Annotated in this window: 103 protein-coding genes, 4 tRNA genes and 2 pseudogenes (1 of these 109 running past the window's edge); 50 read left to right on the forward strand and 59 right to left on the reverse strand. The window is 59.0% G+C overall.

Annotated elements, in window-relative coordinates; all coding sequences use genetic code 11:
- Positions 1-206: 206 nt before the first annotated feature.
- From msrQ to BJ917_RS28250, 6 genes are all read right to left on the reverse strand, one after another.
- Positions 207-827, reverse strand: a complete 621-nt coding sequence (msrQ, locus tag BJ917_RS28225; protein WP_096515189.1) for a protein-methionine-sulfoxide reductase heme-binding subunit MsrQ — start codon at positions 825-827, stop codon at positions 207-209.
- The gene (gene msrP / locus BJ917_RS28230) at positions 827-1,840 is read right to left on the reverse strand and encodes a protein-methionine-sulfoxide reductase catalytic subunit MsrP (protein ID WP_096515188.1); all 1,014 of its coding nucleotides are present in this window, start codon (positions 1,838-1,840) and stop codon (positions 827-829) included. Before msrP ends, msrQ begins: the two co-directional genes overlap by 1 nt.
- 63 nt (positions 1,841-1,903) lie before the next feature.
- Complete coding sequence (pssA, locus tag BJ917_RS28235; protein WP_096515186.1) at positions 1,904-2,761, reverse strand: CDP-diacylglycerol--serine O-phosphatidyltransferase; 858 nt, start codon at positions 2,759-2,761, stop codon at positions 1,904-1,906.
- Positions 2,762-2,906: 145 nt separating this feature from the next.
- Entirely contained in the window at positions 2,907-3,923 is a 1,017-nt protein-coding gene (gene ilvC, locus BJ917_RS28240) for a ketol-acid reductoisomerase (protein WP_003228216.1), read from the reverse strand.
- Between the two features lie 48 nt (positions 3,924-3,971).
- The gene (gene ilvN / locus BJ917_RS28245; protein WP_003205610.1) at positions 3,972-4,463 is read right to left on the reverse strand and encodes an acetolactate synthase small subunit; all 492 of its coding nucleotides are present in this window, start codon (positions 4,461-4,463) and stop codon (positions 3,972-3,974) included.
- A gap of 2 nt (positions 4,464-4,465) precedes the next feature.
- Complete coding sequence (locus BJ917_RS28250; RefSeq protein ID WP_096515648.1) at positions 4,466-6,190, reverse strand: acetolactate synthase 3 large subunit; 1,725 nt, start codon at positions 6,188-6,190, stop codon at positions 4,466-4,468.
- A 400-nt stretch (positions 6,191-6,590) separates the two neighbouring features.
- Here BJ917_RS28250 and BJ917_RS28255 point away from each other — a divergent pair.
- Positions 6,591-7,010: pseudogene (locus BJ917_RS28255) on the forward strand (DUF4124 domain-containing protein); the annotation flags it as partial.
- Between the two features lie 57 nt (positions 7,011-7,067).
- Here BJ917_RS28255 and BJ917_RS28260 read toward each other — a convergent pair.
- From BJ917_RS28260 to mrcB, 3 genes are read right to left on the reverse strand one after another with little or no spacing between them, the layout of a single operon-like run.
- Entirely contained in the window at positions 7,068-7,403 is a 336-nt protein-coding gene (locus BJ917_RS28260) for a YqcC family protein (RefSeq protein WP_096515183.1), read from the reverse strand.
- Positions 7,403-8,137, reverse strand: a complete 735-nt coding sequence (locus tag BJ917_RS28265; protein ID WP_096515182.1) for a hypothetical protein — start codon at positions 8,135-8,137, stop codon at positions 7,403-7,405. Before BJ917_RS28265 ends, BJ917_RS28260 begins: the two co-directional genes overlap by 1 nt.
- Positions 8,138-8,153: 16 nt before the next feature.
- Positions 8,154-10,478, reverse strand: coding sequence for a penicillin-binding protein 1B (mrcB, locus tag BJ917_RS28270; protein ID WP_096515180.1), 2,325 nt, complete (start codon positions 10,476-10,478; stop codon positions 8,154-8,156).
- 117 nt (positions 10,479-10,595) lie between these two features.
- Here mrcB and BJ917_RS28275 point away from each other — a divergent pair, with 117 nt between their 5' ends.
- The 4 genes from BJ917_RS28275 (at position 10,596) to BJ917_RS28290 (ending at position 13,766) form a co-directional block, all read left to right on the forward strand.
- Positions 10,596-12,152, forward strand: coding sequence for a bifunctional aminoglycoside phosphotransferase/ATP-binding protein (locus BJ917_RS28275; RefSeq protein ID WP_121105677.1), 1,557 nt, complete (start codon positions 10,596-10,598; stop codon positions 12,150-12,152).
- 91 nt (positions 12,153-12,243) lie between these two features.
- Positions 12,244-12,588, forward strand: a complete 345-nt coding sequence (locus BJ917_RS28280) for a pentapeptide repeat-containing protein (protein WP_096515177.1) — start codon at positions 12,244-12,246, stop codon at positions 12,586-12,588.
- Between the two features lie 222 nt (positions 12,589-12,810).
- On the forward strand, positions 12,811-13,083 hold the full coding sequence (locus BJ917_RS28285) for a TfoX/Sxy family protein (RefSeq protein WP_096515175.1): 273 nt from the start codon (positions 12,811-12,813) through the stop codon (positions 13,081-13,083).
- A gap of 365 nt (positions 13,084-13,448) precedes the next feature.
- Positions 13,449-13,766: a Rieske 2Fe-2S domain-containing protein gene (locus BJ917_RS28290; protein ID WP_096515173.1), complete on the forward strand. Its 318-nt coding sequence runs from the start codon at positions 13,449-13,451 to the stop codon at positions 13,764-13,766.
- Here the strand turns inward: BJ917_RS28290 and sfsA are convergent.
- The gene (gene sfsA, locus BJ917_RS28295) at positions 13,763-14,476 is read right to left on the reverse strand and encodes a DNA/RNA nuclease SfsA (RefSeq protein WP_121105679.1); all 714 of its coding nucleotides are present in this window, start codon (positions 14,474-14,476) and stop codon (positions 13,763-13,765) included. The genes BJ917_RS28290 and sfsA overlap by 4 nt on opposite strands.
- The gene (locus tag BJ917_RS28300) at positions 14,476-15,648 is read right to left on the reverse strand and encodes a pyridoxal phosphate-dependent aminotransferase (RefSeq protein ID WP_096515170.1); all 1,173 of its coding nucleotides are present in this window, start codon (positions 15,646-15,648) and stop codon (positions 14,476-14,478) included. Before BJ917_RS28300 ends, sfsA begins: the two co-directional genes overlap by 1 nt.
- A 333-nt stretch (positions 15,649-15,981) precedes the next feature.
- On the opposite strand from BJ917_RS28300, the gene dksA reads away from it, so the two are divergent.
- From dksA to BJ917_RS28385, 16 genes are all read left to right on the forward strand, one after another.
- Positions 15,982-16,425, forward strand: a complete 444-nt coding sequence (dksA, locus tag BJ917_RS28305) for an RNA polymerase-binding protein DksA (RefSeq protein ID WP_093230212.1) — start codon at positions 15,982-15,984, stop codon at positions 16,423-16,425.
- A gap of 160 nt (positions 16,426-16,585) precedes the next feature.
- Complete coding sequence (gene gluQRS / locus BJ917_RS28310; RefSeq protein WP_096515168.1) at positions 16,586-17,482, forward strand: tRNA glutamyl-Q(34) synthetase GluQRS; 897 nt, start codon at positions 16,586-16,588, stop codon at positions 17,480-17,482.
- A gap of 77 nt (positions 17,483-17,559) precedes the next feature.
- Positions 17,560-17,736, forward strand: coding sequence for a hypothetical protein (locus BJ917_RS28315; RefSeq protein WP_003176118.1), 177 nt, complete (start codon positions 17,560-17,562; stop codon positions 17,734-17,736).
- Positions 17,720-20,674 carry a sensor histidine kinase gene (locus BJ917_RS28320; protein WP_172901649.1) on the forward strand — a complete coding sequence of 985 codons (2,955 nt, stop codon included), beginning with the start codon at positions 17,720-17,722 and terminating at the stop codon, positions 20,672-20,674. Before BJ917_RS28315 ends, BJ917_RS28320 begins: the two co-directional genes overlap by 17 nt.
- 22 nt (positions 20,675-20,696) lie before the next feature.
- Complete coding sequence (locus tag BJ917_RS28325; protein ID WP_096515166.1) at positions 20,697-22,136, forward strand: sigma-54 dependent transcriptional regulator; 1,440 nt, start codon at positions 20,697-20,699, stop codon at positions 22,134-22,136.
- A 797-nt stretch (positions 22,137-22,933) separates the two neighbouring features.
- The gene (locus tag BJ917_RS28335; protein WP_172901648.1) at positions 22,934-24,334 is read left to right on the forward strand and encodes a polynucleotide adenylyltransferase PcnB; all 1,401 of its coding nucleotides are present in this window, start codon (positions 22,934-22,936) and stop codon (positions 24,332-24,334) included.
- 3 nt (positions 24,335-24,337) lie between these two features.
- Entirely contained in the window at positions 24,338-24,823 is a 486-nt protein-coding gene (folK, locus tag BJ917_RS28340; RefSeq protein ID WP_096515158.1) for a 2-amino-4-hydroxy-6-hydroxymethyldihydropteridine diphosphokinase, read from the forward strand.
- 302 nt (positions 24,824-25,125) lie between these two features.
- Complete coding sequence (gene panB / locus BJ917_RS28345) at positions 25,126-25,926, forward strand: 3-methyl-2-oxobutanoate hydroxymethyltransferase (RefSeq protein WP_096515156.1); 801 nt, start codon at positions 25,126-25,128, stop codon at positions 25,924-25,926.
- The gene (gene panC, locus BJ917_RS28350; protein WP_096515154.1) at positions 25,923-26,783 is read left to right on the forward strand and encodes a pantoate--beta-alanine ligase; all 861 of its coding nucleotides are present in this window, start codon (positions 25,923-25,925) and stop codon (positions 26,781-26,783) included. Before panB ends, panC begins: the two co-directional genes overlap by 4 nt.
- A gap of 159 nt (positions 26,784-26,942) precedes the next feature.
- Positions 26,943-27,323 carry an aspartate 1-decarboxylase gene (gene panD, locus BJ917_RS28355; RefSeq protein WP_003228271.1) on the forward strand — a complete coding sequence of 127 codons (381 nt, stop codon included), beginning with the start codon at positions 26,943-26,945 and terminating at the stop codon, positions 27,321-27,323.
- Between the two features lie 223 nt (positions 27,324-27,546).
- Positions 27,547-29,211 (forward strand): glucose-6-phosphate isomerase, encoded by a 1,665-nt coding sequence (pgi, locus tag BJ917_RS28360; protein ID WP_096515152.1) that lies wholly within the window; start codon positions 27,547-27,549, stop codon positions 29,209-29,211.
- Positions 29,212-29,319: 108 nt separating this feature from the next.
- On the forward strand, positions 29,320-31,257 hold the full coding sequence (acs, locus tag BJ917_RS28365) for an acetate--CoA ligase (RefSeq protein ID WP_096515150.1): 1,938 nt from the start codon (positions 29,320-29,322) through the stop codon (positions 31,255-31,257).
- 128 nt (positions 31,258-31,385) lie between these two features.
- Entirely contained in the window at positions 31,386-32,258 is an 873-nt protein-coding gene (locus BJ917_RS28370; protein ID WP_121105683.1) for an oxygenase MpaB family protein, read from the forward strand.
- Between the two features lie 160 nt (positions 32,259-32,418).
- Complete coding sequence (locus BJ917_RS28375; RefSeq protein WP_121105685.1) at positions 32,419-33,435, forward strand: class I SAM-dependent rRNA methyltransferase; 1,017 nt, start codon at positions 32,419-32,421, stop codon at positions 33,433-33,435.
- A gap of 93 nt (positions 33,436-33,528) precedes the next feature.
- Positions 33,529-36,480, forward strand: coding sequence for a DUF748 domain-containing protein (locus BJ917_RS28380; protein ID WP_096515146.1), 2,952 nt, complete (start codon positions 33,529-33,531; stop codon positions 36,478-36,480).
- Complete coding sequence (locus tag BJ917_RS28385) at positions 36,480-36,776, forward strand: DUF2845 domain-containing protein (protein ID WP_096515144.1); 297 nt, start codon at positions 36,480-36,482, stop codon at positions 36,774-36,776. The genes BJ917_RS28380 and BJ917_RS28385 overlap by 1 nt, the downstream gene beginning before the upstream one ends.
- 267 nt (positions 36,777-37,043) lie before the next feature.
- On the opposite strand, the gene BJ917_RS28390 is transcribed toward BJ917_RS28385, so the two are convergent.
- Together BJ917_RS28390 and BJ917_RS28395 are read right to left on the reverse strand one after the other, a co-directional pair.
- Complete coding sequence (locus tag BJ917_RS28390; RefSeq protein ID WP_096515143.1) at positions 37,044-37,397, reverse strand: BON domain-containing protein; 354 nt, start codon at positions 37,395-37,397, stop codon at positions 37,044-37,046.
- Positions 37,398-37,711: 314 nt separating this feature from the next.
- Positions 37,712-38,113 carry a pilin gene (locus BJ917_RS28395; protein ID WP_121105687.1) on the reverse strand — a complete coding sequence of 134 codons (402 nt, stop codon included), beginning with the start codon at positions 38,111-38,113 and terminating at the stop codon, positions 37,712-37,714.
- A gap of 225 nt (positions 38,114-38,338) precedes the next feature.
- Between BJ917_RS28395 and pilB the strand changes: the two genes are divergently transcribed.
- From pilB to BJ917_RS28425, 6 genes are all read left to right on the forward strand, one after another.
- Positions 38,339-40,039: a type IV-A pilus assembly ATPase PilB gene (pilB, locus tag BJ917_RS28400; RefSeq protein WP_121105689.1), complete on the forward strand. Its 1,701-nt coding sequence runs from the start codon at positions 38,339-38,341 to the stop codon at positions 40,037-40,039.
- A gap of 2 nt (positions 40,040-40,041) precedes the next feature.
- The gene (locus BJ917_RS28405) at positions 40,042-41,259 is read left to right on the forward strand and encodes a type II secretion system F family protein (RefSeq protein ID WP_121105690.1); all 1,218 of its coding nucleotides are present in this window, start codon (positions 40,042-40,044) and stop codon (positions 41,257-41,259) included.
- Between the two features lies 1 nt (position 41,260).
- Positions 41,261-42,133, forward strand: coding sequence for an A24 family peptidase (locus BJ917_RS28410; protein WP_096515134.1), 873 nt, complete (start codon positions 41,261-41,263; stop codon positions 42,131-42,133).
- The gene (gene coaE, locus BJ917_RS28415; protein WP_096515132.1) at positions 42,130-42,753 is read left to right on the forward strand and encodes a dephospho-CoA kinase; all 624 of its coding nucleotides are present in this window, start codon (positions 42,130-42,132) and stop codon (positions 42,751-42,753) included. Before BJ917_RS28410 ends, coaE begins: the two co-directional genes overlap by 4 nt.
- The gene (yacG, locus tag BJ917_RS28420; protein WP_096515130.1) at positions 42,750-42,950 is read left to right on the forward strand and encodes a DNA gyrase inhibitor YacG; all 201 of its coding nucleotides are present in this window, start codon (positions 42,750-42,752) and stop codon (positions 42,948-42,950) included. The genes coaE and yacG overlap by 4 nt, the downstream gene beginning before the upstream one ends.
- Positions 42,951-43,182: 232 nt before the next feature.
- Positions 43,183-43,737: a hypothetical protein gene (locus BJ917_RS28425; RefSeq protein WP_096515128.1), complete on the forward strand. Its 555-nt coding sequence runs from the start codon at positions 43,183-43,185 to the stop codon at positions 43,735-43,737.
- Positions 43,738-43,793: 56 nt separating this feature from the next.
- On the opposite strand, the gene BJ917_RS28430 is transcribed toward BJ917_RS28425, so the two are convergent.
- Genes BJ917_RS28430 through BJ917_RS28450 form a run of 5 tightly spaced genes read right to left on the reverse strand, consistent with a single transcriptional unit; the run spans position 43,794 to position 48,807 of the window.
- Positions 43,794-44,111 (reverse strand): cytochrome C oxidase subunit IV family protein, encoded by a 318-nt coding sequence (locus tag BJ917_RS28430; protein ID WP_096515646.1) that lies wholly within the window; start codon positions 44,109-44,111, stop codon positions 43,794-43,796.
- 13 nt (positions 44,112-44,124) lie between these two features.
- Entirely contained in the window at positions 44,125-44,838 is a 714-nt protein-coding gene (locus BJ917_RS28435; protein WP_096515126.1) for a heme-copper oxidase subunit III family protein, read from the reverse strand.
- Positions 44,839-44,844: 6 nt separating this feature from the next.
- Positions 44,845-45,537 carry a cytochrome c oxidase subunit 3 gene (locus tag BJ917_RS28440; protein WP_121105693.1) on the reverse strand — a complete coding sequence of 231 codons (693 nt, stop codon included), beginning with the start codon at positions 45,535-45,537 and terminating at the stop codon, positions 44,845-44,847.
- Positions 45,534-47,309 (reverse strand): cytochrome c oxidase subunit I, encoded by a 1,776-nt coding sequence (ctaD, locus tag BJ917_RS28445; protein ID WP_121105695.1) that lies wholly within the window; start codon positions 47,307-47,309, stop codon positions 45,534-45,536. Before ctaD ends, BJ917_RS28440 begins: the two co-directional genes overlap by 4 nt.
- A 43-nt stretch (positions 47,310-47,352) precedes the next feature.
- Entirely contained in the window at positions 47,353-48,807 is a 1,455-nt protein-coding gene (locus tag BJ917_RS28450; protein WP_121105697.1) for a cytochrome c oxidase subunit II, read from the reverse strand.
- 298 nt (positions 48,808-49,105) lie between these two features.
- Here BJ917_RS28450 and BJ917_RS28455 point away from each other — a divergent pair, with 298 nt between their 5' ends.
- A complete protein-coding gene (locus BJ917_RS28455; RefSeq protein ID WP_121105699.1) occupies positions 49,106-49,444 on the forward strand; it encodes a hypothetical protein in 339 nt (112 codons plus the stop codon).
- A gap of 51 nt (positions 49,445-49,495) precedes the next feature.
- On the opposite strand, the gene BJ917_RS28460 is transcribed toward BJ917_RS28455, so the two are convergent.
- Positions 49,496-50,185, reverse strand: coding sequence for an energy-coupling factor ABC transporter permease (locus BJ917_RS28460; protein WP_096515116.1), 690 nt, complete (start codon positions 50,183-50,185; stop codon positions 49,496-49,498).
- Between the two features lie 353 nt (positions 50,186-50,538).
- On the opposite strand from BJ917_RS28460, the gene BJ917_RS28465 reads away from it, so the two are divergent.
- Positions 50,539-50,781, forward strand: a complete 243-nt coding sequence (locus BJ917_RS28465) for a DUF2790 domain-containing protein (protein WP_121105701.1) — start codon at positions 50,539-50,541, stop codon at positions 50,779-50,781.
- Positions 50,782-50,789: 8 nt separating this feature from the next.
- On the opposite strand, the gene BJ917_RS28470 is transcribed toward BJ917_RS28465, so the two are convergent.
- The 3 genes from BJ917_RS28470 to BJ917_RS28480 are packed head-to-tail and all read right to left on the reverse strand — an operon-like array spanning position 50,790 to position 54,660.
- Positions 50,790-52,058 carry an OprD family porin gene (locus BJ917_RS28470; RefSeq protein ID WP_096515112.1) on the reverse strand — a complete coding sequence of 423 codons (1,269 nt, stop codon included), beginning with the start codon at positions 52,056-52,058 and terminating at the stop codon, positions 50,790-50,792.
- 17 nt (positions 52,059-52,075) lie between these two features.
- Positions 52,076-53,296 carry a benzoate/H(+) symporter BenE family transporter gene (locus BJ917_RS28475; RefSeq protein ID WP_121105703.1) on the reverse strand — a complete coding sequence of 407 codons (1,221 nt, stop codon included), beginning with the start codon at positions 53,294-53,296 and terminating at the stop codon, positions 52,076-52,078.
- Positions 53,293-54,660 (reverse strand): aromatic acid/H+ symport family MFS transporter, encoded by a 1,368-nt coding sequence (locus BJ917_RS28480; RefSeq protein ID WP_121105705.1) that lies wholly within the window; start codon positions 54,658-54,660, stop codon positions 53,293-53,295. Before BJ917_RS28480 ends, BJ917_RS28475 begins: the two co-directional genes overlap by 4 nt.
- Before the next feature lie 243 nt (positions 54,661-54,903).
- Here BJ917_RS28480 and BJ917_RS28485 point away from each other — a divergent pair, with 243 nt between their 5' ends.
- From BJ917_RS28485 to BJ917_RS28500, 4 genes and pseudogenes are all read left to right on the forward strand, one after another.
- The gene (locus BJ917_RS28485; protein ID WP_007970534.1) at positions 54,904-55,530 is read left to right on the forward strand and encodes a DUF1780 domain-containing protein; all 627 of its coding nucleotides are present in this window, start codon (positions 54,904-54,906) and stop codon (positions 55,528-55,530) included.
- Positions 55,531-55,542: 12 nt separating this feature from the next.
- Positions 55,543-55,677, forward strand: a pseudogene (locus tag BJ917_RS28490) (MOSC domain-containing protein); the annotation flags it as partial.
- A gap of 51 nt (positions 55,678-55,728) precedes the next feature.
- The gene (locus tag BJ917_RS28495) at positions 55,729-55,902 is read left to right on the forward strand and encodes a DUF3094 family protein (RefSeq protein WP_007996394.1); all 174 of its coding nucleotides are present in this window, start codon (positions 55,729-55,731) and stop codon (positions 55,900-55,902) included.
- A 60-nt stretch (positions 55,903-55,962) separates the two neighbouring features.
- Positions 55,963-57,261 carry an NAD(P)/FAD-dependent oxidoreductase gene (locus BJ917_RS28500; RefSeq protein ID WP_096515106.1) on the forward strand — a complete coding sequence of 433 codons (1,299 nt, stop codon included), beginning with the start codon at positions 55,963-55,965 and terminating at the stop codon, positions 57,259-57,261.
- A gap of 175 nt (positions 57,262-57,436) precedes the next feature.
- Here the strand turns inward: BJ917_RS28500 and BJ917_RS28505 are convergent.
- The 7 genes from BJ917_RS28505 to rluD form a co-directional block, all read right to left on the reverse strand.
- Positions 57,437-57,513 (reverse strand) — tRNA-Pro (locus BJ917_RS28505).
- A 95-nt stretch (positions 57,514-57,608) separates the two neighbouring features.
- A tRNA-Lys gene (locus BJ917_RS28510) sits at positions 57,609-57,684 on the reverse strand.
- Between the two features lie 5 nt (positions 57,685-57,689).
- Positions 57,690-57,766: transfer RNA gene (locus BJ917_RS28515), tRNA-Pro, on the reverse strand.
- Between the two features lie 9 nt (positions 57,767-57,775).
- Positions 57,776-57,851: transfer RNA gene (locus BJ917_RS28520), tRNA-Asn, on the reverse strand.
- 300 nt (positions 57,852-58,151) lie between these two features.
- A complete protein-coding gene (gene clpB / locus BJ917_RS28525; RefSeq protein WP_121105707.1) occupies positions 58,152-60,716 on the reverse strand; it encodes an ATP-dependent chaperone ClpB in 2,565 nt (854 codons plus the stop codon).
- A 130-nt stretch (positions 60,717-60,846) separates the two neighbouring features.
- Positions 60,847-61,572, reverse strand: coding sequence for a peptidoglycan editing factor PgeF (gene pgeF, locus BJ917_RS28530; protein WP_096515102.1), 726 nt, complete (start codon positions 61,570-61,572; stop codon positions 60,847-60,849).
- Positions 61,569-62,531, reverse strand: a complete 963-nt coding sequence (rluD, locus tag BJ917_RS28535; RefSeq protein ID WP_007990414.1) for a 23S rRNA pseudouridine(1911/1915/1917) synthase RluD — start codon at positions 62,529-62,531, stop codon at positions 61,569-61,571. Before rluD ends, pgeF begins: the two co-directional genes overlap by 4 nt.
- A gap of 151 nt (positions 62,532-62,682) precedes the next feature.
- Here rluD and BJ917_RS28540 point away from each other — a divergent pair, with 151 nt between their 5' ends.
- The 4 genes from BJ917_RS28540 (at position 62,683) to BJ917_RS28555 (ending at position 66,988) form a co-directional block, all read left to right on the forward strand.
- The gene (locus tag BJ917_RS28540; RefSeq protein WP_096515100.1) at positions 62,683-63,705 is read left to right on the forward strand and encodes an outer membrane protein assembly factor BamD; all 1,023 of its coding nucleotides are present in this window, start codon (positions 62,683-62,685) and stop codon (positions 63,703-63,705) included.
- Between the two features lie 136 nt (positions 63,706-63,841).
- Entirely contained in the window at positions 63,842-64,075 is a 234-nt protein-coding gene (locus tag BJ917_RS28545) for a PP0621 family protein (protein ID WP_096515098.1), read from the forward strand.
- On the forward strand, positions 64,065-65,654 hold the full coding sequence (locus BJ917_RS28550; RefSeq protein ID WP_121105709.1) for a PAS domain-containing sensor histidine kinase: 1,590 nt from the start codon (positions 64,065-64,067) through the stop codon (positions 65,652-65,654). The genes BJ917_RS28545 and BJ917_RS28550 overlap by 11 nt, the downstream gene beginning before the upstream one ends.
- A gap of 2 nt (positions 65,655-65,656) precedes the next feature.
- Positions 65,657-66,988 (forward strand): sigma-54 dependent transcriptional regulator, encoded by a 1,332-nt coding sequence (locus tag BJ917_RS28555; RefSeq protein WP_096515094.1) that lies wholly within the window; start codon positions 65,657-65,659, stop codon positions 66,986-66,988.
- Positions 66,989-67,098: 110 nt separating this feature from the next.
- Here BJ917_RS28555 and thiO read toward each other — a convergent pair whose 3' ends face one another.
- From thiO to BJ917_RS28590, 7 genes are read right to left on the reverse strand one after another with little or no spacing between them, the layout of a single operon-like run.
- Positions 67,099-68,199, reverse strand: coding sequence for a glycine oxidase ThiO (gene thiO / locus BJ917_RS28560; protein ID WP_121105711.1), 1,101 nt, complete (start codon positions 68,197-68,199; stop codon positions 67,099-67,101).
- 57 nt (positions 68,200-68,256) lie between these two features.
- Complete coding sequence (locus tag BJ917_RS28565) at positions 68,257-68,658, reverse strand: type IV pilin protein (RefSeq protein WP_121105712.1); 402 nt, start codon at positions 68,656-68,658, stop codon at positions 68,257-68,259.
- Between the two features lie 14 nt (positions 68,659-68,672).
- A complete protein-coding gene (locus BJ917_RS28570) occupies positions 68,673-71,756 on the reverse strand; it encodes a pilus assembly protein (RefSeq protein WP_121105714.1) in 3,084 nt (1,027 codons plus the stop codon).
- A complete protein-coding gene (locus tag BJ917_RS28575; protein WP_096515086.1) occupies positions 71,743-72,222 on the reverse strand; it encodes a PilX N-terminal domain-containing pilus assembly protein in 480 nt (159 codons plus the stop codon). Before BJ917_RS28575 ends, BJ917_RS28570 begins: the two co-directional genes overlap by 14 nt.
- A gap of 11 nt (positions 72,223-72,233) precedes the next feature.
- Positions 72,234-72,944, reverse strand: coding sequence for a PilW family protein (locus tag BJ917_RS28580; RefSeq protein WP_096515084.1), 711 nt, complete (start codon positions 72,942-72,944; stop codon positions 72,234-72,236).
- On the reverse strand, positions 72,941-73,390 hold the full coding sequence (gene pilV / locus BJ917_RS28585; RefSeq protein WP_121105716.1) for a type IV pilus modification protein PilV: 450 nt from the start codon (positions 73,388-73,390) through the stop codon (positions 72,941-72,943). Before pilV ends, BJ917_RS28580 begins: the two co-directional genes overlap by 4 nt.
- A complete protein-coding gene (locus tag BJ917_RS28590; protein ID WP_121105718.1) occupies positions 73,387-73,860 on the reverse strand; it encodes a GspH/FimT family pseudopilin in 474 nt (157 codons plus the stop codon). Before BJ917_RS28590 ends, pilV begins: the two co-directional genes overlap by 4 nt.
- A 130-nt stretch (positions 73,861-73,990) precedes the next feature.
- On the opposite strand from BJ917_RS28590, the gene BJ917_RS28595 reads away from it, so the two are divergent.
- Complete coding sequence (locus tag BJ917_RS28595) at positions 73,991-74,539, forward strand: GspH/FimT family pseudopilin (RefSeq protein ID WP_121105720.1); 549 nt, start codon at positions 73,991-73,993, stop codon at positions 74,537-74,539.
- Here BJ917_RS28595 and ispH read toward each other — a convergent pair.
- The 6 genes from ispH to murJ form a co-directional block, all read right to left on the reverse strand.
- Positions 74,516-75,463, reverse strand: coding sequence for a 4-hydroxy-3-methylbut-2-enyl diphosphate reductase (gene ispH, locus BJ917_RS28600; RefSeq protein ID WP_096515076.1), 948 nt, complete (start codon positions 75,461-75,463; stop codon positions 74,516-74,518). The genes BJ917_RS28595 and ispH overlap by 24 nt on opposite strands.
- Before the next feature lie 152 nt (positions 75,464-75,615).
- Positions 75,616-76,053, reverse strand: a complete 438-nt coding sequence (gene fkpB, locus BJ917_RS28605) for an FKBP-type peptidyl-prolyl cis-trans isomerase (RefSeq protein ID WP_170948729.1) — start codon at positions 76,051-76,053, stop codon at positions 75,616-75,618.
- Between the two features lie 7 nt (positions 76,054-76,060).
- Positions 76,061-76,573, reverse strand: a complete 513-nt coding sequence (gene lspA, locus BJ917_RS28610; RefSeq protein ID WP_096515074.1) for a signal peptidase II — start codon at positions 76,571-76,573, stop codon at positions 76,061-76,063.
- Entirely contained in the window at positions 76,566-79,397 is a 2,832-nt protein-coding gene (ileS, locus tag BJ917_RS28615) for an isoleucine--tRNA ligase (protein ID WP_096515072.1), read from the reverse strand. Before ileS ends, lspA begins: the two co-directional genes overlap by 8 nt.
- 13 nt (positions 79,398-79,410) lie before the next feature.
- Positions 79,411-80,349: a bifunctional riboflavin kinase/FAD synthetase gene (ribF, locus tag BJ917_RS28620; protein ID WP_172901647.1), complete on the reverse strand. Its 939-nt coding sequence runs from the start codon at positions 80,347-80,349 to the stop codon at positions 79,411-79,413.
- A gap of 128 nt (positions 80,350-80,477) precedes the next feature.
- On the reverse strand, positions 80,478-82,016 hold the full coding sequence (gene murJ / locus BJ917_RS28625; protein ID WP_096515068.1) for a murein biosynthesis integral membrane protein MurJ: 1,539 nt from the start codon (positions 82,014-82,016) through the stop codon (positions 80,478-80,480).
- A 388-nt stretch (positions 82,017-82,404) separates the two neighbouring features.
- Between murJ and rpsT the strand changes: the two genes are divergently transcribed.
- Complete coding sequence (gene rpsT / locus BJ917_RS28635; RefSeq protein ID WP_007970922.1) at positions 82,405-82,683, forward strand: 30S ribosomal protein S20; 279 nt, start codon at positions 82,405-82,407, stop codon at positions 82,681-82,683.
- Between the two features lie 186 nt (positions 82,684-82,869).
- Here the strand turns inward: rpsT and BJ917_RS28640 are convergent, their stop codons facing one another.
- The 5 genes from BJ917_RS28640 to rplU form a co-directional block, all read right to left on the reverse strand.
- Positions 82,870-83,334 (reverse strand): CreA family protein, encoded by a 465-nt coding sequence (locus BJ917_RS28640; protein WP_096515066.1) that lies wholly within the window; start codon positions 83,332-83,334, stop codon positions 82,870-82,872.
- A 12-nt stretch (positions 83,335-83,346) separates the two neighbouring features.
- Entirely contained in the window at positions 83,347-84,465 is a 1,119-nt protein-coding gene (proB, locus tag BJ917_RS28645) for a glutamate 5-kinase (RefSeq protein WP_096515064.1), read from the reverse strand.
- Positions 84,466-84,652: 187 nt separating this feature from the next.
- Entirely contained in the window at positions 84,653-85,876 is a 1,224-nt protein-coding gene (cgtA, locus tag BJ917_RS28650; RefSeq protein WP_096515062.1) for an Obg family GTPase CgtA, read from the reverse strand.
- A gap of 197 nt (positions 85,877-86,073) precedes the next feature.
- Complete coding sequence (gene rpmA / locus BJ917_RS28655; protein ID WP_003281574.1) at positions 86,074-86,331, reverse strand: 50S ribosomal protein L27; 258 nt, start codon at positions 86,329-86,331, stop codon at positions 86,074-86,076.
- Positions 86,332-86,366: 35 nt separating this feature from the next.
- Positions 86,367-86,681: a 50S ribosomal protein L21 gene (gene rplU, locus BJ917_RS28660; protein WP_007950961.1), complete on the reverse strand. Its 315-nt coding sequence runs from the start codon at positions 86,679-86,681 to the stop codon at positions 86,367-86,369.
- A 238-nt stretch (positions 86,682-86,919) separates the two neighbouring features.
- Between rplU and BJ917_RS28665 the strand changes: the two genes are divergently transcribed.
- The 3 genes from BJ917_RS28665 to BJ917_RS28675 all read left to right on the forward strand — a co-directional run bounded on the left by BJ917_RS28665 (position 86,920) and on the right by BJ917_RS28675 (position 88,857).
- Positions 86,920-87,888, forward strand: a complete 969-nt coding sequence (locus tag BJ917_RS28665; RefSeq protein ID WP_096515060.1) for a polyprenyl synthetase family protein — start codon at positions 86,920-86,922, stop codon at positions 87,886-87,888.
- A 193-nt stretch (positions 87,889-88,081) separates the two neighbouring features.
- Positions 88,082-88,423 carry a zinc ribbon domain-containing protein YjdM gene (locus tag BJ917_RS28670; protein ID WP_096515059.1) on the forward strand — a complete coding sequence of 114 codons (342 nt, stop codon included), beginning with the start codon at positions 88,082-88,084 and terminating at the stop codon, positions 88,421-88,423.
- Positions 88,424-88,599: 176 nt separating this feature from the next.
- The gene (locus BJ917_RS28675; RefSeq protein ID WP_096515057.1) at positions 88,600-88,857 is read left to right on the forward strand and encodes a hypothetical protein; all 258 of its coding nucleotides are present in this window, start codon (positions 88,600-88,602) and stop codon (positions 88,855-88,857) included.
- Positions 88,858-88,991: 134 nt separating this feature from the next.
- Here BJ917_RS28675 and BJ917_RS28680 read toward each other — a convergent pair whose 3' ends face one another.
- The 3 genes from BJ917_RS28680 to BJ917_RS28690 form a co-directional block, all read right to left on the reverse strand.
- On the reverse strand, positions 88,992-89,609 hold the full coding sequence (locus BJ917_RS28680) for an FKBP-type peptidyl-prolyl cis-trans isomerase (RefSeq protein ID WP_056855672.1): 618 nt from the start codon (positions 89,607-89,609) through the stop codon (positions 88,992-88,994).
- Positions 89,610-89,730: 121 nt separating this feature from the next.
- A complete protein-coding gene (locus BJ917_RS28685) occupies positions 89,731-90,039 on the reverse strand; it encodes a DUF6482 family protein (RefSeq protein ID WP_096515055.1) in 309 nt (102 codons plus the stop codon).
- Positions 90,040-90,129: 90 nt separating this feature from the next.
- Complete coding sequence (locus tag BJ917_RS28690) at positions 90,130-90,618, reverse strand: TIGR00645 family protein (RefSeq protein ID WP_007990463.1); 489 nt, start codon at positions 90,616-90,618, stop codon at positions 90,130-90,132.
- 158 nt (positions 90,619-90,776) lie between these two features.
- Here BJ917_RS28690 and BJ917_RS28695 point away from each other — a divergent pair, with 158 nt between their 5' ends.
- Complete coding sequence (locus tag BJ917_RS28695; RefSeq protein ID WP_096515053.1) at positions 90,777-92,606, forward strand: hypothetical protein; 1,830 nt, start codon at positions 90,777-90,779, stop codon at positions 92,604-92,606.
- Between the two features lie 6 nt (positions 92,607-92,612).
- On the opposite strand, the gene BJ917_RS28700 is transcribed toward BJ917_RS28695, so the two are convergent.
- Positions 92,613-92,954, reverse strand: coding sequence for a hypothetical protein (locus BJ917_RS28700; RefSeq protein WP_047533476.1), 342 nt, complete (start codon positions 92,952-92,954; stop codon positions 92,613-92,615).
- A 315-nt stretch (positions 92,955-93,269) separates the two neighbouring features.
- The gene (locus BJ917_RS28705; protein ID WP_096515051.1) at positions 93,270-95,708 is read right to left on the reverse strand and encodes a Lon protease family protein; all 2,439 of its coding nucleotides are present in this window, start codon (positions 95,706-95,708) and stop codon (positions 93,270-93,272) included.
- A 310-nt stretch (positions 95,709-96,018) separates the two neighbouring features.
- On the opposite strand from BJ917_RS28705, the gene BJ917_RS28710 reads away from it, so the two are divergent.
- From BJ917_RS28710 to BJ917_RS28720, 3 genes are all read left to right on the forward strand, one after another.
- A complete protein-coding gene (locus BJ917_RS28710) occupies positions 96,019-96,507 on the forward strand; it encodes a DUF3015 domain-containing protein (RefSeq protein WP_121105722.1) in 489 nt (162 codons plus the stop codon).
- 129 nt (positions 96,508-96,636) lie between these two features.
- Positions 96,637-98,490 (forward strand): DUF4105 domain-containing protein, encoded by a 1,854-nt coding sequence (locus BJ917_RS28715; RefSeq protein ID WP_121105724.1) that lies wholly within the window; start codon positions 96,637-96,639, stop codon positions 98,488-98,490.
- Between the two features lie 62 nt (positions 98,491-98,552).
- Positions 98,553-99,047, forward strand: coding sequence for a GreA/GreB family elongation factor (locus tag BJ917_RS28720; RefSeq protein WP_121105726.1), 495 nt, complete (start codon positions 98,553-98,555; stop codon positions 99,045-99,047).
- On the opposite strand, the gene gdhA is transcribed toward BJ917_RS28720, so the two are convergent.
- Both gdhA and ettA read right to left on the reverse strand, forming a co-directional pair.
- Positions 99,044-100,381 (reverse strand): NADP-specific glutamate dehydrogenase, encoded by a 1,338-nt coding sequence (gdhA, locus tag BJ917_RS28725; protein WP_121105728.1) that lies wholly within the window; start codon positions 100,379-100,381, stop codon positions 99,044-99,046. The genes BJ917_RS28720 and gdhA overlap by 4 nt on opposite strands.
- A gap of 340 nt (positions 100,382-100,721) precedes the next feature.
- Complete coding sequence (ettA, locus tag BJ917_RS28730; protein ID WP_096515042.1) at positions 100,722-102,386, reverse strand: energy-dependent translational throttle protein EttA; 1,665 nt, start codon at positions 102,384-102,386, stop codon at positions 100,722-100,724.
- 286 nt (positions 102,387-102,672) lie between these two features.
- Between ettA and BJ917_RS28735 the strand changes: the two genes are divergently transcribed.
- Positions 102,673-106,521, forward strand: coding sequence for a bifunctional diguanylate cyclase/phosphodiesterase (locus BJ917_RS28735; RefSeq protein ID WP_121105730.1), 3,849 nt, complete (start codon positions 102,673-102,675; stop codon positions 106,519-106,521).
- Between the two features lie 232 nt (positions 106,522-106,753).
- Positions 106,754-108,007: a serine hydroxymethyltransferase gene (gene glyA / locus BJ917_RS28740; protein ID WP_008022534.1), complete on the forward strand. Its 1,254-nt coding sequence runs from the start codon at positions 106,754-106,756 to the stop codon at positions 108,005-108,007.
- Between the two features lie 91 nt (positions 108,008-108,098).
- Here the strand turns inward: glyA and yjiA are convergent, their stop codons facing one another.
- The 3 genes from yjiA to BJ917_RS28760 form a co-directional block, all read right to left on the reverse strand.
- Positions 108,099-109,070, reverse strand: a complete 972-nt coding sequence (gene yjiA, locus BJ917_RS28745; RefSeq protein ID WP_096515038.1) for a GTPase — start codon at positions 109,068-109,070, stop codon at positions 108,099-108,101.
- 171 nt (positions 109,071-109,241) lie between these two features.
- Positions 109,242-109,439, reverse strand: a complete 198-nt coding sequence (locus BJ917_RS28755) for a YbdD/YjiX family protein (RefSeq protein WP_096515036.1) — start codon at positions 109,437-109,439, stop codon at positions 109,242-109,244.
- A gap of 14 nt (positions 109,440-109,453) precedes the next feature.
- Positions 109,454-111,520, reverse strand: coding sequence for a carbon starvation CstA family protein (locus tag BJ917_RS28760; protein WP_121105731.1), 2,067 nt, complete (start codon positions 111,518-111,520; stop codon positions 109,454-109,456).
- Between the two features lie 157 nt (positions 111,521-111,677).
- Between BJ917_RS28760 and BJ917_RS28765 the strand changes: the two genes are divergently transcribed.
- Positions 111,678-112,046 carry a PilZ domain-containing protein gene (locus tag BJ917_RS28765; protein ID WP_121105733.1) on the forward strand — a complete coding sequence of 123 codons (369 nt, stop codon included), beginning with the start codon at positions 111,678-111,680 and terminating at the stop codon, positions 112,044-112,046.
- 519 nt (positions 112,047-112,565) lie between these two features.
- On the opposite strand, the gene radA is transcribed toward BJ917_RS28765, so the two are convergent.
- Positions 112,566-113,933 carry a DNA repair protein RadA gene (radA, locus tag BJ917_RS28770; RefSeq protein ID WP_096515030.1) on the reverse strand — a complete coding sequence of 456 codons (1,368 nt, stop codon included), beginning with the start codon at positions 113,931-113,933 and terminating at the stop codon, positions 112,566-112,568.
- A gap of 569 nt (positions 113,934-114,502) precedes the next feature.
- Here radA and mscL point away from each other — a divergent pair.
- A complete protein-coding gene (mscL, locus tag BJ917_RS28775; RefSeq protein WP_008028892.1) occupies positions 114,503-114,916 on the forward strand; it encodes a large-conductance mechanosensitive channel protein MscL in 414 nt (137 codons plus the stop codon).
- A 42-nt stretch (positions 114,917-114,958) separates the two neighbouring features.
- Here mscL and BJ917_RS28780 read toward each other — a convergent pair whose 3' ends face one another.
- Positions 114,959-115,343, reverse strand: the 3' portion of a protein-coding gene (locus BJ917_RS28780) for a ferredoxin--NADP reductase (protein WP_096515028.1). Its footprint extends 392 nt past the window's final position; only the last 385 of its 777 coding nucleotides appear in the window; the start codon falls outside the window, past its right edge; the stop codon is at positions 114,959-114,961.

The following is a 115,343-nucleotide window of genomic DNA, read 5'->3' on the forward strand; positions in this document are numbered from 1 at the left end:
TCGATCTCTCGTCAGCGGGAGGCGAATTCTACAGCGTTACTCGCTGCTGTCAACACCTCTTTTTCAACTTCCTTTCGACTTCGATGACCTGAAGCAACTCACTGTCGAAAACTGCATAACTCATTGTTTACCAAGGAGTTTTCCGTTTCGACTGCGCCGGAAGTGGGGCGAATTATAGGCTTCCAGAATCTGTCGTCAACCATTAATTACGCCTTTTTGGCAGAAGAGGCCTTTTTAGCCACTAAACGCGGGATTCGTCGAGTTACCGGTGGCAGGCGCAACACTAATAGCAATGAACTTATGGCCGCGTAGATCGCCCACTCTTTAAGATCCGCGCGCACGATCCAGAGCATATGCAGCAATCCAAGTCCGAGCACCACGTATGCCAGGCGATGCAACTTTTTCCAGCGCGAGCCCAAGCGCCGCTGACTATAGCGATTGGACGTCCCCGCCAAAGCCAGCAGACACACAAACCCCAAGGCTCCGACAATGATGTAGGGACGCTTGCGCAACTCGACGCCCAGCTGCGACCAGTCAAATCCGAGAATGAACGCCAGATAGGCGCTCAAATGCAGGACCACATACGCGAAGCACCACAAACCCAGTTGCCGGCGAACAGCAATCCAGCCCGCCCAACCGGTGAGCCTCTGCAGCGGCGTCATGCTTAACGTAATGAGCAGCAGAACAAGCGTCCCCACCCCCAACCGGTCAACCAACACCTTGCCTGGGTCCGGCCCCAGCACGTCCTCCCAGGCCTGATACAACCAAAGCAGCGGCCAAATCGCCGCGGCGATGAAAACACCTACACGCCAAAACGGATATCGCATCAATAATTCTTCCGCAGATCGAGCCCTGTATATAGAGAAGCGACTTCATCCGCGTAGCCATTGAACATTTGCGTGTCACGCACATTCGGCTTGAACAGGCCACTCGGCAAGCGCCGTTCGCGCGCCTGAGTCCAGCGTGGATGATCGACCTCAGGATTCACATTCGCGTAGAAGCCGTACTCGTCCGAAGCGATACTCTGCCAGGTCGTTTTTGGCTGCTCACTTACCAGAGTGATCCGCACGATGGACTTGATGCTTTTGAAGCCGTATTTCCACGGCACGACCAAACGCAACGGCGCACCGTTCTGATTCGGCAACTCGCGCCCGTACATCCCCACCGCCAGAATCGCCAAAGGGTTCATCGCTTCATCCAGCCGCAACCCTTCCACATACGGCCAATCGATCAAGGCAAAACCCGAGCGCTGCCCCGGCATGCTCTTGGGGTCTTCAAGGGTTTCGAAACGAATGAATCTGGCTTTTGAGGTGGGCTCTACCTGATTGAGCAGCGCGGAAATGGGGAAACCTATCCACGGAATGACCATCGACCAGGCCTCTACGCAACGAAGGCGGTAGATGCGCTCCTCCAGTTGATAAGGCTTCATGAAGTCTTCCAGTGCATAGCGCCCCGGCTTGGCCACCTCACCATCCACCACGACAGTCCATGGCTCAGTCTTTAATGTACCGGCATTGGCAGCCGGATCACCCTTGTCCGTGCCGAACTCATAGAAGTTGTTGTAGTGGGTTGCATCCTTGAATGGCGTTATCGCCTCATCCCTGACGTTAACCGCACCCCACTTGATGGATGCAAGCTTTTCGCTGAACCATGAAGGCGCCTTGCCAGGCTCGACGTCTGCATACCGCGCCGCATCACCGGCACTCGCCCACCGCGGCAGACTGCTCAAGGCCAGGCCGGTAACGGCAGCACCCAAAACATTGCGTCGAGAAAGGTAGATGGATTCAGGCGTGACATCCGACTCATGGCAGTCGGACGCTTTGGGGATTTTGATCAGCATGACCACTCCGCAGCATTGGAGAACAGATGCACCAACAGACTGCGGAGTATGAGGGAAATTACATCACTCGACGCTTTTGCGCCGACGAAGATGTAACAAGTATTGCACGGGGCCGGATGCTGCGTAGGCGAGGAAAACCAGCAGCAAAATGCGCGGTGGATCACTGAACACCACAGCAAACACCAATACTACGGCGAGGATCGCAACGAACGGCACGCGCCCTTTCAGATCCAGCTCCTTGAAGCTGTTGTACTTGATGTTGCTGACCATCAGCATGCCAGCTGCCGCGACCATCAGGGCCACCAGGAAAGACATCTTGGAGCCCTGGATGCCGTAATCACTGAACGCCCAGACAATGCCCGCAACAACGCCCGCCGCCGCCGGACTGGCAAGGCCAATGAAATAGCGCTTGTCCGCCGTACCGACTTGAGTGTTGAAACGCGCGAGACGCAGCGCCGCACCCGCAACATAAATGAAGGCGACCATCCAGCCGACCTTGCCCATGTCACCCAAGGCCCAACCAAAGGCCAGCAATGCCGGCGCAACACCAAAGGCGACCATGTCCGACAGCGAGTCGTACTCGGCACCGAAGGCACTCTGGGTATTGGTCATGCGCGCAACCCGACCATCAAGGCCGTCGAGTACCATCGCAACGAAAATCGCGATGGCGGCAAACGCAAAGTACTTGCTCGCATTGATCGAGTCGCCGGCGCTCAAGGCAGCCTGGGCGCTCATCGAGTTGATGATGGAGTAGAACCCTGCGAACAGGTTCGCAGTGGTGAACAGATTCGGCAGAAGATAGATACCACGATGCCGGACTTTACGGCCTTCAGCGTCATGCCCCTCTTCGACATGCTCATCGATGGGCAGCAGGCTTTCGGCGTCAGAGGCCTGGTTTGGCTCTTCGGGACGTTCGCTCATGGACAATACCTTGCAACGGGGTGGAAAGTTTCGACAGACATCTGCGACAACGGTTCGCGTCGCAAAGGATGCAGCTTTATACCAGAACCGGCCGGCCAAACGAAAAAACGCGGCCTAGGCCGCGTTTTTCGTACAAGTGTCAGACTTAGTTTTTGGCTTTGTCGACGATCTTGTTGGCACCGATCCACGGCATCATGGAGCGCAGTTGCTCACCGATGATTTCGATACCGTGAGCGGCGTTGTTACGACGCTTGGCGGTCATCGAAGGATAGCCGGTAGCGCCTTCGCTGATGAACATCTTGGCGTATTCGCCGTCCTGAATACGTTTCAGGGCGTTGCGCATGGCCTGACGGGATTCGGCGTTGATCACTTCCGGACCAGTCACGTACTCGCCGTATTCGGCGTTGTTGGAGATCGAGTAGTTCATGTTGGCGATACCGCCTTCGTACATGAGGTCAACGATCAGCTTCAGTTCGTGCAGGCATTCGAAGTAGGCCATTTCCGGCGCGTAGCCAGCTTCAACCAGGGTTTCGAAACCAGCTTTGACCAGTTCAACGGTACCACCGCACAGAACGGCTTGTTCGCCGAACAGGTCGGTTTCGGTCTCGTCCTTGAAAGTGGTTTCGATGATGCCGGTACGACCGCCACCCACGCCGGCGGCGTAGGACAGCGCAACGTTTTTGGCGTTGCCGGAAGCGTCCTGGTAGATCGCGATCAGGTCAGGGATACCGCCGCCCTTCACGAACTCGGAACGTACGGTGTGACCTGGAGCCTTCGGCGCGATCATGATCACGTCGAGGTCGGCACGCGGAACAACCTGGTTGTAGTGGATCGCGAAGCCGTGGGAGAAGGCCAGGGTGGCGCCTTTCTTGATGTTCGGCTCGATTTCGTTCTTGTACAGGGAGGACTGGAACTCGTCCGGGGTCAGGATCATGACCAGGTCGGCAGCCGCAACAGCGGAAGCAACGTCGGTCACTTTCAGGCCGTGGGCTTCAGCCTTGGCAACGGTAGCCGAACCCTTACGCAGGCCAACGGTAACGTCAACGCCGGAGTCTTTCAGGTTGCACGCTTGAGCGTGGCCCTGGGAACCGTAACCGATGATGGCAACTTTCTTGCCCTGGATGATCGACAGGTCGCAGTCTTTATCGTAGAAAACTTTCATGAATTTCCCCTATATATCCAGGCCGTTCAGGCCATTCGCTAATTTGGTTTAGATGCTGAGTACTTTGTCGCCGCGGGCAATCCCGGTGACGCCACTGCGGACGGTTTCCAGAATCGAAGCGGTGCCGATGGACTGGATGAAGCTGTCGAGCTTGTCGCTGGTACCGGTCAATTGAACGGTATACACGCTGGCGCTGACATCGACGATCTGTCCACGGTAAATATCGGTGGTGCGCTTGATCTCGGCGCGCTGGGCGCCGGTGGCCTTGACCTTGACCAGCATCAGTTCGCGCTCGATGTGAGCACTTTCCGACAAGTCGACCAATTTGACCACTTCGATCAGTTTGTTCAGGTTCTTGGTGATCTGCTCGATGATTTCATCGTGACCAACAGTGGTCAGCGTCAGACGCGACAGAGTCGGGTCTTCGGTTGGTGCCACAGTCAGGCTTTCAATGTTGTAGTTACGCTGCGAGAACAGGCCGACTACGCGAGACAAGGCGCCAGGTTCGTTTTCCAGAAGCAAGGAAATAATGTGCCGCATGATTAAGTACGCTCCGTCTTGCTCAGCCACATATCGCGCATGGAGCCGTCTTTGATCTGCATCGGGTAGACGTGCTCGCTGGTGTCGACCGCAATATCGATGACCACCAGGCGATCTTTCATGGCGAACGCTTCTTCCATCTTCGACTTCAAGTCTTTCGAGTCGGTGATGCGTACACCAACGTGACCGTAGGCCTCCGCCAGCTTGACGAAGTCAGGCAGCGACTCCATGTAGGAGTGCGAGTGACGACTGCCGTAACTCATGTCTTGCCACTGGCGAACCATGCCCAGCACACCATTGTTCAGGATGACGATTTTTACCGGCAAACCGTATTGCAGGCAGGTCGACAGTTCCTGAATGTTCATCTGGATACTGCCCTCGCCTGTCACGCAGACGACATCATCATCCGGAAAGTTCAACTTGATGCCCATGGCCGCCGGGAAGCCGAAACCCATGGTGCCCAGGCCACCGGAGTTGATCCAGCGGTTAGGCTTGTTGAACTTGTAGTACTGCGCCGCGAACATCTGGTGCTGGCCCACGTCGGAGGCGACAAAGGCATCACCCTTGGTCACTTCACACAGGGTTTCGACCACGGCCTGCGGCTTGATGACACTGCCGTCGCCTTTGTCGTAAGGGAACAGACCACGATCACCGCGCCACTCATCCACCTGTTTCCACCAGCTGGCCACGGCATCCTTGTTAGGAGCCTCGCCAATTTCCTTGAGGATCGCGACCATTTCGGTCAGGACGCTCTCCACCGGACCCACGATAGGCACGTCGGCCTTGATGGTCTTGGAAATCGAAGCAGGGTCGATGTCGATATGAATGATCTTGGCGTTCGGGCAGAACTTCGATGCGCCATTGATTACGCGGTCGTCGAAACGCGCACCGACGGCCAGGATCACGTCAGCATGATGCATCGCCAGGTTGGCGGTGTAGCTGCCGTGCATGCCGAGCATGCCGATGAACTGACGGTCGGTACCAGGATAACCACCCAACCCCATCAGGGTGTTGGTCACTGGCAGGTTGAGCATTTTCGCCAGCTCGGTCAGCGGTGCGGAACCGTTGCCCAGAATCACGCCGCCGCCGGAGTACAGCACAGGGCGCTTGGCCGCCAGCAACATTTCCGCCGCTTTGCGGATTTGCCCGGAGTGACCACGAACGGCCGGGCTGTAGGAGCGCAGCTTGGCTTTTTTCGGGAAAACGTATTCGAACTTCTCGGCCGGGTTGGTCATGTCTTTCGGAATATCGACAACGACCGGACCAGGACGACCGGATTGCGCCAGGTAGAAGGCTTTCTTCATGACCTCCGGGATTTCCGACGCGTGTTTGATCATGAAGCTGTGTTTCACGATCGGCCGGGAAATACCGATCATGTCGGTTTCCTGGAATGCGTCGGTACCTACCATGGTGCTCGGCACCTGGCCGGAAATGACCACCATCGGAATGGAGTCCATATAGGCCGTGGCGATACCGGTGATGGCATTGGTTGCACCCGGGCCGGAAGTCACCAGTACCACACCAGCCTTGCCGGTGGCACGGGCGTAACCGTCAGCCATATGGGTAGCCGCCTGCTCGTGACGAACCAGGATGTGGGTCACTTCCGGTTCTTTGAACAGGGCATCGTAGACATGAAGAAGAGCACCACCCGGGTACCCGTAGATATATTTGACGCCTTCGTCACGCAAAAAGCGGACGAGCATCTCACCGCCAGATAAAAGCTCCACGTTGCTCACCTCTAAAACGCCAGAATACCGCCCACGAAAAATGGGACGGGTCTTAATAGGTTTACTTCTCAGCAGAGCATGAGCGACGGTGGTCGCCGACTACGTCAGCACTGACTGAGCAAGTATTGGGATCGTCCCAAGTGTTGCGGGCCTTTCCCACCCAGCGCGAGGTAACGCGTTGCGGGTGTAACAGGTCGGCGCGGATGTGCGCCTCATGATCTGCTGAGTGGGTCTGCTTCTGGCAGTCCCTCTACAGCGGACTTTGGATTCTTCTGTTTCGTCCCCTGCAAGTCAAGTCGTCTATGTGCTTTATTGAACTAAGCACATGAGAAAGCAAGAAAAAACCGTGAAACCTCAAGTGTGTTAGCTTCAATTGCGCAACCCGAGACAAGGAAATCACATGCGAGCGTTTTTCCTGACCGCCGGCCTGCTGATTGGCCTGAGCCCATTAAGCATGGCCGCCCAGATTTATAAGTGGGTCGATGCCCAGGGCGTCACTCATTACGATGCGCAACCGCCTTTGGGCCAGCACGCCACTGTTGTCGTGACGCCCTCCCCGCCCACCACCAATCCGACCATCCCCAAGAACAGCGGTACGATTGGTGATCAACAGGCCATCGATAGGAACGTCAAAAAGCAAGTCGCCGATCAGCAAGCAGAATTGAAAGCGTTTTGTGAGCAGGCACGAACGAACCTGGCGCAGTTGCAAAACAATCCGCGGCTCAGGGAGGAAGTGGAAGGAGAGCTGCGTCGCCTGGACGACACTCAACGGCAAGAGCGCATAGGCGAAACGCAGAAACAGATAGCGGAGAACTGCCAGCAACCATTTGTAGGAGCTGTCGAGCGAAACGAGGCAGCTCCTACAAAGGATCGGGGGTCAGCGGGCTGCGGTGATCAGTTGATCGAACTCTTTGAGCAATACCTGCAGCTGTCGATCCTTGCCCTGAACATTACGGGAAGCAAAGACCATTTCGGCCATCTCCTGAATCCCCGAGGCGTTCGGCAAGGGTAGATTTTGCTCGAGGATCGTTTTCATGCGCGGCAGAAAGATCCATTGCAGCCACTGCTCGAAGTCCAGCGTATCGACCGAAAACGGCTCAACGCTGGAAAGCGCCTCAGCGGATGGCGGGACATCATCCCACCACCCTTGCACCCGCAATTCACGTTCGATCAGCAGCAACTGCTCGGCAATCTTTGGAAAACGTACATCCATCACGACGAAACCTTTGCCTTCTGACGAGCCAGTGCCGCGCCAGCGGAATCACCTTGCTTCTCACGCGCCTGGGCAATCAGCTCCCACAGATTGGCCTGTAGTGCCGGACGACCACTGGCGAAGGTCAGACCACGACGGGCGAACTGCTCAGCCTGCGCAGCATCACCTTGAGCCATGCGCACCTGCGCCAAACGATAAAGCACCTGCGGCTCACGCGGGGCGACACGCTGGGCGCGCTCGAGACTTGAAGAAGCACCATTGAGGTCACCGCCGGCCTGTTGCTGTTGAGCAGTCGTCAACAGGGCCAGTACCGGACCGTCCAATTGCTCATCGGCGGACAGGCCACCAGAGCTGGCAGAAGGAATTCCGCTCGGCGTCGACGGCATGCTGTAGGTGCCCTGATTGATGGGGGCAGATTGCACCGGCGAAGTATCAATCGGGCCCGGCGTAATCGGACCAGGGGTAATCGGTGTAGTGCTGATCGGTGTCGACGTCGTTGCGCCACCACCTGGCACCATCACGACCACGCCGGTATCACCTTGCGGAATTTCCTGAACCCGGGCTTGCGCAGGACGCTTGACTGTCGATTGACGGAAACCGCCATTCGTCGAGATTCGCTCACTGTTGGAGACGTTGGTACCGGAGTCCTCAACCGGAATCGAGCCACGCTGCACGGAGGAGCAACCGCTGAGCAAAGCCACGACGGTAACCGCTGGAATCAACCACTTGTTCACTTGAAACCCTCTTCGCTTAATTCATCCAGCCCTTGACCCAATCCATCACCGTTTCGCCAGGCGTGGGGCTTTCGCCACCACATGCAGCGCCGGGAGGCGGTTCGCTGCCGCGAATATACGGCATCTGCACGGCGCCTGGGCAATTGGCATCGGAGCCTTGCCCGGTCCGGGAATCGACCCAGGCCTGAACGATATTATCCGGCTGAGGCATGTCCAGCGGCAACGGGTCGGCCTTGCGCATGAAACTGGTCCAGACCTGCAACGCACCGGTGGCACCAGTGAATGGCGTCTTACCGTTGTCATCCCGGCCCAACCAGACCACCGCCAGCAGATCCTGGCTGAAACCGGCGAACCAGCTGTCCCGCGAATCGTTACTGGTACCGGTCTTGCCCGCCAGCGTCAGGGTCTTCGGCAACACGTTGTAAACCGAGCTGCCCGTACCTTCACGCATGACCCGCTGCATGGCGCTCTGGATCAGGTAGATGGACGCCGGGTCGAAGCGCTGCTGAATCTGGAACGGATAGCGCTTGAGCGGTTCGCCTTCGGCTGTCAGTACGCTGCGAATCCCGCGCATCGGTGTATTGAAACCACCGTTGGCGAGGGTCTGGTACATGGTCGCCACTTCAATCGGGGTCATGCCGCCCGCCCCCAGCAACATCGACGGGAAGGCCGGAAATTCGCGGCTCACACCCAGGCGGCCCAGGGTCTTGAGGACATTCGGCACACCGACCGCCAGACCGAGACGTGCGGTCGACAGGTTATAGGAGTGCGCCAGGCCTTGATAAAGGAAAACCGTGCCGTGGGAGCGCCGATCATAGTTCTGCGGTTTCCAGACCTGACCGTCCGCACCTTTGACCGAGAAGGATTCGTCTGACAGCCAACTGGTCAACGTGTACTGACTCGGCTTCTCGAGCGCTGTCAGATAAACCGCCGGCTTGATCAGCGAGCCGATCGGTCGCACCGCGTCCAGTGCACGGTTGAAGCCGGCGAAACTGGCCTGGCGGCTGCCAATCATGGCCTGGACTTCACCGGTTTCCGGGTTGGTCACGACCATCGCCGCTTCAACATCATCGGAACCCTTGCGCCCGGCCAGACGCTTGAAGGTGTCGTTGACCGAGGCTTCAGCCTTCATCTGCAGGATCGGGTCGAAGCTGGTGAAGATGCGCAGGCCTTCCTCGGTCAAGTCTTCATCGCGATAGTCTTCGCGCAGTTGACGCTTGACCAGGTCGAGGAAGCCAGGGAAGGAGCTGTCCGCCAATTTGCCTCGCGTTGTCACACCCAACGGCATTTTCTTCGCGGCGGCGACCTGCTCGGCGGTGGCGACGCCTTGTTGCTCAAGCACATCGAGCACCAGATTGCGTCGTTCGAGTGCCCGCTCAGGATTGCGACGTGGGTTGTAGTAAGACGGGCCCTTGACCATGCCCACCAGCATCGCGACTTGATGCAGCTTCAGTTCGGACAATGGCTGCCCGAAGAAGAACTGACTGGCCAGACCGAAACCATGCACCGCCCGCTGACCATCCTGGCCGACGAACACTTCATTGAGGTAAGCCTCAAGAATGTCTCGTTTGTCGTAATGGAGCTCAAGCAACATCGCCATCATGGCTTCGGTGAGCTTGCGACTCAGGCTGCGTTCGCTGGTCAGGTAGAAGTTCTTGACCAGTTGTTGCGTCAGCGTACTGCCACCCTGGGTCATCTTGCCGCCAGAGGTGTTGACGTAGATGGCTCGTACAATCGATTTGGGCGACACGCCCCAGTGACTATAGAAATCCCGGTCTTCCACGGCGACCAGCGTTTCCAGCAGATACGGCGGGACCTGATCGATTTTAATCAGAATGCGGTCTTCGAGGTTCTTCGGGTAAATCCCACCGATTAAAAGCGGTTCCAGGCGAACCACGGAGAGCTTCGAACCGTTCGTCGCCGAGAGCTCGGCGACATAGTCACCAGAGAAACGTACACGCACCGGTTGAGCATTCTCCATGCCCTCATAGAACTGGAAGCCACGGGTATTCAAGTCGACGGTATTGCCATTGACCGCCGCCGCACCCGGGCCATTGCTGACGCTTTCGCGTCGGTAACCCAAAGCATCAAGCTCGGTCAGAAAATCGTCCCGGCTCAGCTTTTGTCCGACGAACAGCTCAAGCGGACGCGCGTATACCTTGGCCGGAATCGTCCAGCGCTTGCCGGAAAACTTTTCCTGCACGATGGCATCCAGGTAAACCGCGAATCCGGCCAGCACCACAAGGCCGACCAGACTGAGTTTAAGGGCCCAGCCCAGCCAGGGCCGCAGGCCTCGGGAAGGTGGTTTTTTAGGGGTACGGGGGGATCGAGTACGAGTCATGGCGGCGGATTATACGCACTTTATTCATCCTCAACAGGAGGCCTCCGAGTTTGCGTTAGGCTGGCCAGCCGCCATAATGACGACCTGAATTTTTCCAGACTCTGAAGGATCACCCCTGTGAGCCAGTCCCTGATCGCCGCTCTGCAAAACCCGGCCCTTTATCCGCATCCTGTAGACGGGTTCCAGGTCATAGAGACCCATATTTCCTGGGTACTACTCACTGGCCCCTATGCTTATAAAGTGAAGAAGCCGGTCAACTTCGGTTTTCTCGATTTCACCAGCCTTGAGGCTCGCAAGCATTTCTGCGGCGAAGAGCTGCGCTTGAACCAACGCCTGACAGACGACTTGTATCTTGAAGTGCTGCCAGTCACTGGCAGCGCCGAAGCACCGCAACTGGGGGGCGAAGGTCCGGCTATCGAATATGTGCTGAAAATGCGCCAGTTCCCGCAAAACGGCTTGCTCAGCACCCTGCAGGCCAATGGTGAACTGACCCCCTCGCACATCGACGCGATGGCGGCACAAATCGCCCGGTTCCACCTCAGCGCACCGAAAGTCCCGGCCGAACACGACGCCGGCACCCCGGACAGTGTCATGGCGCCGGTGCGGCAGAACTTCGAACAGATTCGTCCGTTCCTCAGCGACAAGGCTGACCTGTTGCAACTCGACGCCCTGCAAGCCTGGGCCGAGAGCAGCTTCGAACGCCTCAAACCGGTCTTCACCCAGCGCAAGGCCGAGGGCTTCATCCGCGAATGCCATGGTGACATTCATTTGGGTAACGCCACGGTGATCGATGGCAACGTCGTGATTTTCGACTGCATCGAATTCAACGAACCGTTCCGTTTCACCGATGTGTATGCCGACGCCGGTTTCCTGGCAATGGACCTGGAAGACCGCGGCCTGAAGTGCCTGGCCCGCCGCTTCATCAGCCAGTACCTGGAGCTGACCGGCGATTACCAGGGCCTGGAGCTGCTCAACTTCTATAAAGCCTACCGCGCACTGGTTCGCGCCAAGGTCAGCCTGTTCAGCATGCCGGCCGACGCCACCCCGGTACAGCGCGCAACCACCCTGCGCCAGTACCGTACCTACGCCAACCTGGCAGAAAGCTACAGCACTATTCCTTCGCGCTTCATGGCCATAACCCACGGTGTTTCCGCTGTCGGCAAAAGCCACGTGGCGATGCGCCTGGTAGAAGCCTTGGGCGCGATTCGCCTGCGCTCCGATGTTGAACGCAAACGCCTGTTCGGCGAGCAAAAGGTGGCAAATGACCTGCAGGCCGGCATTTATAGTGCCGACGCCAGCACCGCGACCTATAACCGCCTGCATGAAATTGCTGCCGTTATCCTTCACGCGGGCTTCCCGGTGGTGATCGATGCCACTTACCTCAAGCACGATCAGCGCGACAGCGCGGCGAAAATTGCCGAAGCCTCGGGTACGCCCTTCCTGATCCTCGACTGCCATGCGCCGCAAGCCGTGATCGAGAGCTGGCTGGCCCTGCGCCAGGCAGACAAGACAGATCCATCCGATGCGACCCTGGCAGTCATCGAAGCGCAGCAAGCCAGTCGTGAAGCCCTGACACCGGCAGAAATCCTGCGCAGCAAACGCGTCCAGACCAACGAAAGCGGGACGCTCGATACAGTCGTGGCGCAAATTCGCCAACGCCTGCCTGGTCTGTAAAAAACTATTTCAGCCGTGGGGCTTTCGCCGGCTTCACGGCTGCCAAATAGTGGCACTATACTGGCGTCATAAAACCAACAGGTGATGCGACATGAGCCAGCCGAAACTTCTCGACACCCCGCTGTATGCCTTGCTGCACAAAGATGACATCACGGGTTTCAACAATGAGCGTCCGAAAGATGGCCCTATCGACATGGTCGGCGGAGACTTCCGGGGCCTGGACTTGCGCGAGTTGAACGCCGACGGCATCGACTTTACCGATGCCTACTTCCGTTCCGCCGATCTGCGTGGCATCGACTTTCGCAACGCTTCGCTTGAAGGCGCGAGCCTGGCCCATGCGCAAATTTCCGGCGCATATTTTCCGGCGGAGCTGAGTGCTGACGAGATTTTGATGTCGATGAATTTCGGCACACGACTACGTTATCGCACCCGCTGACCATCCGCGTAAATTGACAAGTCCGGTGCCCCCGCTTCGCACGGGACTCGGGGCAGTTTTGACTCTCTTCCCCTTCCATTCGCCAATGTTCACGCCCTCGCAAGCGCCCGCCCTTTAGAAGCATTTGCGTCAAAAACGATCAAACAATCACGCTTTTTCAACTGATGGCTACACTCCTGAGAAGCTTGCCCACGCACCATTCGGCCATCGCAAGGAGGCTTGATGAATGATGAACTGCAGCACCTTAAGAATCTTGGCAAGACGTCGGCGCAGTGGCTGCATGCAGTGGGCATCCACAGCGCTTCGGACTTGCGTCGCCTGGGGGCGGTGGACGCTTATCGGGCCGTGCGCACGCGCGGTTTCCGGGCGTCCAAGGTGTTGTTGTATGCAATCGAAGGCGCCCTGATGGACGTGCACTGGAACGACATTCCCGCCGAACGCAAAGAAGCCCTGAATAAACAGCTGGAAGCCATTTCGTCACGCCACAAGATTTGAACGAGCGCCGCTTGCCATCCTGATCAGGGAAGAACTGCAATGGCGCTCACTAAAAACGACAGATCAATATTCAATAGTTACAAGGACTTAACCAGCACGTACGACACAAAGAACGGCAATGGGAAATCAGCTGTTGACTTGGTAATGAGAATCGATATGATTATCACAACTGGTCGCGAGACTGGTCGATATTCTGAATAGCCCTTGGTTCGGACTCTCAGATTATCTCCTCATCAGGCTAATCACGGTTATTTGACCCGGCTCTTGCCGGGTCTTTTTTTGCCCGTGAAATGTAGAAACCCAAGTATCCTGTGCCCCCTGGCACCTGCACCCGCCGGGCAAGACTTCGCGACCTGAGGAAAGGCATGAAACTTCTGTGTACAGGCATTGAGCTGGCCGACGCCAGCAGCCGAGGGTTCGAGCTCGACGGGCAAAAGCTATTTGCCGTGCGTCGGGACAGCAAGGTTTACGTCTATATCAATCGCTGCCCGCACCGCGGCGTTGGCCTGGAATGGACGCCTGACCAGTTTCTGGACCCCAGCAACAGCCTGATCCAGTGCGCTACCCACGGCGCCCTGTTTTTGATCGAGGACGGCGAATGTGTCGCCGGCCCCTGCGCGGGACAATCGCTGACGCGTGTCGACTGCCGCGAGGATGCACAGGGAATCTGGGTCAGCCTTTAACCGCCGAGCAACACTTCCAGACGCCGATCCACCACCATCTCCTCATGGGTCAGGCGCACGCCATAGGCCAGCACTTCGACCCCGCATGCCACGGCTTCACGCAAGGCATCTGCGTAGGCCGAATCGATTTCTTCGGCCGGGCGCACGGCTTCGATCCCCGTCAGGTTCACGCAGTACAACTGCACCGCACGAATCCCGTCCCGGGCCAGATGGGCCAACTCGCGCAGATGCTTGGCCCCGCGCTGGGTCACCGCATCGGGAAACGCCGCCACCGCGATGCCGTCGAAACCCAGAGTGACACTTTTGACTTCCACGTAGGCCGGTCCGCCGGGGTACTCGAGACGAAAATCGATCCGACTCTTCTCCTGACCGTAGGCCACTTCGCGCTTGAGTCCGGTAAAGCCGTTCAGTTCGGTGATAACCCCGGCTTGCAGCGCTTCCTCGATCAATGCATTGGCCCGACCGGTGTTCACGCAAAATTGGCGGCCGTGCGGGGTCTCGCCGATTTCCCAGGTGCCAGGCAATTTGCGCTTGGGGTCATTGGAGCGGCTGAACCAGACCTGCCCGCCTTCGACCTGACAATTGAGCATCGAGCCAGTGTTCGGACAGTGGATGGTCAGCAATTCGCCGCCCACGGTTTCGATATCGGCAAGAAAACGCTTGTAACGGCGGATCAGGCGACCTTCTTCGAGGGGAGGATGAAAACGCATCAGCCTTGCCAGCTTCGCAGGCCGCGAGCGATACGTTCCACCGATTCCTGCAAACGCTCCAGATTTTGCGTGTAGGCAAAACGCACGTGATGCCCGGCCTGGTAACGCCCGAAGTCGAGTCCCGGCGTAAATGCCACATGCTCGGTTTCGAGGAAATGCCGACAGAACGAGAAGGCATCGCCGCCGAACTTGCTGATATCAGCGTACAAGTAGAACGCGCCTTCCGGCTCAACGGCAATTCCGAAGCCCAGTTCCCGCAGGGCCGGCAAAAGGTAATCCCGACGTCGACCGAATTCGGCGCGGCGCTCTTCCAGAATGCTGATGGTCGCTGGCTCGAAACAGGCCAAGGCCGCGTGCTGGGCCATGCTTGGGGCGCTGATGTAGAGGTTCTGGGCAAGCTTCTCCAACTCACCGACAGCCGCATCGGGCGCCACCAGCCAGCCCAGTCGCCAACCGGTCATTCCGAAATATTTCGAAAAACTGTTAAGCACAAAGGCACTGTCGTCGACTTCCAGCACGCTGGCGGCTTCGGTGCCGTAGGTCAGGCCGTGGTAGATCTCGTCCACCACCAGATGTCCGTGGCGCTGCTTGATGGCAGTGGACAGCCCCGCCAGCTCGTCGCGCGTAAGGATTGTCCCGGTAGGGTTGGCCGGGGATGCCACCAACGCGCCCACGCTGTCGTGATCCCAATGCCGCTCGATCAGATCCGGCGTCAGTTGATAGCGCACGTCCGGACCTACCGGAACAAGCTGCGCGGCGCCTTCCACCAGACGCAGGAAATGCCGGTTGCATGGGTATCCCGGGTCCGCCAGCAGCCAATGCTTGCCCGGATCCACCAGCAAGGCACTGGCCAGCAACAGTGCACCGGAACCGCCAGGCGTGATGAGAATGCGCCGCGGATCGATGTTCAAGCCATAACGCTGCTGATAAAAGCCCGATATGGCCTCACGCAACTCTGGAATGCCGCGCGCGGCGGTGTAGCGGGTCTTCCCTGACTCCAGCGCGGCCTGTCCGGCACGTATGATCGGCTCGGCGGTGGTAAAGTCCGGCTCGCCGATCTCCAGGTGAATCACATCGTGACCGGCGGCCTGTAATTCATTGGCCCGCGCCAGCAATGCCATGACATGAAAGGGTTCGATCGCGCGACTGCGAGCACTGTAGGACTGAGCCATTGGCCTTCCTTCAACGAAGAAAAGAATCGATTCTACCCAAGCGCAGGAACGAGCGAGAAACTAAAGCGGTCAGAGCCGTATGACCCAGACCCAAAACGACTCGAGCGAGTGCCCAAGGTTTGACTAAAATCAATAATTGATCAGGGCTCCATAGCCACCGGACAGCGCTTTGCCATCCTTTGCAAGCACCGTTGGCCGCGGCCTCGACATCCGGGAGTAGCGCGCTCTGATTTGATCTGGTAAGTTCGCCCGCTTGCAGCCGCAGGGCCGGCGGGTGCCGGTGATGGAGCAATCCTGCGCAGATGGATTACAAGAGTAGAGGCGGTCTATTTCATGTCCACCCAAGCAAAGCAACAGGCAGTCCAGCCGATCAGCGGCTTCGAACCCTACAAAGAAGCTCCGGGCGAGGAGTACATGGGCAAGCCCATGCGCGCTCACTTCACCAAGGTCCTGAATCAGTGGAAAAAAGAGCTGATGGAAGGGGTCGACAAGACCGTGGACCATATGAAGGACGAAGCGGCCAACTTCCCTGATCCGGCAGACCGTGCCAGCCAGGAAGAAGAATTCGCCCTCGAACTGCGAGCCCGCGATCGCGAGCGCAAGCTGATCAAGAAGATCGACAAGACGCTGCAATTGATCGAAGACGAAGAGTACGGCTGGTGCGAATCCTGCGGCGTCGAAATCGGCGTCAAGCGTCTGGAAGCCCGCCCAACCGCCGACATGTGCGTCGACTGCAAGACCCTGGCGGAAATCAAGGAAAAGCAAGTCGGCAAATAATGTCGACCTGAACGAAAAACGGAGCGTGCGAACGCTCCGTTTTTGTTTCTACTTTTCATGATATTTGTAGGAGCCGGCTTGCCGGCGATGGCGATTCCAATGACGCCTTCGCCAGCAAGCCGGCTCCTACAGATTGCTTAGCCACCATTTAAGTCTTGCTATGACCACCCTCTCCACACCTGCCTACATCGGACGCTTCGCCCCCACGCCCAGCGGCCACCTGCATTTCGGCTCACTGGTCGCCGCGCTGGCTTCATACCTCGACGCGCGCTCTGTGGGTGGTCGCTGGTTGATGCGCATGGAAGATCTCGATCCGCCCCGTGAAGAACCCGGCGCGCAAGTGGCGATCCTCAAGGCACTGGAGAGCTATGGTTTCGAGTGGGATGGCGAGATGGTCCGCCAGAGCGACCGGCACGATGCCTACGCCGAAGTGCTCAATCGCCTGTTCAATCATGGGCTGGCCTACGCTTGCACCTGTTCGCGCAAGCAACTGGAACCGTACCGCGGGATCTATCCGGGACTGTGCCGCAACGCCGGGCATGGCACCGAAGATGCCGCAATCCGGATCCGCGTGCCTGAGCTGGACTACCACTTCATTGACCGCGTCCAGGGTGAGTTCCATCAACACCTGGGCCGGGATGTCGGTGATTTCGTGATTCGCCGCCGTGACGGGCTTTACGCTTACCAACTGGCAGTGGTGCTGGATGACGCCTGGCAGGGCATCACCGATATCGTACGCGGCGCCGACCTGCTCGACTCCACGCCACGCCAGCTCTACCTGCAAGAGCTGCTCGGCCTGCGGCAACCGCGTTATCTGCACATCCCGCTGATCACTCAGCCCGATGGCCATAAACTCGGCAAGTCCTATCGCTCACCGCCATTGACCGAAGATCAGGCAACGCCTTTGTTGCTGCGAGCCTTGCGCGCGCTGGGACAAACTCCAGGTGCCGAGCTGGCTTACGCCTCGCCGAAGGAAGTGCTGAAATGGGGTGCCGACCACTGGGACGCGAACCTGATCCCGCGCACACTGAGCCTGCCCGAGGCGCAGCTACAGTGATCGTGCTTGCAGTGGCGCGCCCATCCGTTACCATCGCCGCACGTTTTCGGGCACGCGCATAAAAAAGAGAGGCCGGGATGTACATCTATCGCTTGGTCCTGCTCCTGGTAGTGGGGATTTACCTGTTTTCCCCGGCCATCATGGATTGGTGGATCGACGCCACTGGCGCCTGGTATCGCCCTTATCTGCTCTGGCTGATCCTGATCGTCGTGACCTTCATCCTGCAGAGCCAAAAAGATGCCGATGAGCTTTAGCCTGACCCAGATGATCCTGATCAGTGCCGCCTACCTGGCGGTGCTGTTCGGCGTGGCCTGGATCAGTGAACGGGGCATGATCCCCCGGGCGATCATTCGCCACCCGCTCACTTACACCCTGTCGCTGGGGGTCTATGCCAGTGCCTGGGCGTTTTATGGCACCGTGGGCCTGGCCTATCAGTACGGTTACGGCTTCCTGTCGAGTTATCTCGGGGTGTCCGGGGCATTCCTGCTGGCGCCGGTGTTGCTGTACCCGATCCTCAAGATCACCCGTACGTATCAGCTGTCGTCCCTGGCGGACCTGTTCGCGTTTCGCTTCCGCAGCACCTGGGCCGGCGCGCTGACCACGATCTTCATGCTGGTCGGGGTACTGCCGCTGCTGGCGCTGCAGATTCAGGCGGTGGCCGATTCAATCGGCATCCTCACCCGCGAACCGGTACAACATCGCGTAGCCCTGAGCTTCTGCGCCCTGATTACCCTCTTCACGATTTTCTTCGGCTCCCGGCACATCGCCACCCGCGAGAAGCATGAAGGCCTGGTGTTCGCAATTGCCTTCGAATCGGTGATCAAGTTGATCGCGCTGGGCGGTGTCGGGCTGTATGCGCTGTACGGCGTGTTCGACGGCCCGCAACAGCTTGAGCTTTGGTTGCTGCAAAACCAGACTGCCCTCGCCGCCTTGCACACGCCCTTGCAGGAAGGCCCGTGGCGTACGCTGCTGCTGGTGTTTTTCGCCTCGGCGATCGTGATGCCGCACATGTACCACATGACCTTCACCGAAAACCTCAATCCGCGCTCGCTGGTCAGCGCGAGTTGGGGCTTGCCACTGTTCCTGTTGCTGATGAGCCTGGCGGTGCCGCTGATTCTCTGGGCCGGGCTGAAACTCGGCGCCACCACCAACCCTGAATACTTCACGCTCGGCATCGGCATAGCCGCCAACAGCAAAGCGTTGGCGTTGCTGGCGTATGTCGGCGGATTGTCCGCTGCCAGTGGACTGATCATCGTCACGACGCTTGCGCTGTCGGGGATGGCCCTGAACCACCTGGTGTTGCCGCTGTATCAGCCGCCGGCAGAAGGCAATATCTACCGCTGGCTGAAGTGGACGCGCCGGGCACTGATCGTCGCGATCATCATGGCCGGGTACGGTTTCTACCTGTTGCTGGGGGCAGAACAGGACCTGGCCAACCTCGGCATCGTCGCGTTTGTTGCCACCTTGCAGTTCCTGCCGGGCGTGCTCTCGGTTCTGTATTGGCCGACCGCCAACCGTCGCGGCTTCATCGCCGGCCTGCTGGCCGGGATCCTGGTGTGGCTGGTGACCATGCTGTTGCCGCTGGTCGGCAACCTGCAGGGCTTCTACATCCCGCTGCTGAACATGATCTACGTTCTGGACGACACCAGCTGGCACATGGCGGCAATCGCCTCGCTGGCCGCCAACGTACTGATGTTCACCCTGATCTCGCTTTTCACCAATGCCAGTTCCGAAGAGGCCAGCGCAGCGGAGGCCTGCGCCGTGGACAATGTGCGTCGCCCGCAACGCCGCGAACTGCACGCCGCCTCGCCCCAGGAATTCGCCACGCAGCTTGCAAAACCATTGGGCGCCAAGGCAGCACAGAAAGAAGTCGAGCAGGCCCTGCGCGACCTCTATCTGCCATTCGACGAGCGCCGCCCCTATGCCTTGCGGCGCTTGCGTGACCGCATCGAAGCCAACCTCTCCGGCTTGATGGGCCCAAGCGTGGCCCAGGACATGGTAGAAACGTTCCTGCCGTACAAGGCCGGCGGCGAAAACTATGTCACCGAGGACATCCACTTCATCGAAAGCCGACTCGAGGATTACCATTCGCGCTTGACCGGGCTGGCCGCCGAACTCGATGCTTTGCGCCGCTACCACCGCCAGACCCTGCAGGAATTGCCGATGGGTGTGTGTTCGCTGGCCAAGGATCAGGAAATCCTCATGTGGAACAAAGCCATGGAGGAACTGACCGGAATCGCCGCGCAACGGGTGGTCGGTTCGCGCCTGAGCACCATTGCAGACCCGTGGAAGGAGCTGCTGCAAGGTTTCATCAATGTCCCGGACGAGCATTTGCACAAGCAGCACCTGGCCCTCGATGGCCAGACGCGCTGGCTGAACCTGCACAAGGCCGCAATCGACGAGCCGCTCGCACCGGGCAACAGTGGCCTGGTCCTGCTGGTGGAAGACCTGACCGAAACCCAGATGCTCGAAGATAAACTGGTGCACTCCGAGCGCCTGGCCAGCATCGGTCGCCTCGCCGCCGGCGTGGCCCATGAAATCGGCAATCCGATCACCGGCATTGCGTGCCTTGCGCAAAACCTGCGCGAAGAGCGCGAAGAAGACGGCGAACTCAAGGAAATCAGCGGGCAGATCCTCGAACAGACCAAACGCGTGTCGCGCATTGTCCAGTCGCTCATGAGCTTCGCCCATGCGGGCAGCCATCAGCACAGCGACGAGCCCGTCTGTCTGGCGGAAGTCGCCCAGGATGCCATCGGCCTTCTGGCCCTGAACCGACGCAATTTCGAAGTGCAGTTCTACAACCTGTGCGACCCCGAACACTGGGTCGAAGGCGACCCGCAGCGGCTCGCCCAGGTGTTGATCAACCTGCTCTCGAACGCCCGTGATGCCTCGCCTCCGGGCAGCGCAGTACGCGTCAAGAGTGAAGCCGGCGAACACACGGTCGATTTGATCGTGGAAGACGAAGGCAGCGGGATCCCATCGAGCATCATGGACCGATTGTTCGAACCCTTTTTCACCACCAAGGACCCGGGTGAAGGCACCGGCCTGGGCCTTGCACTGGTCTATTCCATCGTTGAAGAGCATTATGGACAAATCACCATCGACAGCCCGGCTGATGTTCAGAGCCAACGCGGCACCCGTATCCGGGTGACATTACCGCGTCATGTCGAAGCGACGTCCGCTGTGAACTGAGACCGTCGAGAGTATCGAATCAATGCCGCACATTTTGATCGTCGAAGACGAAACCATTATCCGCTCCGCCTTGCGCCGCCTGCTGGAACGCAACCAGTACCAGGTCAGCGAAGCCGGTTCAGTGCAGGAAGCACAAGAACGCTTCACCATTCCCACGTTCGACCTGATCGTCAGTGACCTGCGCCTTCCGGGTGCACCGGGCACCGAATTGATCAAACTGGGCCAGGGCACTCCGGTGCTGATCATGACCAGCTACGCCAGCCTGCGTTCTGCGGTCGACTCGATGAAGATGGGCGCGGTGGATTACATCGCCAAGCCTTTCGACCACGACGAAATGCTCCAGGCTGTCGCGCGAATCCTGCGTGACCGCCAATCGGCGCAAGCCAGCGGTGAGCCGGTTGCCGGCAAAGTTGCCAATGGCGCGGCAAAACCGGGTATCGACAACAGCAACGGCGAGATTGGCATCATCGGCTCGTGCCCGCCGATGCAGGATCTGTACGTCAAGATTCGCAAAGTCGCACCGACCGACTCCAATGTCCTGATCCAGGGGGAATCCGGTACCGGTAAAGAACTGGTGGCCCGCGCCCTGCACAACCTTTCCAGGCGTGCCAAGGCACCAATGATTTCGGTGAACTGCGCAGCCATTCCGGAAAGCCTGATCGAGTCCGAACTGTTCGGCCACGAAAAAGGCGCATTCACCGGCGCCAGCGCCGGACGTGCCGGCCTGGTGGAAGCAGCGGACGGCGGGACCTTGTTCCTCGACGAAATCGGCGAGCTGCCCCTGGAAGCCCAGGCCCGACTGCTGCGGGTGCTGCAGGAAGGTGAAATTCGTCGGGTTGGCTCGGTCCAGTCGCAAAAAGTCGATGTGCGCCTGATCGCCGCGACTCACCGCGACCTCAAGAGCCTGGCGAAAATCGGCCAGTTCCGGGAAGACTTGTATTACCGCCTCCACGTGATTGCTCTGAAACTGCCGGCCCTTCGTGAGCGTGGCAGCGACGTCAACGAAATTGCCAATGCGTTCCTCGCTCGGCAGAGCGCGCGAATCAACCGTACCGACCTGAAATTCGCCCCGGACGCGGAACAAGCCATTCGCCATTACTCATGGCCGGGTAACGTTCGCGAGCTGGAAAATGCCGTCGAACGCGCCGTGATCCTGTGCGAGAGCCCGGAGATTTCTGCCGAGCTACTGGGTATCGACATCGAGCTGGGCGATCTGGAAGACGACGAATTCATTGGCCTGCCCCCACAGCAGGGCAACAACAATGCCGGCAACAACAACCACGAACCGACCGAAGACCTGTCCCTGGAAGACTACTTCCAGCACTTCGTGCTCGAGCATCAGGACCACATGACCGAAACCGAGCTGGCCCGCAAACTCGGGGTCAGCCGCAAATGCCTGTGGGAACGCCGTCAACGCCTGGGCATTCCACGGCGCAAGACCGGGGTGGCCAGCGAGAGCTGAACCGCACCTGTCTGATGTGCGGGTAACACGTGACATTGTGAAAAAAACTGTTACCTCAGATTTTTCACGTAACAGAAGCCGGGGCTTACGGTAACGAAACCCCGGCTTTTTTTCGCCTGCACAAACCCTATCAGCACGCCTAACCCCTTGTTTTATTGGGCTTTGCAAAAGTTGGCACGCACCCTGCTATATGTTTGGTACAAGAACAATAACAAGCAATGCACAAGACAATAAAAATAAGACGAATCGACTCACGCACAATAAAAACAAGACGGCGAGAGGCGCAGCTAACTGATTCTTTTGGAGAGGCGTTGTATTTGGGGCTTGCCCCACGACCAGGCCGAGAACAACAAAAAACTGTCTTTAGACAGAGCCTGTACTGGTTGGATCGCAAGATCACTGCAACACAGCGACCAAAGCAATCCGTTTGCTCTTGGCTCCCGATTGGGAGGGTCATGAAGGAAAGCTTCATGGCAAGGGCACTCAACAAAAACAAGAAGCCCGAAACCAAAAATAAAAATAGAGCATGCAACTACTTCTTGGGGAGCTTCGGCTCCCCTTGTAGTTTCTACGATGTCAAAAACCGGCAACTGCAGGAGCGAGCTCGCGAAAAACTTACAGGCGCCGCTGGGCACCTGGTTTTACGCGTTATCGTTCAAGACCATCGCGAGCAGGCTCGCTCCCACAGCTCATATTTGCTGTGTCCTACACCATCCCCCGACTAAATGCTAGAATCCCCGCCCATCATGCGGTCATTCTTCTGTTATGGCCGAATATTCCTTCAAACAGTGCATCCCATGCTGAAGAAGCTGTTCCAGTCATTCCGTTCTCCCAAGCGTCCTACGCAACATATTCGCAGCACGCCTGAAGTGCTCAACAGCGGCCAACATTCGCTGCAAAAGGCACAATTCAGCCGCTACGCGGTGAATATCGTTGAACGCCTGCAGAGCGCCGGTTATCAGGCTTACCTGGTGGGTGGTTGCGTGCGCGACATGCTGCTGGGTATCACACCGAAAGATTTCGACGTTGCCACCAGCGCCACCCCCGAACAGGTACGGGCCGAATTCCGTAACGCGCGGATCATCGGGCGCCGATTCAAACTGGTGCATATCCACTTCGGCCGCGAAATCATCGAAGTCGCGACCTTCCGCGCCAATCACCCGCAAAACGATGAGGAAGAAGACAGCAACCAGTCTTCCCGCAACGAGAGCGGGCGCATCCTGCGCGATAACGTCTACGGCACCCTGGAGGAAGACGCGCAACGTCGCGATTTCACCATCAACGCCCTGTATTACGATCCGGTCAGCGAGCGCATCCTCGACTACGCCAACGGTGTACACGACATCCGCAACCACCTGATCCGCCTGATCGGTGATCCGAAACAACGCTATCAGGAAGACCCGGTACGGATGCTGCGGGCCGTGCGTTTCGCGGCGAAGCTGAATTTCGGCATCGAAAAACACAGCGCCCTGCCGATCCGCGATCTGGCACCGATGCTGCGCGAGATCCCGGCGGCCCGCCTGTTCGAAGAAGTGCTCAAGCTGTTCCTCTCCGGCCATGCCGCGGACACCTTCGAAATGCTGGTCGACCTGCAATTGTTCGATCCGCTGTTCCCGGCCAGTGCCGAGGCGCTGGAATACAACCCGACCTATACCCATACGCTGATCAGCGAAGCGCTGATCAACACCGACCTGCGGATCAAGCAGAACAAACCGGTGACCCCGGCGTTCCTGTTTGCCGCCCTGCTATGGCCTGCCCTGCCGGCTCGCGTATTGCGCCTGCAAGAACGTGGCATGCCACCGATTCCGGCGATGCAGGAAGCGGCTCACGAGCTGATTGCCGAACAGTGCCAGCGCATCGCGATCCCAAAACGCTTCACCATGCCGATCCGCGAGATCTGGGACATGCAGGAGCGCCTGCCACGGCGCAGCGGCAAACGTGCCGACCTGCTGCTGGACAACCCGCGCTTCCGCGCCGGTTACGACTTCCTGTTGCTGCGCGAAAGCGCGGGCGAGCAGACCGATGGCCTGGGTGAATGGTGGACGGACTATCAGGACGCCAACGACAGTGAGCGTCGCGACATGATCCGTGACCTCAGCGGCAAAGACGAAGGCACCGGTGCACCGCGCAAACGTCGCCGCAGCGGCGGCTCCAAGCGCAAGCGCGCCGCGGGCGTTTCGAGCACCTCGGGCGAGTAATTCATGGAACGCATCTATATCGGCATGGGCAGCAATCTTGCCGCCCCTGCCGAACAGTTGCGCAGCGCCGTCGCCGCACTGTCGCAGCTGCCGGGATCGGAACTGGTCGGGGTTTCCGCCTTCTATCAAAGCGACTCGCTGCTACCCGGCCAACCGCGCTACACCAATGCGGTCGCCGCCCTCGACAGCAGCCTGGCACCGCTCGATTTGCTCGATGCGCTGCAAGCCATCGAGAACGGGCAAGGCCGCGAGCGACTTGAGCGCTGGGGACCACGCACGCTGGATCTGGACATCCTGCTGTTCGGTGACCGCCTGATCGACGAACCTCGCCTCAAAGTCCCGCACTACCATATGCAGGAACGCGCGTTCGTGCTGTATCCATTGGCCGAGTTGGCGCCTGCCGACCTGCGTCTGGCCGATGGACGTAGCCTCACAGAGTTACTCGCTGCCTGCCCGTTCGTCGGTCTGGAACGCCTGACTACAAATTGACACAAAACCTTGTAGGAGCGAGCAGGCTCGCTCCCACATTTGTTTTGCGCTATGTCCTACAGAATTTGCTGAAACGCATCAGTTACCCCGGTAACACAGCCTGCGTAACAATGCGGTAACACATGCAATTGACTTCCCGAGTTCTCCTCACGACTATAGGCGTCCCGATGCCGCCTACCCGGCACACAAGGGCGCAATCCAGGCCTTATAAGCACGACAGAAGACCGTGCGCCTGAGTGGATGACGAATCACGCGCGTTACTCGCAGTAGTTTGCACAGCGCCTGAACGAGGATTTTTTGACATGCCAGCCATCACCCTGACCACGCTCCAGAGCCTCAAGCAGAAAGGTGAAAAAATCACCATGCTGACCTGCTATGACGCGACCTTCGCCCACGCCTGCAATCAGGCTGGCGTCGAAGTGCTGCTGGTGGGCGACTCCCTCGGCATGGTTTTGCAAGGTCACGACAGCACCCTGCCGGTCACCACCGCCGAAATGGCTTACCACGTGTCCGCCGTCAAACGCGGTAACACTGATGCGTTGATCCTCGCCGACCTGCCCTTCATGGCCTATGCCACTACCGAACAAGCCATGACCAACAGCGCCCTGTTGATGCAGGCCGGCGCGCACATGGTCAAGATCGAAGGTGCATTGTGGCTGGCGGACTCGATCCGTCTGCTCGCCGAGCGCGGCATCCCTGTCTGCGCACACATGGGCCTGACGCCGCAATCGGTGAACATCCTTGGCGGCTACAAGGTCCAGGGCCGCAATGAAAACCAGGCACGGCAGATGCGCGCCGATGCGATTTCACTGGAACAGGCCGGCGCCGCGATGCTGTTGCTCGAATGCGTGCCGAGTGAACTGGCCGAAGAAATCACCCAAGCGGTGAAAATCCCGGTGATCGGCATCGGCGCCGGCCATCGCACCGATGGCCAGGTGTTGGTCCTGCACGACATGCTGGGACTGTCCATCACCGGTCGCGTGCCCAAATTCGTGAAGAACTTCATGGCTGGCCAGGAAAGCATTCATGCGGCCTTGAGCGCCTACGTCACTGAAGTCAAAGCGGCGACCTTCCCTGGCATCGAACATGGATTCTCTGCATGAACACCGTAAAAACCGTACGCGAACTGCGGGCCGCTGTAGCCCGCGCCCGTAGCGAAGGCAAGCGCATCGGCTTCGTGCCGACCATGGGCAACCTGCACAGCGGTCACATCGCGCTGATTACCAAGGCCACTCAACGGGTGGATTTCGTGGTCGCGAGTATCTTCGTCAACCCGCTGCAATTCGGTGCTGGCGAAGATCTCGATAAATACCCACGCACCCTCGCCGCCGACCAGCAGAAGCTGCTGGAGGCCGGTTGCGACTTGCTGTTCGCACCAACGGTCGAGGAAATGTACCCCGACGGCATGACCGGCCAGACCCGCGTCAGCGTCCCGCAATTGTCCGAAGGCCTGTGCGGCGCCAGCCGACCGGGGCATTTCGAAGGTGTGGCGACCGTGGTCAGCAAATTGTTCAACATGGTCCAGCCGGACCTGGCGATTTTCGGCCAGAAAGACTTCCAGCAACTGGCGGTGATTCGTGCCCTGGTCCATGACTTGAACATGCCGATCCAAATCATTGGCGAACCGACCGTTCGTGCGGCCGATGGCCTGGCACTGTCGTCGCGCAATGGTTTTCTCAGTGAAGAGCAGCGTGCCGTTGCACCGGTTGTCTATCGCACCCTGAGCCAGATTGCCGATGCGATCAAACAGGGCGAGCGGGATTTCCCGGCATTGATCAATGCGCAGATCAAACAACTTGAAGCTGCCGGAATGCGTCCGGATTACCTGGAAATTCGCCATGCCCTGACCTTGCGTCCGGCGACGGCGGAGGATCGTGACCTGGTGATTCTGGTGGCGGCGTTCCTCGGCACCACGCGGTTGATCGACAACCTGCACCTGAACCTCGATACGCCCGCATAAACACCACAACCCCCTGTAGGAGCAAAGCTTGCTCGCGATAGCGGACCGACAGCCAATACACATGTTGACTGTTAGGGCCTCATCGCGAGCAAGCTTTGCTCCTACAGAAAACAATAGGGCAAACCGCCCACCGTTCGATTCCGACCTGGGAAAACACTCATGCACGCCATCATGCTCAAAGCCAAGCTGCATCGCGCCGAAGTCACCCACGCTGTACTCGATTACGAAGGTTCCTGCGCCATCGACGGCGAATGGCTGGACCTGTCCGGCATTCGTGAGTACGAACAGATCCAGATCTACAACGTCGACAATGGCGAGCGCTTCACCACCTACGCCATTCGTGGTGAAGAAGGCTCGCGCATGATCTCGGTCAATGGTGCGGCAGCGCACAAGGCCAAGGTTGGCGACCGCGTGATCATCTGCGCTTACGCCCACTACAGCGAAGCCGAACTGCTCAACTTCAAACCGCGCATGCTCTACATGGCACCGGGCAATGAACTGAGCCACACCAGCAACGCCATTCCGGTCCAGGTCGCCTGATCGAAGTCTGTCGCGCTTCCGTTTGTCGGCTGCTCCTGACTTCGATGTTAAAAAAGTACCGGAATCAGGTCAGACAAAGTCAAGACAGATCACCGCGCGGGGTTTACTGTATTCGCCCTGCGCCATGAAATCGTGTCGACGCAGTTGACCGGACGCCCATCCACAGCGCTCCGGGAATTATCGTGTTCAAAAGGCCGTTCAAGTAAAAAGGAAACCCGCAGCGATGGCGTATTACCGCACTCCTCACGACGTGACCGCTCTGCCCGCCTGGCAAGCGCTGAATGACCACCGCCAAGCCATGCAGGATTTCAGCATGCGCGAGGCCTTCAATGCCGATCCGCAGCGCTTTACCCATTTCACCCTCAGCAGCTGCGGCCTGTTCCTCGATTATTCGAAAAACCTGATCAACGCCGAGACCCGCAATCTGCTGGTGGGCCTGGCCAATGAGGTTGACCTCAAGGGTGCGATCAAGTCGCTGTTCGATGGCGAAATCGTCAACGCCTCCGAAGGCCGCCCGGCCCTGCACACGGCCCTGCGTCGCCCGGTCGGCGACAAGCTGTCGGTCAACGGCGTCAATGTGATGCCTGAAGTGCACAAGGTGCTGAACCAGATCACCGACCTCGTTGGCCGTATCCACGACGGTCTGTGGCGCGGTTACACCGAAAAGCCGATCACCGACGTGGTGAACATCGGCATCGGTGGTTCGTTCCTCGGCCCGGAACTGGTGTCCGAAGCACTACTGTCCTACGCCCAGAAAGGTGTGCGTTGCCACTATCTGGCGAACATCGACGGCAGCGAGTTCCACGAACTGACCATGAAGCTGCGCGCCGAGACCACGCTGTTCATCGTCTCGTCGAAATCCTTCAACACCCTCGAGACCCTGAAAAACGCCCAGGCCGCCCGTGCCTGGTATCTGGCCCAGGGTGGTTCGGAGGCCGAGCTGTATCGTCACTTCATTGCGGTATCGAGCAACAATGCCGCCGCCGTGGCATTCGGCATCCGCGAAGAGAACATCTTCCCGATGTGGGACTGGGTCGGCGGGCGTTACTCGCTGTGGTCGGCCATCGGCCTGCCAATCGCCCTGGCCATCGGCATGTCGAACTTCAAGGAGCTGTTGTCCGGCGCCTACACCATGGACCAACACTTCCAGAGCGCACCGTTCGAACAGAACATGCCGGTACTGCTGGCCTTGCTCGGTGTCTGGTATGGCAACTTCTGGGGCGCCCAGAGCCACGCGATCCTGCCGTACGACCACTACTTGCGTAACATCACCAAGCACTTGCAACAGCTGGACATGGAATCCAACGGTAAGAGTGTGCGCCAGGACGGCACGCCAGTGTCCACCGACACAGGTCCCGTGATCTGGGGCGGCGTGGGTTGCAACGGTCAGCATGCCTACCACCAGTTGCTGCACCAGGGCACCCAACTGATTCCGGCCGACTTCATCGTGCCGATCGTCAGTTTCAACCCGGTGTCCGACCACCACCAGTGGCTGTACGCCAACTGCCTGTCGCAGAGCCAGGCGCTGATGCTCGGCAAGACCCTGGCCGAAGCCGAGGCCGAACTGCGCGACAAAGGCATGAGTGAAGCCGACGTGAAAAAACTCGCGGCGCACAAAGTGATTCCGGGCAACCGTCCGAGCAACACCCTGGTGGTCGAGCGCATCAGCCCGCGTCGTCTCGGCGCACTGGTGGCGATGTACGAACACAAAGTCTTCGTGCAAAGCGTGATCTGGGGCATCAATGCCTTCGATCAGTGGGGCGTGGAACTGGGCAAGGAGCTGGGCAAAGGCGTCTACAACCGCCTGGTCGGCAGCGAGGAAACCCCGGCCGAGGATGCCTCGACCCAAGGCCTGATCAACTACTTCCGTGGTCGTCACCGCGGGTGATCTGACGCCGCTCCTGCGGAGGTACTAACCTTGTAGGAGCTGGCTTGCCAGCTCCTACGAGGGTCGCGCAGCTCCCCTCTTGTCGAAAAACAAGAATAAGGAACCGCCATGTTCGATATCAGCACGTTCCCCAAAGCCGATGCCGTCCGCCGGGCTGCACAACTGAGTCAAGACGACTATCACCGCCTGTACCGCGAATCCATCGAACACCCCAGTACGTTCTGGGCAGAACAAGCCACCCGCTTCCTCGACTGGAGCGCACCGTGGGATACCGTCCAGCGCTATGACCTGAAAACCGGAGAAGCCAGCTGGTTTGCCGGGGCAAAGCTGAACGTCAGCTACAACTGCATCGATCGTCATCTGGAAAAACGCGGTGACCAAATCGCGATCATCTGGGAAGGCGACGATCCCGCCGAATCCACCCAGATCACCTATAAAAAACTGCATCACAACGTCTGCCGCCTGGCCAACGTGCTCAAAAGCCGTGGCGTGAAGAAAGGCGACCGTGTGTGCATCTACATGCCAATGATCCCGGAGGCGGCCTACGCGATGCTCGCCTGTACGCGCATCGGTGCGGTGCATTCGGTGGTGTTCGGCGGCTTTTCCCCGGACTCCCTGCGCGACCGCATTCTCGATGCCGACTGCCGCACCGTCATCACCGCCGATGAAGGCGTGCGCGGTGGCAAATTTGTCCCGCTCAAACAGAACGTCGATAAGGCCCTGCAAAGCTGCCCCAATGTCAGCACTGTGGTCGTGGTCGAGCGCACACAGAATCAGGTGAACTGGGTCGAAGGCCGGGACATCTGGTATCACCAGGCGCTACGCGATGTTGGCGATGACTGCCCGCCCGAGCCGATGGGTGCCGAAGACCCGCTGTTCATCCTCTACACCTCCGGCAGCACCGGTAAACCCAAAGGCGTGCTGCACACCACCGGGGGCTACTTGCTGCAAGCGGCGATGACGTTCAAATACGTGCTGGACTACCGCGACGGCGAAATCTTCTGGTGCACCGCCGATGTCGGCTGGGTCACCGGTCACAGCTATATCGTCTACGGGCCGCTGGCCAATGGCGCGACGACATTGATCTTCGAGGGTGTACCGAGTTACCCGAGTACCTCGCGCTTCTGGCAGGTGATCGACAAGCACAAGGTCAATATTTTCTACACCGCCCCCACCGCCCTGCGCGCGTTGATGCGCGAAGGTCCTGAACCGCTGAAGGAAACGTCCCGCGCCAGCGTCAGACTTCTCGGCACCGTCGGTGAGCCGATCAACCCGGAAGCCTGGGAATGGTACTTCCACGCGGTTGGCGAAGAGCGTTGCCCGATTGTCGATACCTGGTGGCAGACCGAAACCGGCGGCATCATGCTCAGCCCCCTGGTGAGCGCCCAACGCATCAAGCCCGGCTGCGCCACGCAACCGATGTTCGGCGTGCAACCGGTGCTGCTCGACGAACATGGCAAGGAAATCAAAGGCGCCGGCAGTGGCGTGCTCGCCATAAAATCAAGCTGGCCGGCACAGATCCGCACCGTCTATGGCGATCCGCAGCGGATGGTCGACACCTACTTCAAGCCCTACCCCGGCTACTACTTCACAGGTGACGGCGCCCGCCGCGACGAAGATGGCGACTACTGGATCACCGGGCGTATCGACGATGTGATCAACGTGTCCGGGCACCGCATCGGCACCGCTGAAGTGGAAAGCGCCCTGGTGCTGCACGACAGCATCGCCGAGGCCGCCGTGGTCGGTTACCCCCACGACGTCAAAGGCCAGGGCATCTACGCCTTCGTCACCCCCATGAATGGCGTCGAACCCGGTGACGAATTGAAGAAAGAGCTGTTGGCGCTGGTCAGCAAGGAAATCGGCAGCTTCGCCAAACCGGACCTGATCCAGTGGGCGCCGGCCTTGCCGAAAACCCGTTCTGGCAAGATCATGCGGCGTATATTGCGCAAGATCGCCTGCAATGAACTGGACAGCCTGGGGGATACTTCGACACTGGCTGATCCAAGTGTTGTACAGGGCCTGATCGATAAGCGCCTGAACCAATAACCTACTGCCGTCTGTAGGAGCAAAGCTTGCTCGCGATGAACGATAACGCGGTCCATCAGCACACCGCGTTATCGTTCATCGCGGGCAAGCCATGCTCCTACAGAAGCATTAGAAATCACCGGGACACCATGGAATTCATCCGCAGCCGCATCGAAACCCAAATCATGAGCCTGACCGGCCTTTCCCTGGGCAAGCTCGACCTGGAAAACCCCAAGGGCGATCCCGGTCTGTTCGGGCCCGATTCGGTGAGCTGGCAAGTGCATGGTGACTTCAGCAGCATGCTCATCGGCGGTATCAGCGCCCTGATGTTACAAGCCTTGCATCCGCTGGCCCTGGCGGGTGTGTGGGATCATTCGAACTTTCGCGAGGACATGCTCGGCCGGTTGCGCCGCACAGGACAGTTCATTTCGGGCACCACCTTCGGCTCGCGCCAGGACGCCGACTGGCTGATCGAGAAAGTCCGGACCATTCACCTTCAGATTACCGGCACGGCACCCGATGGCCGGCCCTACGCCGCCAGCGATCCCGACTTGCTGACCTGGGTGCATGTGGCCGAAGTCAGCAACTTTCTCGCCGCGCATCTGCGTTACCGCAACCCGCATCTGTCTCTGGTCGATCAGGATCGCTATTACGCGGAAATCGCGCTGGTTGCCGAACGTCTGGGTGCCCGGGATGTGCCTCGTTCGAGGCAGGAGATTTCCGATTATCTTGCGCGAATCAGGCCGCAACTGTTGTGCGACGAACGCAGTCGCGAAGTGCTGCGCCTGTTGCTGAACGCCCCGTCCCCGAGCCGTCTGGCCAAGCCTTTCGGCGGGCTGATGATGCAGGCCGGGATCGATCTGCTGCCGGATTGGGCCAGCGACATGCTCGGCGTCAGCCAGAGCCCGCTGCAACGCAAGCTGATCCGTGCCAGCGTCAATCGCAGTGCGCCGATGCTGCGTTGGGCGGTGCGCAATGGTTCAGTGCAACGGGCAAAAAGACGAATGGGGTTGTTGACCTGACTCCCCCTGTAGGAGCAAAGCTTGCTCGCGATGGCGTCGTTACGGTCGACCATGCAACATCTGACCCGCCGCTATCGCGAGCAAGCTTTGCTCCCACAGGTTCTTCATCGCTCAAGCTGTTAAACTCCCGCGCCAAATTCCAACCTGCAAGGCGCCCAGCATGTCTTCCTTGAATCAGGCGCTGCGCGCCGCCCTTGAACATCGCCAGGACTTGCTGGCCGAGCTGCATCAGCAAGGCACCGATTGCTATCGCCTTTTCCATGGCAGCCAGGAAGGCGCCGGTGGCCTGACCATCGACCGCTACGGCCCACAACTGATGGTGCAGAGCTTTCACCAGTCGCTGGAACGCGATGCGCTGCTGCAACTGCACGAAATCGTCAACCAGCACCTGGGCTTTGAAAGCCTGCTGGTCTACAACGACCGCTCCCGCGGCAACTCGCGCATCGACCGTGAAGACAATGTCTACCGCGCCGACGAAGCGGCACTGCAAGACCTGGTCGGCCACGAATGGGGCCTCAACTACCGGGTGCGCGGGCGTCACGCCGGGCAGGACCCGCTGCTGTTCCTCGACCTGCGCAACACACGCGGCTGGGTCAAGGCGCACAGCCAAAACAAAAGCGTGCTCAACCTGTTCGCCTACACCTGTGGCGTCGGCCTCAGCGCCGCGGCCGGTGGTGCCCGGGAGGTGTGCAACCTGGACTTCGCCGAAGGCAACCTGGCGGTCGGTCGTGAAAACGGCCTGCTCAACCCGCAATTGCCGACCATGGAATTCATCCAGTCCGACTACTTCCCGGCCATCCGCCAATTGGCCGGCCTGCCCATCAGCCAGCGTCGCGGGCAAAAGTTGCCGAGCTATCAGCGCCTGGAACAGCGCCAGTATGATCTGGTGCTGCTCGATCCTCCGGCCTGGGCCAAGAGCGCGTTCGGTACTGTCGACCTGTTGCGCGACTACCAGAGCCTGCTGAAACCGGCACTGCTGACCACTGCCGAGAACGGTGTGCTGATCTGCTGCAACAATCTGGCGAAAGTCAGCATGGACGACTGGCGCGAGCAGGTTTTGCGTTGCGCGGAGAAAGCCGGACGGCCAGTGCGCGAGTGGACAGTGATGAAACCCGGTGGTGATTTCCCGTCGATGGACCAGCAACCGCCACTCAAAACCCTGATCCTGCAGCTCTGATTCATGTCAGACAAATCTGAAAAATCCTGAACAGGGCAATTGTTTCGGAACCGGAATCGCGTGCCATACTCCAAGGCACTCCGATTCAGACAGATGAAGCCACGCATGTACAAAGGATTGATTCGCGCCGTCGGCGCCTTGTTGACTGCTCTGGCCCTCTACAGCCTGCTGGGCTTTCTGATTTTGCCGGGCATCGCCTTGCGCGTGGCCAACCAGCAACTGGCCAACTACGCCACGATGCCCGCCACCCTCCAGCGAATCGAACTCAACCCGTTCAGCCTTGAAGTGACCCTTTGGGGCCTGAACATCGGCGAACCCGGCAAGGAACAGGTCGGCTTCGAACGCCTGTACGCCAACCTGCAACTCGACAGTCTCTGGACCAAGGCGTTGCATCTGTCGAATATCGAACTGGATAAACCCAAGACTGAAGTGCTCTTTGGCAAGGACGGCAAGCTCAACCTGCTCGGCCTGTTCAAACTGCCAGCGAGCGAGCCGACACCGACCGATCCCAATGCCAAGCCATTCCCGTTGCGCATAGACAGCATCAAGCTGGCGGGCGGTGGCGTGCATTTTCTTGATGAACGCCCCAGCGAACCCATCGAATTCATTTACGACAAACTCGACTTCGAGCTGAAGAACCTCAGCACCCTTCCCGAAGACAGCGCCAACATGACCCTGTCGGCCATCGGCCCCAACGGCGGGCAGATCGACTGGACCGGTAATTTCAGCCTCATTCCGCTCGCCTCTGAAGGCAAGCTGAAACTCACCGACGGCAAGATGAAAGCCTTTTGGCCCTATGTACGCGATGCGGTGCCACTGGTGCTCGAAAACGGTGTCGTCAGCCTGAGCACCGACTACAAGCTCAACCTGTCCAAACAAACCGAACTGTTGCTGAGCAATGTCTCGGCCACCATCGCCCCCTTCGCCATCAAGGCCCCTGACGGTCGGCCACTGGTGAAACTCGAACGGCTGGACGTCAGCGAAACCACGATCGACCTGGCGAAACAGCAAGTCGTCGTCGGCAAGATCCGCAGCAATAAGCTCGAAACCTGGGCAGCCCTGGAAGCCGACGGCCAGCTCGACTGGCAAAAACTGTTCGCCAGCCAGCCTTCCAAACCGGCGGCAAAAGCCAAGGCCGAACCCGCCAGCACCCCAGCAGCGGCCGATTCGCCGAAACCCGAACCGGCACCCGCCTCCAAACCCTGGCAGGTACTGCTGAACGACGTGCAACTGCGCAATTACCAGGTGCACCTTGCCGACCGCAAGGCGCAACCTGCCGTGGCCCTGGAACTGGGTCCGCTGAATCTCGACCTGCAGAAGTTCGACAGCCTCAATGGCTCACCTTTCCAGCTCAAGCTCGACACCGGCGTGGGCAAGCAGGGCAAGCTCACGGCCGAAGGCGAAGTCAACCTGGCACCGATCACCGCCAGACTCAACGTAACAACCCGCGACATCGATCTGCGCGTCGCCCAGTCCTACATCAACCCGTTCATTCGCCTGGAACTGCGCAGCGGCATGCTGGGCAGCGATCTGGCGGTCAACCTGAAAAGCACCGAGCCGCTGGCCCTCAGCGTTACCGGCCGCGCCCAGGTTGATCAGTTGCACACCCTCGACACCCTGAAAACCCGTGACTTTCTCAAGTGGCAACAGGTGGTGGTCGAAGGCCTGAACTATCAGCATGGTGACAGTCTGTCGATCGACAAGATCAACCTGATGCAACCCTATGTACGCTTCATGATCAACGATGACCGCACCACCAACATCGATGACTTGCTGATCCCACAACCGGCGGATTCCGCGGCCAAGCCTGCGGCCACCAAGCCTGCGAGCAAAGAAAAACCGCTGGCCATCCACATCGGCGGCTTCGTCATCAACGACGGCTCGGCCAACTTCGCCGACTTCAGCCTGACCCCGAACTTCGCCACCGCCATTCAAGAACTCAACGGGCAGATCGGCACCATCGACAGTCGTCAGGCCAAACCGGCCAGTGTCGACGTCAAGGGCAAGGTCGATCGCTATGCACCCGTGACCATCAAAGGCGCGGTCAACCCGTTCGACCCGATGGCCAGCCTCGACATCGCCACCAGCTTCAAGCGGGTTGAACTGACCACCCTGACGCCCTACTCCGGCAAATTCGCCGGCTATCGCATCCGCAAGGGCCGGCTCAATCTCGACCTGCATTACAAGATCACCAAGGGTCAGCTCCAGGCCGAAAACAAGGTGGTCGTGGAACAACTGCAACTGGGTGAGAAAGTCGACAGCCCGGACGCCGTGAGCCTGCCGCTGAAACTGGCGATTGCCTTGCTCAAGGACGTCGACGGCAAAATTTCCATCGAACTGCCGGTGTCCGGTGACTTGAACAACCCTCAGTTCAGCGTCATGCCGATTATCTGGCAGACCCTGCGTAACCTGATCGTCAAGGCGGCGGCTGCACCGTTCAAACTCATTGGTGGACTGGTCAGCGGCAGTGGCTCGGAAGATCTGGGCAGCGTGTCGTTCGCGCCAGGCTCGAGCGAGCTGAGCAAGGACGCCGAAGCGGCACTGGTCAAGCTGTCCAACGCGCTCAAGGAACGCCCGGCCCTGCGCCTGGAAATCGAAGGCACCGCGGCCAAGAGCAGCGACGGTCCCCTGATTGCCGAGCAGCGCCTGGAACGGGAATATCAATACAACTACTACAAAATGCTCCAGCGTCGTGGCGACAAGGTTCCGGCCCAGGCTTCCTTGCTGGATGTCCCGGACAGCGAAAAAGGCCCGCTGCTGGAAGGGATCTACCGCACACGCCTGAAAACCCAGCCACCCGCCGAATGGAAGGACCTGGGCAAGGAAGAGCGCACTGCCAAAATGCGCGAGGGCGTGATCCAGTTCTGGAGCTCCAGCGAAGTGCTGTTGCGGCAATTGGGTCAGGACCGCGCCAGCAGCATCAAGGACTATCTGGTGGACAAGGGCCAACTGGCCGATGATCGTGTGTACTTCATCGACGCTCAGTTAGGTGATGCGGAAAAAGACGGCAAGGTCGTCACGCCCCTGCATCTGGACGCCGAATGATGGGTAAGCGGCTGTTGCTCGCACTGGCGTTGCCATTGGCCGCAAGCCACGCCTCGGCGGCCGATACCCTGCGCTGCGGCAGTCAATTGATCAGTGTCGGTGACCGGTCGAGCGAAGTGCTGCAAAAGTGCGGCGAACCGGTCAGTCGCGATCTGCTGGGTTACAAGCGCAGCGTCAATCGACGGGAAGAGTTTCAGGTCGAGGAATGGACCTACGGGCCGAATGGCGGGATGTACCAGTATCTGCGGTTCGAGGGAAATCGGTTGGTGCAGATCACCAGCAAACGCGGTAACTAAGAACACCACACATCACTGTGGGAGCGAGCCTGCTCGCGAAGACGGACCGACATTCAACATTTGAGTTGGCTGACAGTCAGCTTTCGCGAGCAGGCTCGCTCCCACAGGGGTTTTGTGTTGCCCACAATAGAACAGGCCCCGACACGAATGCCGGGGCCTGTAATGGCCACATCCTTATGGCCGTTCGCATGAACTCCTCAGTTGCGACAGACGTATGTCTTGGCCCGCCTGCCGCGCCTTCTCCCAGTCCAGGCGAGAAGCCTTGCCTTACTCGGCTTTCAGGCCGTCAGCGGAGACCGCTTTGACGCCTTTGATTTTCTTGGTGATCGCCACGGCAGTTGCCTTCTGGGCTTCAGTCACTGCAACAGTGGACGACAGGGACACGACGCCTTTGTTGGTTTCAACTTTGATGTCGGTGCCGGGAATGCCTTTTTCAGTCACCAGGTCACTTTTGACTTTGGTGGTAATCCAGGTATCGGAAGTAGCTTCCTTGGCCTTGGTCATTTCACCGGCTGCCAGCGTCATGGGAGCCTGGGTGGTCTGAGACTGTGCGAACGCGGCATTGGCCATGGTCAGGGTCAGCGCGGTAGCAGTAGCGGCAGCGATAGCGAACTTCTTCATACGAGTAACTCCTGTTTTTCCGGAAAGTCTGCTGGGTGTCATGTCAGCAGGGTTACTCGAGACGTTGCGAACGCTGTGCCAAGTTTGAGACATTGAATAAACATATAAAAATCAATAAGTTATAAATTCGTGCATTTTGCGGAATCATGCAAATTGCATGACTTCGACATTCTCTACATGCAAGTTGCCGTTTTTGAAGAAGGCCTAACGCCATGAATTGTGGGAGGTTTTCTCTTTTGCATCGATACCGGAATAAAAAATGCCCCGTCCTATGAAAGACGGGGCATTTTCTGTGTGTGCAACGGGACAGATCGTTAGCCGCCGCAGCCTTTGGGCGCATAGTCTGCTGCGACACTGGTGGCACAGGTCCAGCCTTTGGTGGCGTCTCGAGTCAGCGTCACAGTCGCCCCTGAAATGACCGCTGGCGCGCCTTTCAACGTGCAAACCATCCCGGGTGTAGTGCCGGTGGCAGCGGCAAGAGTGCAGTTCTGTGTATCACCCCCTGGGGCAAATGCAGTGACAGCCGGGGCAGCCGTACCGGAGTTGACCGCATCCTCATAATTGACCTTCAGCGCCGAAAGCTCTGCGACACCCGCCGTCACCTTCGCCCGCGCCTGATACTTGGAATAGGCCGGTATCGCGAACGTCGCGAGAATCCCGATGATCGCCACGACGATCAGTAATTCGATCAGGGTAAAACCTTTTTGAGTGTTCATAGACAGCCTCCGTGCATGAGTCGAATTCTCATGATCTGGATCTGTTGCAGCACAGCCCATGCCAGGCTCGGTACACCCTATTGGCGGGACGTTCGACAGCCGCAACGCGCCTTCTTAGCCCCAGGATCCGCACTATCTGACACTTTTTGTCACCTCACCGTCGCTGGTTTGGCTGCGTTGCTTGACTAGGCTATAAGTCATGAATTGTCTGCGCCCGGTATCTCCATGAATGACATCGCCCTCAGCGGTCTGGCCAAGCAATTGGTCCTGGCCGAGCTGCTCACTGACAAAAGCGCGCAACACGCTTCTCAACAAGCCCAACGCAACCACGTCTCACTGGTCAGCTACCTGGTGCAGAACAAACTGGTGAAAAGCCGTCAGGTTGCCGAGATTGCTTCTGAACACTTCGGCATGGCCTTGATGGATCTCAACAGTCTGGACAAGGAAACCCAACCCAAGGGACTGGTCAGCGAAAAACTGGTCCGCCAGCACCACGCCCTGCCCCTCTGGCGTCGTGGCAACAAACTGTTCGTGGGGATCTCCGACCCGACCAGTCACCAGGCCATCAACGACATTCAGTTCAGCACCGGGCTTACCACCGAAGCCATCCTGGTGGAGGACGACAAGCTCAGTGACGCCATCGAGCGCTTCTTCGACAGCCAGGGCACTGGCCTTGAAGACATGGTCGACGTTGACCTCGACGGGATGGACATCGAAGCGGCCGATGACAGGCGCCAGGATGCCATCGTCGGCCAGGAAGCCGATGATGCGCCGGTGGTGCGCTTCGTCCACAAGATGCTGCTGGACGCGATCAGGAGCGGCTCTTCCGACCTGCATTTCGAGCCCTACGAGAAAATTTATCGGGTGCGAATGCGCACCGACGGCATTTTGCGGGAAGTCGCCAAACCGCCGATCCAGTTGGCCAACCGCATCGCGGCGCGGCTGAAGGTCATGGCCAGCCTCGACATCTCCGAGCGCCGCAAGCCCCAGGACGGGCGGATGAAGATGCGCCTGTCCAAGAACAAATCCATCGATTTGCGGGTCAACACCCTGCCGACCCTGTGGGGCGAGAAAGTGGTGATCCGGATTCTTGACCCCTCCAGCGCACAAATGGGCATCGATGCCCTTGGCTACGAGCCCGAACAACAAGACCTGTACATGACCGCGCTCAGGCAACCACAGGGGATGATTCTGGTGACCGGCCCCACGGGCTCCGGCAAAACCGTGTCGCTTTATACCGGGCTGAACATTCTCAACACCGTGGACATCAACATCTCCACCGCCGAAGACCCGGTGGAGATCAATATGGAAGGCATCAACCAGGTCAACGTCAATCCCAAACAAGGCATGGATTTCGCCCAGGCGCTACGCTCCTTTCTGCGCCAGGATCCGGACGTGATCATGGTTGGTGAGATCCGCGACCTCGAAACCGCCGAAATCGCCATCAAGGCCGCCCAGACCGGGCATCTGGTGTTATCGACCCTGCACACCAACAGCGCCGCGCAAACCCTGACCCGCCTGCACAACATGGGCATCCAGGGCTTCAACATCGCCACGTCGGTCAGCCTGATCATCGCCCAGCGCCTGGCACGCAAACTGTGCAGCCATTGCCGGGTGCCCCTCGACGTTCCCCGCGAAACGCTGCTCAAGGAAGGCTTCCCCGAGGAACGCATCGGCACATTCACGATCTATGAGCCGGTCGGCTGCGAACACTGCAATGGCGGCTTCAAGGGACGCGTGGGGATTTATGAAGTGGTGAAGAACACGCCGGACCTGCAACGCCTGATCATGGCCGAAGGCAATGCGCTGCAAATCGATGAGCAGATGCGCAAGGACGGCTTCAACGACCTGCGCACTTCAGGCCTGCTCAAAGCCATGCAAGGCATTACCAGCCTTGAAGAAATCAACCGGGTTACCAAGGACTGAACATGGCGGTCAAAGCAGCGAAAATCAGCATTTACGCCTGGGAAGGCACCGACCGCAAAGGCACGAAAGTCACCGGCGAGTTAAGCGGGCAGAACCCGGCACTGATCAAGGCGCAACTGCGTAAACAAGGCATCAACCCTGGCAAGGTTCGCAAAAAAACCGTCTCGCTGTTCAACATGGGCAAGCGCATCCAGGCCCAGGACATCGCCTTGTTCACGCGCCAGATGGCGACCATGATGAAAGCCGGCGTGCCGCTGTTGCAGTCGTTCGACATTATTGCCGAAGGCTTCGATAACCCGGCCATGCGCACCCTCGTGGACGAGGTCAAACAGGAAGTCGCGGCAGGCAACAGTTTCGCCGCCGCCCTGCGCAAGAAACCCCGGTATTTCGATGAGCTGTACTGCAATCTGGTGGATGCCGGTGAGCAGGCCGGCGCCCTGGATACCCTGTTGGAGCGGGTGGCGACCTACAAGGAAAAGAGCGAAAGCCTCAAGGCCAAGATCAGGAAAGCCATGACCTACCCGCTGGTCGTTGTGTGTGTCGCCATGGTTGTGACCGCGATCCTGCTGGTCAAAGTAGTGCCGCAGTTCCAATCGGTGTTCGAAGGGTTTGGCGCCCAATTGCCTGCCTTTACCGTGATGGTCATTGGCCTGTCGCGGTTCATGCAGGACGGCTGGTGGATGATGCTCGGTGCGCTGATCGCAACGATCCTGGGTGCACGCCATGCTTTCAGGACGTCACAAGGCTTTCGCGATCGAACCGACGCCTGGCTGCTGAAGCTGCCGCTGGTGGGGACGCTGATGTACAAATCGGCCGTGGCTCGTTTTGCCCGCACCCTGTCGACCACCTTCGCCGCCGGTGTCCCCTTGGTGGAAGCCCTGGAGTCGGTGGCCGGCGCCACCGGCAACATCGTGTTCAAGCGCGCGGTGCTGCGCATCAAGCAGGACGTTTCGACGGGGATGCAGTTGAATTTTTCCATGCGCACTTCCGGCATTTTTCCGAACATGGCCATCCAGATGACCGCCATCGGCGAAGAGTCCGGCGCACTGGACGCCATGCTCGACAAGGTCGCGGGTTTCTATGAAGACGAGGTAGACAATATGGTCGATAACCTCACCAGCCTGATGGAACCGTTCATCATGGTGGTTTTGGGTGTTATCGTCGGCGGCCTGGTGGTCGCGATGTACTTGCCCATCTTTCAACTCGGCTCAGCGATCTGACATGCCCTTGAACGAAATTCTGACCCACTTCCCCCTGGTTTTCGTCGTCATCGCCGGGCTGATGGGCTTGCTGGTCGGCAGCTTTCTCAACGTGGTGATCTGGCGCCTTCCAAAAATGCTCCAGCGCGAATGGCGCGTACAAGCCCATGAGATCCTCGGGCTGCCCGGGGAAACGCCGCAGCCCACCTACAACCTGCTGCTGCCCCCCTCCCAGTGCCCAGGCTGCGGCCATCGGATTCGTGCCTGGGAAAACGTTCCCGTGCTCAGTTTTGTATTTCTGCGTGGGCGCTGCTCGGCCTGTGCCATGCCGATCAGCAAACGCTATCCGTTGACTGAACTGGCCTGTGGCCTGTTGTCGGCGTTCATTGCCTGGCACTTCGGTTTCGGCTGGCAAGCCTGCATGACGCTGCTCCTGACCTGGGGCCTGCTGACGATGAGCCTGATCGACGCCGAGCATCAGCTGCTGCCGGACATGTTGGTGCTGCCGCTGATGTGGCTGGGGTTGATCGTCAACAGCCTCGGCCTGTTCGTGCCACTGCATGACGCGATGTGGGGCGCCATTGCCGGGTACCTGGCCCTGTGGTCGGTGTTCTGGCTGTTCAAGCTGATCACCGGCAAGGACGGCATGGGCCACGGCGACTTCAAGCTGCTGGCGATGTTTGGCGCCTGGGGCGGCTGGCAGATTCTGCCGCTGACGATCCTGCTCTCATCCCTTGTAGGAGCCATCATCGGGGTGATTTACCTGCGCCTGCGCCAGGCAAAAACCTCGACACCGATCCCCTTCGGCCCCTATCTGGCGATTGCCGGCTGGATTGCCTTGCTCTGGGGTGGTCAAATAACCGACTTCTATTGGCAGTTTGTCGGTTTGAAATGAATACCCCTGTGGAAAAACCCTGGATTCTCGGCCTGACCGGCGGCATCGGCAGTGGCAAAAGTGCGGCGGCCCAACACTTCATCGACCTCGGCGTGCACGTGGTCGATGCCGACCATGCCGCGCGCTGGGTCGTCGAGCCGGGCCGGCCGGCGCTGGCAAAAATCGCCGAACACTTCGGCCCCGGTGTGTTGCAGGCCGACGGGCAGCTGGATCGCGCAGCCCTGCGCAAACTGATCTTCGAGGTGCCGGATGAACGCCGCTGGCTGGAAGCCTTGCTGCATCCGCTGATCGGTGAGGAAATCGCTCATCATCTGGCGCTGGCAAAATCACCTTACGCGATTCTGGTTTCGCCGCTGCTGATCGAGTCCGGCCAGTACGCCATGACCCAGCGGGTGCTGGTGATCGATGCCCCCGAACAGCTACAGATCGAACGTACCCTGCAGCGAGACCAGACCAGCGAACAGCAGGTCCAGGCGATCCTCAAGGCCCAATCCAGCCGCCAGGATCGCGTCAGCCATGCCAACGAGGTCGTGGTCAACGATCGCGACCTTGCCTGGCTGCACAGCGAGGTCGAACGCCTGCATCACTTTTACCTTACTTTGCGTGGAGGCCAGTCATGAGCCAGATCCCGACCGTCGAATGCCCGACCTGCGGCGCCCCTGTCGAATGGAGCCCCGAGAGCAAATATCGGCCGTTCTGCTCCGACCGTTGCAAACTGATCGACCTGGGTGCCTGGGCCTCGGAAGAGCACAAGATTCCGGTGGCCCCGGATGCCGAGGACGAGTTGTTCAGCGGCGATTTCGACCCGCGTCACTGATTCCGATCAATCCGGCACAATGCGTGTCGGAATTCGATGAATTGTGCCGGCTTTTATATCGTTCCCGCCTCTTGGCCCTCCAAATAGCCGCCTGATGGCGAGTGCTATACTTCTTTCGGGTTGCAGCAAGAACACAACGTTCCCCGCGGACACCGATACCGAAGGTAAATCTCAGTTAAAAGCTGCCGGACAGAGGAGGTCTACAGCAACAACAAGAGATGGGAGGTGTGGCATGAATCGGCACTATTACATCAGTGACAATCTCGACGATCTTGAAGCCGTTGAAAATGAACTGGAAGCCAACGGCATCAACACCGAACAAATTCATGTGCTCAGTGAAAAAGTTGCTGATGTTGAAGAACATCATCTTCACGAAGTTAACTCGCTGATGAAACAAGATGTCGTTCACTCTGGCGAGATTGGTGCGGTGGTCGGTGTGCCACTGGCAGCGCTGATCCTTGGCGGCGCCTATTGGCTGGGCTGGCACGAATCCGCCGCCGGCTGGGTGCCTTTTATCTTCCTTGCCGTTGTTGTACTGGGCTTCTGCATCTGGGAAGGCGGATTCTTTGGTATCCAGGTGCCAAACGCTCACTTCCGCAACTTCAAACAGATGGTGGAAGCGGGCAAACATGTCTTCTTCGTGGATGTCGAGCCCAATCAGGAATCGGTGTTGGAACAGGTCATCGAACATCATCCAAAACTGACCATTGCCGGCACGGGAACGGCCGCCCCCCACTGGACAGTCGCCTGGCTGCACAGATGGCATCAGTTCAAGCGAACGATTTAAAACCCATAATTGATTGCGAGGCAGCGCCTGGAGGCTTACGGCCATCCAGACGTTGCTTATTGGCCGAAAAAAATGACCCGGCTGAGGAACACGTAGTCCGCCTCGGTGGCCATCAGTCCGACGAGCACCAGTAGACACAGCGGTGGCATCAATATGGCGTAAACCAGGGCCAACCGCTCCCAGGCCATATGCATGAAGATGGAGACAATCAAACCTGCCTTCAGCAACATGAAAGTGATAATCAGGGCCCACCTGAGATAGCCGTGAAAATGGAAATAGTCGACAAGATACGACATCGTACTGAGGACGAATAACAGCCCCCATATTTTGAGGTACAAACTGATTGGATGCTGTTGACCTTGGGCATGCGCCATCATCCGCGCTCCTCTACCACAAATAGAAGAAAGCAAAAATAAACACCCACACCAAATCCACGAAGTGCCAGTAAAGCCCGGCTATCTCGACATTCTGATAGTTTCCGGAGCGCTCATAATCTCCCCGCAATACTTTCATCGCCACAATGCTGAGGTAGATGGCGCCGATTGACACATGCAGTCCATGAAAACCGGTAATCATGAAGAAGCTGGCACCAAATTGCGCCGCGCCCATGGGGTTGCCCCAGGGACGCACCCCTTCCGCGATGAGTTTGCTCCATTCAAAGGCCTGCATGCCGACGAAGGTCACACCCAAGGCAGCGGTCGCCAGCATCAGGGCTGTGGTTTTCGCGCGATCATGGCGATAAGCGAAATTAACGGCCATCGCCATCGTGCCGCTGCTACTGATCAGCACAAAAGTCATGATGGCGATCAGAATAAGCGGGATTTCCCTACCGCCAATCGTCAATGCAAACACTTCACTGGGATTGGGCCAGAGGTCAGTGATAGTCATGCGTACCGACATGTAGCCGGTTAGAAAACACGTGAAGATGAACGTATCGCTGAGCAGGAATATCCACATCATCGCCTTGCCCCAGGGGACCTGCTTGAAAGCGTCTTTATCCGAGGACCAGTCGCTGGCGATGCCCTCCCATCCCGGTACAGGCGGCGAACCTGCTGGATTGGATGAGCCCGAATCGGCCGGGGCTTGAGGATGCGATGCCATGGTTTGTCACCTCAGGCCGCAGAGTCTGGCGATGGTTTCATAGGTTTCTGGCGTACTGGTCAGTAGCACAAAGAGCACGAACCAAAGACCCAACAGGTAATGCCAATAGATGGCACAGAGCTCTACGCTGGTGCTGAGTTGCGGCAACGGCACGTGATGCAGGAGTTTGGTGCCGATCCAACCCCAGGCAATCAACCCGCCCAGGAGGTGGAGCCCATGCATGCCGGTCAACAGATAGAAGAAACTGTTGGCCGGGTTACTGGCGACAAAATAGCCCCAGGCGACAAATTGCTGCCAAACCCAGAGTTGTCCCACCAGAAAGGCAATGGCGAATACACCACCCAATGCAAAGCCCATGACTGTCGGGCCTTGTCGAGCCTGCCGAACGGCCATGCGTGACCACTGCAATGCTATGCAACTGCACACCAGAAAAGCCGAATTCACCCAGAGTTGCCATGGATTGGCCAACGGCGCCAAGGGCTCTGTCAGGGGCAGCCAGTCAGCCATTTGCGAGCGGGCGAGAAAGGCAATCAGGAAGAGAAAAAACAACGAACTCACGACGGCCAGAAACAAGCGCAGGCCTGTCTTGGCGATTTGGCTCCTGTCGGCCCCCTCGGTGGCCCGGGTCCCTTCAGGACCACGATTCCAGCTGCCACCGGGGTCAGCACCGTCGGCGTTTCTCAAAAACAGCCTGTTCATGTTTTAACGTCCGCTATTTTGGTTTGGGCACTGTGTTGTCGCAGTTGCTCCAACGCCTCGGCGGAAACCGTTTGCGGTACGAAATCCTGCTCTATCCCCGGCACGCTGTAGTCATAGGCCCAGCGATGCACGACCGGCAGCTTCTCTCCCCAGTTCCCGTGCTTGGGCGGGGTGTCCGGCGTTTGCCATTCCAGGCTCGCCGCGCCCCAGGGATTACTGCCAGCGGGTTTGCCCTTGAACACGCTCCAGGCCATGTTGAACACGAACAGCAACTGGGAAACGCCGACAATCAATGCAACCACCGTAATGAAGGCATTCAAATCGTGCGCTGATTGCGGAATGAACCCGTAGTTGTCATAGGCATAGTACCGCCGAGGCATGCCCTGGAAGCCCAGATAGTGCATGGGAAAGAAGATGGCGTAGGTGCCCAGGAAAGTTATCCAGAAATGCAACTTGCCCAGGATGTCGTTGTACAGGCGCCCGGTAATTTTCGGGAACCAATGATAAATACCGCCGAACACCACCAATACCGGCGCGACACCCATGACCATATGAAAATGGGCGACGACAAAGTAGGTGTCCGAGAGCGGAATATCCACAATCACATTGCCGAGAAACAACCCGGTCAGCCCCCCCACCAGAAAGGTAACGATAAAGGCCAGGGCAAACAGCATCGGCACGGTCAAATGAATGTCACCCTGCCACAGGGTCAGCACCCAGTTGTAGACTTTCAGTGCAGTTGGCACCGCGATGATCAAAGTAGTGACAGCGAAGAAGAAGCCGAAGTACGGGTTCATTCCGCTGACATACATATGGTGCGCCCAGACCACAAAGCTGAGTACGCCAATCGCAATAATCGCCCACACCATCATTCGGTAGCCGAAGATATTTTTACGCGCATGGGTGCTGATCAGGTCGGAGACCAGGCCAAACGCAGGAAGAGCGACGATGTAGACCTCCGGGTGGCCGAAGAACCAGAACAAGTGCTGGAACAATATCGGGCTGCCACCCTGATGATCGAGCGGCTGCCCCAGCGAGATCATCGCCGGCATGAAGAAACTGGTGCCCAATAGTTTGTCGAACAGCATCATGACCGCACTGACAAACAATGCCGGGAAGGCCAGCAAGGCCATGATCGAGGCCATGAAGATGCCCCATACGGAGAGCGGCATGCGAAACAATGTCATGCCGTACGTACGTGCCTGCAGCACCGTGGTGACGTAGTTCAACCCGCCCATGGTGGCGGCGACGATAAAAATCGCCAGTGAGACGAGCATCAGCACGATGCCCCACTCCACCCCCGGTGTTCCCTGAGTTAGGGACTGTGGCGGATAGAGCGTCCAGCCTGAACCGGTGGGGCCGCCAGGGACAAAGAAACCGGCGAGCAACACCACTACCGCCAGCAGGTAAAACCAGTAACTCAGCATGTTGACGTAGGGGAAGACCATGTCACGGGCGCCCACCATCAACGGGATCAGATAGTTGCCGAAGCCCCCCAGAAACAAGGCTGTCAGTAAGTAAATGACCATGATCATGCCGTGCATGGTCATCGCCTGATAGTAAGCACTGGCGTCCATGAACGACAAACTGCCGGGGAAGCCTATCTGGATGCGCATCAAGTCAGACAGCACCACGGCGATAAGCCCCACGAACAGAGCCGTCAAGGAATATTGAATGGCTATGACCTTGTGGTCCTGGCTCCAGATGTATTTGGTCAGGAAACTCTTGGGCTCGTGCAGTGCTTGTGTTTCGGCTTGCTCCGCATAGGCCATCACGTCATCCTCCTGCCGAAGTTTCAGTGTATTTCTGGCGACTTTACGGCTGCTTCCCTGGCTCAGCCTTGCTCGCGTCAGCGTCGGCATTCGCTTTGGATTTGATAAAGGCGATCAGGGCGTTCAACTCCTTATCGCTTGGCGCAAAGGCCGGCATGACGGGTGCGTAGCCCTTGACGATTTTGGCACCGGGATTGAGAACCGATTCTTTTACATAGCCCTCATCGACCTTTATCCCCGTACCGTCGGCAAGGGTTTCCGTCTTGCCATACAGGCCCTGCCAGGTGGGGCCGACACCCTTGTTACCATCGACACTGTGGCAGGCCAGACAGCCAAGCGATTGCGCCAGCTGTTGTCCCTGCGCCACAAGATCCTCACCCGTGCCCGACGCTTGCGGCGCAACACCCAGTGATTTGATCAGGGCGACCAGAGCACCCAATTCATCGTCATTGAGAGTATAGGCCACCATCACTGGCGGGTAGCCCTGTACCAGGCGGGCTTGCGGAGTGAGGATCGACTCTTTCAGGTAGGCCTCATCGACCTGCACGCTGGTGCCATCGGCCAGTTGCTCAGTGCGGCCGAAAAGCCCCTTCCATCCCGGGCCGAGGCTGGTACTGCCATCCTGGCTATGGCAGGCACCGCAGCCATATTTTTCGGCCAACTGACGGCCTTTTTCCAGCATGCTGTCCTGACTGGGCCTGGCCGCTGTCGCTAATGTCTGCGCAAACGTCGGCTGGCCCTTTAGCCATTGATCGAAGACGTCTTGCTCTTCCACGATCATATTGCCGCGCATGTTGTAATGGCCGACGCCACAATATTCAGCGCAAAGGACTTCATACTTCCCGGTTTTAGTCGGCGTAAACCAAAAGTACGACACCATCCCCGGCACCATGTCCATCTTGCTGCGAATTTGCGGCACATAGAAATCGTGCAAAGTGTCTTTAGAGCGCAGTAAAACTTTCACCGGCCGATCGAGTGGCAGGCGAACTTCATTATTGATGACAAGTACATCGTCCTGCGCTGCAGGATCCTTGGGATCAAGGCCGAGGGGATTGCGGGAATCAATGAACTTTACATCCGACTTGCCCAACTTCCCGTCCTGGCCTGGAAAGCGATAGGCCCATTGCCACTGCTGGGCAACCACTTCAAGTTCATAAGCATTTTTCGGCACCCGGATGAAATCATTGTAAACAACCAGGCCGGGCGCCAACATTGCGGCAATACCTATCGAAGTAACGACAATTAACCAGAACTCCAACTTTTTACTTTCTGGCTGGTAGTGCGCCCTGACCCCCTCCTTGTGGCGATAACGCATCACAGCGACCGCCATGAACACCGTGATGGCGACAAAAAATATACCGCTGATGATCAGGGTGATGAACAGTGTGGTGTCTATTGATCCCCAGTTGGACGCTGCCGGAGTTGCATGCCAAGGCGCTAGTATATGAAAGAGCACTGAGCCAATAACGATTAGAATCAAGATAATTGCTATTGCCATTTTCTCTTCATCCTATTCCTGTTGTTCATTGGTCATGCGCAAGCATCGCCGCTGACGTCCAGGCAGGGCAGACAAGCCACCCGAGGTGGCAAAGCCAGTGAAAAGTATAGTGTCATCAGGTTGTGCCGTGAGGTCGGCAAGCGGGATCCGGTTGCCAGCTATACTCACTACGCATGGCAGAGATCGGCCAGAAGCGACTACAGCAGACGAACCCTGCCTAGGCGTAATAGTCAGATAGATGATGGCATTGAAGAGACAAGAGCCACAGAATCCAGCAGTCCGCGACGGAGATTTCGTCATGAGCGCCCTGACCATCGAAGGCTGGTGCAAAACCAGCCCCGACCAAAAGTCCATCCCAACGGGTGAAATTCACTTTTACGTCGATGGCCCCCTCCATCGGCGCCTGGAAGAAGCAGAAGAACGTCTGCAGACGACCCATGAGCGTGAAGCCATGGTCGATGTCGACATGAGCACTTTGGATTTGACCTTGCCAGGGGACTACGCCCCCTTGTCCGACTGCCAAATGCGCGTCTATCTGCACCACGAGCGTGGTCAGTTCCATTTGGTCGGACACCGTGCGAGCGATGGCAGCTTGATCTACACCAACGCCGTTTTGATTGATCAACTGATTGAGTGAAACGCTGGAAACAGAGATGGGATCGCCCGCCTCTGGCGGATTTCAAAAGGATCAGGACTCGGGATCGTCGTCTTTCCAGGGCGCCGAGAGATAGCGTGTGCGATTGAAGGTCTCCAGCCATTCCGGGCAGAACACCACCAGCGCGCTGACCACCATGCCGTTGATGAATGCCTCCGGAAATATGAGCAGCCACAGATAACCGACAAAGTCTTCGAGCCAGTACGGCATGGCGAAGCGTTCGTCATACCACAGCAACGTGAGCGACAGCACCAGGCACAACAACGCCGACAGCGCAGCCGCGAAGAAACCGGAAACGAAGATATACACGAAGGGATTACGCGGCTGCGCCCGCTCCACCGCAATCGCGCAGCACTCGGTGATCAGCACCGGCAACAGAATCAACAGCCCGCCATTCACGCCCATCGCGGCCATGTCCTGACGACCGAGCAGCACCAACCCCGCTTGCGCCACCAGTCCACCGACGATTGCCAGTGGCCAGTCGAGCAACAGCGTCACCGCCGTCATGCCGATGAAATGATAGGACACGCCAGTATCGAAATCCCGCCGCACCAGCCAGAGCACGAACAGCGCGAACACCGTGCCGAACAGTAAATGCTGACGCCGGCTGTCGCTGAACAGCTCAACCCAGGGTGCCCGCGCAATGGCCCAGATCAGCACCGGCACATAGATCAGCCACCCCACCGTGAGGGATTCGGGTGACAGCAACTCGGCGCCGATCATGGCGGGGTGGGCTCCTTTTTTCGGGAGGGGGATAGTTTTTAGTCTACACCGGGCTTTGGATGCGCTTCGATTTTGCTGCGGCAGGGACGGCCTGCCTATGCCACACCCACCTGTAGGAGCCGGCTTGCCGGCGAAGGCGTCCTGGTGGTCGATGCAAGGCTCAAAGACCGCCTTCGCTGCGGTGCGGCGGTCCGACAAGCCAGCTCCTACAGGCGGAAATGAGCCACTGAAAGGATGTGTCAATCACGCGATTGTTACGTTTCCTGCAACGCTGAATCAGCCTCAGGCCCCTTTATCACCCAGGTCCAAAGACTAAACTTCAAAGCATCAGATCCAACCCCGAGCCCACAAAAATGAAAACCCTGACCGCCCTGTTTCTGACCCTCATCACCACCTCGGCCATGGCCGCCACCAACGAACCGGCAGCCACTCCCTACAACCCGGCGCAGCCGCTGGACATCGCCAAAGTGGTTTCCGTGTCGAATACCGCGACCGCGTGCGGCGTCGTACCGGCGACGATGGTGTATGTCGACCATCAGGGCCAGACCCGTCGCGTGACCTACGAGGTCATGGGTGATTGCACCAGCGATCTGTGATCAACGGCTCATAGCAGCGTCCAGGTGTAACTCAGAATCAGACGATTCTCATCGATATCGCTGCGATAGTTGGAACGCGCCATTGCATTGCGCACACGGATGCCAAGGCCTTTGAGGCTACCGCTTTGCAGCACGTAACCCATATCCAGGTCACGTTCACGGTCCTTGCCCTCAAATCCCTTCCCGGTGTCGACGTTGTTGCCGGTGATGTAGCGCACGGTGCTGGTCAGCCCCGGCATGCCGAGTGCCGCAAAGTCGTAGTCGTAGCGCGCCTGCCATGAACGCTCGTCGGTAAAGGCGAACTCGTAGGTCGGCACTTCGTTACCCAGCGGTGAAATGTTGGCAAAGACCCGCGGAAAAGCGCTGTCGCCGTACATGCCCTGATAACCGACATAAAATGTGTGACCGCCGCGCTTGGCCGACAGCAGGGAAAAGAACGCCCGGTTATCGATGTTGCCCAGCAGCTTTTTGCCGTCTTCGCGCGAATCGTAGTAACCGAGGTTTGCACCCAGGGTCCAGTCGCCCATCGGCTGGCTGTGCTTGAAGCCCAGGAAACGCTGGTTGTAGATATCTTCCAGTTGCCCGAACCAGGCGCTGACCGAACTGCGCTTATCGTTGAAGGCGTAATCGGCTCCGGCAAAATTGAAGCCGTCGCTGCTGACCTGACGTTGCGGTATGTGACCAAGCATGGCCTGCATTTTTTCGTCGCCGGCTTCGTTGCGCAGGCTGGTCGAATTCAAATGTCCGCCCTGCAGTGTCAGGCCATTGATCTCGCTGGAGCTGATGCTTGCACCCTGATAGCTGGGAGGCAGCAAGCGAATATCGCTGAATGCCAGTACCGGCAGGTTGGGTTGCAGCTCACCCACCTTCAATTCGGTTTTGGAGTAACGCACCTTCAAGGCCGCCTCGATACGGCTGTAATCATTCGCCGCCCGCCCATCATCCTGTACCGGCAGCAACCCGGTATTGACCCGGTCCGGGCTGCTGTCGAGCTTGAGGCCAAGCAGGCCGATCACATCTACGCCAAAACCGACGGGCCCTTGGGTATAACCGGATTTGACGTTAAGGATGAAACCCTGCGCCCACTCTTCGGCCTTCGATTGTTGATTCGCCCCGACGATGTCGGAAAAGTCCCGGCTGAAGTAGTAATTGCGCGCTTGCAAGGTGGCGGTGGTGTCGTCGATGAAGCCAGCCTCGGCGGCCGTCGCGCCGGTGGATAAACTCGAGACGATCGCCATGGACAACACTGAACCGGTTGCTGGAAGAATCTGTTTCATCGTTTTTTCTCTTATTTTTATTGATCGACAGGTAAAAGCGCCTTGGCCGCAGCGCTTTCGCTGCGAGGGGTGAGGCGACGGGCGTTTAACAACAGGTGAGTGACCATGCCGAAAATCAGTCCCCAAAAAGCCGCGGACAAACCCAACAGCGACATGCCCGACGCCGTGGTGAGAAAGGTCACCAGCGCCGCTTCACGATCACTCGGCACCGCCATCGCGCCAGCCAGCGCACCGGCAATCGCAGCGAACAGTGCCAGCCCGGCCAAGGCCGCGATCAGCTCTTTGGGGAACGCCGAAAACAGTGAGACCAGCGTGGCACCGAAGATGCCCAGCAGCAGGTAGCACAGGCCACCCACGACCCCGGCCACATAACGTTTGCCGGGATCTTCGTGGGCCTCGCGGCCCGTGCAAATGGCCGCGGTAATCGCCGCCAGATTCAGCCCGTGGCACCCGAACGGCGCCAACAACGCCGTACCCAGTGCGCTGCCGACAATGATCGGTCCGGACGGCGTTGCGTAACCGCTGGCGCGCAACACCGCCATGCCGGGAACGAACTGGCCGGTGAGTGCCACCATCACCAGCGGCAAGGCGATGTTCAGGGTTGCGCTCAGGCTGAACGCAGGCGTGATCCACACCGGCGTGGCCAAACCGATGACCAAGGCTTCGCTGTGCAGATCTCCGGCGAGAAATGCCATCGAACAACCCACCAACAGGACCATCAGCACGGCATAGCGCGGCAGCAACCGCTTGCACACCAGGTAGGTGGCAAACATCGTCAGCACCAGCAACGGCTTGCCCTGCAGCGAGACGAACAACCCGGTACCGAAGCTGAACAGAATCCCCGCCAACATCGCCGCTGCAACGGCGGCAGGCAGCTTGCCGATGATCCGGTCAAACGCCCCCGACACCCCGACCAGGAAAATGATCAGGCTGCTGACCAGATAGGCACCCACCGCTTCCGGCATGGAAATCCCCGGCAACAATGCCACCAGCAATGCCGAGCCCGGCGCCGACCACGCGATGATCACCGGGACGCGGTAACGCAGGCTCAAACCGATGCCAAGCACGGCGCTGCCGATGGAAATCGCCCAGACCCACGACGACAGCACTTCCCGCGACAGGTGTGCGGCGTTGGCGGCCTGAAAAATGATCACCAGAGGGCCTGCGTAGGAAATCACCGTGGCGATAAATCCGGCGACGGCCGCTGACAGGGAAAAATCCCGGGCTAACGCTCTCATGAAGCTTCGCCGACAGAACCGTCAGCGGAAACGTAGCCAACGTCCGTCAACGCCTGGCGGGCGCTACGCCGACTGCTGACGGCGAACACCGTCATGGCGATGGCGGCTATCGCACCGGGCAAGGCAAACGCCATGAAGTTCAGTTGCAGCGGCAGGCTGATCCCGAGCAAGGCACCGCCCAGCAACGGACCGACGATCGCGCCGTTGCGTCCGATACCCGAGGCCCAGCCCAGGCCGGTGGAGCGAATGGTCATGGAGTAGAACTGCGCGGCGCAGGCGTAAAGCAGAATCTGCGAACCGATGGTGGTGGCGCCGGCAATGGCGATCAGCAGGTACAACACCGGCATCGGGCTATTGAAGCCCAGCAAGGTGATCGACACCGCCGCCAGGGCGAAGAACACCGCCAGGACGCGCGGCAAATTAAGCCTGTCCCCCAGTACGCCACCGCCGACCGCGCCGAAAATGGCGCCGAAGTTGAGCACCAGCAGGAACGACAGGCTCGAACCGAGGCTGTAACCGGCGTTGGCCATCAGTTTCGGCAGCCATGAGCTCAGGGCGTAGACCATCAGCAGGCAGCAGAAAAATGCCAGCCACAGCATCAGCGTGCGCAGCGCCCGGCCCTCGCGAAACAGTTGCAACACCGGGGTACCTGTGCCCTTCACTTCGCTCATGTGCAGTTGATCGCCGGTCTGCGCGATGTACACCGGATCGACCCGCTGAAGAATGGCGCGCGCTTCTTCATTGCGCCCCTGACGCAACATGAAGCCCACGGACTCGGGCAGGAAGTACATGATCAACGGCAACAACATCAACGGCAGCACCGCCACGTAAAACACCGACTGCCAACCGAAAGCCGGAATCAACACGATACCCAGCCCCGCCGATAGCATCCCGCCCACCGAGTAGCCGCTGAACATGATCGCCACCAGCGTGCTGCGGATTTTTTTCGGCGCGTATTCGTTCATCAGCGCCACGACGTTGGGCATTACCCCGCCAATGCCCAGGCCGGCAATGAACCGGCACACGCCAAACTCTGTGGGGTTACGGGCGAAACCATTGAGCACGGTAAAACCGCTGAAGAGCATCACGCAGATCGTTATGGCTTTCTTGCGACCGATTCGGTCTGACAGCGGGCCGAAGAACAGCGCGCCGAACATCATTCCGAACAATGCATAACTGCCCAGTGCACCAGCCTGCAGGGGACTGAGCCCCCATTCCTTCATCAGCATCGGCAGCACCACGCCGTAGATCACCAGATCGTAACCGTCGAAGATGATGATCAGGGCACACCAGAACAGCACCATCCAGTGAAAACGGTTGAATCGTGCGTTGTCGATAACCTCATGTACGTCGATCTTGCGCATGGCATCTCTCTCTTGTTGTTGTTTTTCAAGAGGCTCGCAAATGCGGCGAACGTCCCGTACAGCCGAGGGTAATGTCGCCAGGCACGCGCCAATATCCGCGTTGCGCAGATCGCTATCCGTTTTGTGCAATGCCCTGGACCGGGCGTGGGTGAAGGATGGGTGCGGGGTTGTCGCTTCAGGCTTTTGCTCGTCTGCGACAAACTGTTTTCTTTGCGATCACATTTGAGCGCTAAGCTTGGGCCTATGGATGACTCAGATTATTTACGCCTGCTGACCATCGCGGCCGAGCAAGCCAACGCCTTCCTGTCCAATGCCCGCAAATGGGAGCGGGAGCGTTGGGTGTGCCAGCGCCTGCTGCAAGGCTTGAATATTCCTTATCGCGCCGATGAGTTCGCCCCCGCCGGCGAGCCACCGGACGTGCTGTTTCGCGATGCCAGTTTCGAGGTGTTCTTCGTCCTCGACGAAGGCCGGCGCCTCAACGACGAATGGCGCGACGAGCTGCAACGCCGACGCAGTGCTTTCTCCCTCAGCCAACTGGTACGGCGTGAGGCCAAGCCCCGGCGTATCCCGGCGAACGAGTTCCTGCTGCGGCTGGCGCCGACCTTGCGCAAAAAAGCGCACAACTACAAAGAACGCGGCATGGATCTGGGCGAACTGGACATCATCGCCTTCGCCAGCCTCAAGCGCGAAGTGCTGGACCTCAACAGCCACTTCCCGCCGCCCACCGAATACCTGCGCCAGGGCTGGCGTTCGCTGTCACTGGTAGGACCGACCTTTGCCCGCGTACTGTTTGCGCATCCGGATGCGCCGGACTTTCTGCGCAGCAACCTGGGACGCAGCATTGTTTTCGACGTCGGGATCAGCCTGTGAGTCCAGTGCACCGGAGCGTTACAGGCCGTGCGCGGGCATGGCGCAATCACTGCCCGAGTGATACAAAGTGGCATCATTCGCCTGGACGAGAGGGTGAGCGTCGAGCCCATTGCGGACAGCGGCCAGGTTCCGTTCAACGTTCATTAAATCAGCCTGTAGCTTCAACACATTCAGCAACGTCTACCTGACGAGGCCTTTATGACCAGCCGCCTGAACCCCGACGACCAGAAGCATGTCGAAGAATACCTGCAACTGTCCCAGCACCGAGTCGAGCGCCGGCCTTTCCGGCCGTGGATGCTCCTGGTGCTGGTGTTGGCAGTGACCATTGGCCTGGGCCTGTTGAGCCGACTTATCAGTTACCTGACGCTATGAGCAGCATTGCGCTCGCGAGGGTAATTGCACCGATTTCCTTTAGCCTTGCGAGATATTCCCATGACTCATCGTATTGTCATCGTTGGCGGCGGCGCCGGCGGTCTGGAGTTGGCTACCCGTCTGGGTAAGACTCTGGGCAAGCGTGGCACGGCCAGTGTGATGCTGGTCGACGCGAACCTGACCCACATCTGGAAACCGCTGTTGCACGAAGTGGCGGCCGGGTCCCTGAACTCTTCCGAAGATGAACTCAACTACGTTGCCCAGGCGAAATGGAACCACTTCGAGTTCCAGCTTGGGCGCATGAGCGGGCTCGATCGGGCCCGGAAAAGAATCCAGCTGGCCGCCACGTACGATGAAGCCGGCCTGGAACTGGTGCCGGCGCGGGAAGTGCCTTACGACTCGCTGGTGATTTCCGTCGGCAGTACCACCAATGATTTCGGCACCCAGGGCGCGGCGCAGCACTGCCTGTTCCTCGACACTCGCAAACAGGCCGAGCGCTTCCATCAGCAGTTGCTCAACCACTACCTGCGCGCCCATGCCGGGCAGACCGACGCGGTCGAGCAAATCAGCGTGGCCATCGTCGGCGCCGGTGCCACCGGGGTCGAGCTGGCCGCCGAGTTGCACAACGCCGCCCATGAACTGGCGGCCTACGGCCTGGATCGGATCAAACCTGAAAATATGCACATCACCCTGATCGAAGCCGGGCCACGGGTGCTGCCAGCCCTGCCGGAGCGGATCGGCGGACCTGTGCATAAAACCCTGGAAAAACTCGGGGTCAACGTCATGACCAACGCGGCGGTCAGCGAAGTGACGGCCGACGCCTTGATCACCGCCGACGGCAAAGTCATCAATGCCAGCCTGAAGGTCTGGGCGGCAGGCATTCGCGCACCGGGCTTCCTCAAGGACATCGATGGCCTGGAAACCAACCGTATCAACCAGCTGCAAGTGCTGCCGACCCTGCAAACCACCCGCGACGAGAACATCTTCGCCTTCGGTGACTGCGCGGCCTGCCCGCAACCGGGCACCGACCGCAACGTGCCACCGCGCGCCCAGGCGGCGCACCAACAGGCGTCGCTGCTGGCCAAATCGCTGAAGCTGCGGATCGAAGGCAAGGCATTGCCTGAATACAAATACACCGACTACGGCTCACTGATTTCCCTGTCGCGTTTTTCCGCTGTGGGTAACTTGATGGGCAACCTCACCGGCAGCGTGATGCTTGAAGGATGGCTGGCGAGGATGTTTTACGTGTCGCTGTACCGCATGCACCAAATGGCGCTGTACGGACCGTTCCGCACGGCGATGCTGATGCTCGGTAGCAAGATCGGACGTGGGACTGAGCCGCGACTCAAACTGCACTAATACACATCCACTGTAGGAGCGAGCCTGCTCGCGATGACGTCGGTACAGTCGACATTATTGTCATCTGGCAGACCGCTATCGCGAGCAGGCTCGCTCCTACAGTCGTTTTTGGGTGCGCATGAGATTTTTTGGACAAAAAAAATCCCCGTATCTTTCGATACGAGGATTTTTAATATGGTCGGGGTAAGGGGATTCGAACTCCTGACATCCTGCTCCCAAAGCAGGCGCGCTACCGGACTGCGCTATACCCCGGTAAAAAAAAGGCACCTTTGAAAGGCGCCTTCTGCGAACAGAGCTTTTGGCGTCTGATCTTAAGATTCGATTCCAGCGTTAACTGGTTTCAAAAATGGTGGGTCGTGTGGGATTCGAACCTACGACCAATTGGTTAAAAGCCAACTGCTCTACCAACTGAGCTAACGACCCAAAAATGGTCGGGGTAAGGGGATTCGAACTCCTGACATCCTGCTCCCAAAGCAGGCGCGCTACCGGACTGCGCTATACCCCGGTTTGAAATTGGCTCCGTGACCAGGACTCGAACCTGGGACCCAATGATTAACAGTCATTTGCTCTACCGACTGAGCTATCACGGAACTACACATTTCAATTTACAACTTTGAAGCTTTACTGCGTTCCCTTCAACCCGTTCGCATCGCTGCGTTCGTGTGTCTGAGGCGCGCTATTCTACAATCTTCAGAACCTCTGTCAACCCCCTAAATTGCTTTCAAGTTAATGATTTGCAACTTATTTTGGATTCCTGCTTGGGGAGCGGAAACCCTGGCGGGTGACTTACTGCGGGGCGCACTTTACAAGCCTTTTCCTTTAAATTCAACAGCCTCGCGAAAAAAAGGCCTCGCAATGCGAGGCCTCCCTTTTTGTGTTGCCGTTTGGGCTCAGTTGAAAACGATTTCGTCGTTTTCCACCGTGCCTTTCGCCGTGTCTCCCGGCATGAAGCGGCCGGAGAGAATCAGCTGTGCCAGCGGGTTTTCGATCCAGCGCTGGATCGCTCGCTTGAGCGGCCGTGCGCCATACACCGGGTCGTACCCGACCGCGATCAGCTTATCCATGGCCTCAGGGCTCAACTCCAGCTTCAGTTCCCGCTCGGTGAGGCGACTGCGCAGACGACTCAACTGGATCTCGGTAATGCCGGCGATCTGATCCCGCGCCAACGGCTCGAAGATCACCACTTCGTCGACCCGGTTGATGAACTCCGGCCGGAAGTGGCTGGAAATCGCATCCATTACCGCCGCACGCTGGGCCTCACGATCACCGACCAGCTCCTGAATCTGCACCGAACCCAGGTTGGAGGTCATGACAATCACGGTATTCTTGAAATCCACCGTGCGGCCATGGCTGTCGGTCAGGCGGCCGTCTTCCAGCACTTGCAGCAAGATGTTGAATACATCCGGGTGCGCCTTCTCGACCTCGTCCAGCAGGATCACCGAATAAGGCTTGCGACGCACCGCCTCGGTCAGGTAACCGCCCTCTTCATAGCCTACATAGCCCGGTGGCGCGCCAATCAAGCGAGCCACGGAATGTTTTTCCATGAACTCGGACATGTCGATGCGCACCATCGCTTCCTCGGTATCGAAGAGAAACTCGGCCAGGGCCTTGCACAGCTCGGTTTTACCGACACCGGTCGGGCCGAGGAACATGAACGAACCGCTCGGACGATTCGGGTCTGCCAGCCCGGCGCGGGAACGCCGCACCGCGTTGGAAACCGCTACTACCGCTTCGTCCTGGCCGATCACACGCTGGTGCAACAGGCTTTCCATCTTCATCAGTTTTTCGCGCTCGCCTTCGAGCATTTTCGACACCGGAATACCGGTCCACTTCGAAACGACTTCGGCAATCTCTTCTTCAGTCACCTTGCTGCGCAGCAACTGGTTTTCACTTTTGCCATGCTGGTCGACCATTTGCAGGCTGCGCTCCAGATCCGGGATCACCCCGTACTGCAACTCGGCCATGCGGTTCAGGTCGCCTTTGCGGCGCGCGGCTTCCAGTTCCTGGCGGGACTGTTCGATTTTCTGCTGGATCTGTGCCGAACCCTGAACTTCGGCTTTCTCCGAGTTCCAGATTTCTTCGAGATCCGAATACTCACGCTCATGACGAGCGATTTCTTCCTGCAGCTTTTCCAGACGCTTCTTCGCCGCGTCGTCGCTTTCTTTCTTCAGTGCCTGGGATTCCACCTTCAACTGAATCAGGCGGCGCTCCAGACGGTCCAGCACTTCCGGCTTGGAGTCGATTTCCATGCGGATACGGCTCGCAGCCTCGTCAATCAGGTCGATGGCCTTGTCCGGCAACTGGCGATCCGTTATGTAGCGATGGCTGAGCTTGGCCGCCGCGATGATCGCACCGTCGGTAATCGCCACCTTGTGGTGAACCTCGTAGCGCTCTTTCAGGCCACGCAGGATCGCGATGGTGTCTTCTTCGCTGGGCTCATCCACCAGTACTTTCTGGAAGCGCCGCTCGAGGGCCGCGTCCTTCTCTATATATTGGCGGTACTCGTTGAGCGTGGTCGCACCGACGCAATGCAGCTCGCCGCGCGCCAGGGCTGGCTTGAGCATGTTGCCTGCGTCCATCGACCCTTCGCCTTTACCGGCGCCGACCATGGTGTGCAGTTCGTCGATAAACAGAATGATCTGCCCTTCCTGCTTCGACAGTTCGTTGAGCAGAGCCTTGAGCCGCTCTTCGAACTCACCGCGATATTTGGCACCGGCAATCAACGCCCCCATGTCCAGGGACAGCAGGCGCTTGCCCTTGAGGCCGTCCGGCACTTCGCCGTTGATGATGCGCTGTGCCAGACCTTCGGCGATGGCGGTCTTACCGACGCCAGGCTCACCGATCAGCACCGGGTTGTTCTTGGTACGGCGTTGCAGGACCTGGATGGTCCGGCGAATTTCGTCGTCACGGCCGATCACCGGATCGAGCTTGCCGTCTTCGGCGCGCTTGGTCAGGTCGACGGTGTATTTATCCAGGGCCTGGCGTGCTTCTTCGTGGTTGGGGTCGTTGACCGCCTCGCCACCGCGCAGGTTGTTGATCGCGTTTTCCAGGGCTTTCTTGCTGACGCCCTGGCCGAGCAGCAGTTTGCCGATCTTGCTGTTCTCGTCCATGGCGGCCAGCAACACCAACTCGCTGGAAATGAACTGGTCGCCCTTCTGCTGGGCCAGGCGATCAGCCTGATTGAGCAGGCGCGCCAGATCCTGCGACATGTTGACGTCGCCGGTCGGGTTCTGGATTTTCGGTAGCTGATCGAGCTCTTTGGTCAGCTCTTTACGCAGGCTGTTGACGTCGAAGCCCACCTGCATCAACAGGGGTTTGATCGAACCGCCCTGTTGTTCGAGCAGGGCTTGCATCAAATGCGCCGGCTCGATGGCCGGATGATCAAGACCGACGGCCAGGGATTGGGCGTCGGACAGGGCTAACTGCAACTTGCTGGTTAAACGGTCTATACGCATGGGTCACCTTCCTTTTGAGCAGGCCGGACCTATAAAACATCCTGAATGAAGAAACCTGCCAGATACCAGGTTAGATGTGGTCGATTCTGGGAGATTCAAGCGTCGGGACGTTGATGCAGGTCAGGCAAGTCTAGCGTTCAAGCCAGATCAAGGAGGCGAACCGCCCGGTTATCGGACTGCGGCGATAGGAAAAGAAGCGAGGATCAGTCACGGTGCAGAAACCGCCACCATAGACTGCGGTGACACCACGAGCCTCCAGACGCAAGCGGGCCAGCTTATAGATGTCGGCCATGAACTTGCCGGCGTTTTGACTCGGCACAAAGGCTTCGGCAGCCTCAGGCAATTGCTCGACGAAGGTTTCGCGCACTTCGGGGCCGACTTCAAACGCTTTCGGGCCAATGGCCGGACCCAGCCAGACCAGCACATCGGCGGGTGGTACCGCCAGACTGTCGAGGGTCGCTTCCAGTACGCCCGCCGCCAATCCGCGCCAACCGGCATGGGCCGCCGCAACGCGGGTGCCGGCGCGGTCGCAAAACAACGCCGGCAGGCAATCGGCGGTCATTGCCGCGCAGGCGATGCCCGGTGTTGCCGTCCAGCTGGCATCGGCAGTGACCACCTGGCCAGGATCGGCATGGGCCACGGCAATGCCATGGACCTGCTGCAGCCAGGCCGGTTGAATGGCGAAGTGATCCGTCAGGCGACGGCGATTTTCGGCGACAGCCTCGGGGCTGTCGTCGACGTGATCGCCGAGATTGAGGCTGTCGAACGGCGCCAGACTGACGCCGCCCGCACGGGTGGTGACACAGGCTTTGACCCCGGCCGGCGCGGGCCAGTCAGGAATCAGCCAGTCACTCATCCGATGAACGCCTCACGGTCTTGCTTGAGCAGGGTCAGCAACCAGACGAAGTCTTCCGGCAACGGCGACTCCCAGCTCATGCGTTTACCGGTGGTCGGATGATCCAGCTCCAGGAACCGCGCATGCAGCGCCTGACGCGGGAAGTTTTTCAACGACTCGACCATGGTCGGGTTGGCTGCCGGCGGGATACGGAAGCGACCGCCATAGGCAGGATCCCCGACCAACGGGTAGTTGATGTGCGCCATGTGCACGCGAATCTGGTGCGTACGACCGGTTTCCAGCTTCACCCGCACGTGGGTGTGGGAGCGGAAACGCTCGAGCACGCGGTAATGGCTGACGGCTTGCTTGCCACCCTCCATCACAGCCATGCGCTGGCGCTGCTGGCCGTGTCGACCGATCGGCGCGTTGATCTTGCCGCCGGCCGTCACAACACCAATCACGATGCATTCATAGATGCGGCTGACACTGCGGCTCTGCAATTGAGTTACAAGCTGCGTCTGCGCCTGAATGGTCTTGGCCACCACCATCAGACCGGTGGTGTCCTTGTCCAGGCGATGCACGATACCGGCGCGGGGCACATTGATGATGTCGGGCACGTGGTGCAGCAAAGCATTGAGCAAGGTGCCATCAGCATGACCGGCGGCGGGGTGCACCACCAGGCCCGCAGGCTTGTTGATCACCAGGATGTCGTCGTCTTCATAGACGATGTCCAGGGCAATGTCTTGAGCGACCCACTCGCCCTGAGCTTCCTGCTCGGCAGTAAGTTCAAGAATGGCGCCGCCGTGAACGATGTCTCGCGGACGGATAACCGCCCCATCCACAGTCAGGCGGCCGTCTTTGATCCAGGCGGAAAGGCGCGAGCGCGAGTGCTCAGCGAATAATTGTGCGGCGACTTGATCGAGGCGTTGGCCGCCCAATTCGGACGGCACCTCTGCGCGAAGTTCAATTTTATCGGACATGCTCAGACTAGGCGTCGGCACAGCCTTTGGTTTCGGCTGCGCGCTTGTGGTTAAATACGGCGTCTTTTGCCCCGAGGCTATTCAACGGGGCGCTCATCATAACAGGACGGCCGCGCCCAAGACAGCGGCCGTCATAGGGACGCAAGCCGCCATGCAAGTGAAACACCTGCTGCTGATCGCCATCCTCGCATTGACCGCTGCTTGCTCATCGAAGGAAGTCGTAGACGAAAACCTGAGCGAAGTCGAGTTGTACCAACAGGCTCAAGCTGACCTGGACAATAACAGCTACACCAGCGCTACCGCCAAGCTGAAGGCTCTGGAATCGCGTTATCCGTTCGGTCGTTATGCCGATCAGGCTCAACTCGAACTCATCTACGCCAACTACAAGAACACCGAGCCAGAGGCTGCAAAAGCGGCTGCCGAGCGTTTCATTCGCCTGCACCCACAGCATCCGAACGTCGATTACGCCTACTACCTCAAGGGCCTGACTTCTTTCGACCAGGACGTCGGCCTGCTGTCGCGCTTCCTGCCGCTGGACATGACCAAGCGTGACCCTGGCGCCGCTCGCGACTCCTACAATGAGTTCGCCCAGCTGACCAGCCGCTACCCCAACAGCCGTTACGCACCGGACGCCAAGCAGCGCATGATCTACCTGCGCAACCTGCTGGCGGCCTACGAGATCCACGTTGCCAACTACTATCTGACCCGTCAGGCCTACGTCGCCGCCGCGAACCGTGGCCGCTACGTGGTGGAAAACTTCCAGGAAACCCCTGCGGTCGGTGATGGCCTGGCGGTGATGACCGAGGCCTACCAGCGTCTGCATCTGGACGAACTGGCCGCCACCAGCCTTGAAACCCTGAAGCTCAACTACCCGAACCACCCGAGCCTGGTGGACGGTCAGTTCGTACCGTCGGTCGCAGAAGCCGACAACCGTTCGTGGTTGAGCAAGGCCACCCTGGGCCTGATCGAATCCCGTCCGCCGCTGCCGCCGGGAGAAACCCGCGCCAACCAGGACGTGCAGAAGCAGTTCCAGGATGCCAAGGACGCGATTCCGAGCGAGCTCAAGCCTAAAGACGGAAATGGCGACGCGATCAAGGAAGAAGATCATGAAGCCCAGGGCAACAACGAAGACCGCTCGTGGTTCAGCTACATGACCTTCGGCGTGTTCGACTGACACGACCGGCGGTACAGAAAGGGAGACTCTCGAGTCTCCCTTTTTTATTGCGCCATTTTTGTAGAGCGCAATTGCGCTGTGCGCCTGACATGTCCCCGGCTAAACTGCTGGTTCATCAGCCAAAAAGCAGCTCATCATGCTTCGTTTACTTTTCTGGATCGCCGTGATTGCCGCCGCCGTATGGTTCTGGCGCAAGTACAAAGGGCAGACTGCCGTGCCCAGGTCGACCGCCGAGCTGGAAGCGACACCGATGGTCCGCTGTGCCCATTGCGGCGTGCACCTGCCCCGGGATCGCGCACTGAGCCTTCAACAGCAGTGGTATTGCAGCCAGGCTCATCTGGAGCAAGGCCCCGGCTCCAGTGATCGCTGAGACGTCCAGTCACGGCGGCAAACAGGCCCAGCGACTGCTGCGCCTTTATCATCTCTACCGATTAAGCGTCGGCATCATCCTGGTGCTGCTGATTTCCAGCGACATGGACAACCGGTTGCTGACGTCAGCCAATGACGATCTGCTGCGCAGTGGCAGCTGGTTGTACCTGGTGCTGAATATTCTTCTGGTGGTCTTCTTCGAGAACACGCGCCACCCGGCGCAACTGTTCAGCCTGGCGCTTCTCGACGTCCTGCTGCTGTGCGGCCTGCTCTACGCCGGCGGCGGCGTGGCCAGCGCCATAGGCAACCTGTTGATCGTCTCGGTGGCCATTAGTAATACGTTGTTGCGAAGGCGTATTGGCCTGCTGATTGCCGCCGTCGGCGCACTCGGCATCGTCGGTACGAGTTTCCTGTTGCACTTTAGCCATCCCTCCAGCCCCAATGATTATTTGCAGGTGGGCACCCTCGGCGCCCTGTGTTTTGCCGCGGCACTGTTGGTGCAAGGCCTGATCCGACGCCTGGAAGTCAGCGAAACCCTGGCGGAGCAAAAGGCCAGTGAAGTCGTCGGCCTGGAGGCGCTCAATGCGCTGATCCTGCAACGCATGCGCACCGGTATCCTGGTACTCGACGAGCAGCGGCGCGTGCAATTGGCCAACCACAGCGCCCTGTCACTGCTCGGTTGCGGCCGCCTCGAAGGCTGTCTGATCGATGACCATGTCCCCGCCCTTGTCGAACGCCTGCACCTGTGGCTCAGCAATCCAACGCTGCGCCCGCAAAGCCTGAAAGTCGCCAACAGCGGCATGGAGCTGCAGCCGAGCTTCATTGCGCTGGACTCCAGTTCGCAGCACCAGACCCTGGTCTTTCTTGAAGACCTCGCACAGATTGCCCAGCAGGCCCAACAGCTGAAACTTGCCGCCCTCGGGCGCCTGACCGCCGGTATCGCCCATGAAATCCGCAACCCGTTGGGCGCCATCAGTCATGCCGCACAGCTATTGCGCGAATCCGAGGAACTGAACGGCGCGGATCAACGTCTGACGCAGATCATTCAAGACCACTCTCAGCGAATGAACCGGGTAATCGAAAACGTCCTGCAACTGTCTCGCCGCCAGCAAACCGTGCCACAAAGGCTGGACCTGAAGCCGTGGCTGCAACAGTTCGTCACCGAAATCCGCGAGGGCGCGAACGAGCGCCAGCAGATTCACCTGCACATCGCTCCCGGTGACTTCAAGACCCTTATGGACCCGAACCAGTTGAACCAGATTCTCGACAATCTGATACGCAATGCCTGGCGCCACAGCGCCCAGAGCCACGATCGGGCGCAGGTCTGGCTTGAGTTGTTTATCGATCCCGATAGTCAGTTGCCAATCCTGGAAATCCTCGACGACGGCGCCGGCGTGCTCCCCGATCATCAAGCGCAACTGTTCGAGCCGTTCTTCACCACCAGTTACCAGGGCACTGGCCTGGGGCTCTATCTGTCCCGTGAGCTGTGCGAAAGCAATCAGGCCCGCCTAGACTTCAAACCACGCCAAGGCGGCGGCTGCTTTCGCATCACCTTTGCTCACGGACGGAAACAAGGTTGAACATGAGCCCACGGCCTAAAGTCCTGATCGTCGACGACGAACCGGACATCCGCGAACTCCTGGAAATCACCCTGGGGCGGATGAAGCTCGATACCTGGAGTGCCCGCAACGCTGGCGAGGCCCAAGCCCTGCTGAGGCGCGAGACGTTCGATCTGTGCCTGACCGACATGCGTCTGCCGGACGGCACGGGCCTTGAGTTGGTACAGCATATCCAGCAACGCTATCCGCAGGTTCCGGTGGCCATGATCACGGCCTATGGCAATGTCGACACAGCAATCAACGCCCTCAAGGCCGGCGCCTTCGACTTCCTGACAAAACCGGTTGACCTCCCCCGACTGCGCGAACTGGTCACCAGCGCCCTGCTGCTGCCCGCCCCCGATGCTGCCATCGATCGCCGCCTGCTGGGCGATTCATTGCCCATGCGCAACCTGCGCAAACAAATCGATAAACTGGCGCGCAGCCAAGCCCCGGTCTACATCAGCGGCGAGTCAGGCAGCGGCAAGGAGCTGGTCGCACGCCTGATCCATGACCGCGGACCACGCGCCAACCACCCCTTTATTCCGGTCAATTGCGGGGCCATCCCCTCGGAACTGATGGAAAGCGAATTCTTTGGCCATCGCAAAGGCAGCTTCAGCGGCGCCATCGAAGACAAACCCGGACTGTTCCAGGCGGCCCATGGTGGCACCCTGTTCCTTGATGAAGTGGCGGACCTGCCGCTGCCGATGCAGGTCAAACTGCTTCGAGCCATCCAGGAAAAGGCCGTGCGCAGCGTCGGCGGGCAACAGGAAATGGTGGTCGATGTGCGCATTCTTTGCGCCACCCACAAAGACCTTGCGGCCGAAATCACCGCCGAGCGCTTTCGCCAGGACTTGTACTACCGGTTGAATGTCATCGAGCTGCGGGTTCCGCCCTTGCGTGAACGCCGCGATGACATCGAGCCGCTGGCCAGCCATATGCTCAAGCGTCTTGCCGCCAACACCGGGCAACCGCTGGCGAAGCTCCACCCGCAAGCCCTCGACGCCCTCAAAAGCTATCGCTTCCCGGGCAACGTTCGGGAACTGGAGAACATGCTCGAACGGGCGCACACGTTATGCGAGAACAAACAGATCGAAGCCAGCGACCTGCGCCTGGCCGAAGGTAACTGTGCCGCCGAAGGGGGTGTGCCGGACCTGACGCAGATCGACAATCTGGAGGCTTACCTGGAGAACGTCGAACGCCAGTTGATTCTGCAGGCGTTGGAGGAAACCCGCTGGAACCGCACGGCGGCAGCTCAGCGATTGAATTTGTCGTTTCGGTCGATGCGCTACAGACTCAAGAAACTGGGGCTGGATTAAGGCCCCATCGCGAGCAAGCTTTGCTCCCACAGGGTTTGCATCACGACACTAATCCTGTGGGAGCAAAACTTGCTCGCGATGGCAATCTGACAGGCGCCACAAACCTTGAATCAAATCCGCCCGGTCGGCGCATACGGCGCCGGATCAATGATCGGCGCCCTGCCCAACATCACATCGACAAACAACTGGCACGATGCCGGCGCCAGTACCAACCCATTGCGGAAATGCCCACAGTTGAGCCACAACCCATCAAACCCCGGCACCCGGCCAATGTAGGGAATGCCTTCCGGCGAGCCAGGCCTCAAGCCGGCCCAATGACCCACCACCTCGGCACCCGCCAACGCTGGAATCAATTCCACCGCCGAGGCTTTGAGGCTCTCCAGCGCCGATTCGGTTGGCGTCTTGTCGTAGCCTTCATATTCCAGCGTACTGCCAATCAGGATGTGCCCGTCGCGCCGTGGAATCGCGTAGCGCCCCTTGGCCAGCACCATGCTAGGTAGGAAATCCGCTGCGCACTTGTAGAGAATCATCTGCCCTTTGACGGGTTCGACCGGCAGCTCAAGGCCCAGGCTCGTGAGCAAATCCCCGCTCCAGGCACCCGCGGTCAGGACCACCTGATCGCCGCGAATTGCGCCTGAGGAAGTCTGCACACCGACAACTTTTTGATCTTCGCGAATGAACCCACTGACTTCGCACTGCTCATGAATGGTCACATTCGGCAGTGCCAGCAACGCCGCCTTGAGGGACTTCACCAGCCGCGGATTGCGCACGTTGGCTACGTCGGCCATATAGATGGCCCGGGTAAAACCGCCGCCCAACACCGGCACCGCATCGTGCGCCGCCGAGATATCCACAGCCCGCAGCGGACGCTTCTCCCGTGCGGCCCAGGCCAGCGCCTCGGCTTCATCGTCCAGATCCAGCCAATACAGGCCGGTGGTGTGCACCTCGGGATCGATCCCGGTGGCAGCGAATAAGCGCTCACCCAGTTGTGGATAAAAATCCTGGGACCAATGGGCCAGCGCGGTGACCGCCGGGTTGTAACGCCATGGATAAAGCGGCGATACGATGCCACCCCCCGCCCAGGACGACTCCTGACCGACATTCGAACGGTCCAGCAGCACAACGCTCTGCACTTCGGACGCGAGATTGAAGGCCGTCAGCAGACCGATTACCCCACCGCCGACAATCACCACTTGCTGTTGCCTGGTCATATTCTGATCCAACCGATAAATAGACAGAGGGCGCAAAAGACACCCGAAAAAGGAAACTCAGCGACCCCAGCAATCCTTGGTGGTCAGGCCGGCGGTGGCATTGACCATGCCACGGACACCGGTATTGGAAATCGTGAAATCACCACACTTGTCAGTGGCCATGCTTTTTCCGGCCTTACGCACGGCTGTCAGCAGGAAAGTCTGATCGGTCAGCGTCGGGGTGATGGTGTAGTAGTCATTACCAGGACTGAGGCCAGCGGCACCGGTGTAGATGTTTTTCTGTGAATAAAAACGCTCGAGGATCTGCGCCTGTTCAGAAAGCAGACCGGCCACTTCAGTACGACGCCCTTTGTTCTGATATTCCGTAAAGCTCGGCATGGCGATGGTCAGGACAATCCCGATGATCGCAATCACGATCATGATTTCGATCAGGGTAAAACCGCGGTTGGATCTGTGCATGCCTCAACTCTCGCTTACTGTATTTGTCGCCACATGATGCGACGGCTGCCGCCGCCGGATTTTTCCACCAGCGTGGTGATACCGCCACTGGAATCGTTCACGATTTTGCGGGCCGCGCCATTGACGATGGCATTCAGGGTCGGAATACCGCCGGTAAAGACCACGCCGCTGGACACTGTGTCGGTGCTATCGATCAACCCGTCGCCGGTGGTATCGAGCACTGCGTAGTTGAGCATCTTACCGCTGAACGCATCGAGTTCGACCAGTTTGCCGGTGCCGAAGCTCGCGCAGGGATCTGTGGTGTCGACGCTGGCTGTGGTGAACACGATTCGCCCGAGCACCAGGCTGGCCTGGTTGATCACCCGCTCGCCGGTCAGCACGTTGTTGTACACCAGCGGCAGATACCAGCCCTTTTCCGCGGGATAGGTCACTTCGTTCTGGCTGGTGGTGATGAATTGCCCGGAGCTTCCCGAGACCACGCCGGTCACTGCCTGGGCCTGCAAGCTGGACGTAGTGATCTGCCCTGATCCGCCGTCCGCGTCCCACACCGCATAGAACGCCTGTAAATCCTTGTTGGTCTTGTCCGCGGTCTCGTTGAACTTCCCTGTGCCGAAAAATACCTGTTTGCCACCCAGCGAGTTATCCGCCAGCAAGGGCTGAGCGGTAATCGGCTGGGTCGCGCCTCCGGCCGCGGTAAACAAGGGCTTGCCGGCAAACGCCACCCCCCAGCTATCGGTGCTGCTACTGCTCAGATCGAACTTCCACAAACGCCCTTTCAAATCGCCACCATAGGCCGCCTGCACCACATTCTGCGAGTTGACCTTCAATTCCACCGAGGACAATCCGTTCGTGGTTTCAGTGCTGTCGACAACGATTTTCCTGATCAACGAACCGTCGCGCAGGTCCACGACATACAACGCGGCCACCCCGGAATTGCTGCCATAGCCGTTGGAAATGAACGCCGCCCATCGACCGTCGGCCAAGCGTGCCACTTCCGGGCGAGCGTAGGCATAACCCAGATCATTGAAAGGATTCGCCGTACTGGCCGTGGCCGGCGCGCTGATTTCCCACAACGCCCGGGTCACGTTACCGGCCGAGGCATCGAACAGTTGCAGCGCATAGAAGGTGCGTCCGCCCGCGCCAGTCCCGCCGAGCGCGAGAGTTTTCCAGGCACCGTTGAGCTGGGCATCGAACACACCTACCTGCCCGTCCACCAGAAATTTATGGCTGACGCCGTTGATGTACGCGGTATCAGCGATATAGCGCAACGATGGCAGCACACTGGACGGCATGTAAGCGTAACGCCGCGTGCCGTTGCCGGCATTGATGACGTTTACAAAACCGTCGTTGGCGTTGACCACCAGGCTGGTGTTCATGTTGGCCGCCTTGGTGGCCAGGTAGGTGCTATAAGTGGTGTCGCCCGACTGGTCCGAGGCGGTTTTATCCGTCGGGGACGCCAGGGTCAATGGCGAGTTGATAATGTCCCCCAGCAGCGCACTGCGCACTTTCAGGCCGGTCTTGTTGGTGCCCTTGCTCCACTCCACCAGGTCACTGCCGGTAATCCCGGTGGGCAGGCCCTGGCTGAGGACGGCTTGCTGGGCCGTGGAGAAATTGGCGTAAGCCAATGTCACTGGGCTGTTGGTCTGGTTGTTCCACGATTGATAGGTCGGCGCCGTGGCACCGGGCACGATGGCCGTATCGGTGCTCCACAGCACCGCACCGGTATTGACCGCGCCACTGGAGGTGAAACCAAAGGCCTTGATCGTGCCACGCCAGTCCTTCGGGTCGTAACTGGTCTGGAAGTAACGGGTGCCGCTGCTGAGAATCGTCCCGCTGGTGACACCACTGCCGCCGGAGCCGGCCTTGGAAGTGATGTCACTCAGGGCGGAGGACAATGCGGCGTTAAGCCCGGCACTGTCAGTGGCCTGGTAATACTTGCCCTGACCGTAGCTGGCGGCATCCGACAACATCTGATTGGTCGCGGTAAAACCAACGGTGTAGGTGTTCATGTTCTGCTTGGGAAAGTCCGTGGCGTTCCAGCTTTTGCCCGCCAGATCCGTCCCGGTGGAGCGCATGTCGATGTCAAAGGCGAACTTGGCGATGTCATCCAGGTACAGCGTGTCACCCTCCCCGTCACCGTTAAGATCGTCGCCATCGTTAGCGCTGTTGCCGTCCCAGTTCGGCAGGCGGGTGCCACCGAGCGGATCATTGGTGGGGAAGGTCCGGTCGTAGGTGGGCAAGCCATCCGTAATCACTACTCCGTAGTTTTTCTGGCAGCGATATTGGATCGGACTGGTGTAGGTGGAGGGCGTCGAGTTGTAGTACGGCGCCATGCCGCGCAGGTAGCGAGTCACTTCGTAATAGGTTTCCGCCAGCGGTGTATTGGCTACGGCACTGAGCCCATTGATGGAGGCAATCAGCGCGTTGTAGTTGGCATCCACCGACAGATCGCTGACCGCCCGGGCAATAAAGCCGCCATTGCCCGGATTGTTGTTCACGGGCGGGTTGAACGTGGCCAGGCCGATACGCAACGTGCGATTGCTGGTGACCAGGTTGGTCGAAACATCCTGCGCCACGCTGATGCGGTAATCGTTGGGGATTGCATTGGCCCCCGTGGTGAAGTCCCGATTGGAACCATTGGCCAAGCCCAGCAGATAGGCCAGATAGTTAGCGGTGTAACGGGTATTTTCATTACCCACCGGGTCAGGCAACTTGAGGCAAACGGGCGTCAGCCCCAGGAACCCCCGATAGAACCCGTACCAGTTGCCACTGGTCGAGCAACCACCTCTATTCAGGCTCGACAGCGAAATATTGGTATCGCTCATGTCCAGATTCTGGCCGCTTATACACGAGGTGTTGGAACTGCATATGGCTATCTGCGCGCGATTGACCGTGGGATCGAAATCCGGCGCCCAGATGATGTTATTCATGCTCCCCGAATCGTCGATCATCAGCATCACGTTGGGTGCGACCGCTGCGGCACTCAGCAAGGGGGAGTCCGAAGGCGTGAAGGCATAGGCCGGGGCCGAGAGATACAACCCCAGAACGGCGCCAGCCAATGACTGCCAAAGCCCCGTGCGTCGTTCAGTACTTCGCATAGATGCTCTCCACCACGCTGCGCGAGTTGCCTGCGATGCCCACGGCGGTCACTCGGTACAAGGTTGCCGAGGTATTGCTCGGTACGTTCACGGCGGTGACGGCGGTGCCAATGTTTTGCACGCCGTAAAAACCACTGCCCGACGCGATCCAGGTCACTCCCGAGGTGGCGTTGAAGCCGGCGGCGAGGAGGCTCGACGATTCGCCCGGCGGCGCGCATTGGGTGGTGCCGTTGCACACGGCCAATGAGTAGGTGTCCAGTTGCACCGCGCTTTCACCGACACGCAACGCTGCTTCTGCGCTCTGGAACGACTGATTACGCATGCTCACGCTACCGGCCATTTTTTCCTGCAGGATGGCGTTCTGCATCGAGGAAAGGCCGATCAGCGTCAGCAGCAACAAAAACACCAGGCTGACCAACAGTGCCATGCCGCGTTGGGAACATGGCGTTATCGTAGAAACACTCATCGGCCCTCCCCTCATGGCAAGCGGTTGCGCAGCGCCGCAACCACGTTGAAGGTTTGATTGCTCACCCGGTTGCTCGGGTCGGTGAGGGTCAGGCTCAGACGCACACTGCGAATGCGTGCAGGGTCCGAAGGGTTGCTGCTGTAACTGGAGGTGGCCGTATCGGTAGCGGAACTGGCAAGGCCGAAGCTGACATTGAAGGCACTGACGTTATCCACCAGTACCTGCGGGATCGGCGCAACGCCGACCCCCATAGTCAGTTGGCCGTTCTTCAGGCTGTAGATTAACCGCCGGATGGGAAACGCCAGTTGCCCCGAAGCGGGCGTTTGCGCACCGGAATAGGCCGTTGCACTGGTGCGACAATCGGAAAGCACCGTCCAGGTCGGCGTGCCGCCATTGCTGCCGACATCCGCCGTCACCAGCGTTAACCTTAAATTGGCGTTATCCCAACTGATCGGAGTGACCTGACCGGCATTGAAGCTCCCGCCCGTATTCGCATCGGTAATCGTCCCCAGGCAACCGAACATCCCGACCATACGGATTTCCTGAATCATTTTGCCCAGCACGAAACGCGCGTCTTCCTGCATGGCGGCAGCGCTGTTCTGGCTGACGTAAGTGTTTTTCGCGGCAATGAAAACCTGCACCACGCCCAGCACCACGATCAGGCTCAAGGCCAGGGCGATCAGCAGCTCGATCAGGCCGAACCCTCTTTGGAGACGGCTCATGGCATCGCCACCGGATCGGCCGTCGCACGGCTGGTGAGCACAAAACTGCGGCGGGCGTTGGCGCTGTTGGCGGCCCGGGAATCGTCCCAGGTGATGGTGATGGTGTACACGCGCTGATTGAGGGCGATGGTGCCGGTTGCCGTAGCGCCCCCGAAATTGACGATATTGCTGGTGAAATCGTAGAGGTCCTGGTCCCGGGCGATACTCGGATTGCCCGACGTCGGCGGTGTAACGGTGTAGTCGGCGGCAGCGTTGGCGCGAATGCGGTCCATCATGTCGTAGGCGATGAAACTGGCCTGGCTGGTCATGCGCGCACTGTCGGTGTACTTCAGCGCATTCAGTTGAATCGCCGCCGCGCCCAGCAGCCCAACGCCCAGAATCAACAACGCAACCAGGACTTCAATCAGCGTCATGCCTTCCTGTGCACCCTTGCTCCCTTGCCTCATCCGCAACTTCCACCCAATAGAATTCGTCCGTTCAAACACACATTCAGCGTCCTGCTTTGCGTACCCGACACATAACTGATCACCAACGCCGTGGACGATGACGACAGGCCGCCCAGACTATTGAAATCAATAGCGGTCACTCCTGAGGTTAGCGTCAGCGTTGCACCGCTGCTCATCGCTGGAATAACACGTAATACATTGGCCGGAGTGCCCGTGCCGTCATACACCGACAATTCACCCGTCCAGAGGCTGCCGCCTGCCGTGGGGCGCACCCGCGTGGTCACACCCCGATCGATCGCCTCCAGACGGGCGAAGTTCAGGCCATGTTGCAGATCACCGATCTCGGTATCGGCCCTGGTGACTTGCGTCGAACGGGTAAATGCCGGGACACCCAGCGTGATCAGGACCAGAAAGACGGCTATGGCGATCAGCAACTCGATCAGCGTGAAACCTTTTGTACGATGATCCATCGATGCCCTCCGTTGCCGTCGGCTATACCTGCTCTTACACGCTAGAACATTCGACCGCCAAGGCGAGGCTGTTTCGCCATTACTCGTGCACGGATTGCACGGGGCTCAACACTCCAGGGAGGGAGATGCCATGCATCAGCAAGGCTTCAGCTTGATCGAACTGCTTATGGGACTGACGATTGCCGGGATTGTTCTGCATTTGGTCAGTCCGGCGTTTGCAGCGGTTAAGGAATCGAACTATCGCGAGGAAGCGGCGAGGTCGCTTGTCAGCGGAATGCGTAGCGCAAGAAGCGAAGCCATTGCCCGAAACCAGACCGTTGTGATTTACGGCATAAACGGCGACTGGGGTCAGGGTTGGCGGATGATTCTGGATATCAATGGCAAAGGGCATGAGGACAGCAGCAATCCGCTGCTCGTTGAACGCCAGGGCAGTGCTCGAGTACCTGTCGTGGGTAATAGACCGGTCAGGAGTTTTGTCAGGTTCAGCGGTCTGGGCGAGCCATTGCTGCCCAGCGGCGCTTTTCAGGCGGGGACATTACACATCTGCTCAGCCCGGGAGTCCTTGAGCCAATACCAAGTGGTACTGGCCCGGACCGGCATTGTCAGCCTGCGCAGCACAAGGGCTGAACAGCCGCTTTGCGTGGGAGGAGAAGACTCAGAGGAGGGAACGAACGCGTAGTTCTTTGGGCATGGAGAACGTGATGTTCTCTTCCCGCCCAGCCAGCTCGTCAGCGCCGGTGGCACCCCAAGCCTGCAATTGCTGGATCACGCCACGCACCAGGACTTCCGGAGCGGAGGCGCCAGCCGTGATACCGATACGCTCGACACCTTCGAACCAGCTCTTTTGCAGGTCTTCGGCTCCGTCGATCAGATAGGCCGGGGTGGCCATGCGCTCGGCGAGTTCACGCAGGCGATTGGAGTTGGAGCTGTTCGGGCTGCCGACCACCAGCACCACATCGCATTCGTCGGCCAGTTGCTTGACCGCGTCCTGACGGTTTTGCGTGGCGTAGCAGATATCGTCCTTGCGCGGACCGCCAATGGCCGGGAAACGTGTACGCAGGGCGTCGATGACGCGGCTGGTATCGTCCATGGACAGGGTAGTCTGGGTCACGAACGCCAGTTTTTCCGGGTTATGTACTTGCAGTTCGGCGACGTCTTTTTCGTCTTCGACCAGATAGATCGCACCGCCGTTACTGGCATCGTACTGACCCATGGTGCCTTCGACTTCCGGGTGACCCGCGTGGCCGATGAGGATGCATTCACGACCATCGCGGCTGTAGCGCGCGACTTCGATATGCACCTTGGTCACCAGCGGGCAGGTGGCATCGAACACTTTCAGGCCACGGCCTGCGGCTTCGGTGCGCACTGCCTGGGAAACGCCGTGGGCACTGAAGATCACGATCACGTCGTCCGGCACCTGATCCAGTTCCTCGACGAAAATCGCACCACGGTTGCGCAGGTCTTCGACGACGAATTTGTTGTGGACCACTTCATGGCGCACATAGATCGGCGGCCCGAAGACTTCCAGGGCGCGGTTGACGATTTCGATCGCCCGGTCCACACCGGCGCAGAAGCCACGGGGGTTGGCGAGTTTGATTTGCATGCTGAGCCTCGTGTCTTGCGCGCGAAAATTGATCGTAGACCCGTAGGAGCAAAGCTCGCTCGCGATAGCGGTGGATCAGTCAACGGTGATATTGACTGAAATGAAGCTATCGCGAGCAAGCTTTGCTCCTACAGATGACCGTATGAGGTCAGTTACAACGCCTTGACGGAGATAATTTCCACGTCAAAGGTCAGTGTCTTGCCAGCCAGCGGGTGGTTGAAGTCGATGGTCACTTGCGCGTCATCGAATTCTTTCACCACGCCCGGCAATTCAGTATTGGCCGCATCGTTGAAGATCACCAGCAAACCGGGCGACAGGTCCATGTTCTGGAACTGCGAGCGCGGGATGATCTGCACGTTTTGCGGATTCGGCTGGCCGAAAGCGTTTTCCGGCTCGATGCTCAGCGTACGCTTGTCACCCGCCTTGAAACCGAACAGCGCGGCTTCGAAACCTGGCAACAGGTTGCCGTCACCGACCTTGAAGGTCGCCGGGGCTTTGTCGAAGGTGCTGTCCACTGTGTCGCCGTTCTCCAGGCGCAATGCGAAATGCAAGGTGACTTCCGTGTTCTGGCCGATGCGTTGTTCAGCCAATACCTGTTCAGTCATGAACGGCTTCTCCGGTCTTTTTACTTTTGAACATGTCCAGTGCCAGCATGACTGCGCCCACAGTGATAGCACTGTCGGCAAAGTTGAACGCCGGGAAGTACCAGCGGTTCTGCCAGTGCACCAGAATAAAATCGATCACATGGCCCAGGGCAATGCGGTCATACAGATTGCCCAGCGCGCCACCCAGCACCAGTGCCAGGGCGATTGCCAGCCAGGTATCGTTGCGCCCCAGGCGCTTGAGCCACACCACCAGCACCGCACTGACCACGACCGCGATCAAGGCAAACAACCAGCGCTGCCAGCCGGAGCTATCGGCCAGGAAGCTGAATGCCGCGCCGGTGTTGTAGGCCAGGGTCCAGCTGAAGTAATCGGGGATCACCACGATTTGCTGGTACATCGCCAGCTTGCCTTCGAAGTAGAACTTGCTGGCCTGGTCGATGACCAGGACCAGCAAACTCAACCAGAGCCAGCCCAGCCGTCCGAAACGGCCAACGGCATTAGGCATAGTGGCGAACCTCGCCGGTGCCGCTGATGTTGTCGACGCAACGACCGCAAATTTCCGGATGTTCCGGGTTCACGCCAACGTCTTCACGGCAGTGCCAGCAACGGGCGCACTTGGCGTGGGCCGATTTGACGATCTTCAGCTTCAGGCCGCTGACTTCGGTGACCACGGCGTCGGCCGGTGCCTGTACAAACGGTGCAACACTGGCGGTGGACGTGATCAGGACGAAGCGCAGTTCGTTGCTCAGCTTGGCCAGGTCGGCGCTCAGCGCGTCTTCGGCGAACAATGTCACTTCAGCTTGCAGGTTGCCACCGACGGCCTTGGCCGCGCGCTGGATTTCCATCTCCTTGTTGACCGCCACCTTGACCGCCATGATCCGGTCCCAGTAAGCACGATCCAGCTCGAAGCCTTCCGGCAGCTCGCTCAGGCCTTCGTACCAGGTGTTGAGCATGACCGACTCGTTGCGCTCGCCCGGCAGGTATTGCCACAGCTCGTCGGCGGTGAACGCCAGGATCGGTGCGATCCAGCGAACCAATGCTTCGGAGATGTGGAACAACGCGGTCTGGCACGAACGACGGGCCTTGCTGTCAGCGCCGGTGGTGTACTGACGGTCCTTGATGATGTCCAGGTAGAAACCGCCCAGCTCCTGCACGCAGAAGTTGTGGATCTTGGAGTAGACGTTCCAGAAGCGGTATTCACCGTAGTGCTCTTGCAACTCGCGTTGCAGCAGCAGGGTGCGGTCCACGGCCCAACGGTCCAGCGCGAGCATTTCTTCGGCCGGCAGGAGGTCGGTGGCCGGGTTGAAGCCGGTCAGGTTCGAAAGCAGGAACCGCGCGGTGTTACGGATACGCCGGTAGGCGTCCGCACTGCGTTGCAGGATCTGCTCGGAAACCGCCATTTCGCCCGAATAGTCAGTCGAAGCGACCCACAGACGCATGATATCGGCGCCCAGGGTGTCGTTGACCTTTTGCGGCGCAATCACGTTGCCCAACGACTTGGACATCTTGCGGCCGGACTCGTCGACGGTGAAACCGTGGGTCAGCAGCTCACGGTACGGCGCGTGGTTGTCGATGGCGCAACCGGTCAGCAGGGACGAGTGGAACCAGCCACGGTGCTGGTCCGAACCTTCCAGGTACAGGTCGGCACGCGGGCCGGACTCGTGACCCATCGGGTGTGAACCGCGCAAAACGTGCCAGTGCGTGGTGCCCGAGTCGAACCATACGTCCAGCGTATCGCTGATCTTGTCGTACTGCGGCGCTTCCTCACCCAGCAGCTCAGCGGCATCCAGTTTGAACCAGGCTTCGATGCCTTCGACTTCGACGCGCTTGGCGACTTCTTCCATCAGTTCGACGGTACGCGGATGCAGCTCGCCGCTTTCCTTGTTCAGGAAGAACGGGATCGGCACGCCCCAGTTGCGCTGACGGGAGATGCACCAGTCCGGACGGTTGGCGATCATCGAGTGCAGGCGCGCCTGGCCCCAGGCCGGAACGAATTTGGTGTCTTCAATGGCTTTGAGCGAACGCTGACGCAGGGTGTCGCCCGTGGTCGGCTGCTTGTCCATGCCGATGAACCACTGTGCAGTGGCGCGGTAGATCAGCGGGGTCTTGTGGCGCCAGCAGTGCATGTAGCTGTGTTCGATGACGGTGGTGTGCAGCAGCGCACCGACTTCGGTCAGCTTGTCGACGATGGCCGGGTTGGCCTTCCAGATGAACTGGCCACCGAAAAACTCCAGCGAGGGCACGTAGACGCCATTGCTTTGAACCGGATTGAGGATGTCATCGTTGACCATGCCGTACTTCTTGCAGGTCACGAAATCGTCTACGCCGTAGGCTGGCGAGGAGTGAACCACACCGGTGCCGGCGCCCAGTTCGACGTAGTCGGCCAGGTACACCGGCGACAGACGGTCGTAGAACGGGTGGCGGAAGTTGATCAGTTCCAGTGCTTTACCGGTGGTGGTCGCGATGACCGAGCCTTGCAGGCTGTATCGCGCCAGGCACGACTCGACCAGCTCCTCGGCCAGCACCAGCAACTTGTCGCCGACGTCGACCAGGGCGTAGTTGAATTCCGGGTGAACGTTCAGCGCCTGGTTGGCCGGGATGGTCCACGGGGTGGTGGTCCAGATCACGATCGAAGCAGGCTTGGCCAGCGATGGCAGGCCGAATGCGGCCGCCAGTCTGGCTTCATCGGCAATCGGGAATGCCACGTCGATGGTCGAGGACTTCTTGTTCTCGTACTCGACTTCCGCTTCAGCCAGGGCCGAACCGCAGTCGAAGCACCAGTTCACGGGTTTGAGGCCCTTGAACACGAAACCGCCCTTGACGATTTCCGCCAGGGCACGGATTTCACCGGCCTCGTTCTTGAAGTCCATGGTCTTGTACGGGTTGGCGAAATCGCCCAACACGCCCAGACGGATGAATTCGGATTTCTGGCCTTCGATCTGCTCGGTGGCGTAGGCGCGGCACAGTTCGCGGGTCTTGTCCGCGCCCAGGTTTTTGCCGTGGGTCACTTCGACCTTGTGCTCGATCGGCAGGCCGTGGCAGTCCCAGCCCGGAACATAAGGTGCGTCGAAGCCCGACAGGGTCTTCGAGCGGATGATCATGTCCTTGAGAATCTTGTTCAGTGCATGACCGATGTGAATCGTGCCGTTGGCGTACGGAGGACCGTCGTGCAGGACGAACTTCGGACGATCCTTGCCAATCTCGCGCAACTTTCCGTACAGGCCAATGCTGTCCCAGCGCTGCAGAATCTGCGGTTCGCGCTGAGGCAGGCCGGCCTTCATTGGGAAGGCGGTGTCCGGAAGGTTTAGCGTGGCTTTATAGTCGGTCATTTAAGGCTCTTCATTAGCGATGGGCGCTAGGTGCGGCTAGTGCACGGGCGGCGGCGACATCCGCGTTGATCGCCGTTTTCAACGCCTCCAGAGAGGCGAAACGCTGCTCTTCACGCAGCTTGTGGTGGAAAACCACCGTTAAACGCCGGTCGTACAGATCGCCGGCAAAATCTAAAAGATGCACTTCCAGGTGGGCTTTGCCATCACCTTGGACCGTAGGCCGTACGCCGATGTTGGCGACGCCGGGCCAGGTCTTGCCGTCGATCTCGACGTTGACCAGGTAGACCCCGGTGAACGGCACGCGACGGCGCTTGAGTTGTATGTTGGCGGTGGGCGTACCCAGCTGCCGCGCGAGTTTCTGGCCGTGCAGCACGCGACCGGCAATCCGGTACGGGCGGCCGAGCAGGCGTTCGGCGAGGGTAAAGTCGGCAGCCGCCAGCGCATTCCGCACCTGGGTGCTGCTGACGCGAATCCCGTCGAGCTCGACGGTCTGCGCCGCTTCGACGGTAAAACCCTGCACCACGCCGGCCTGCTGCAGGAAATCGAAATCCCCTACCCGGTCACAGCCGAAGCGGAAGTCGTCCCCGACTTCAAGGTGCTGCACGCCGAGGCCGTCCACCAGGATGGTATCGACGAACGCCTTGGCGCTGAGTTTGCTCAGACGTTGATTGAACGCCAGGCACAGGACCCTGTCGACACCTTCGGCGGCCAGCAATTGCAGTTTATCCCGCAGGCGGGCCAGGCGCGCCGGCGCCGTGTCCGGAGCGAAGAACTCCCGCGGCTGCGGCTCGAAAATCACCACGCAGCTGGGAACGCCCAACTCCAGCGCACGCTCACGCAACCGCGCCAGGATAGCCTGGTGGCCACGGTGTACACCGTCAAAGTTGCCAATAGTGGCGACACAGCCCCGATGCTGGGGGCGCAGATTGTGGAGGCCTCGAACCAGCTGCATAACGCGCTTCTTGCTCATAAAGTGGTCGATTATAACCACACCCGGCGGCCGACGACAGGCAACACCGTATTCCAAAGTCATCGAGCCGACAAAAATGCCGGCCCGCCCATGTTTTTCGAGGTTTTCTCTTAGCCCAGCGCTTTGCGATTGAAATCGCGCAAACGGAAACCCATCAACACTAACATGCCGAAATAGGCCACCACACCCGCCACCACCAAGGCGCCCAGGCGCAGGAAGCGCTCAAGCATCTGCCCCTCACCCCAGGCTGGCATAAAGTGCATCCCGGCCAGCAGCACGCCAGACATCACAGAAACCGCGACCACCAGTTTGAAGCCGAACTTCGCCCAACCCGGCTGTGGCTGGTACATCTGCTGCTTGCGCAACTGATAAAAGAGCAGCCCGGCATTCAGACAGGCCCCGGCACTGATGGCGAGTGCCAGGCCCGCGTGGGCCAGCGGACCGATCAGCACCAGGTTGAACAATTGCGTGACGATGAGGGTAAAAATCGCAATTTTTACCGGGGTGCGGATGTTTTGTTGCGCATAAAAGCCAGGAGCCAGCACTTTAATCACAATAATCCCGAGCAGCCCCACCGAATAGGCGATCAGCGCCCGCTGGGTCATGGCGGCATCAAATGCATTGAATTGACCGTACTGGAACAGTGAAACCGTCAGTGGCTCGGCCAGAATCCCCAATGCCAGGGAGCACGGCAATACCAGCATGAAGCACAGGCGCAGGCCCCAATCGAGGATGCGCGAATATTCGAGGCGATCCTTATTGGCGTAGGTCTTGGCCAGGGTCGGCAGCAGGATCGTTCCCAACGCCACGCCCAGTACGCCGGACGGCAACTCCATCAAGCGGTCGGCGTAGTACATCCAGGATACGGAGCCGGCCACCAGGAACGAGGCGAAGATGGTATTGATGATCAGCGAAATCTGACTGACCGATACCCCGAGAATCGCTGGCAGCATCTGCTTCATCACTCGCCACACGCCGCTGTCGCGCAGGTTCAGGCGCGGCAGCACCAGCATGCCGATCTTTTTCAGGTGGGGCAGCTGATAGAGCAACTGCGCCAGGCCGCCGACCAGTACCGCCCAGCCCAGTGCCATCACCGGCGGATGGAAATACGGCGTCAGGAACACCGCGAAGACGATCATGCTGACGTTAAGCAGCGTTGGCACGAAGGCTGGTACCGAAAAGCGGTTCCACGTGTTAAGGATCGCGCCGGCCAATGAAGACAGGGAAATCAACAAAATATAGGGAAAGGTCACCCGCAACAGGCTGGCGGTCAGCTCGAACTTCTCCGGGGAATCGACGAAACCCGGTGCAGTCACCCAAATGACCCATGGCGCGGCAATCATGCCCAACGCCGTGACCAGCGCCAGCACCAGCGTCAACAGACCCGAAACGTAGGCAATAAATGTTTTTGTAGCCTCTTCACCCTTCTGGGTTTTGTACTCGGCAAGAATCGGCACGAATGCCTGGGAAAACGCCCCTTCGGCGAAGATGCGCCGCAACAGGTTGGGCAGTTTAAAGGCGATAAAGAAGGCGTCGGTCGCCATTCCCGCACCGAATGTGCGCGCAATGAGGGTGTCACGAACGAATCCCAGAATCCGGGAAAGCATTGTGATAGAGCTGACGGCGGCCAACGATTTGAGCAGATTCATTGAAAGAGTTTGTGCCTGTCGATAAACAGCAGGCGAACTACGCGCCTACTTGTGCGATACTCCGCGCCGCAACAGCACAGAGCCAAAGCTCGCGAGTTTACAGGTCACACGCCGGAAAGAAATATCCCGCGCAGACGACCTCATGAAAACGTGACGAGCGAAGGCAAGACAAGGCGAAAGCAGGCGAGAAAGCGGAGTTGACGAACGTCAATGAGCATTTCGAGCCTGCTTTCAACGCTGTATTGCCGAGCGCAGTAGTTTTCATGGGGTCGGGGCCGACCACTTAGCGGAACGTTTCCTCCGCCCTTGACAAGACTTCAACTCATCGGCATGATTCGCGGCCTATTTTGTTTGCTATTTCCTAAAAAGTCTTTCGAGGAGCTCGACGGTGGCCAACTCACCTTCCGCCAAAAAACGTGCAAAACAGGCTGAGAAGCGTCGCAGCCACAACGCCAGCCTGCGTTCCATGGTCCGTACCTACATCAAGAACGTAGTTAAGGCCATCGACGCAAAAGACGCTGCTAAAGCTCAAGCTGCTTACGTTCTGGCTGTGCCAGTTATCGACCGTATGGCCGATAAAGGCATCATCCACAAGAACAAGGCCGCTCGTCATAAGAGCCGCCTGAATGGCCACGTCAAGGCCCTGAACGTTGCCGCTGCTGCCTAAGCGACACGCTCATTAAAAAACCGACCTCAGGGTCGGTTTTTTATTGCCTGCGATATGGCGAACGCGACGCAAAAAAAATGTAGGAGTGACCCTGCTCGCGATGGCGGTGTACCCGTCGAGATCAAAACTGACTGATACACCGCTATCGCGAGCAGGCTCACCCCTACAATTGGTTTTGCGTCGTTATTACTGGACGGGCGCCCACGGCAAAATCGGAATCGCCGTCACCGCATTCTGCGGACTGCCTTCGATCAAGCGATCGCTGTAGACCAGATAAACCAGCGTATTGCGCTTCTTGTCGAGAAAGCGCACCACCTGCATGGTCTTGAATACCAGCGAGGTGCGCTCCTTGAACACCTCCTCGCCATCCTTGAGCTCACCCTTGAAGCTGATCGGCCCGACCTGGCGACAGGCAATTGAAGCCTCGGCGCGATCTTCAGCCAACCCCAAACCACCCTTCACGCCACCGGTCTTGGCACGTGACAGATAGCAGGTCACACCTGCGACCTTCGGATCATCAAACGCCTCGACAACAATCCGGTCGTTCGGGCCGACGAACTTGAACACCGTCGACACCTGGCCAATTTCCTCGGCCGAAGCCAGCAGCGGCATCGCCAGCAGCAGCCCCAACAATCCTTTTGCCACACGCATTCAGGTATTCCCTCAGACCAGAATCAGATTATCGCGATGAACCAGCTCTGGCTCCGCCATATAACCCAACAAACCGACTATCGCATCAGACGACTGACCGATGATTTTTTGCGCTTCAAGCGCACTGTAGTTGGCCAGGCCACGAGCAATTTCTCGACCGTCCGGCGCGACGCAGACCACCATCTCACCGCGACGGAAGCTGCCCTGCACCAATTTGACCCCAACCGGCAGCAAACTCTTGTTGCCTTGGGACAATGCCGTCACCGCCCCCGCATCCAATACCAGGGTGCCGCGGGTTTGCAGATGCCCGGCCAACCACTGCTTACGCGCCGCCAACATGCCGCGCTCAGGCGAGAGCAAGGTGCCGATACGCTCACCTGCCTTGAGGCGATCCAATACACGCTCAATGCGCCCACCCACGATGATCGTATGCGCCCCGGAACGCGCCGCCAGGCGCGCAGCGCGCAATTTGGTCTGCATGCCACCACGCCCCAATGCACCACCGGTACCACCCGCCACCGCATCAAGCGCCGGATCATCGGCACGCGCTTCGTAAATCAACTGGGCATCGGGATTGTTGCGCGGATCGGCGTCGAACATGCCATCGCGATCCGTCAGGATCACCAGCAAATCAGCCTCGACCAGGTTGGCCACCAGCGCCGCCAGGGTATCGTTGTCGCCGAAACGGATTTCGTCGGTGACCACGGTGTCATTCTCGTTGATCACCGGAATGACCTTCAGCTCGACCAGCGCGCGCAAGGTGCTGCGGGCATTCAGGTAGCGCTTGCGGTCCGACAGGTCATCATGGGTCAGCAGAATCTGCGCGGTGTGCCGGCCATGCTCGGCAAAGCTTGACTCCCAGGCCTGCACCAAGCCCATCTGACCGATTGCAGCCGCGGCCTGGAGCTCGTGCATCGCACTGGGTCGGGCAGTCCAGCCCAGACGGCTCATACCGGCCGCTACCGCCCCGGAGGACACCAGCACCAGCTCGACACCCGCCTCATGCAGAGCCACCATCTGCTCTACCCAGACACCCATTGCTGCGCGATCCAGGCCTTTGCCGTCCGCCGTCAGCAAAGCGCTGCCGATTTTCACGACCCAACGCTGCGCACCTGTCACCTTGCTCCGCATCATCTTCAACCTTAGCTTGAGGACAGCGCGACCCAGCGCTGCCCGTGACGTTATTCGTGAGTTCCGATTTCCAGATACCAAAACGCCGCTCGATTGAGCGGCGCTTAAAGTGCCGGCCTGCCAGCGATGATAACACCGCGATCAGACAGATAGACCGCCTTCGCGGGCAAGCCACGCTCCTACCGAATCAGTCGCGCACGTAAATGATTTCCGGACCGTCTTCGTCATCCACATCTTCTTCATCCCAATCATCGTCGCCGATGTCGTGGACCGACTTCACGCCGCTGCGACGCAGGGCACGCTGGTCGTCCAGCGCCTGCAATTGCGCACGGGCTTCATCTTCGATGCGCTGATCGAGTTCAGCCAACTCTTCCTTGTAGGCCGGGTCGTTAGCCAGGCGATCGGCACGATCTTCCAGGTAACGCATGATGTCGTGGCACAGACGCTCGGTGTTCTGCTTGGCAATGGCCGAGATCACATAAACCGGGCCGGTCCACTCCAGACGATCAACGATCTCCTTGACGCGGGCATCGTGCTCTTCGTCGAGGATCTGGTCGCACTTGTTCAGGATCAACCAGCGATCACGCTCAGCCAGGGACGGACTGAATTTGGTGAGCTCGCTGACGATGACTTCAGCCGCATCCGGCGCACTGGTGTCATCCAGTGGCGCCATGTCCACGAGGTGCAGCAGCAGGCGCGTACGCGACAAGTGCTTGAGGAAGCGAATCCCCAGGCCCGCACCATCGGAAGCGCCTTCGATCAGACCCGGAATGTCCGCGACCACGAAGCTTTTCCAGCGATCGACGCTGACCACACCCAGGTTTGGCACCAGCGTGGTGAACGGATAGTCGGCGACTTTCGGCTTGGCGGCCGACACCGAACGGATAAAGGTACTTTTACCGGCGTTCGGCAAGCCCAGCAGGCCCACGTCCGCCAGCACTTTCATTTCCAGCTTGAGGTCACGCTGCTCGCCCGGCTTGCCCGGCGTGGTCTGGCGTGGCGCACGGTTGGTACTGGATTTGAAACGGGTGTTGCCCAGACCGTGCCAGCCGCCATGGGCAACCAGCAGCTTCTGGCCGGCCTTGGTCAGGTCGCCGATCACTTCCTGAGTGGCCGAGTCGATCACCGTAGTGCCCACAGGCACACGCAGGACCAGATCCTCGCCCTTCTTGCCGGTGCAGTCAGTGCTGCCGCCGTTGGAGCCACGCTCGGCATCGAAGTGCCGGGTGTAACGGTAGTCGACCAGGGTGTTGAGGTTTTCGTCGGCCATCATGTAGATGGAACCGCCATCACCACCGTCACCACCGTTAGGACCGCCGTTCTCGATGAATTTTTCGCGACGGAAGCTCATGCAACCGTTGCCGCCGTCACCGGCCTTTACTCGAATCGATACTTCGTCAACAAACTTCATTACACAACGCCTCTCGCCATACGGACGAGCCGAAAAACACTAAGACATAAGACTCTTGCAAAAATGAGCGCAGCGACCTCAATCAACGACCGCACAGTCCAGCGCGCCGACAGCCCATACAAACAGTTTTGCAAGAGACTCACCCCACAAACGAAAAAGCCCCGTCGCGAGACAGGGCTTTTCCAGCGATCGCGCAATTAAGCCGCGACTACGCTCACGTAACGACGACCGAAGGCGCCTTTTACTTCGAACTTGATCACGCCTTCGACTTTAGCGAAGAGGGTGTGATCCTTACCCATGCCAACGCCGTAGCCAGCGTGGAATTGGGTGCCGCGCTGACGCACGATGATGTTGCCTGCTTTGATAGCCTGGCCGCCATACATCTTCACGCCAAGGCGTTTGGCTTCTGAGTCGCGACCGTTACGGGTACTACCACCAGCTTTTTTGTGTGCCATGAGTTCAATTCTCCTAGTGAGGAATTAGGCTGAAATTAAGCCTGAATACCGGTGATTTTGATCTCGGTGTACCACTGGCGGTGGCCCATACGCTTCATGTGGTGCTTACGGCGACGGAACTTGATGATGCGGACTTTATCGTGACGACCTTGGGAGATCACTTCAGCCACAACGGTAGCGCCAGCAACAACTGGAGCGCCGATATTCACGTCGTCGCCATTGGCAACCAACAGAACGCGATCAAAGGTAACGGATTCGCCGGTAGCGACTTCCAGTTTTTCGATCTTCAGGTATTCACCTGGGGCGACTTTGTACTGCTTGCCGCCAGTAACGATTACTGCATAAGACATGGTATTTCTCCGATAATCCTGCTCACCCAGCTCTTTATAAGAAGAGGTATTGGCTGGCATGGCTGCATTTGGCTGGAGGCCGCTTGCAATTGCGTAAGGCAGGTGCTGCCCAGGAAGTTCAGGGTGCGCGATTGTACGCAAGGCACGAGCGCCTTGCAATAGGCCGTCCATCGCGCCTTGACAGGCCCGGACGTGGGTCCTAGCATGCCGCGCAACCCTTCTGGAGCGACTGTCGCTGATGCAACCCCAAGCTTTCTACCGCGCGGTCGCGGACGATTTTAGCGCCGTCGACGGCATCATCAAGAAGCAGCTGACTTCCCGAGTGCCGTTGGTATCGAAAATCGGTGACTACATCACCTCGGCCGGCGGCAAACGCCTTCGACCTTTATTAGTGTTGCTGTGTGGCAAGGCCCTGGGCCGCGAAGGCGATGACCTGCGCCTGCTGGCCGCAACCATTGAATTCCTGCACACCGCGACCCTGCTGCACGACGACGTGGTCGACATGTCCGGCATGCGCCGTGGCCGCTCGACCGCCAACGCCATGTGGGGCAATGCGCCAAGCGTGCTGGTGGGCGACTTCCTGTATTCGCGCTCCTTCGAAATGATGGTCGAACTGGGCTCCATGCCGGTGATGAAAATTCTTTCGCAAGCCACGCGCATCATCGCCGAAGGCGAAGTGTTGCAGCTGTCGAAGGTCCGTGACGCCAGCACCACCGAAGAAACCTATATGGAAGTCATCCGCGGCAAGACCGCGATGCTCTTCGAAGCCTCGACCCACAGCGCCGCGGCCCTGGCCGGTGCAACATCCGAACAGAGCGAAGCGCTGCGCACCTTCGGTGATCACCTGGGCGTGGCGTTCCAACTGGTCGACGATCTGCTCGACTACAAAGGCGACGCCGAAACCCTGGGCAAGAACGTCGGTGACGATCTGGCCGAAGGCAAGCCGACCCTGCCGCTGATCTACACCATGCGCGAAGGCACGCCGGAGCAGGCAGCCCTGGTGCGCAAAGCGATCCAGAAAGGCGGCATCGAAGACCTGGAAAGCATCCGTGCAGCCGTCGAAGCCTCTGGCTCGCTGGAATACACCGCACAACTCGCCCGCGATTACGTGGCCCGTGCGATCAAGTGCCTTGAAGCGTTGCCCGCCAGCGAGTATCGCGATGCGCTGGTCGAATTGAGCGAGTTTGCGGTCGCCCGCACGCACTGATTGCCGCTGTTCTGTAGGAGCGAGCCTGCTCGCGATGGACGTTAACGACAACGCGGGTATCCAGGATAAACGCGGTGTCCTTGAGTTCTTCGCGAGCAGGCTCGCTCCTACAGGTTTTCAGGCACTCCCCCCCAGCCGCCTAAAACCCTATACAATGTGCGCTTTTTAGCGATCCTGAATCCAAGGAGCCTTAGTGAGCACATTGCCACCCTGCCCGAAATGCAATTCCGAATACACCTACGAAGACGGCGCGCAGCTGATCTGCCCCGAGTGCGCTCACGAGTGGTCCGCCAGCGGCGAAGCCGAAGCGGTGTCCAATGACGCGGTGAAAAAGGATTCGGTCGGCAACGTCCTGCAGGACGGCGACACCATCACCGTGATCAAGGACCTCAAGGTCAAAGGCACGTCACTGGTGGTCAAGGTCGGCACCAAGGTCAAGAATATCCGCCTGTGCGATGGCGATCACGACATCGACTGCAAGATCGATGGTATCGGCCCGATGAAACTCAAATCCGAGTTTGTCAGAAAAGTCTGATTTTGCTGTATCCCATCCCGCGCCCGTCGTGGGATGGCGCTTCGCCCTCCCTTAAACGCCAGCCGTTTTGACCCAGCGCAATCCTTACCCGGAAATAGCCACAATCGGCCAATAGGCCCTTGCTATTTGATGAATAAGAATCATTCTCATTAAAACCCATTCAATGGAGATGAGACATGACTTATTTGATCGATGCCTGGCTGGACCGCCCACACCCTTACCTGAGAATCCTCCACCGGGAAACCGGGGAAGTCTGTGCAGTGCTTGAAGAGGAAGCGCTGAGTGAACTGCAGGATCAGGGTGACCTGGATCTCAATGGCTTGAGTTCCAGCGAGCCAGTGGTGCTCAAGGAGGTGGTGAGAAATCTGTTTCTGTTCTGCTATGCCCGGGCGCTGCGCCCGACCAGTGAGCTGCATCACAAGATCGAAATATGAAGAGCACCGCAAAAACTGTGGGAGCGAACCTTCTCGCGAAAGCGGCCTGACATTCAACATTAATGCTGACTGACATTCCGTCTTCGCGAGCAGGCTCGCTCCCACATTGGCCCGATGTGATATAGGGCTGGGTATTACAGAACGTCGAGCAGCTCGACGTCGAATACCAGAACGCTGTGCGGCGGGATGCTGCCAACGCCTTGAGCGCCGTAAGCCAGTTCGCTCGGCACGTACAGGCGCCATTTGCTGCCGGCATTCATCAGTTGCAGGGCTTCGGTCCAGCCGGCGATCACGCCGCCAACCGGGAATTCCGCAGGCTGGCCGCGCTCGTAGGAGCTGTCGAACACAGTGCCGTCGATCAGGGTGCCGTGGTAGTGAGTACGCACGGTGTCTTCACGGGATGGCTTGGCGCCTTCACCGGCAGTCAGTACTTCGAACTGCAGGCCGGACGCCAGGGTGGTGATGCCGTCACGCTTGGCGTTTTCAGCCAGGAAGGCCAGGCCTTCGCCAGCGGCCGCTTCAGCCTTGGCGGCCGCTTCGGCCTGCATGATTTCGCGGATCACCTTGAAGCTGGCGGACATTTCTTCCTGGCCAACGCGGCTTGGCAGACCTGCGAATGCGTCGGTCAAGCCTGCCAGGATCGCGTCCAGGCTAACGCCAGGTGGCGGGTTGTCGCGCAGTTGGTCGCCCAACTGACGGCCAATACCGTAGCTGACGCGGGTTTCGTCGGTGGACAGATTTACTTCGGACATGACACTGCTCCGCTGTGCGGACGGCCCGGGAACTTGCCGTGCACGCACAGCGCGTCCCGGAACGCCCGGAACCAAAAGGGCCAGCAGACTAGCACAGATGCCATCGTGTTGATCAGAGCCGTCAGCGCTGCGGGGTGGAACGCTGATCGATCGGCACCTTCAGACTTTCATCGATACCACCGAGCCCGCACATCTCGTCATGCACCAGATGATGCACAAGGTTGAAGTTCAACCTGGGAAAGGAGCGCAGCACATCGCGGGCATGCTCCACGGAACGCAGGTGCATCATGTGGCCGTGAGTGTCGCTCAAAGGATAGGCTGCGCCATGCATCCGCGCCTCCAGCAGGTAGATCCCGCCTTCCATCGAGATCAGATTCAGCTCATCGACCTTTCCGGCGACGGCATAAGCATTCAACTCTTGCAGGTTCATGAACGCACCTCATGCGGCGAGCCATTACCTTTACAGGGATATGCCTCGCCGCATCAAAGTACAAGCCACAAACGCCACCGTCTGTCTGTTTCAGTGCTTGGTCACTTTATCCAGGTACCCCATGGCGAACGCCGACACTACGAACGTCATGTGAATGATCACGTACCACTGCAGGTGCTCCGGATCGACGTTCTTGGCGTCCATGAAGATTCGAAGCAAATGGATGGAGGAAATCGCCACGATGGAAGCCGCCACCTTCATCTTCAGGGAAGACGAGTCCATGGTGCCCAGCCAGTTGAGCTTTTCCTTGCTGTCGTCGATGTCCAGTTGGGAAACGAAGTTTTCGTAACCGGAGATCATTACCATCACCAGCAAACCACCCACCAGCGCCATGTCGATCAACGACAGCAACACCAGGATCAGGTCCGATTCGGCCATGGAAAAGACATTGGGGATGACGTGGAAGACTTCCTGGAAGAACTTCAGTGCCAAAGCCAGCAGCCCAAGGGACAGGCCGAAGTAGATAGGCGCCAGCAGCCAGCGGGAGGCGTACATTGTGTTTTCGATAAAGCGTTCCATTGAATCTCACACGTGTTTGAAAATGGCCGCGAGTATAACAGCCGCCTGTTGCCCCCAGAAACCGTCGGGAAATCCGCCACCTGCGCGTGTGTGTCAAAGTTTTTCTGCTAGTGTCCAAACCATTGACAGCTCAGTGATATCGGACAGGAAAACTGGAAATGGATCTGCGTTTGCCTTTAACCAGTGCCGGAATCTGCCTGGCTCTGCTGATGAGCGCTTGCTCACCCAGCGACGAGAAGCGCGAGGTCAGCCTTGAGGAGAAAACGGCGCAGTTCGAAAAATCGCTGGATGCCATTGCGGACCCGAAGCTCAAGGATGCCGTGGCCGAACTCGGTGGCTCGCTGTTACTGCTCGAACGGGCGCAACTCAAGCTCGACAGCAAACCGGTGGTGACCGAATACGGTGAAGACGCCCTCGCCATTCTCAAGCACTACCCCTCGCCACAAGCCCTGGTCGACACCTACATCAACGGCCTGTTCGTGCTGCACAAGGACTCCAGTTCCGACTACCTGACCGACCTGCAACCGGTGTTTCCCTTCAACTTCAGCACGCCGGCCGCGTTTCTTTTTCCCCATGGGCTGGAATGGCAGTCGGTCACCCTGAGCAACAAACGCATCATTGCCTTCCAGCCGGAATGGTCGGAAACCGATCCCGGTATCCAGCTGAGCCCTTCGAGCTCCAACCTGACCAATCCCGATGACCTGACCGTGGCCTACCCGTTCATCGAAGGCCTCGATGTCGACATCAAGAAGCAGCCGCAACCGGTCAGCCTGCAAGGCAAGGTGGAAGTCATTGCGCCGCGCCGGCTCTACAGCTTCGACCTGACAAAAAAGGATGTCGGCCAGACTCGCACGAACGACAATCTCAGCGTCACCCTGCTGAAACTGGGCAATAACTACGCGGAAATCGAATTCAACAACAGCGCACCGCAGGCTCCGGAGATCGGGGAAACACCCCTGAATCCGCTGATCGTCCAGGCCCGGGACGCCACCGGGCAATTTCTCTCGCGTTCAGGCTCGATCAACGAAACGGCTGCGCAGATTGCCTTCTATCAGCGGCAGCTGGCAAAAATGCAGCAACAAAAGGCCTGGAGCGAGGAGTTTGAAAAACAGCTCGATGAAGAACAGCGCACCTTCGAGAAGCAACAATCCCACCGGTATTCGAAGGTGTATTTCAACGGACCGATCGACACCCTCGAAGTCAGCCTGCTGGACTTTTCAGCCGTCACGGTCACCCGCAAGGACCTGAACCTGCCGATCCGTCGTTTCGACCGCCACACCACACAGAAGAACATCCAGCCCCTGAACCTGCCAGTGGTGGTGTATGACGACCAGGCGCCGAACTGGCTCAAGGGTGCGACGTTGACCGAGGATCAACTGAAAAAGGCTGTCAGCATCAGCCAATCGGTGGAGGACCCGAGCGCTGCGCGAGTCGAATTCACTCACCTCAGAAGCTTCAATGACGAACTGCTCGGCACCTCCTTCAATCCAGGTGAAAGCCCGGTCAGCTTCTTCACCGAGGACAGCAAGGGCAAACGTTACGAGCCGATCGAACTGCCGCCGGAGGCGTATCAGGTCGATCCCCTGCGCGGCACCATCACCTACGACTTGAATCTGTTTCCGGAAACACCGGCGTACGTGGTGGGCTCCATACCGCTGTTCCTGGCCACCGTCGACAAACAGAGCATCGACGCCCACCAACTGCCCAAAGGCCTGGATCTCAAGGACAACGCACTGGTGGTGGATCTGAAGGTGTTTCCCGAGCAGGATTGGCGGTTTTACGCCAAGGACGACAGCGGTCACTACCTCAAGGAAATTCTTGCGGTCAACCACGATGCGAGCCCGGAAGGCCCCGGGCTGTTTGCCGTGCACTACTTCTATGGGCAACCCACACGCCTGGAAACCTATCAGCGAACCGACCTCGCCACCGTGCAATACGGTTACGAGGTCAAACTCGACAAGGCTGACATGTCCAAGCTGGCCCAATAGCGCGAATCAATGCTCTGGACGGAACTCGAAGCCACCCACGCTGCGGCAACGGCCACCATTGATTTCCCGCAGCTGGGCTTGCAGATGCAGGCACCAGATTTGCGGATCGTCGGCCAGCTCGTAACCGTGCAGGGTCAGGCTTTCAACAATGGTGTCGAGGATGGACTCGGCCACGAAAGGGCCATGAAACGGGCCTTGGGCTTTGATGGCTGAAGGTTGCTCACCGGCCATTCCGGCGGCGAACAGTAAGGTCCACATGCCCGTATCGCCAGCCAAGGGTTTGATGGCGCATTCGATACGGGTCACAAGACCCAGACATTGACGGGTGAGGCAGAGGTTGCGCGACATGGCGGCGACCCTCGGTAGATCCGGTATTCAGCCTTTACGCAAAGGCTGTCTCGATCCAGTGATTACTGTCCATATCCTTGTGCTGATAATAGAGGAAAAGTTTGACTGGCACGCCAGGTGAGACCAGAAGGCGCCGAATGGTCATTGTGTGAATATTGACGCCAGAGTGATGGCACTTTTTGAATTCAAACCAGATAAAAATGTGGGAGCGAGCCGGCTCGCGAAAGCGTCATGTCAGCCAAAAAATCAGTGACTGTCAGATCGATTTCGCGAGCCGGCTCGCTCCCACAGTGGATCGAGGGGTGAGCAGCTATATCAAGCCGGCTTGGCCTCCACCAGCGCCTCGACCGCCATCTCTTTCTCCGCTTCCTTGAGGTCATCCTCGCTGATCATTTCCGCGATCACCCGCAAGCGCTCCACCACTCGCGCGTTGACGCTGCCTTCAGGAAACTCGCCATTCTCGTCGGGCTCGCCTGCCGGTTCGCCGACCAACAGGCTCAGCGCCTCGTCGGCCTGGCGTACCGCATAGACATGGAATTGCCCCGCGCGCACCGCGGCCAGCACTTTCTCGTCGAGCATCAGCGTGGCCACGTTCGCGTGCGGAATGATCGCCCCCTGCTCCCCGGTCAGCCCACGGGCCTCGCAGAGCCGGAAGAAACCTTCGATCTTCTCGTTGACCCCGCCCACCGCCTGCACTTCACCGAACTGGTTGATCGAGCCGGTGATGGCAAAGCACTGTTTGAGCGGCGTTTTCGACAGGGCCGAAATCAAGGTGCATGCCTCGCCCAGTGACGCACTGTCGCCATCCACATACCCATAGGACTGTTCCAGGGCGATGCTCGCGGAAATCGCCAAGGGGAATTCCTGCGCGTAACGGCTGCCCAGATACCCGGTCAGAATCATCACGCCTTTGGAGTGGATCGGTTGACCGAGGTTGACCTCACGCTCGATGTCGACGATGCCGCTGCCGCCCGGGTACACCGTGGCGGAAATCCGTGCCGGTATCCCGAAGGCTGAATCGCCGACCTCCAGCACCGTCAAGCCGTTGCACTTGCCGACGGCGGCGCCATCGGTATCGATCAGGATGATTCCCGCCAGCATGTCATCGAGAATCCGCGCCGACACACGCCCCGTGCGGGTGGCCTTGGCCTTGAGCGCCCGCTCGATGTGACCGGCGTCGGTCATTTCGTCAGAGGCCAGGTGACGAATGAAATCCGCCTCGCTGACCAGTTGGAACAGATCACCGATCCGCGCCGACAACCGCCCCTGATGCTCGGCCAAACGCGCGCTGTACGTTGCCAGACGCGCCACTGCATCGGCGGTCAGCGGCGCCATGCCCTCTTCGGAGGTACGGGTTTTCAGCAACTGGGCGAATTGCTCCAGGCTTTCATCGACCATCGGGATGTCTTCATCGAAATCCACCAGGACGCGGAACATTTCCTGGAAGTCCGGATCGAGGTCCTGCAACGTGTAGTAGAGCGAACGGGCACCAATGATGACGACTTTGACCTGCAACGGAATGTGCTGCGGGGTCAGGGTCACCGTGGCGAAGCGGCCCATCTCGCCCAGCGGTGATTCCATTTTCAGCTTGCGCGATTGCAGGGCACGCTTCAGCGCGTCCCACACAAACGGCTCGCTGAGCATTTTTTCCGCTTCAAGGATCAGGAAACCGCCGTTGGCCCGGTGCAACGCACCCGGCCGCAGCTGGCGGTAGGTGGTGTACAGCGCGCCCTGATCGGTGCTGTATTCAATGCGGCCGAACAGGTTTTCGTAAGTCGGGTGCGGCTCGAACACCACGGGCGCACCGCCACTGGCCGAATGACCGACCACCAGGCTTGGCGCGTATTGCTCTTCCAGCAATTTACGAGCGACGGCGTCGGTCTTGCTGTCGTCGACCAGTTGCTCGACCACGGTTTTGAGCAAGTACACCTGCATGGCTTGCAGGTAGCCGCAGACCGCCGCGTTCTCGGCGTACTTCTCCGACAACGGCGACAGCAATGGCTGCAAGGCCAGTGTGATGGTTTCTTCGTTGAGATGGCGCAGTTGATTGCTCGACTCACGCTTCCATTGCGGCAGGCTGGCGAGTTCTTCGTTCAGGCGCTCTTCGAGGTTGGAGATATCCTCGTGGAAGCGCTCGCGATCGACTTCCGGTAACTGGGCGAATTCCGCCTCATCCAGTGCCTTGCCTTCGAGCATCGGGGTAAATGCGATGTTGCTGCTGTCGCGGTAGAGCGCGACGTCTTTCTCCAGGGCCAGTCGCTCGATCACGTCCAGCGCCTTGTCGTAGCGCTGATTGAAGGCGCGGTCGATGGCACTTTTTTTCTGCTGGTAGGACGGGTGCTCGAACACGGCTGGAAAGGTGGCCAGCAAGTTATCGATCAAGCCGTTGATGTCACCGATGAAGGCGCCGGCGGTGCCTGACGGCAACTCCAGTGCGCGCGGCTCGCGTGGCTCATCGAAATTATTGACGTAGACCCAGTCCGCCGGGGTCTGCAGGCGCTTGCCTTCGGCTTTCAGGTAGCGTTTGACGAACGAAAACCGGCCGGTGCCGGGCTCGCCCATGACGAATACATTGTAACCGGGGCGTGGCATGGCCACACCGAACTGCAAGGCTTCGACCGCTCGTTCCTGGCCAAGCACACCGCGAAAGGGCTCCAGATCATTGGTGGTAGAGAAGCTGAACTGTTCAGCGGAAAACGGACGGGTCAGCGCTTCAGGCGCTAGACGCAAGCTGGCAGCAACAGGATCAGGCATCGGGCTTCCTTACATCAGGCGGGGCAGATAGCGGCATTCTGGCGCCGCCCGTGCCTGACTGGCAAGGAGCGCCTCAGACCAAAGCATAGACAAGCCGAAACCCCGGCGTTGAGCGGCGCCAAATCACCGTTTTCATCGAATGTTTTGCAAAAAATCACGGAACCGCGCGATCGTGCCTAAACTCCAAACTGCGCGGCTGGACTGATAACCGGCCCAAATGGCGCCGTTGGGTCTGTACGAACCTCGCAGTTTGCGTACAGAGCCGGGCCAGACCCTTGTTCATTGGTACGCACATAAAGAGAACAAAGCTATGAAACGGATTCTTCTCGGTACTCTCTTCACCGCTGTATCCATCAACGCCATGGCTCAGGCGCCAGGCGGCCCGGATTGCGGTTGGGGCAACATGCTGTTCGAAGGTAAGCGTGGTACTCCGGCTCACTTCCTGGCATCCACCACCAACGGCACTTCCGGTAACGCAACCTTCGGCATGACGTCCGGCACCAACGGTTGCGCCACCAACGCGGCGCTGACCTATGGCGGCAAATCCTGGTTTGCCATGAATGGCATGATGAACGAGCTGTCCGAAGACATGGCCAAGGGTCAGGGCGAAGCGCTGACCACTTACGCCGTGGTACTGGGCGTGGCGCCGGAAGACCGTGCGCACTTCGCCGCCGTCACTCACGAACACTTCCAGCAGATCTTCAGCAAGGCGGATGTGACCGCGGAAGATGTGCATACCAATACCCTGGCCGTTCTGAAGAACGACCCGCGTCTGGCGAAGTACGCCACTCAAGCATAAGCTCGACCCGCCCGCCTCTCTTGGGGAAGCGGGCTTTTTATTTTTTAGACCTGTCCGTCTTTGGGTAACGCCTTTCAAGCGGCATCATCAACGCCGGGCTTTGTTCTTTTCCTGTTTAAGTTGCTGACTATGCTCAAACGCCTTGCCTGGCTGGCGCTCTGTGTCTGCGCCCCGCTGTCCGCCGCGCCTCACATTGACAATCAACGTTTGCAGCAACTGGCCAACGACCCCTTCTGGATTTCCCTGGGTCATTACGAAACTGCCAAGCTCGGTGGCTGGCGCAGCTATGTCAGCGACAAGAAGTTTTTCCTCGCCGTCGATGGCAATGAACACCCTGACCATGAACTGGCGGCTACCGTACAAGCGCTGTACGCCCCGGCCAGTGCCGGTGAACGACATGCACAATGCGTTTACCCGGCGCGTACCCGCTGGCTGAAAGCGCAGCTCAACCTGACCGACCTGCCGACGCCGGACTGCGCCGGGTTCAAGCAGTGGTTCAAGGACGTCTCGCCCCATAGTGCAGTGATGATTTTCCCGGCGGCCTACCTCAACAGCCCATCCTCCATGTTCGGCCATACCCTGCTGCGCATCGATCAGGCAGATGTGCAGCGTGACAAGACGTCGCTGCTCAGTTACGCGATCAACTTCGGCGCGTACATCGAAGGCTCGGACAACAGCATCCTCTACGCCTGGAAAGGCCTGATGGGCGGCTATCCCGGCCTGTTTGCCCTTGTGCCCTATCAGGAAAAACTCTCGGAATACCGCAGCCTGGAAAACCGTGACCTGTGGGAGTACCGCCTGAACCTGACTCAGGCCGAAACCGAGCGCATGGTCGAGCACGTCTGGGAGTTGAAGCAGATCAAATTCGATTACTTCTTCTTCGACGAAAACTGCTCCTATCGCCTGTTGGAACTGCTGCAAGTGGCGCGTCCGAGCCTGCGCCTGACCGGACAATTCCCGCTCACCGCCATTCCCACCGACACCGTCAAAGCCGTCAAGGAGGCCGGGCTGGTGGAGTCCATTCAATACCGCCCTTCCCGCGAACGGGAATTGCTGAGTCGCGCCGAGTCCCTGACCGAAGAAGAACAACAGTGGGTGCTGAAAGTCAGCGCCGACCAGAAACAACTGCAAACCCCGGCATTCAAGGCACAACCCCGTGACCGCCAGGCGCTGATCGTCGACGCGGCCTATCGCCTGGAACGTTACCGCGCCAACGGCCAGGAACGAGACTCGCAACGGGCGCAACGCAGTTTCGAATTATTGCGGGCAATCAACCAGAACCCGGCGCCGGAGCTGGACATCCCACAACCCGGCCTGCCCGAGGACGGCCACGAATCCCGCACCTGGCAGGCCGGCCTGGGCACCCGTGGCGACCGCGCGTTTGGCGAATATGGCCTGCGCATGGCCTATCACGACCTGAACGACAATGCCGAAAGCTTCCCCCTTGGCGCGCAGATCGAAATCCTGCAACTGAAACTGCGTCAGTACGAAGGCAATGACTGGCAGGTGCAGCAACTGGACCTGGCGACCATTCGCTCCCTGACTCCGCGCAATGAGCTGCTGCAACCACTGTCGTGGCAAGTCACGGGTGGCCTGGAGCGGGTACCGGGCAAGCATGACGATGAAAATCTGGTCAGCCACGTCAATGGCGGGGGCGGCGGCACCTGGCAACTGGGCGACGACATGCTGGGTTTCGCCCTGGGTACCGTGCGCGTGGAGCACAACAATGATTTCGCCGGATTTATCGCGCCGGCGGCAGGTTTCAACACGGGCCTGTTGTGGAAAAACCCGCTGGGCAACCTCAGTCTGGAAACCAGGGGGGATTTTTTCACCAATGGCGAAGTACGTCGCAGCGTGAGCCTGAATCAGCAGTGGGAATGGTCACGCAACCTGGGCGTGCGCCTGAGTGCCCAGCGCGAATTCAGTCATCTGGCCTCGCCCGGGAACGAAGTGATGCTTGAGGTGAAGTGGTATCACTATTGACGGCCAAAACTCGCAAGAGCAAAGCTTGCAACCATGGCCCAAGCCCCTATCGGGAGAACACCATGAGTCGCGCCTTCGTCAATGAAGACAACGCTGCCGCGCAAACCGATCAGCCGGTCGAACGGCAGGTCAGCGGGCAACCCAATTACGTCACGCCTGCCGGCCTGAGCCTGTTGCAAGACAAGGTTGCCGAGTTGCAAGTGCTGCATGGCGAGCAATCGGCACTCGGCGATCAGGCTGACAAACAACTGTTGGCCAACCTTGAACGCGACTTACGCTACTTCCATCAACGCCTGCAAAGTGCCCAGGTCGTGCCGCCCGCGACGTCAACCACAAAGGTCCAGATCGGCAGCCGGGTCACCTACGCCGATGAACAGGGTACCGAGCACTGCGTGCAACTGGTCGGCGAAGACCAGGCCGCTGCCGCCAAAGGCCTGATCAATTGGGGGTCGCCGCTGGGTCGGGCGTTACTCGGGGCGCACCCCGGTGACGAGGTGCTGTGGCAACGCCCGGCCGGCGATCAACGGATCGAAGTCATCCGCATCGAACCGGCTTAGACGACGCCTTGGGCCAGCATGGCATCGGCGACCTTGACGAAACCGGCGATGTTCGCGCCCTTGACGTAGTTGACCTGGCCGTTCTCTTCACCGTAATGCACGCAAGCATGGTGGATCGACTGCATGATTGCGTGCAGCTTGCTGTCCACTTCACCACCGGTCCACAGCAGGCGCATGGCGTTCTGCGACATCTCCAGCCCGCTCACGGCAACCCCGCCGGCGTTGGACGCCTTGCCCGGTGCGAACAGAATCCCCGCCTCGATGAACAGGTCCACCGCTTCAAGGGTGGTCGGCATGTTTGCGCCTTCCGCCACACATATACAGCCGTTGCGCAGCAGCGCGCGAGCGGCATCGGCATCCAGTTCGTTTTGGGTGGCGCACGGCAGCGCGATGTCGCAGCTCAGGCCCCACGGGTGCTGGCCGGCGAGGAACTCCAGACCGAAACGGCCGGCCAGTTCGCTGATCCGCCCGCGCTGGACGTTTTTCAGTTCCAGCAGTGCTTGCCATTGTGCTTCGGTCAAACCGCTTTCGCAGTACAACGTGCCCTCGGAATCCGACAGCGAAATCACTTTACCGCCCAGGTCCATGACCTTGCGTGCCGCGTACTGCGCGACGTTGCCGGAACCGGAAATCGCCACGCGCTTGCCTTCGACTGCCAGGCCGCGACGCTTGAGCATTTCCTCGGCGAAGTACACGCAACCGAAACCAGTAGCCTCCGGGCGAATAAGGCTGCCGCCGTAGCTCGGGCCCTTGCCGGTCAGAACGCTGGTGAACTGGTTGCTCAGGCGCTTGTACTGGCCGAACAGGAAACCGATCTCGCGGGCGCCGACACCGATATCACCCGCCGGCACGTCAACGTCGGCACCGATGTGACGGTACAGCTCGCTCATGAAGGCCTGGCAGAAACGCATGACTTCCGCATCGCTTTTGCCTTTCGGATCGAAGTCCGAACCGCCCTTGCCACCGCCCATGGGCAACGACGTCAGCGAGTTTTTGAAGGTCTGCTCGAACGCGAGGAACTTCAACACACCCAGGTTCACCGAAGGGTGGAAGCGCAACCCGCCCTTGTATGGACCGATGGCGCTATTCATCTGGATGCGGAACCCGCGATTGACCTGCACCTTGCCATGATCGTCGACCCAGGAAACCCGAAACACGATTGCCCGCTCCGGCTCGCAAATCCGCTCCAGAATGCCTGAAGTCAGATAGTGCGGATTGGCCTCGAGAAAAGGCCACAAACTGCGCAGGACCTCTTCGACAGCCTGGTGAAATTCAGGTTGGTCCGGATCGCGTTTTTTCAGGCGGGCAAGGAAGGATTCGACGGATTCGATCATGGAAAAGTCTCGGCAAATTTATTGTCGTTGGAAGAAATTGAGCCGGACTGTAACAAACGATTCGCGCACAGGAACAGAGCAAAGTGTCGCTTTTATGAAATTAAATGGTACACAGGATATAAATTAGCCCTGTTTTCCGGGTGTTTTTGCACCCCAATAGGGAGGCCATCCTTGAGTTATGCACCAACAGTTACACCGCCATCGCGAGCAAGCTTTGCTCCTACAGTTGTGTGGGAGCAAAGCTTGCTCGCGATCGACTCACTGCGACATCACTGAAAAACCGCGCAAAAAAAAACGGAGCCCGAAGGCTCCGTTCTTTTTTCATGCCACCAACCCCAAATCAGGCCAGTTTCTTGTGCCGTACACGATGTGGCTGGGCAGCCGCTTCGCCGAGACGCTTTTTGCGATCGGCTTCGTACTCGGTGTAGTTGCCTTCGAAGAACACCGCTTGCGAATCGTCTTCGTACGCCAGGATGTGAGTCGCGACGCGGTCAAGGAACCACCGATCGTGGGAGATCACAATGGCGGCGCCCGGGAAGTCCAGCAGGGCTTCTTCCAGGGAACGCAGGGTCTCGACGTCGAGGTCGTTGGACGGTTCGTCGAGCAGCAGGACGTTGCCGCCCTCCTTCAGGGTCAGGGCCAGGTGCAAGCGACCGCGCTCACCACCGGACAAGTCCTTGACGAACTTCTGCTGGTCGCCGCCCTTGAAGTTGAAGCGACCGACATAGGTACGCGACGGGATCTCGTAGTTGCCGATGCGGATCTGGTCGGAACCGTCGGAGATCTGCTGGAACACAGTCTTGCTGCCGTCCAGGTCTTCACGGCTCTGATCCACGCAAGCGAGCTGCACGGTTTCGCCAACTTCGATGCTGCCCGAATCCGGGGTTTCCTTGCCCATCAGCATGCGGAACAGCGTGGATTTACCCGCGCCGTTACCGCCGATCACGCCGACGATGGCGCCTTTAGGCATGGAGAACGACAGGTTGTCGATCAATACGCGATCGCCGTAGCCCTTGGTGACGTTCTTGAATTCGATGACCTTGTCGCCCAGGCGCGGACCGGCGGGGATGTAGATCTCGTTGGTTTCGCTGCGCTTCTGGAATTCCTGCGATTGCATTTCTTCGAAGCGTTGCAGACGGGCCTTGGATTTCGACTGGCGAGCCTTGGCGCCTTTGCGCACCCACTCCAGCTCTTCCTTCATGGCCTTTTCGTGAGCCGACTGCTGTTTGGATTCCTGGGCCAGACGATCGGACTTGGCTTCCAGCCAACCCGAGTAGTTGCCCTCGTAAGGAATGCCCGCGCCGCGGTCGAGTTCCAGGATCCAGCCTGCGACGTTGTCCAGGAAGTAACGGTCGTGCGTGATCGCGACGACGGTGCCCGGGAAATCGTGCAGGAAGTGCTCAAGCCAGGCGACGGAGTCGGCGTCCAGGTGGTTGGTCGGCTCGTCGAGCAGCAGCATGTCGGGGGCGGACAGCAGCAGGCGGCACAGGGCCACGCGACGCTTTTCACCACCGGAAAGGTGTTCGACCTTGGCCTCCCAGGCCGGCAGGCGCAGCGCATCGGCGGCGACTTCCAGCTGACGCTCCAGGTTGTGACCGTCGCTGGCTTGCAGGATCGCTTCCAGCTTGGCTTGCTCGGCAGCCAGTTTGTCGAAGTCGGCATCCGGATCGGCATAAGCCGCGTAGACCTCGTCCAGACGCGCCTGGGCGTCCTTGATCACGCTGACTGCTTCCTCGACCACTTCACGCACGGTCTTGGTCGGATCAAGTTGCGGCTCTTGCGGCAGATAACCAATGTTCAGGTCCGGCATCGGACGGGCTTCGCCGTCGAACTCGGTGTCGACGCCTGCCATGATTTTCAGCAGCGTGGATTTACCCGAACCGTTGAGGCCGAGCACGCCGATCTTGGCGCCGGGGAAGAACGACAGGGAGATGTTTTTCAGGATTTCCCGCTTCGGCGGAACAACTTTGCCCAGCCGATGCATGGTGAATACGTATTGAGCCATGGAGAACCTAGGGTCAGTGACTGATGAATGAATAGAGCGCAGGCGATGCCCGGCCAGACCTTGCGCGTTGACCGCTTGATGGAAACCAATGCGTGCGCGCTGAAAAAAGCCTGATTTTAGGAACTGGAACGCTCCCGCGTAACCGGCAAAGCTACCTTAATGACGAGAGGCAGTCCAGCCGAGCGGGGCTGGCACTTTGCCACAACTCAAGGCATGCTAGCCGCCCTTCGGGCGTCCGGCTTATAGTGCATGTCGCGCCAGTCCAGCCAAACCGCAGGATTACAGTTTGTCCAATGTCCCTCCGTCCCTGACCCCCAGTGTACCGACAGCGGCACCTGGTTCGCCCCTGCGCGGGACTCTGAAAGGTGCGCTGGCGACACTCGTTCTGTTGTTGCTCGCACTGCTGTTCTGGCAACTGCTGGACCAACTGCGTGAGACCCGGAAAAACCAGCGGCAGTACACCATCGACTACACCGCCGACCTGGCCGCGCAAGTCAGCCAGAACATGGCGCTCAACGCGCAGATTGCCCTTAACCTGCTACCGATCGTCGAACAGCCGCAAAGTACCGACGAACAGCAGGAGCTCCTGCGCAAGCTGCAAAAATCCTTGCCGGACCTGACCAGCCTGGCCTTGCTCAGCCCCTCCGGGACCATCCTCAAGGACAGCGCCACCAATAGCGAAGACGCCGACTACTTGAGTGAACTGGTCCGGCGCAGTCATGCCCAGCCTCATTACTTCAGCAATGCCATTGATGGCTCGGTGGTGCATCTGCTGTTGCATCAGGTCAGCGGCAGCACTCGTGGCTACTGGGCCTTGCGCCTCAAACCAACGTTTTTTTCATCACTGACCCGACTGAACGAGACCGATGGCCGTCCGCAGTGGCTGGTGGAGAACCGCTACAACCACCAGATCATCAGCCGCGATGAAGCACTGCCGCTGGTCAACCCGGGCACGCTGACCCAGGACGACCTGGGCAATAGCGTACTGACCGTTCCGCTGAGTAGCAGCGACTGGCAACTGCGCGGTCTGTTCGATCGCCAGCGTGTGCTCGAAGAGCTGCTACCGGCCTTCATCGGCAAATGCCTGCTGGGCCTGGCCTTTTCCATGTTGCCGTTTATCGTCCTGCTGAACATGCGCCGACGTCAGCGACAGTTGCATGAGGGTCGTCGGCGCTATCAGGAGATTTTCGAAGGCACCGGCGTTGCGCTGTGCGTACTCGACATGTCCGGCCTCAAGAGCACGTTCGACAAGGCTCGGCTGCAAGGCAACGAGCAACTGCAATCTTGGCTCGAGGACCCGGAACAACGCCTGCAGTTACTGCTGGCGCTGCGGATTACCGAAGTCAACCAGGTGGCCCTGCAGCTGCTCAATGTCAGCACCTGCGGGCAAGCCTGGGACTTGCTGATCGACGGCAACCCGCTCGATGGCAGCGCCATCGGCAATCAAGTGCTCGAAGCGGTGTTCAACCAGCAGCAACAACTTGAGCTGGAGATCAAACTCCAGGATGCCATGGGCCGCGACCAGCACCTGTGGCTGGTGCTGCGCCTGCCGCAAAGCCCCGAAGACTATAAAGCGGTGATCCTGAGCATCACCGACATCACCAGCCGCAAGCTCATCGAGTTGTCGCTGCAGGAACGCGAAGGATTCTGGTCCGATGTGGTGCGCACCGTCCCCGATCACCTGTACGTGCAGGACGTGATCAGCCAGCGCATGATCTACAGCAACCACCATCTGGGCCAGACCCTGGGCTACAACCGCACCGAATTGCAGCAAATGGGCGAGTACTTCTGGGAAATCCTCCTGCACCCCGACGATGCCGACCATTATCACCGCTCGCGCCAGGTCCAGCGGCAAGGTGGCTACAGCCAATTGATGCAATGCCAGTTGCGCTTCCGTCACCGGGACGGCGAATGGCGCCGCTTCGACATTCGTGAACAGGCACTGGCGCGAGACGGGCACGACCAGGTGATCCGCATCATTGGCGTGGCCAAGGACGTCACCGAGCAGATCGAAGCCAGTGAGTCCCTGCGCGATAGCGAGCAGCGCTACCGGATGCTCGCCGAAAGCATCAGCGATGTGATTTTCTCCACCGACAACCGCATGTCGCTCAACTATGTCAGCCCATCGGTGCAAACCGTGCTGGGTTACGACGCCGAGTGGATTTTCCAGAACGGTTGGCAATCGACCATTGCCAACCCGCAACAATTGACAGGCATCTATAGCCTGATGGAGCGGGTCAGCAAAGCGCTTGATCATCCCGAGCAACTGGCACTGTTGCGCAACCAGGGACAGACCCAATTGTTCCTGTTCGACTGCCTGCGGGCCGATGGGCGCAAGATACCCATCGAGCTGCGGCTGGTGCTGGTCTGGGATGAACACGGCGCATTCGAAGGCGTATTAGGTGTCGGCCGCGACATCAGCCAGCAACGCCGTGCCGAAAAAGACCTGCGCATGGCCGCTACGGTTTTTGAACACTCGACTTCGGCGATCCTGATCACCGACCCCGCCGGCTACATTGTCCAGGCCAACGAGGCCTTCAGCCGCGTCAGCGGGTATGCGGTTGAACAGGTGCTCGACCAGTTGCCGAACATACTGACCGTCGACGAGCAGCAGGAAGCCCATCTGCGCTACGTGCTCAAGCAACTGAACCAGAACAGCACCTGGGAAGGCGAAGTCTGGCTCAAACGCCGCAATGGCGAGCATTACCCTGCGTGGGTCGGCATTACCGCAGTGCTGGACGACGAAGGCGATCTGGCCAGTTACGTCTGCTTCTTCAGCGACATCAGCGAACGCAAGGCCAGTGAGCAACGGATCCATCGCCTCGCCTATTACGACGCCCTGACGCACCTGCCCAACCGCACACTGTTCCAGGACCGCCTGCACACTGCGTTGCAAGCGGCCGACCGGCAAAAATCCTGGGTGGTGTTGATGTTCCTTGACCTCGACCGCTTCAAGCCGATCAACGACTCCCTGGGTCACGCCGCCGGCGACCGCATGCTCAAGGAAATGGCCACGCGCCTGCTCGGTTGTGTCGACGATGACGACACGGTGGCACGCATGGGTGGCGACGAGTTCACCTTGCTCCTGCAACCGCGGATCAACCGTGAGATCGCCCTGAACCGGGCGATTCACGTGGCGGAACAGATTCTCGCCAGTCTGGTGAAACCGTTCGTGCTCGAAGGTCGCGAGTTCTTTGTCACCGCCAGTATCGGCATCGCCTTGAGCCCGCAGGATGGCGACGAACTCAGCCAATTGATGAAGAACGCCGACACCGCCATGTACCACGCCAAGGAGCGCGGCAAGAACAACTTCCAGTTCTATCAGGCGGACATGAACGCCAGCGCCCTGGAGCGTCTGGAACTGGAAAGCGATTTGCGCCATGCCCTGGAACAGAACGAGTTCGTGCTGTTTTATCAGCCGCAATTCAGCGGCGACGGCAAACGCCTGACCGGTGCCGAGGCGCTATTGCGCTGGCGTCATCCGCGCCGTGGCCTGGTACCGCCGGGAGACTTCATTCCGGTACTCGAAGAACTCGGCCTGGTCGTGGATGTGGGCGATTGGGTGATCAGCGAAGCCTGCCGCCAGCTCAAGACCTGGCATCAGGCCAAAGTACGCGTCCCGAAGGTGTCGGTGAACATTTCGGCGCGGCAGTTCTCCGACGGCCAGCTCGGTACGCGGATCGCCACCATCCTCAAGGACACCGGCCTGCCGCCGGCGTGCCTGGAACTGGAACTGACCGAAAGTATCCTGATGCGCGAGGTCAGCGAAGCGATGCATATTCTCGATGGCCTGAAGAATCTCGGGTTGAGCATTGCGGTCGACGACTTCGGTACGGGTTACTCATCGCTCAACTACCTCAAGCAGTTCCCGATCGACGTGCTGAAAATCGACCGCACCTTCGTCGATGGCCTGCCGTCGGGTGAACAGGATGCGCAGATTGCCCGGGCGATCATCGCCATGGCCCACAGCCTCAACCTCGCGGTCATCGCCGAGGGCGTCGAAACCCACGAGCAGCTTGATTTCCTGAGGGAGCACGGCTGTGACGAGGTTCAGGGTTATCTGTTCGGCCACCCGATGCCGGCGAACAAGTTCGAACTGCAGTTCAGCAATGATGCGCTGTTCATGTTTGACTGAGGTTTTGCAGTGAGGCAGCAGACCAGCTCCCACAGGGTCCCGCCGTGGATCAATACTCATGGCTCAAACACGGACATTGTGGGAGCTGGCTTGCCAGCGATGGGGCCTGCACAGGCGCCGCATGTCAGTCATGAAGCCCACTTGTCTGCGACATGATGCCGTTTCATATGCCATCTAAAACCCGATGGGGTAGAATGCCCCCCTTTTCTGCCCCCGATCCTTGAGGACCGCCATGTTCAGCCGTGATTTGACTATTGCCAAGTACGACGCCGATCTCTTTGCCGCCATGGAGCAAGAAGCTCAGCGCCAGGAAGAGCACATTGAGCTGATCGCTTCGGAAAACTACACCAGCCCCGCGGTGATGGAAGCTCAAGGCTCGGTACTGACCAACAAGTACGCCGAAGGTTACCCGGGCAAGCGCTACTACGGTGGTTGCGAGTACGTCGACGTCGTCGAGCAGCTGGCAATCGATCGCGCCAAAGAGCTGTTCGGCGCCGATTACGCCAACGTCCAGCCGCACGCCGGCTCGCAAGCCAACAGCGCCGTTTACCTGGCCCTGCTGTCGGCCGGCGACACCATCCTGGGCATGAGCCTGGCCCATGGCGGTCACCTGACCCACGGTGCCAGCGTTTCCTCGTCGGGCAAGCTGTACAACGCCATCCAGTACGGCATCGACGCCAATGGCCTGATCGACTACGACGAAGTCGAGCGCCTGGCCGTCGAGCACAAGCCGAAAATGATCGTGGCCGGCTTCTCTGCCTACTCGCAGATCCTGGACTTCCCGCGCTTCCGCGCAATCGCCGACAAGGTTGGCGCTTACCTGTTCGTCGACATGGCCCACGTGGCCGGTCTGGTCGCCGCTGGCGTCTACCCGAACCCGGTTCCGTTCGCTGACGTGGTGACCACCACCACCCACAAGACCCTGCGCGGTCCACGTGGCGGCCTGATCCTGGCTCGCGCCAACGCCGACATCGAGAAGAAGCTGAACTCCGCAGTATTCCCGGGTGCCCAGGGCGGCCCGCTGGAGCACGTGATCGCGGCTAAAGCGATTTGCTTCAAGGAAGCGCTGCAGCCTGAGTTCAAGGCTTACCAGCAACAAGTGGTGAAAAACGCCCAGGCCATGGCCAGCGTGTTCATCGAGCGCGGTTTCGACGTGGTCTCCGGCGGTACTGAAAACCACCTGTTCCTGCTGTCGCTGATCAAACAGGAAATCTCCGGTAAGGACGCTGACGCCGCTCTGGGCAAGGCATTCATCACCGTGAACAAAAACTCCGTGCCAAACGACCCACGCTCCCCGTTCGTCACTTCCGGCCTGCGCTTCGGCACTCCGGCTGTGACCACTCGCGGCTTCAAGGAAGCAGAGTGCAAGGAACTGGCCGGCTGGATCTGCGACATCCTGGCTGACCTGAACAACGAAGCGGTGATCGACGCCGTTCGTGAGAAAGTCAAAGCCATCTGCAAGAAGCTGCCGGTGTACGGTGCTTAATCAGCCCCGCTAAACCGCAGCAATAAAAAAACCGGCCAGAGATGGCCGGTTTTTTTTGCTCGCGACAATTGCAGATCCTGACTGTTTGACGCTACTCGGCCGCAACACGTGAAAAGCCTTCACGGATTTTCTCTTCCGGCAAATCATCGGCGATGAACACGATTACGCTTTCTCGTGCCTCATCGTTCTCCCACTCCGTGTCCCAGTCGAATCCGTAAAGCTTCAGCACGCCCTGAAACACCATGCGGCGTGGTTCGCCCAGGATGTTCAGCACTCCCTTGTACCGCAGCAATTGCTTGCCATGGTCTTCCAGCAGCTCGTTCATGAATTCGCTGAGTTTGTCGATATCCAGCGGTTTGTCGGTGCGTAGCACCAAGCTGGAAATGCGGTCGACGGAGGGTGCGGTGCTGACTGGACGCAAGCTCACACCTCCACCAAGGTCGGCATTGAGATTGAATCCACGCACGTCGAGCAGTTCGGCCAGATCGATCTTGCCGTGGTCAACCACACGAATGGGCGCGCGGCGGTTGATGCGAGTCAGACGCTCACTCAACGCGATGAAGGCCGGCTCGTCCACCAGATCGCGCTTGCTGACCAGTAGGCGGTCGGCGAAACCGATCTGTGCCTGGGCGATGGTTTGGGTCAGGTGTTGGTCGGCGTGCGCCGCATCCACCAGGGTGATGATGCCGTCGAGGATGTAACGCTCGCGCAGCTCTTCGTCGATGAAGAACGTTTGCGCCACGGGTGCCGGGTCAGCCAGACCCGTGCATTCGATCACCAGGCGATCGAAGGCGATTTCTCCGCTGTCCAGGCGTTCGAGCAGCAGGTACAGAGCCTTTGTCAGGTCGGTGTGGATGGTGCAGCAGACGCAGCCATTGGACAGCGTCATCACTTGCACCGGCTCGTCACCCAGCAATTGGGTGTCGATACCGGCGTCACTGAATTCGTTTTCGATCACGGCGATTTTCAGGCCGTGCTCGGCTTTGAGCAGGTGGCGCAACAGCGTGGTTTTGCCGGCGCCGAGGAAGCCGCTGAGGATCGTTACAGGGATGGGAGAGGACAAAAGCGGATCTCCTGTTAGCAGAAAATTAGGAAGCAACACTAAACAATTGTGGGAGCGAGCCTGCTCGCGAAAGCGGTGTGTCATTCAACATTCATGTTGACTGATACGACCTCTTCGCGAGCAGGCTCGCTCCCACAGGTTTTCGCTTTACATCATGATCTGTCTAACAGATCAACAGCACTTCGGCCCACCCTTGCCACCGTAACGGGCTTCCTGGCGCTCGCGGAAGAACGCCTCATAGCTCATCACCGGTTTGTCCGGGTGTTTGCTGTGCATGTGCTCGACGTAGTTGTCGTAGTCGGGCATGCCCACCATCAGGCGCGCGGCCTGACCGAGGTATTTTCCGAGGCGACTCAGGTCATTGAACATGCTGCATTCCTCGATCACGCATCCGGCAGCGCCTGGAAGGGTGATTCTTTATCCGTGCGTTCTTTTTTACCCCAGGAGGCAATGCCGACCTTGAGTGCATAGAACAGGATACTGAACACCACGAACAGAAACAGCGCGGTCAGGGTGGCGTTGGTGTAGGCGTTGAAGATCACGTGCTGCATCTGCGTGATGTCCTTGGCCGGGGCGAGGATCTGACCATTGGCCAGGGCATCGCTGTATTTTTTCGCCAGCGACAGGAAGCCGATCGCCGGGTTGGCGTCGAACAGCTTGATGAAGCCGGCGGTGGTGGTACAGATCAGCAGCCATACCGCGGGCAGCAAGGTCACCCAGATATAGCGTTGGCGTTTCATTTTGATCAGCACCACCGTGCCGAGCATCAGCGCGATACCGGCCAGCATCTGGTTGGAGATGCCGAACAGCGGCCACAGGGTGTTGATGCCACCCAGCGGATCGATCACGCCTTGATACAGCAGCCAACCCCACATGGCTACACAACCGGCGGTGGCGATCAGGTTGGCGGTCCAGGATTCAGTGCGTTGTAGCGCCGGTACAAAAGAGCCGAGCAAGTCCTGCAGCATGAAACGCCCGGCACGGGTACCGGCGTCCACCGCCGTCAGGATGAACAGGGCTTCGAACAGGATCGCGAAGTGGTACCAGAACGCCATGGTGTTTTCACCCGGCAGCACACTGTGCAGGATCTGCGCGATACCGACCGCCAGGGTCGGTGCACCACCGGCCCGGGCGAGGACGGTGGTTTCCCCGATGTCATGGGCCACCGCTTGCAGCGCCTCCGGTGTAATCGCGAAGCCCCAGTTGCTGACGGCTGTCGCCACGGCCACCACATCGCCGCCGACCACGGCGGCCGGGCTGTTCATGGCGAAATACACGCCGGGCTCGATCACCGACGCGGCGACCATGGCCATGATGGCCACGAAGGATTCCATCAGCATGCCGCCGTAACCGATGTAACGAGCATTGGTCTCGTTATCCAGCAGCTTCGGCGTGGTGCCGGAGGAAATCAGCGCATGGAAACCGGAGACTGCACCACAGGCAATGGTGATGAACAGGAACGGGAACAGGCCGCCCTTCCACACCGGGCCGGTGCCGTCGACGAATTGGGTCAGGGCCGGCATTTTCAGCTCGGGCATGGTGATCAGGATGCCGATCGCCAAGGCGACGATGGTGCCGATTTTCAGGAAAGTGGACAGGTAGTCACGGGGCGCCAGAATCAGCCACACCGGTAACGAGGCAGCGACAAAACCGTAGCCGATCAGCATCCAGGTAATCTGCACGCCATTGAAGGTGAACGCCTTGGCCCACACCGGGTCGGCGGCAATCTGCCCGCCCAGCCAGATCGAACCCAGCAGCAGCAATACGCCGACCACGGAGATTTCACCGATGCGGCCCGGACGGATGTAGCGCATGTAAATGCCCATGAACATCGCGATCGGGATGGTCGCCATCACCGTGAAAATCCCCCATGGGCTTTCGGCCAGGGCCTTGACCACGATCAGCGCCAATACCGCGAGGATGATGATCATGATCAGGAAGCAGCCGAACAGCGCAATAGTGCCGGGGATGCGGCCCATTTCTTCACGGACCATGTCGCCGAGCGAGCGGCCGTTGCGGCGGGTGGACATGAACAGGACCATGAAGTCCTGCACGGCACCGGCCAGCACCACGCCGGCGATCAGCCACAGCGTACCGGGCAGGTAGCCCATCTGCGCTGCCAGGACCGGACCGACCAGCGGCCCCGCACCGGCGATGGCCGCGAAGTGGTGACCGAAGAGAATGTGTTTGTTGGTTGGAACGTAGTCCAGACCATCGTTGTTGAGCACGGCGGGGGTGGCCCGTCGCGGGTCGAGTTGCATCACATTGTTAGCGATGAACAGGCTGTAGTAGCGATACGCGACCAGATAGATAGCCACGGCAGCGACCACAATCCACAAGGCGTTGATCGCCTCACCTCGGCGCAATGCCACTACCCCGAGGGCACAGGCCCCAACGATTGCCAGCACCAGCCAGGGTAAGTGACGTAGCGGGCCATTATTATTTTTCATTTTATTATTCCAGCCAGAGTGGACAGAAAGACAACCACCCCGAGTTTAGCTCTCCTGACAACAAAGGCCATACCCCAACATTGGTCTAGAGCCCTGTCCTGCTGGCAGGTTCTAACAAGGCGGGTCTATAGTCAGCGAACATCTAGAGGATTGCGCCATGAGCGAACACCCTGCCGATCGCCGCCGCTTCAAACGTATTGCGTTCGATGCCAAAACCGAGCTGAGCCAGGGGGCGTTCATCTGGCCGGTGAAGCTGATCGATCTGTCGCTCAAGGGGCTACTGATCGAGCGGCCTGAACTGTGGCTGGGTAATCCGAAGCAAGATTTTTTTGTCGACATTCATCTGAGCGAAGACATCGACATCGAAATGGATGTGCAACTGGCCCATGAAGACCATGGCCAGCTCGGGTTTGTCTGCCGCCACATCAGTTTGGAGTCCATTGAGCGCCTGCGGCGATTGATTGAATTCAATCTGGGTGATCCGCGGGAGCTTGAGCGGGAGTTGGGTGCCTTGATCGAGGTCTGACGGCCCTATGATTCCAATGTGGGAGCGAGCCTGCTCGCGAAGGGGGCGTGTCAGTCGACATGAATGTTGAATGTGCTGGCCTCTTCGCGAGCAGGCTCGCTCCCACAGAGGGTTTGCGTTGCCCATGCAATCCGGGCCCCACCACTGTCCATTTTGGGAGTGAGCCTGCTCGCGAAGGCGGTGGGTCAGTCGGTATAGGTGTTGGATGTGCTGGCCTCTTCGCGAGCAGGCTCGCTCCCACAGGGGATTGGTCTTGCTTAGGCAATCCGGGCCCCGCCACTGTCCATTGTGGGAGCGAGCCTGCTCGCGAAGGCGGTGGATCAGTCGGCATAGGTGTTGGATGTGCTGGCCTCGTCGCGAGCAGGCTCCCACAGGGGATTGGTCTTGCTTATGCAATCCGGGCCCCACCACGGTCCATTGTGGGAGCGAGCCTGCTCGCGAAGGGGGCGTGTCAGTCGACATGAATGTTGAATGACACACCGCCTTCGCTGGCTAGCCAGCGCCTACAAAGCGCTGTGCTTATTCGAACAATGCGTCGAGCGCCTGCTCCAGTCGGGTGACGGCAATGATCTGCAACCCGGGCGGGGCCTCTTTCGGCGCATTGCCCTTAGGCACGATGGCACGCTTGAAACCGTGCTTGGCCGCTTCCTTCAGGCGCTCCTGGCCGCTTGGCACCGGACGCACTTCGCCAGACAACCCCACCTCACCAAACACCAGCAAATCATGGGGCAGCGGCCGGTTGCGCAAACTGGACATCACCGCCGCCATCAACGCCAGGTCGGACGCCGTTTCCAGCACCTTCACGCCGCCGACCACGTTGAGAAACACGTCCTGATCGTGGGTGGGGATACCGCCGTGACGATGCAGCACCGCCAGCAACATCGCCAGACGATTCTGATCCAGCCCCAGCGTCACCCGACGCGGGTTGGCCAAATGGCTGTCATCCACCAATGCCTGGACTTCCACCAGCATCGGCCGTGTGCCCTCCCACGTTGCCATGACCACACTGCCCGGGACTTCTTCCTGAGCACGGGTCAGAAAAATCGCCGATGGGTTGGAGACTTCTTTCAGGCCCTTGTCAGTCATGCCGAACACACCCAATTCGTTGACCGCGCCGAAACGGTTTTTCACGGCCCGCAATAAACGCAAACGTCCGTCGGATTCGCCCTCGAAATACAGCACGGTGTCGACCATGTGCTCCAGCACCCGCGGCCCGGCCAATGCGCCTTCCTTGGTCACGTGGCCGACAAGGAAAATCGCCGTGCCACTCTGCTTGGCATAGCGCACCAGCAAGGCCGCGCTTTCGCGCACCTGGGAAACGCCACCCGGTGCCGATTGCAGTTGCTCGGTGAAAATCGTCTGGATCGAATCGATCACCATGACCTTGGGTTTTTCCTGTCGGGCCGTGGCGATGATGGTTTCGATGCAGGTTTCGGTCATGACCCGCAGTTGGTCCTGAGGCAAGCCCAGGCGTCGGGCGCGCATGGCCACTTGTTGCTGGGATTCTTCACCGGTGACGTAGAGGGCCGGCATGCTCTTGGCCAGGTTGCACAAGGTCTGCAACAAAATGGTCGATTTGCCGATGCCGGGGTCACCGCCGATCAACACCACGGAACCGTCGACGAGCCCCCCGCCCAATACCCGATCCAGTTCGCTGGATACGGTGGAAAAGCGCGGTATCTCTTCGACGCTGACTTCAGCCAGAGTCTTGATCTGCGCCTGTTGGCCGGCCCAACCGGTACGACCGCCGGGAGCCGCCGCCCCGCCGCTTTCCACCATGGTTTCGGTCAGCGTGTTCCAGGCGCCGCATTCGCCGCATTGACCGGCCCACTTCGGGAAGGTTGAGCCGCACTCGGTGCAGCCGTACATGCGCTTGGCCTTGGCCATCTGAACTCCCGGCAAAAACCGCGATGATAGCTCAGGTGAGACGGGTCGGCGCGACGTGTTGCAGACGAGTCGTCGGTAATATCTTATTTGGATGTCTTAATGCAGTTCGCCAGTGGCAAGTTCCGAAACTTGTACCACTGTACGGATCGACCACCCAACTCCGCCCCAATAACTTGTACACGTCTGCGACAGCTACCGTTCTTAAGTACAACTGAATATAAACATGAACCCAAAACACTACTCATACTTAAAACCCACCGGCCTGCTCTCAATCCTGAATATCGAGTTCTATTTCTTCAGGCAAACCTCAAATGAAAATTAATTTATATTTGGCCTATCCACTCCCTCCGACCTCCTATACAAAACAATGGGCTGAAAAAAGAACGGGCATGATCATGAAATGATTGTGCGAGCCCCGACTCCATTCACCCTGTACTGATGACTTTTTGCGAACTTTCCCCGGCGCGTCGGCCGATAGCAGGCAGCTTTGAGGCCGGTGAATCGAGCAAGATGTGATTGTCTGATTTACACTGCCTTCACCAACCTCATCCGTAACAAGGAAATAACCTATGGGCGTGCTAAATGAGTTCAAGGCCTTCGCGGTCAAAGGCAATGTGGTCGACATGGCCGTCGGCATCATCATCGGCGCAGCCTTCGGCAAGATTGTTTCGTCGTTTGTGGGTGACGTGGTCATGCCTCCCATCGGTTTGCTGATCGGCGGGGTAGACTTCAGTGACCTGGCCATTACGCTCAAGGCCGCCAGCGGTGACGCCCCGGCGGTGGTGCTGGCCTACGGCAAGTTCATTCAGAGCATGATCGACTTCATCATCGTCGCCTTTGCAATCTTCATGGGCGTCAAGGCCATCAACCGCCTGAAGCGCGAAGAGGCTGTCGCCCCTACCCTGCCACCAGTACCGACCAAGGAAGAAGAGCTGCTGGGTGAGATCCGTGACCTGCTCAAAGCCCAGAACAATCGACCTTGAGCGTTTGAGCGAAAAAAACGGCGCCTTGAGGGCGCCGTTTTCTTACCAGAAGTTTTCCACCGCCACCTGACCGGGTCGCCGGCTCAGGCTCAAGTGCATGTCACGCTGTTTGAGCAATTTGCGTGTGTCATCGATCATCTGCGGGTTACCGCACAGCATGACTCGCGAGTGCTCGGGTGTCATCGCCACCCCGGCAGCCCGCTCCAGCTCACCATTTTCGATCAGCGTGGTGATCCGGCCATTCAGCGCACCGGGATGTTGCTCGCGAGTGACCGTGTTGATGAGCTGCAACTTGTGCGCGAATTCCGCAAGGTATTCACGCTGCCCGAGCTCCGCTATGAGCCTCTGATAGGCCAACTCCCGGGATTCGCGCACGCTGTAGACCAGGATGATTCGCTCGAACTTCTCCCACACCTCGAAGTCCTGG

Source organism: Pseudomonas sp. WPR_5_2, from assembly GCF_003634475.1.
Classification (GTDB): domain Bacteria; phylum Pseudomonadota; class Gammaproteobacteria; order Pseudomonadales; family Pseudomonadaceae; genus Aquipseudomonas; species Aquipseudomonas izuensis.

Coding starts and splice junctions, on each gene's coding strand:
- msrQ (WP_096515189.1), bottom strand. CDS start 827: ATGCGATATCCGTTTTGGCGTGTAGGTGTTTTCATCGCCGCGGCGATT.
- msrP (WP_096515188.1), bottom strand. CDS start 1,840: ATGCTGATCAAAATCCCCAAAGCGTCCGACTGCCATGAGTCGGATGTC.
- pssA (WP_096515186.1), bottom strand. CDS start 2,761: ATGAGCGAACGTCCCGAAGAGCCAAACCAGGCCTCTGACGCCGAAAGC.
- ilvC (WP_003228216.1), bottom strand. CDS start 3,923: ATGAAAGTTTTCTACGATAAAGACTGCGACCTGTCGATCATCCAGGGC.
- ilvN (WP_003205610.1), bottom strand. CDS start 4,463: ATGCGGCACATTATTTCCTTGCTTCTGGAAAACGAACCTGGCGCCTTG.
- BJ917_RS28260 (WP_096515183.1), bottom strand. CDS start 7,403: ATGGATGTACGTTTTCCAAAGATTGCCGAGCAGTTGCTGCTGATCGAA.
- mrcB (WP_096515180.1), bottom strand. CDS start 10,478: ATGACTCGTACTCGATCCCCCCGTACCCCTAAAAAACCACCTTCCCGA.
- BJ917_RS28280 (WP_096515177.1), top strand. CDS start 12,244: ATGAGCCAGCCGAAACTTCTCGACACCCCGCTGTATGCCTTGCTGCAC.
- BJ917_RS28285 (WP_096515175.1), top strand. CDS start 12,811: ATGAATGATGAACTGCAGCACCTTAAGAATCTTGGCAAGACGTCGGCG.
- BJ917_RS28290 (WP_096515173.1), top strand. CDS start 13,449: ATGAAACTTCTGTGTACAGGCATTGAGCTGGCCGACGCCAGCAGCCGA.
- sfsA (WP_121105679.1), bottom strand. CDS start 14,476: ATGCGTTTTCATCCTCCCCTCGAAGAAGGTCGCCTGATCCGCCGTTAC.
- BJ917_RS28300 (WP_096515170.1), bottom strand. CDS start 15,648: ATGGCTCAGTCCTACAGTGCTCGCAGTCGCGCGATCGAACCCTTTCAT.
- dksA (WP_093230212.1), top strand. CDS start 15,982: ATGTCCACCCAAGCAAAGCAACAGGCAGTCCAGCCGATCAGCGGCTTC.
- gluQRS (WP_096515168.1), top strand. CDS start 16,586: ATGACCACCCTCTCCACACCTGCCTACATCGGACGCTTCGCCCCCACG.
- BJ917_RS28315 (WP_003176118.1), top strand. CDS start 17,560: ATGTACATCTATCGCTTGGTCCTGCTCCTGGTAGTGGGGATTTACCTG.
- BJ917_RS28320 (WP_172901649.1), top strand. CDS start 17,720: ATGCCGATGAGCTTTAGCCTGACCCAGATGATCCTGATCAGTGCCGCC.
- BJ917_RS28325 (WP_096515166.1), top strand. CDS start 20,697: ATGCCGCACATTTTGATCGTCGAAGACGAAACCATTATCCGCTCCGCC.
- BJ917_RS28335 (WP_172901648.1), top strand. CDS start 22,934: ATGCTGAAGAAGCTGTTCCAGTCATTCCGTTCTCCCAAGCGTCCTACG.
- folK (WP_096515158.1), top strand. CDS start 24,338: ATGGAACGCATCTATATCGGCATGGGCAGCAATCTTGCCGCCCCTGCC.
- panB (WP_096515156.1), top strand. CDS start 25,126: ATGCCAGCCATCACCCTGACCACGCTCCAGAGCCTCAAGCAGAAAGGT.
- panC (WP_096515154.1), top strand. CDS start 25,923: ATGAACACCGTAAAAACCGTACGCGAACTGCGGGCCGCTGTAGCCCGC.
- panD (WP_003228271.1), top strand. CDS start 26,943: ATGCACGCCATCATGCTCAAAGCCAAGCTGCATCGCGCCGAAGTCACC.
- pgi (WP_096515152.1), top strand. CDS start 27,547: ATGGCGTATTACCGCACTCCTCACGACGTGACCGCTCTGCCCGCCTGG.
- acs (WP_096515150.1), top strand. CDS start 29,320: ATGTTCGATATCAGCACGTTCCCCAAAGCCGATGCCGTCCGCCGGGCT.
- BJ917_RS28370 (WP_121105683.1), top strand. CDS start 31,386: ATGGAATTCATCCGCAGCCGCATCGAAACCCAAATCATGAGCCTGACC.
- BJ917_RS28375 (WP_121105685.1), top strand. CDS start 32,419: ATGTCTTCCTTGAATCAGGCGCTGCGCGCCGCCCTTGAACATCGCCAG.
- BJ917_RS28380 (WP_096515146.1), top strand. CDS start 33,529: ATGAAGCCACGCATGTACAAAGGATTGATTCGCGCCGTCGGCGCCTTG.
- BJ917_RS28385 (WP_096515144.1), top strand. CDS start 36,480: ATGGGTAAGCGGCTGTTGCTCGCACTGGCGTTGCCATTGGCCGCAAGC.
- BJ917_RS28390 (WP_096515143.1), bottom strand. CDS start 37,397: ATGAAGAAGTTCGCTATCGCTGCCGCTACTGCTACCGCGCTGACCCTG.
- BJ917_RS28395 (WP_121105687.1), bottom strand. CDS start 38,113: ATGAACACTCAAAAAGGTTTTACCCTGATCGAATTACTGATCGTCGTG.
- pilB (WP_121105689.1), top strand. CDS start 38,339: ATGAATGACATCGCCCTCAGCGGTCTGGCCAAGCAATTGGTCCTGGCC.
- BJ917_RS28405 (WP_121105690.1), top strand. CDS start 40,042: ATGGCGGTCAAAGCAGCGAAAATCAGCATTTACGCCTGGGAAGGCACC.
- BJ917_RS28410 (WP_096515134.1), top strand. CDS start 41,261: ATGCCCTTGAACGAAATTCTGACCCACTTCCCCCTGGTTTTCGTCGTC.
- coaE (WP_096515132.1), top strand. CDS start 42,130: ATGAATACCCCTGTGGAAAAACCCTGGATTCTCGGCCTGACCGGCGGC.
- yacG (WP_096515130.1), top strand. CDS start 42,750: ATGAGCCAGATCCCGACCGTCGAATGCCCGACCTGCGGCGCCCCTGTC.
- BJ917_RS28425 (WP_096515128.1), top strand. CDS start 43,183: ATGAATCGGCACTATTACATCAGTGACAATCTCGACGATCTTGAAGCC.
- BJ917_RS28430 (WP_096515646.1), bottom strand. CDS start 44,111: ATGGCGCATGCCCAAGGTCAACAGCATCCAATCAGTTTGTACCTCAAA.
- BJ917_RS28435 (WP_096515126.1), bottom strand. CDS start 44,838: ATGGCATCGCATCCTCAAGCCCCGGCCGATTCGGGCTCATCCAATCCA.
- BJ917_RS28440 (WP_121105693.1), bottom strand. CDS start 45,537: ATGAACAGGCTGTTTTTGAGAAACGCCGACGGTGCTGACCCCGGTGGC.
- ctaD (WP_121105695.1), bottom strand. CDS start 47,309: ATGGCCTATGCGGAGCAAGCCGAAACACAAGCACTGCACGAGCCCAAG.
- BJ917_RS28450 (WP_121105697.1), bottom strand. CDS start 48,807: ATGGCAATAGCAATTATCTTGATTCTAATCGTTATTGGCTCAGTGCTC.
- BJ917_RS28455 (WP_121105699.1), top strand. CDS start 49,106: ATGAGCGCCCTGACCATCGAAGGCTGGTGCAAAACCAGCCCCGACCAA.
- BJ917_RS28460 (WP_096515116.1), bottom strand. CDS start 50,185: ATGATCGGCGCCGAGTTGCTGTCACCCGAATCCCTCACGGTGGGGTGG.
- BJ917_RS28465 (WP_121105701.1), top strand. CDS start 50,539: ATGAAAACCCTGACCGCCCTGTTTCTGACCCTCATCACCACCTCGGCC.
- BJ917_RS28470 (WP_096515112.1), bottom strand. CDS start 52,058: ATGAAACAGATTCTTCCAGCAACCGGTTCAGTGTTGTCCATGGCGATC.
- BJ917_RS28475 (WP_121105703.1), bottom strand. CDS start 53,296: ATGAGAGCGTTAGCCCGGGATTTTTCCCTGTCAGCGGCCGTCGCCGGA.
- BJ917_RS28480 (WP_121105705.1), bottom strand. CDS start 54,660: ATGCGCAAGATCGACGTACATGAGGTTATCGACAACGCACGATTCAAC.
- BJ917_RS28485 (WP_007970534.1), top strand. CDS start 54,904: ATGGATGACTCAGATTATTTACGCCTGCTGACCATCGCGGCCGAGCAA.
- BJ917_RS28495 (WP_007996394.1), top strand. CDS start 55,729: ATGACCAGCCGCCTGAACCCCGACGACCAGAAGCATGTCGAAGAATAC.
- BJ917_RS28500 (WP_096515106.1), top strand. CDS start 55,963: ATGACTCATCGTATTGTCATCGTTGGCGGCGGCGCCGGCGGTCTGGAG.
- clpB (WP_121105707.1), bottom strand. CDS start 60,716: ATGCGTATAGACCGTTTAACCAGCAAGTTGCAGTTAGCCCTGTCCGAC.
- pgeF (WP_096515102.1), bottom strand. CDS start 61,572: ATGAGTGACTGGCTGATTCCTGACTGGCCCGCGCCGGCCGGGGTCAAA.
- rluD (WP_007990414.1), bottom strand. CDS start 62,531: ATGTCCGATAAAATTGAACTTCGCGCAGAGGTGCCGTCCGAATTGGGC.
- BJ917_RS28540 (WP_096515100.1), top strand. CDS start 62,683: ATGCAAGTGAAACACCTGCTGCTGATCGCCATCCTCGCATTGACCGCT.
- BJ917_RS28545 (WP_096515098.1), top strand. CDS start 63,842: ATGCTTCGTTTACTTTTCTGGATCGCCGTGATTGCCGCCGCCGTATGG.
- BJ917_RS28555 (WP_096515094.1), top strand. CDS start 65,657: ATGAGCCCACGGCCTAAAGTCCTGATCGTCGACGACGAACCGGACATC.
- thiO (WP_121105711.1), bottom strand. CDS start 68,199: ATGACCAGGCAACAGCAAGTGGTGATTGTCGGCGGTGGGGTAATCGGT.
- BJ917_RS28565 (WP_121105712.1), bottom strand. CDS start 68,658: ATGCACAGATCCAACCGCGGTTTTACCCTGATCGAAATCATGATCGTG.
- BJ917_RS28570 (WP_121105714.1), bottom strand. CDS start 71,756: ATGCGAAGTACTGAACGACGCACGGGGCTTTGGCAGTCATTGGCTGGC.
- BJ917_RS28575 (WP_096515086.1), bottom strand. CDS start 72,222: ATGAGTGTTTCTACGATAACGCCATGTTCCCAACGCGGCATGGCACTG.
- BJ917_RS28580 (WP_096515084.1), bottom strand. CDS start 72,944: ATGAGCCGTCTCCAAAGAGGGTTCGGCCTGATCGAGCTGCTGATCGCC.
- pilV (WP_121105716.1), bottom strand. CDS start 73,390: ATGAGGCAAGGGAGCAAGGGTGCACAGGAAGGCATGACGCTGATTGAA.
- BJ917_RS28590 (WP_121105718.1), bottom strand. CDS start 73,860: ATGGATCATCGTACAAAAGGTTTCACGCTGATCGAGTTGCTGATCGCC.
- BJ917_RS28595 (WP_121105720.1), top strand. CDS start 73,991: ATGCATCAGCAAGGCTTCAGCTTGATCGAACTGCTTATGGGACTGACG.
- ispH (WP_096515076.1), bottom strand. CDS start 75,463: ATGCAAATCAAACTCGCCAACCCCCGTGGCTTCTGCGCCGGTGTGGAC.
- lspA (WP_096515074.1), bottom strand. CDS start 76,573: ATGCCTAATGCCGTTGGCCGTTTCGGACGGCTGGGCTGGCTCTGGTTG.
- ileS (WP_096515072.1), bottom strand. CDS start 79,397: ATGACCGACTATAAAGCCACGCTAAACCTTCCGGACACCGCCTTCCCA.
- ribF (WP_172901647.1), bottom strand. CDS start 80,349: ATGCAGCTGGTTCGAGGCCTCCACAATCTGCGCCCCCAGCATCGGGGC.
- murJ (WP_096515068.1), bottom strand. CDS start 82,016: ATGAATCTGCTCAAATCGTTGGCCGCCGTCAGCTCTATCACAATGCTT.
- BJ917_RS28640 (WP_096515066.1), bottom strand. CDS start 83,334: ATGCGTGTGGCAAAAGGATTGTTGGGGCTGCTGCTGGCGATGCCGCTG.
- proB (WP_096515064.1), bottom strand. CDS start 84,465: ATGCGGAGCAAGGTGACAGGTGCGCAGCGTTGGGTCGTGAAAATCGGC.
- cgtA (WP_096515062.1), bottom strand. CDS start 85,876: ATGAAGTTTGTTGACGAAGTATCGATTCGAGTAAAGGCCGGTGACGGC.
- rpmA (WP_003281574.1), bottom strand. CDS start 86,331: ATGGCACACAAAAAAGCTGGTGGTAGTACCCGTAACGGTCGCGACTCA.
- rplU (WP_007950961.1), bottom strand. CDS start 86,681: ATGTCTTATGCAGTAATCGTTACTGGCGGCAAGCAGTACAAAGTCGCC.
- BJ917_RS28665 (WP_096515060.1), top strand. CDS start 86,920: ATGCAACCCCAAGCTTTCTACCGCGCGGTCGCGGACGATTTTAGCGCC.
- BJ917_RS28675 (WP_096515057.1), top strand. CDS start 88,600: ATGACTTATTTGATCGATGCCTGGCTGGACCGCCCACACCCTTACCTG.
- BJ917_RS28680 (WP_056855672.1), bottom strand. CDS start 89,609: ATGTCCGAAGTAAATCTGTCCACCGACGAAACCCGCGTCAGCTACGGT.
- BJ917_RS28685 (WP_096515055.1), bottom strand. CDS start 90,039: ATGAACCTGCAAGAGTTGAATGCTTATGCCGTCGCCGGAAAGGTCGAT.
- BJ917_RS28690 (WP_007990463.1), bottom strand. CDS start 90,618: ATGGAACGCTTTATCGAAAACACAATGTACGCCTCCCGCTGGCTGCTG.
- BJ917_RS28695 (WP_096515053.1), top strand. CDS start 90,777: ATGGATCTGCGTTTGCCTTTAACCAGTGCCGGAATCTGCCTGGCTCTG.
- BJ917_RS28700 (WP_047533476.1), bottom strand. CDS start 92,954: ATGTCGCGCAACCTCTGCCTCACCCGTCAATGTCTGGGTCTTGTGACC.
- BJ917_RS28705 (WP_096515051.1), bottom strand. CDS start 95,708: ATGCCTGATCCTGTTGCTGCCAGCTTGCGTCTAGCGCCTGAAGCGCTG.
- BJ917_RS28710 (WP_121105722.1), top strand. CDS start 96,019: ATGAAACGGATTCTTCTCGGTACTCTCTTCACCGCTGTATCCATCAAC.
- BJ917_RS28715 (WP_121105724.1), top strand. CDS start 96,637: ATGCTCAAACGCCTTGCCTGGCTGGCGCTCTGTGTCTGCGCCCCGCTG.
- BJ917_RS28720 (WP_121105726.1), top strand. CDS start 98,553: ATGAGTCGCGCCTTCGTCAATGAAGACAACGCTGCCGCGCAAACCGAT.
- gdhA (WP_121105728.1), bottom strand. CDS start 100,381: ATGATCGAATCCGTCGAATCCTTCCTTGCCCGCCTGAAAAAACGCGAT.
- ettA (WP_096515042.1), bottom strand. CDS start 102,386: ATGGCTCAATACGTATTCACCATGCATCGGCTGGGCAAAGTTGTTCCG.
- glyA (WP_008022534.1), top strand. CDS start 106,754: ATGTTCAGCCGTGATTTGACTATTGCCAAGTACGACGCCGATCTCTTT.
- BJ917_RS28755 (WP_096515036.1), bottom strand. CDS start 109,439: ATGTTCAATGACCTGAGTCGCCTCGGAAAATACCTCGGTCAGGCCGCG.
- BJ917_RS28760 (WP_121105731.1), bottom strand. CDS start 111,520: ATGAAAAATAATAATGGCCCGCTACGTCACTTACCCTGGCTGGTGCTG.
- BJ917_RS28765 (WP_121105733.1), top strand. CDS start 111,678: ATGAGCGAACACCCTGCCGATCGCCGCCGCTTCAAACGTATTGCGTTC.
- radA (WP_096515030.1), bottom strand. CDS start 113,933: ATGGCCAAGGCCAAGCGCATGTACGGCTGCACCGAGTGCGGCTCAACC.
- mscL (WP_008028892.1), top strand. CDS start 114,503: ATGGGCGTGCTAAATGAGTTCAAGGCCTTCGCGGTCAAAGGCAATGTG.